The 111,318-nt window shown below is 63.2% G+C and carries 111 protein-coding genes and 5 pseudogenes (1 of these 116 only partly in view); 52 read left to right on the top strand and 64 right to left on the bottom strand.

The genetic code is table 11. The annotated features are described in order from the left end of the window. Positions 1-403 precede the first annotated feature (403 nt). Positions 404-2,104 carry an MFS transporter gene (locus HGB41_RS00005; protein ID WP_229422619.1) on the bottom strand — a complete coding sequence of 567 codons (1,701 nt, stop codon included), beginning with the start codon at positions 2,102-2,104 and terminating at the stop codon, positions 404-406. 302 nt (positions 2,105-2,406) lie between these two features. On the opposite strand from HGB41_RS00005, the gene HGB41_RS00010 reads away from it, so the two are divergent. The 3 genes from HGB41_RS00010 to HGB41_RS00020 all read left to right on the top strand — a co-directional run bounded on the left by HGB41_RS00010 (position 2,407) and on the right by HGB41_RS00020 (position 4,614). Beyond that, positions 2,407-2,709, top strand: a complete 303-nt coding sequence (locus tag HGB41_RS00010) for a Dabb family protein (RefSeq protein WP_171079749.1) — start codon at positions 2,407-2,409, stop codon at positions 2,707-2,709. A gap of 191 nt (positions 2,710-2,900) precedes the next feature. Continuing rightward, positions 2,901-3,683: an SDR family oxidoreductase gene (locus HGB41_RS00015; RefSeq protein WP_171079751.1), complete on the top strand. Its 783-nt coding sequence runs from the start codon at positions 2,901-2,903 to the stop codon at positions 3,681-3,683. Positions 3,684-3,705: 22 nt separating this feature from the next. After that, positions 3,706-4,614: an SDR family oxidoreductase gene (locus tag HGB41_RS00020; protein WP_171079754.1), complete on the top strand. Its 909-nt coding sequence runs from the start codon at positions 3,706-3,708 to the stop codon at positions 4,612-4,614. Positions 4,615-4,794: 180 nt separating this feature from the next. On the opposite strand, the gene HGB41_RS00025 is transcribed toward HGB41_RS00020, so the two are convergent. Genes HGB41_RS00025 through ygfZ form a run of 3 tightly spaced genes read right to left on the bottom strand, consistent with a single transcriptional unit; the run spans position 4,795 to position 6,895 of the window. After that, a complete protein-coding gene (locus HGB41_RS00025) occupies positions 4,795-5,556 on the bottom strand; it encodes an NRDE family protein (RefSeq protein ID WP_171079756.1) in 762 nt (253 codons plus the stop codon). Further along, positions 5,547-5,834 carry a DUF4936 family protein gene (locus HGB41_RS00030; RefSeq protein ID WP_171079758.1) on the bottom strand — a complete coding sequence of 96 codons (288 nt, stop codon included), beginning with the start codon at positions 5,832-5,834 and terminating at the stop codon, positions 5,547-5,549. Before HGB41_RS00030 ends, HGB41_RS00025 begins: the two co-directional genes overlap by 10 nt. A gap of 2 nt (positions 5,835-5,836) precedes the next feature. Then, on the bottom strand, positions 5,837-6,895 hold the full coding sequence (gene ygfZ / locus HGB41_RS00035; RefSeq protein ID WP_171079760.1) for a CAF17-like 4Fe-4S cluster assembly/insertion protein YgfZ: 1,059 nt from the start codon (positions 6,893-6,895) through the stop codon (positions 5,837-5,839). 113 nt (positions 6,896-7,008) lie between these two features. Between ygfZ and mltG the strand changes: the two genes are divergently transcribed. The 13 genes from mltG to HGB41_RS00100 all read left to right on the top strand — a co-directional run bounded on the left by mltG (position 7,009) and on the right by HGB41_RS00100 (position 16,535). Continuing rightward, positions 7,009-8,007, top strand: a complete 999-nt coding sequence (mltG, locus tag HGB41_RS00040; protein ID WP_171079762.1) for an endolytic transglycosylase MltG — start codon at positions 7,009-7,011, stop codon at positions 8,005-8,007. Continuing rightward, entirely contained in the window at positions 8,004-8,630 is a 627-nt protein-coding gene (gene tmk, locus HGB41_RS00045; RefSeq protein WP_171079764.1) for a dTMP kinase, read from the top strand. Before mltG ends, tmk begins: the two co-directional genes overlap by 4 nt. Beyond that, positions 8,627-9,652: a DNA polymerase III subunit delta' gene (locus tag HGB41_RS00050; RefSeq protein ID WP_171079766.1), complete on the top strand. Its 1,026-nt coding sequence runs from the start codon at positions 8,627-8,629 to the stop codon at positions 9,650-9,652. The genes tmk and HGB41_RS00050 overlap by 4 nt, the downstream gene beginning before the upstream one ends. Before the next feature lie 10 nt (positions 9,653-9,662). Further along, positions 9,663-10,040 carry a PilZ domain-containing protein gene (locus HGB41_RS00055; protein ID WP_171079772.1) on the top strand — a complete coding sequence of 126 codons (378 nt, stop codon included), beginning with the start codon at positions 9,663-9,665 and terminating at the stop codon, positions 10,038-10,040. A 59-nt stretch (positions 10,041-10,099) separates the two neighbouring features. Further along, entirely contained in the window at positions 10,100-10,618 is a 519-nt protein-coding gene (locus HGB41_RS00060) for a GNAT family N-acetyltransferase (RefSeq protein ID WP_171079774.1), read from the top strand. 49 nt (positions 10,619-10,667) lie between these two features. Continuing rightward, positions 10,668-11,450 carry a TatD family hydrolase gene (locus HGB41_RS00065; protein WP_171079777.1) on the top strand — a complete coding sequence of 261 codons (783 nt, stop codon included), beginning with the start codon at positions 10,668-10,670 and terminating at the stop codon, positions 11,448-11,450. Between the two features lie 9 nt (positions 11,451-11,459). Then, complete coding sequence (locus HGB41_RS00070; RefSeq protein ID WP_171079780.1) at positions 11,460-12,119, top strand: ankyrin repeat domain-containing protein; 660 nt, start codon at positions 11,460-11,462, stop codon at positions 12,117-12,119. A gap of 134 nt (positions 12,120-12,253) precedes the next feature. Next, positions 12,254-13,168, top strand: a complete 915-nt coding sequence (locus HGB41_RS00075) for a class I SAM-dependent methyltransferase (protein WP_171079785.1) — start codon at positions 12,254-12,256, stop codon at positions 13,166-13,168. Between the two features lie 204 nt (positions 13,169-13,372). After that, the gene (locus HGB41_RS00080) at positions 13,373-13,573 is read left to right on the top strand and encodes a hypothetical protein (protein ID WP_171079788.1); all 201 of its coding nucleotides are present in this window, start codon (positions 13,373-13,375) and stop codon (positions 13,571-13,573) included. A gap of 106 nt (positions 13,574-13,679) precedes the next feature. After that, a complete protein-coding gene (locus HGB41_RS00085; RefSeq protein ID WP_171079791.1) occupies positions 13,680-13,907 on the top strand; it encodes a DUF6139 family protein in 228 nt (75 codons plus the stop codon). 200 nt (positions 13,908-14,107) lie between these two features. Continuing rightward, entirely contained in the window at positions 14,108-15,007 is a 900-nt protein-coding gene (gene lpxO / locus HGB41_RS00090; protein WP_171079797.1) for a lipid A hydroxylase LpxO, read from the top strand. 143 nt (positions 15,008-15,150) lie between these two features. Further along, positions 15,151-15,750, top strand: a complete 600-nt coding sequence (wrbA, locus tag HGB41_RS00095; protein WP_171079801.1) for an NAD(P)H:quinone oxidoreductase — start codon at positions 15,151-15,153, stop codon at positions 15,748-15,750. 86 nt (positions 15,751-15,836) lie between these two features. Beyond that, a complete protein-coding gene (locus HGB41_RS00100; RefSeq protein WP_171079804.1) occupies positions 15,837-16,535 on the top strand; it encodes a glutathione S-transferase N-terminal domain-containing protein in 699 nt (232 codons plus the stop codon). A 13-nt stretch (positions 16,536-16,548) separates the two neighbouring features. On the opposite strand, the gene HGB41_RS00105 is transcribed toward HGB41_RS00100, so the two are convergent. Continuing rightward, positions 16,549-17,742 carry a VPLPA-CTERM sorting domain-containing protein gene (locus HGB41_RS00105; protein WP_171079813.1) on the bottom strand — a complete coding sequence of 398 codons (1,194 nt, stop codon included), beginning with the start codon at positions 17,740-17,742 and terminating at the stop codon, positions 16,549-16,551. A 257-nt stretch (positions 17,743-17,999) separates the two neighbouring features. On the opposite strand from HGB41_RS00105, the gene HGB41_RS00110 reads away from it, so the two are divergent. After that, positions 18,000-18,980: a Bug family tripartite tricarboxylate transporter substrate binding protein gene (locus HGB41_RS00110; protein ID WP_171079815.1), complete on the top strand. Its 981-nt coding sequence runs from the start codon at positions 18,000-18,002 to the stop codon at positions 18,978-18,980. 168 nt (positions 18,981-19,148) lie between these two features. Here the strand turns inward: HGB41_RS00110 and HGB41_RS00115 are convergent, their stop codons facing one another. The 5 genes from HGB41_RS00115 to HGB41_RS00135 all read right to left on the bottom strand — a co-directional run bounded on the left by HGB41_RS00115 (position 19,149) and on the right by HGB41_RS00135 (position 25,366). After that, positions 19,149-21,119, bottom strand: coding sequence for a peptidase U32 family protein (locus HGB41_RS00115; RefSeq protein WP_171079818.1), 1,971 nt, complete (start codon positions 21,117-21,119; stop codon positions 19,149-19,151). An 85-nt stretch (positions 21,120-21,204) separates the two neighbouring features. Further along, positions 21,205-21,756, bottom strand: coding sequence for a putative glycolipid-binding domain-containing protein (locus HGB41_RS00120; protein ID WP_171079821.1), 552 nt, complete (start codon positions 21,754-21,756; stop codon positions 21,205-21,207). A 107-nt stretch (positions 21,757-21,863) separates the two neighbouring features. After that, the gene (locus HGB41_RS00125; protein WP_171079823.1) at positions 21,864-22,061 is read right to left on the bottom strand and encodes a hypothetical protein; all 198 of its coding nucleotides are present in this window, start codon (positions 22,059-22,061) and stop codon (positions 21,864-21,866) included. Between the two features lie 275 nt (positions 22,062-22,336). Beyond that, positions 22,337-23,296, bottom strand: coding sequence for a chemotaxis protein (locus HGB41_RS00130; protein ID WP_171079825.1), 960 nt, complete (start codon positions 23,294-23,296; stop codon positions 22,337-22,339). A 162-nt stretch (positions 23,297-23,458) separates the two neighbouring features. Then, positions 23,459-25,366, bottom strand: coding sequence for an AI-2E family transporter (locus HGB41_RS00135; RefSeq protein ID WP_171079827.1), 1,908 nt, complete (start codon positions 25,364-25,366; stop codon positions 23,459-23,461). 217 nt (positions 25,367-25,583) lie between these two features. Here HGB41_RS00135 and HGB41_RS00140 point away from each other — a divergent pair, with 217 nt between their 5' ends. Next, positions 25,584-26,141, top strand: a complete 558-nt coding sequence (locus tag HGB41_RS00140) for a sigma-70 family RNA polymerase sigma factor (RefSeq protein WP_171079829.1) — start codon at positions 25,584-25,586, stop codon at positions 26,139-26,141. Further along, positions 26,138-26,839, top strand: a complete 702-nt coding sequence (locus tag HGB41_RS00145) for an anti-sigma factor (protein WP_171079832.1) — start codon at positions 26,138-26,140, stop codon at positions 26,837-26,839. The genes HGB41_RS00140 and HGB41_RS00145 overlap by 4 nt, the downstream gene beginning before the upstream one ends. A 168-nt stretch (positions 26,840-27,007) precedes the next feature. On the opposite strand, the gene HGB41_RS00150 is transcribed toward HGB41_RS00145, so the two are convergent. The 6 genes and pseudogenes from HGB41_RS00150 to HGB41_RS00170 all read right to left on the bottom strand — a co-directional run bounded on the left by HGB41_RS00150 (position 27,008) and on the right by HGB41_RS00170 (position 34,071). After that, a complete protein-coding gene (locus HGB41_RS00150; protein WP_171079836.1) occupies positions 27,008-28,651 on the bottom strand; it encodes a DUF4394 domain-containing protein in 1,644 nt (547 codons plus the stop codon). A gap of 198 nt (positions 28,652-28,849) precedes the next feature. After that, on the bottom strand, positions 28,850-29,701 hold the full coding sequence (locus HGB41_RS00155) for a flagellin N-terminal helical domain-containing protein (RefSeq protein ID WP_171079839.1): 852 nt from the start codon (positions 29,699-29,701) through the stop codon (positions 28,850-28,852). Positions 29,702-29,886: 185 nt separating this feature from the next. Next, positions 29,887-30,125 (bottom strand): annotated as a pseudogene (locus HGB41_RS23890) (HAMP domain-containing protein); the annotation flags it as partial. Next, the gene (locus HGB41_RS23895) at positions 30,119-30,343 is read right to left on the bottom strand and encodes a hypothetical protein (RefSeq protein ID WP_371868453.1); all 225 of its coding nucleotides are present in this window, start codon (positions 30,341-30,343) and stop codon (positions 30,119-30,121) included. The gene HGB41_RS23895 and the pseudogene HGB41_RS23890, both read right to left, overlap by 7 nt. Beyond that, positions 30,340-32,583, bottom strand: coding sequence for a two-component system response regulator (locus HGB41_RS00165; RefSeq protein WP_171079842.1), 2,244 nt, complete (start codon positions 32,581-32,583; stop codon positions 30,340-30,342). The genes HGB41_RS23895 and HGB41_RS00165 overlap by 4 nt, the downstream gene beginning before the upstream one ends. Positions 32,584-32,931: 348 nt before the next feature. Further along, positions 32,932-34,071 (bottom strand): hypothetical protein, encoded by a 1,140-nt coding sequence (locus tag HGB41_RS00170; protein WP_171079845.1) that lies wholly within the window; start codon positions 34,069-34,071, stop codon positions 32,932-32,934. Positions 34,072-34,232: 161 nt separating this feature from the next. Between HGB41_RS00170 and HGB41_RS23900 the strand changes: the two genes are divergently transcribed. Beyond that, positions 34,233-34,436, top strand: coding sequence for a DUF3703 domain-containing protein (locus HGB41_RS23900; protein ID WP_171079848.1), 204 nt, complete (start codon positions 34,233-34,235; stop codon positions 34,434-34,436). Positions 34,437-34,642: 206 nt separating this feature from the next. Here the strand turns inward: HGB41_RS23900 and HGB41_RS00180 are convergent, their stop codons facing one another. From HGB41_RS00180 to HGB41_RS00200, 5 genes are all read right to left on the bottom strand, one after another. After that, the gene (locus HGB41_RS00180) at positions 34,643-37,819 is read right to left on the bottom strand and encodes an efflux RND transporter permease subunit (RefSeq protein ID WP_171079850.1); all 3,177 of its coding nucleotides are present in this window, start codon (positions 37,817-37,819) and stop codon (positions 34,643-34,645) included. Continuing rightward, a complete protein-coding gene (locus tag HGB41_RS00185; protein ID WP_171079852.1) occupies positions 37,816-39,378 on the bottom strand; it encodes an efflux RND transporter periplasmic adaptor subunit in 1,563 nt (520 codons plus the stop codon). Before HGB41_RS00185 ends, HGB41_RS00180 begins: the two co-directional genes overlap by 4 nt. After that, positions 39,375-40,679 (bottom strand): TolC family protein, encoded by a 1,305-nt coding sequence (locus HGB41_RS00190; RefSeq protein ID WP_171079854.1) that lies wholly within the window; start codon positions 40,677-40,679, stop codon positions 39,375-39,377. Before HGB41_RS00190 ends, HGB41_RS00185 begins: the two co-directional genes overlap by 4 nt. A gap of 1,320 nt (positions 40,680-41,999) precedes the next feature. Beyond that, a complete protein-coding gene (locus HGB41_RS00195) occupies positions 42,000-42,656 on the bottom strand; it encodes a DsbA family protein (RefSeq protein WP_171079856.1) in 657 nt (218 codons plus the stop codon). 31 nt (positions 42,657-42,687) lie between these two features. After that, the gene (locus HGB41_RS00200) at positions 42,688-43,431 is read right to left on the bottom strand and encodes an SDR family NAD(P)-dependent oxidoreductase (protein WP_171079858.1); all 744 of its coding nucleotides are present in this window, start codon (positions 43,429-43,431) and stop codon (positions 42,688-42,690) included. A 234-nt stretch (positions 43,432-43,665) separates the two neighbouring features. On the opposite strand from HGB41_RS00200, the gene HGB41_RS00205 reads away from it, so the two are divergent. The 4 genes from HGB41_RS00205 (at position 43,666) to HGB41_RS00220 (ending at position 46,422) form a co-directional block, all read left to right on the top strand. Continuing rightward, the gene (locus HGB41_RS00205) at positions 43,666-44,577 is read left to right on the top strand and encodes a LysR family transcriptional regulator (RefSeq protein WP_171079860.1); all 912 of its coding nucleotides are present in this window, start codon (positions 43,666-43,668) and stop codon (positions 44,575-44,577) included. A 219-nt stretch (positions 44,578-44,796) separates the two neighbouring features. Then, positions 44,797-45,009 (top strand): tautomerase family protein, encoded by a 213-nt coding sequence (locus HGB41_RS00210; RefSeq protein WP_171079862.1) that lies wholly within the window; start codon positions 44,797-44,799, stop codon positions 45,007-45,009. A gap of 72 nt (positions 45,010-45,081) precedes the next feature. Further along, complete coding sequence (locus HGB41_RS00215; protein ID WP_171079864.1) at positions 45,082-45,477, top strand: MarR family winged helix-turn-helix transcriptional regulator; 396 nt, start codon at positions 45,082-45,084, stop codon at positions 45,475-45,477. A gap of 135 nt (positions 45,478-45,612) precedes the next feature. Next, positions 45,613-46,422 carry an SDR family NAD(P)-dependent oxidoreductase gene (locus HGB41_RS00220; protein WP_171079867.1) on the top strand — a complete coding sequence of 270 codons (810 nt, stop codon included), beginning with the start codon at positions 45,613-45,615 and terminating at the stop codon, positions 46,420-46,422. Positions 46,423-46,444: 22 nt separating this feature from the next. Here the strand turns inward: HGB41_RS00220 and HGB41_RS00225 are convergent, their stop codons facing one another. Continuing rightward, positions 46,445-46,906, bottom strand: a complete 462-nt coding sequence (locus HGB41_RS00225; RefSeq protein ID WP_171079869.1) for a DUF6130 family protein — start codon at positions 46,904-46,906, stop codon at positions 46,445-46,447. Between the two features lie 139 nt (positions 46,907-47,045). On the opposite strand from HGB41_RS00225, the gene HGB41_RS00230 reads away from it, so the two are divergent. Next, positions 47,046-48,995 carry an EAL domain-containing protein gene (locus HGB41_RS00230; RefSeq protein WP_443098466.1) on the top strand — a complete coding sequence of 650 codons (1,950 nt, stop codon included), beginning with the start codon at positions 47,046-47,048 and terminating at the stop codon, positions 48,993-48,995. 63 nt (positions 48,996-49,058) lie between these two features. Here HGB41_RS00230 and HGB41_RS00235 read toward each other — a convergent pair whose 3' ends face one another. Continuing rightward, positions 49,059-49,208, bottom strand: coding sequence for a hypothetical protein (locus tag HGB41_RS00235; protein WP_171079871.1), 150 nt, complete (start codon positions 49,206-49,208; stop codon positions 49,059-49,061). A 145-nt stretch (positions 49,209-49,353) separates the two neighbouring features. Between HGB41_RS00235 and HGB41_RS00240 the strand changes: the two genes are divergently transcribed. Together HGB41_RS00240 and HGB41_RS00245 are read left to right on the top strand one after the other, a co-directional pair. After that, positions 49,354-49,764, top strand: coding sequence for a cupin domain-containing protein (locus tag HGB41_RS00240; RefSeq protein WP_171079873.1), 411 nt, complete (start codon positions 49,354-49,356; stop codon positions 49,762-49,764). An 18-nt stretch (positions 49,765-49,782) separates the two neighbouring features. Next, entirely contained in the window at positions 49,783-50,859 is a 1,077-nt protein-coding gene (locus HGB41_RS00245) for a thioredoxin family protein (RefSeq protein WP_171079876.1), read from the top strand. 388 nt (positions 50,860-51,247) lie between these two features. Here HGB41_RS00245 and HGB41_RS00250 read toward each other — a convergent pair whose 3' ends face one another. The 3 genes from HGB41_RS00250 to HGB41_RS00260 form a co-directional block, all read right to left on the bottom strand. Further along, positions 51,248-51,490 (bottom strand): hypothetical protein, encoded by a 243-nt coding sequence (locus HGB41_RS00250; protein ID WP_171079878.1) that lies wholly within the window; start codon positions 51,488-51,490, stop codon positions 51,248-51,250. A 218-nt stretch (positions 51,491-51,708) separates the two neighbouring features. Next, the gene (locus tag HGB41_RS00255) at positions 51,709-52,668 is read right to left on the bottom strand and encodes an enoyl-CoA hydratase/isomerase family protein (RefSeq protein ID WP_171079880.1); all 960 of its coding nucleotides are present in this window, start codon (positions 52,666-52,668) and stop codon (positions 51,709-51,711) included. An 88-nt stretch (positions 52,669-52,756) separates the two neighbouring features. Beyond that, the gene (locus HGB41_RS00260; RefSeq protein ID WP_171079883.1) at positions 52,757-53,434 is read right to left on the bottom strand and encodes a type 1 glutamine amidotransferase domain-containing protein; all 678 of its coding nucleotides are present in this window, start codon (positions 53,432-53,434) and stop codon (positions 52,757-52,759) included. A gap of 301 nt (positions 53,435-53,735) precedes the next feature. Here HGB41_RS00260 and HGB41_RS00265 point away from each other — a divergent pair. Next, a pseudogene (locus HGB41_RS00265) lies at positions 53,736-54,148 on the top strand (transposase); the annotation flags it as partial. A gap of 1,411 nt (positions 54,149-55,559) precedes the next feature. Here the strand turns inward: HGB41_RS00265 and HGB41_RS00270 are convergent. The 4 genes from HGB41_RS00270 to HGB41_RS00285 all read right to left on the bottom strand — a co-directional run bounded on the left by HGB41_RS00270 (position 55,560) and on the right by HGB41_RS00285 (position 58,290). Further along, positions 55,560-55,826, bottom strand: coding sequence for a hypothetical protein (locus HGB41_RS00270; RefSeq protein ID WP_171079885.1), 267 nt, complete (start codon positions 55,824-55,826; stop codon positions 55,560-55,562). Between the two features lie 247 nt (positions 55,827-56,073). After that, positions 56,074-56,238: a hypothetical protein gene (locus tag HGB41_RS00275; RefSeq protein ID WP_212760781.1), complete on the bottom strand. Its 165-nt coding sequence runs from the start codon at positions 56,236-56,238 to the stop codon at positions 56,074-56,076. A 52-nt stretch (positions 56,239-56,290) separates the two neighbouring features. Continuing rightward, positions 56,291-56,536 carry a hypothetical protein gene (locus HGB41_RS00280; protein WP_171079887.1) on the bottom strand — a complete coding sequence of 82 codons (246 nt, stop codon included), beginning with the start codon at positions 56,534-56,536 and terminating at the stop codon, positions 56,291-56,293. A 353-nt stretch (positions 56,537-56,889) separates the two neighbouring features. Beyond that, the gene (locus tag HGB41_RS00285; RefSeq protein ID WP_229422621.1) at positions 56,890-58,290 is read right to left on the bottom strand and encodes an aminotransferase-like domain-containing protein; all 1,401 of its coding nucleotides are present in this window, start codon (positions 58,288-58,290) and stop codon (positions 56,890-56,892) included. A gap of 155 nt (positions 58,291-58,445) precedes the next feature. On the opposite strand from HGB41_RS00285, the gene HGB41_RS00290 reads away from it, so the two are divergent. Beyond that, positions 58,446-58,910 (top strand): cytochrome ubiquinol oxidase subunit II, encoded by a 465-nt coding sequence (locus HGB41_RS00290; RefSeq protein WP_171079890.1) that lies wholly within the window; start codon positions 58,446-58,448, stop codon positions 58,908-58,910. Between the two features lie 249 nt (positions 58,911-59,159). Here HGB41_RS00290 and HGB41_RS00295 read toward each other — a convergent pair whose 3' ends face one another. Beyond that, positions 59,160-59,360, bottom strand: a complete 201-nt coding sequence (locus HGB41_RS00295) for a hypothetical protein (RefSeq protein ID WP_171079892.1) — start codon at positions 59,358-59,360, stop codon at positions 59,160-59,162. Positions 59,361-59,706: 346 nt separating this feature from the next. On the opposite strand from HGB41_RS00295, the pseudogene HGB41_RS00300 reads away from it, so the two are divergent. Further along, positions 59,707-59,862 (top strand): annotated as a pseudogene (locus HGB41_RS00300) (cytochrome ubiquinol oxidase subunit I); the annotation flags it as partial. Positions 59,863-60,265: 403 nt separating this feature from the next. Here the strand turns inward: HGB41_RS00300 and HGB41_RS23305 are convergent. The 5 genes from HGB41_RS23305 to HGB41_RS00325 form a co-directional block, all read right to left on the bottom strand. Next, positions 60,266-60,463, bottom strand: a complete 198-nt coding sequence (locus HGB41_RS23305) for a hypothetical protein (protein ID WP_229422623.1) — start codon at positions 60,461-60,463, stop codon at positions 60,266-60,268. Positions 60,464-60,797: 334 nt separating this feature from the next. Continuing rightward, positions 60,798-61,268 (bottom strand): copper chaperone PCu(A)C, encoded by a 471-nt coding sequence (locus HGB41_RS00310; protein WP_171079894.1) that lies wholly within the window; start codon positions 61,266-61,268, stop codon positions 60,798-60,800. A gap of 23 nt (positions 61,269-61,291) precedes the next feature. Further along, complete coding sequence (locus HGB41_RS00315; RefSeq protein WP_171079896.1) at positions 61,292-61,894, bottom strand: SCO family protein; 603 nt, start codon at positions 61,892-61,894, stop codon at positions 61,292-61,294. Between the two features lie 30 nt (positions 61,895-61,924). After that, on the bottom strand, positions 61,925-63,025 hold the full coding sequence (locus HGB41_RS00320; RefSeq protein ID WP_229422625.1) for an acyl-CoA dehydrogenase family protein: 1,101 nt from the start codon (positions 63,023-63,025) through the stop codon (positions 61,925-61,927). A 34-nt stretch (positions 63,026-63,059) separates the two neighbouring features. Beyond that, entirely contained in the window at positions 63,060-63,254 is a 195-nt protein-coding gene (locus tag HGB41_RS00325; RefSeq protein WP_171079899.1) for a DUF2970 domain-containing protein, read from the bottom strand. A gap of 501 nt (positions 63,255-63,755) precedes the next feature. Between HGB41_RS00325 and HGB41_RS00330 the strand changes: the two are divergent. From HGB41_RS00330 to HGB41_RS00345, 4 genes and pseudogenes are all read left to right on the top strand, one after another. Next, positions 63,756-64,980 (top strand): annotated as a pseudogene (locus HGB41_RS00330) (aminotransferase class I/II-fold pyridoxal phosphate-dependent enzyme). 231 nt (positions 64,981-65,211) lie between these two features. After that, complete coding sequence (locus tag HGB41_RS00335; protein WP_171079901.1) at positions 65,212-65,961, top strand: SDR family NAD(P)-dependent oxidoreductase; 750 nt, start codon at positions 65,212-65,214, stop codon at positions 65,959-65,961. A 375-nt stretch (positions 65,962-66,336) separates the two neighbouring features. Next, positions 66,337-67,569 carry a multidrug effflux MFS transporter gene (locus HGB41_RS00340; protein ID WP_171079903.1) on the top strand — a complete coding sequence of 411 codons (1,233 nt, stop codon included), beginning with the start codon at positions 66,337-66,339 and terminating at the stop codon, positions 67,567-67,569. Between the two features lie 302 nt (positions 67,570-67,871). Further along, positions 67,872-68,774: a LysR family transcriptional regulator gene (locus HGB41_RS00345; protein WP_171079905.1), complete on the top strand. Its 903-nt coding sequence runs from the start codon at positions 67,872-67,874 to the stop codon at positions 68,772-68,774. 45 nt (positions 68,775-68,819) lie between these two features. On the opposite strand, the gene HGB41_RS00350 is transcribed toward HGB41_RS00345, so the two are convergent. Then, the gene (locus tag HGB41_RS00350; RefSeq protein WP_171079907.1) at positions 68,820-69,464 is read right to left on the bottom strand and encodes a cupin domain-containing protein; all 645 of its coding nucleotides are present in this window, start codon (positions 69,462-69,464) and stop codon (positions 68,820-68,822) included. Positions 69,465-69,758: 294 nt separating this feature from the next. Beyond that, the gene (locus HGB41_RS00355) at positions 69,759-70,457 is read right to left on the bottom strand and encodes a LysR substrate-binding domain-containing protein (RefSeq protein WP_229422627.1); all 699 of its coding nucleotides are present in this window, start codon (positions 70,455-70,457) and stop codon (positions 69,759-69,761) included. A gap of 93 nt (positions 70,458-70,550) precedes the next feature. Between HGB41_RS00355 and HGB41_RS00360 the strand changes: the two are divergent. Both HGB41_RS00360 and HGB41_RS23905 read left to right on the top strand, forming a co-directional pair. Next, positions 70,551-70,840 (top strand): annotated as a pseudogene (locus tag HGB41_RS00360) (transposase); the annotation flags it as partial. A gap of 55 nt (positions 70,841-70,895) precedes the next feature. Then, a complete protein-coding gene (locus HGB41_RS23905) occupies positions 70,896-71,162 on the top strand; it encodes a LysR substrate-binding domain-containing protein (RefSeq protein ID WP_371868394.1) in 267 nt (88 codons plus the stop codon). Positions 71,163-71,496: 334 nt separating this feature from the next. On the opposite strand, the gene HGB41_RS00370 is transcribed toward HGB41_RS23905, so the two are convergent. Then, a complete protein-coding gene (locus tag HGB41_RS00370; protein ID WP_171079910.1) occupies positions 71,497-72,006 on the bottom strand; it encodes an HPP family protein in 510 nt (169 codons plus the stop codon). A gap of 65 nt (positions 72,007-72,071) precedes the next feature. Continuing rightward, complete coding sequence (locus HGB41_RS00375; protein ID WP_171079912.1) at positions 72,072-72,446, bottom strand: DsrE family protein; 375 nt, start codon at positions 72,444-72,446, stop codon at positions 72,072-72,074. A 377-nt stretch (positions 72,447-72,823) separates the two neighbouring features. On the opposite strand from HGB41_RS00375, the gene HGB41_RS00380 reads away from it, so the two are divergent. Continuing rightward, positions 72,824-74,047, top strand: a complete 1,224-nt coding sequence (locus tag HGB41_RS00380; protein ID WP_171079915.1) for an EAL domain-containing protein — start codon at positions 72,824-72,826, stop codon at positions 74,045-74,047. A gap of 45 nt (positions 74,048-74,092) precedes the next feature. Here HGB41_RS00380 and HGB41_RS00385 read toward each other — a convergent pair whose 3' ends face one another. The 4 genes from HGB41_RS00385 to HGB41_RS00400 all read right to left on the bottom strand — a co-directional run bounded on the left by HGB41_RS00385 (position 74,093) and on the right by HGB41_RS00400 (position 76,093). Next, complete coding sequence (locus HGB41_RS00385; RefSeq protein ID WP_229422629.1) at positions 74,093-74,848, bottom strand: EAL domain-containing protein; 756 nt, start codon at positions 74,846-74,848, stop codon at positions 74,093-74,095. Next, positions 74,845-75,120, bottom strand: a complete 276-nt coding sequence (locus HGB41_RS00390; RefSeq protein ID WP_171079919.1) for a hypothetical protein — start codon at positions 75,118-75,120, stop codon at positions 74,845-74,847. The genes HGB41_RS00385 and HGB41_RS00390 overlap by 4 nt, the downstream gene beginning before the upstream one ends. 132 nt (positions 75,121-75,252) lie before the next feature. After that, a complete protein-coding gene (locus HGB41_RS00395; protein WP_171079926.1) occupies positions 75,253-75,480 on the bottom strand; it encodes a nucleotidyl cyclase domain-containing protein in 228 nt (75 codons plus the stop codon). Positions 75,481-75,718: 238 nt separating this feature from the next. Next, a complete protein-coding gene (locus tag HGB41_RS00400; RefSeq protein ID WP_171079928.1) occupies positions 75,719-76,093 on the bottom strand; it encodes a DsrE family protein in 375 nt (124 codons plus the stop codon). A 276-nt stretch (positions 76,094-76,369) separates the two neighbouring features. Between HGB41_RS00400 and HGB41_RS00405 the strand changes: the two genes are divergently transcribed. Together HGB41_RS00405 and HGB41_RS00410 are read left to right on the top strand one after the other, a co-directional pair. Next, positions 76,370-77,368: an alpha/beta fold hydrolase gene (locus tag HGB41_RS00405; protein WP_171079930.1), complete on the top strand. Its 999-nt coding sequence runs from the start codon at positions 76,370-76,372 to the stop codon at positions 77,366-77,368. 168 nt (positions 77,369-77,536) lie between these two features. Further along, positions 77,537-78,043: a DUF1993 domain-containing protein gene (locus HGB41_RS00410; protein WP_171079932.1), complete on the top strand. Its 507-nt coding sequence runs from the start codon at positions 77,537-77,539 to the stop codon at positions 78,041-78,043. A 367-nt stretch (positions 78,044-78,410) separates the two neighbouring features. Here HGB41_RS00410 and grxC read toward each other — a convergent pair whose 3' ends face one another. After that, positions 78,411-78,671: a glutaredoxin 3 gene (grxC, locus tag HGB41_RS00415; protein WP_171079934.1), complete on the bottom strand. Its 261-nt coding sequence runs from the start codon at positions 78,669-78,671 to the stop codon at positions 78,411-78,413. 52 nt (positions 78,672-78,723) lie between these two features. Continuing rightward, positions 78,724-79,260, bottom strand: coding sequence for a carboxymuconolactone decarboxylase family protein (locus tag HGB41_RS00420; RefSeq protein ID WP_171079936.1), 537 nt, complete (start codon positions 79,258-79,260; stop codon positions 78,724-78,726). Positions 79,261-79,351: 91 nt separating this feature from the next. Here HGB41_RS00420 and HGB41_RS00425 point away from each other — a divergent pair, with 91 nt between their 5' ends. Then, entirely contained in the window at positions 79,352-80,341 is a 990-nt protein-coding gene (locus HGB41_RS00425) for an AraC family transcriptional regulator (protein WP_229422630.1), read from the top strand. A 77-nt stretch (positions 80,342-80,418) separates the two neighbouring features. Here HGB41_RS00425 and HGB41_RS00430 read toward each other — a convergent pair whose 3' ends face one another. Both HGB41_RS00430 and HGB41_RS00435 read right to left on the bottom strand, forming a co-directional pair. After that, on the bottom strand, positions 80,419-80,793 hold the full coding sequence (locus HGB41_RS00430) for a DsrE family protein (protein ID WP_171079939.1): 375 nt from the start codon (positions 80,791-80,793) through the stop codon (positions 80,419-80,421). Positions 80,794-80,918: 125 nt separating this feature from the next. Further along, on the bottom strand, positions 80,919-81,575 hold the full coding sequence (locus HGB41_RS00435) for a LysR substrate-binding domain-containing protein (RefSeq protein ID WP_371868395.1): 657 nt from the start codon (positions 81,573-81,575) through the stop codon (positions 80,919-80,921). Between the two features lie 303 nt (positions 81,576-81,878). On the opposite strand from HGB41_RS00435, the gene HGB41_RS00440 reads away from it, so the two are divergent. The 3 genes from HGB41_RS00440 (at position 81,879) to HGB41_RS00450 (ending at position 85,544) form a co-directional block, all read left to right on the top strand. Continuing rightward, entirely contained in the window at positions 81,879-82,814 is a 936-nt protein-coding gene (locus tag HGB41_RS00440; RefSeq protein WP_171079941.1) for a PDR/VanB family oxidoreductase, read from the top strand. Between the two features lie 789 nt (positions 82,815-83,603). Then, positions 83,604-85,139: a hypothetical protein gene (locus tag HGB41_RS00445; protein WP_171079943.1), complete on the top strand. Its 1,536-nt coding sequence runs from the start codon at positions 83,604-83,606 to the stop codon at positions 85,137-85,139. A gap of 126 nt (positions 85,140-85,265) precedes the next feature. Next, positions 85,266-85,544 (top strand): hypothetical protein, encoded by a 279-nt coding sequence (locus HGB41_RS00450; protein ID WP_171079945.1) that lies wholly within the window; start codon positions 85,266-85,268, stop codon positions 85,542-85,544. Positions 85,545-85,592: 48 nt separating this feature from the next. On the opposite strand, the gene HGB41_RS00455 is transcribed toward HGB41_RS00450, so the two are convergent. Further along, a complete protein-coding gene (locus HGB41_RS00455; protein WP_171079947.1) occupies positions 85,593-86,753 on the bottom strand; it encodes a tyrosine-type recombinase/integrase in 1,161 nt (386 codons plus the stop codon). A gap of 133 nt (positions 86,754-86,886) precedes the next feature. Between HGB41_RS00455 and HGB41_RS00460 the strand changes: the two genes are divergently transcribed. Together HGB41_RS00460 and HGB41_RS00465 are read left to right on the top strand one after the other, a co-directional pair. After that, positions 86,887-87,330 (top strand): DUF411 domain-containing protein, encoded by a 444-nt coding sequence (locus HGB41_RS00460; RefSeq protein ID WP_171079949.1) that lies wholly within the window; start codon positions 86,887-86,889, stop codon positions 87,328-87,330. A gap of 111 nt (positions 87,331-87,441) precedes the next feature. Beyond that, positions 87,442-87,783, top strand: coding sequence for a hypothetical protein (locus tag HGB41_RS00465; protein WP_229422632.1), 342 nt, complete (start codon positions 87,442-87,444; stop codon positions 87,781-87,783). Here HGB41_RS00465 and pnuC read toward each other — a convergent pair. Together pnuC and HGB41_RS00475 are read right to left on the bottom strand one after the other, a co-directional pair. Next, positions 87,780-88,382: a nicotinamide riboside transporter PnuC gene (pnuC, locus tag HGB41_RS00470; protein WP_171079953.1), complete on the bottom strand. Its 603-nt coding sequence runs from the start codon at positions 88,380-88,382 to the stop codon at positions 87,780-87,782. The two genes, HGB41_RS00465 and pnuC, sit on opposite strands and share 4 nt — an antisense overlap. A 125-nt stretch (positions 88,383-88,507) precedes the next feature. Next, positions 88,508-89,002, bottom strand: coding sequence for a pyridoxamine 5'-phosphate oxidase family protein (locus tag HGB41_RS00475; protein WP_171079957.1), 495 nt, complete (start codon positions 89,000-89,002; stop codon positions 88,508-88,510). A 172-nt stretch (positions 89,003-89,174) separates the two neighbouring features. Here HGB41_RS00475 and nadB point away from each other — a divergent pair, with 172 nt between their 5' ends. The 4 genes from nadB (at position 89,175) to HGB41_RS00495 (ending at position 93,763) form a co-directional block, all read left to right on the top strand. Beyond that, on the top strand, positions 89,175-90,803 hold the full coding sequence (nadB, locus tag HGB41_RS00480) for an L-aspartate oxidase (protein WP_171079961.1): 1,629 nt from the start codon (positions 89,175-89,177) through the stop codon (positions 90,801-90,803). 42 nt (positions 90,804-90,845) lie between these two features. After that, the gene (locus tag HGB41_RS00485; protein ID WP_171079963.1) at positions 90,846-91,745 is read left to right on the top strand and encodes a DMT family transporter; all 900 of its coding nucleotides are present in this window, start codon (positions 90,846-90,848) and stop codon (positions 91,743-91,745) included. 84 nt (positions 91,746-91,829) lie between these two features. Continuing rightward, positions 91,830-92,723, top strand: a complete 894-nt coding sequence (locus HGB41_RS00490) for an NAD-dependent protein deacetylase (RefSeq protein WP_171079965.1) — start codon at positions 91,830-91,832, stop codon at positions 92,721-92,723. Next, positions 92,720-93,763, top strand: coding sequence for an alpha/beta fold hydrolase (locus HGB41_RS00495; RefSeq protein ID WP_371868396.1), 1,044 nt, complete (start codon positions 92,720-92,722; stop codon positions 93,761-93,763). Before HGB41_RS00490 ends, HGB41_RS00495 begins: the two co-directional genes overlap by 4 nt. Positions 93,764-93,981: 218 nt before the next feature. On the opposite strand, the gene HGB41_RS00500 is transcribed toward HGB41_RS00495, so the two are convergent. The 9 genes from HGB41_RS00500 to queE form a co-directional block, all read right to left on the bottom strand. Next, positions 93,982-94,302, bottom strand: a complete 321-nt coding sequence (locus tag HGB41_RS00500; RefSeq protein ID WP_171079967.1) for a hypothetical protein — start codon at positions 94,300-94,302, stop codon at positions 93,982-93,984. A gap of 14 nt (positions 94,303-94,316) precedes the next feature. After that, positions 94,317-95,183, bottom strand: a complete 867-nt coding sequence (gene nadC, locus HGB41_RS00505; RefSeq protein ID WP_171079969.1) for a carboxylating nicotinate-nucleotide diphosphorylase — start codon at positions 95,181-95,183, stop codon at positions 94,317-94,319. After that, positions 95,180-96,313 (bottom strand): quinolinate synthase NadA, encoded by a 1,134-nt coding sequence (gene nadA, locus HGB41_RS00510; RefSeq protein WP_171079972.1) that lies wholly within the window; start codon positions 96,311-96,313, stop codon positions 95,180-95,182. The genes nadC and nadA overlap by 4 nt, the downstream gene beginning before the upstream one ends. 189 nt (positions 96,314-96,502) lie before the next feature. Next, a complete protein-coding gene (locus HGB41_RS00515) occupies positions 96,503-98,107 on the bottom strand; it encodes an ABC-F family ATPase (protein WP_171079974.1) in 1,605 nt (534 codons plus the stop codon). A 119-nt stretch (positions 98,108-98,226) separates the two neighbouring features. Continuing rightward, positions 98,227-99,150: a muramoyltetrapeptide carboxypeptidase gene (gene ldcA, locus HGB41_RS00520; protein WP_171079976.1), complete on the bottom strand. Its 924-nt coding sequence runs from the start codon at positions 99,148-99,150 to the stop codon at positions 98,227-98,229. Further along, positions 99,147-100,073 carry an alpha/beta fold hydrolase gene (locus HGB41_RS00525; RefSeq protein ID WP_171079978.1) on the bottom strand — a complete coding sequence of 309 codons (927 nt, stop codon included), beginning with the start codon at positions 100,071-100,073 and terminating at the stop codon, positions 99,147-99,149. The genes ldcA and HGB41_RS00525 overlap by 4 nt, the downstream gene beginning before the upstream one ends. A 168-nt stretch (positions 100,074-100,241) precedes the next feature. Continuing rightward, a complete protein-coding gene (tadA, locus tag HGB41_RS00530) occupies positions 100,242-100,751 on the bottom strand; it encodes a tRNA adenosine(34) deaminase TadA (RefSeq protein ID WP_371868398.1) in 510 nt (169 codons plus the stop codon). Further along, a complete protein-coding gene (gene queD / locus HGB41_RS00535; protein ID WP_171079980.1) occupies positions 100,744-101,190 on the bottom strand; it encodes a 6-carboxytetrahydropterin synthase QueD in 447 nt (148 codons plus the stop codon). Before queD ends, tadA begins: the two co-directional genes overlap by 8 nt. Positions 101,191-101,205: 15 nt before the next feature. Continuing rightward, positions 101,206-101,841 carry a 7-carboxy-7-deazaguanine synthase gene (gene queE, locus HGB41_RS00540; RefSeq protein WP_171079982.1) on the bottom strand — a complete coding sequence of 212 codons (636 nt, stop codon included), beginning with the start codon at positions 101,839-101,841 and terminating at the stop codon, positions 101,206-101,208. 185 nt (positions 101,842-102,026) lie between these two features. On the opposite strand from queE, the gene HGB41_RS00545 reads away from it, so the two are divergent. From HGB41_RS00545 to HGB41_RS00555, 3 genes are all read left to right on the top strand, one after another. Next, complete coding sequence (locus HGB41_RS00545) at positions 102,027-102,974, top strand: sensor histidine kinase (protein ID WP_171079984.1); 948 nt, start codon at positions 102,027-102,029, stop codon at positions 102,972-102,974. A gap of 232 nt (positions 102,975-103,206) precedes the next feature. Continuing rightward, complete coding sequence (locus HGB41_RS00550) at positions 103,207-104,118, top strand: sensor domain-containing diguanylate cyclase (RefSeq protein WP_171081829.1); 912 nt, start codon at positions 103,207-103,209, stop codon at positions 104,116-104,118. Between the two features lie 114 nt (positions 104,119-104,232). Beyond that, positions 104,233-107,118 (top strand): M16 family metallopeptidase, encoded by a 2,886-nt coding sequence (locus HGB41_RS00555; protein ID WP_171079986.1) that lies wholly within the window; start codon positions 104,233-104,235, stop codon positions 107,116-107,118. Positions 107,119-107,391: 273 nt separating this feature from the next. Here the strand turns inward: HGB41_RS00555 and HGB41_RS00560 are convergent, their stop codons facing one another. The 4 genes from HGB41_RS00560 to HGB41_RS00575 all read right to left on the bottom strand — a co-directional run. Further along, positions 107,392-109,185: a hypothetical protein gene (locus HGB41_RS00560; protein ID WP_171079989.1), complete on the bottom strand. Its 1,794-nt coding sequence runs from the start codon at positions 109,183-109,185 to the stop codon at positions 107,392-107,394. A 251-nt stretch (positions 109,186-109,436) separates the two neighbouring features. Then, positions 109,437-110,591 carry a YsnF/AvaK domain-containing protein gene (locus HGB41_RS00565; protein WP_171079991.1) on the bottom strand — a complete coding sequence of 385 codons (1,155 nt, stop codon included), beginning with the start codon at positions 110,589-110,591 and terminating at the stop codon, positions 109,437-109,439. Positions 110,592-110,616: 25 nt separating this feature from the next. Beyond that, on the bottom strand, positions 110,617-111,042 hold the full coding sequence (locus HGB41_RS00570) for a YsnF/AvaK domain-containing protein (RefSeq protein WP_171079993.1): 426 nt from the start codon (positions 111,040-111,042) through the stop codon (positions 110,617-110,619). 147 nt (positions 111,043-111,189) lie between these two features. Next, positions 111,190-111,318, bottom strand: partial view of a hypothetical protein gene (locus tag HGB41_RS00575; protein ID WP_171079995.1) — the 3' portion only. 129 nt of this gene lie beyond the right edge of the window; only the last 129 of its 258 coding nucleotides appear in the window; its start codon lies beyond the right edge, outside the window — the gene reads right to left on this strand; it ends in the stop codon at positions 111,190-111,192.

The following is a 111,318-nucleotide window of genomic DNA, read 5'->3' on the forward strand; positions in this document are numbered from 1 at the left end:
CGTCATGCTCCCGGTTTCGCTCACGCTGGACCCCAAACTTTTCGGAGTCGACAGCATGAACTACATCGCAAAAGCAGACATTTCTACTTTGCCCAAACCGGACATTTCTACTTTGCCCTTACAGGGTGGGCGGGTTTTCCCGCCCACGCGGTGATAGCTGGCGTGGCTATGCCGCACCGCGTCGGTGCTGCCGCTGGTTGAACGCGTGGGCAAGGAAGTTGCCCACCCTACGATACCCGGCAATTCACCGCGATTCTCGGCAATTCACCGCGATTCTCGGCAATTCACAGACACTGGCCACCGGCCGGTGTTTTTTTTGCGTGCCCCCCCAACGAAAAAGGGGAATGCGGCGATCCTGCCCGCATTCCCCTTTTACTACTGGACTAATTGACCGCCGCCGACCTTAGTCGTGGGCGTAGATGTCGTTGTCCTTGGTTTCCCTCACGAACAGACCGCCAATGACGACCGTCGCCAGCGCGATGACGATCGGGTACCACAGGCCATAGTAGATGTCGCCCTTGAAGGCCACCAGGGCGAAGGTGACGGTCGGCAGCATGCCGCCGAACCAGCCGTTGCCGATGTGGTAGGGCAGGGACATCGAGGTGTAGCGGATCCGGGTCGGGAACATCTCGACCAGCATGGCCGCGATCGGGCCGTACACCATGGTCACGTAGAGCACCAGGATGAACAGCAGCAGCACCAGCATCGGCTTGTTGATCGCAGCCGTATCGGCCTTGTCAGGATAGCCTGCCGTCTTCAGTGCGCCGGTCACGTCTTTCTTGTACGCCGCTTCCTTGGCCTTCGAGTCGGCGTCGAAGTTCAGGTTATCCGGCGTCATGACCGCGTTGAAGGACGGGAAAGTGGTGTCGCCGACCTTGATCGAGGCGACCGTGCCGGCGGGCGCTTCCTGCACGTTATAGCTCACCGAGGCGGCGGTCAGCATGCGGGTAGCGATGTCGCAGGAAGACGCGAATTTCTTGGTGCCGGTCGGGTCGACCTGGAAGTGGCAGGTTGCCGGGTCGGCCACGACCACGACCGGTGCGGTCTGGATCGCGCGTTCCAGCGCAGGGTTGCCGTAGTGGGTAATGGCCTTGAAGATCGGGAAGTAGGTCGCCGCGGCGATCAGGCAGCCGCCCAGGATGATCCATTTGCGGCCGATCCGGTCCGACAGCGAGCCGAAGACGATGAAGAAGGGCGTGGCCAGGGCCAGCGCGATCGCGATCAGGATGTTGGCAAGCGGCTCGTCGATCTTCAGGGTCTTGGTCAGGAAGAACAGCGCATAGAACTGGCCGGTATACCACACCACTGCCTGGCCCATGGTCAGGCCGGCCAGCGCCAGGAAGGCGACCTTGGCGTTCTTCGGCTTCAGGAAGGCTTCCGACAGCGGCGCCTTCGAGGTCTTGCCCTCGGCCTTCATCTTGACGAAGGCCGGCGATTCCGCCATCGACATCCGGATCCACACCGAGATGCCCAGCAGGACGACTGAGACCAGGAAGGGAATACGCCAGCCCCAGGACTGGAATTCATCCTCGCCCATCGCGGTGCGCACGCCCAGGATCACCAGCAGCGACAGGAACAGGCCGATGGTGGCGGTGGTCTGGATGTAGGAGGTGAACAGGCCGCGCTTGCCGTGCGGCGCGTGCTCGGCCACATAGGTGGCCGCGCCGCCGTATTCGCCGCCCAGCGCCAGGCCCTGCAGGATGCGCAGGGTGACCAGGATGATCGGCGCCGCGATGCCAATCGTGGCATAGCTTGGCAGCAGGCCGACCAGGAAGGTCGACGCGCCCATGATCAGGATGGTCACCAGGAAGGTGTACTTGCGGCCGATCATGTCGCCCAGGCGGCCGAACACGAGCGCACCGAACGGACGCACGATGAAGCCGGCCGCGAAGGCCATCAGGGCGAAAATAAAGGTGGTGGTCGGGTCGCCAATGAAGAACTGCTTGGCGATAATGGTGGCAAGCGAGCCGTACAGGTAGAAGTCGTACCACTCGAATACCGTGCCGAGCGAGGAAGCGAAAATGACTTTTTTCTCTTCCTTGGTCAGTGCGCCGGAGGAAGGTGCCGCTTTTCCTCCTGCAGTCATACCGGGCGTGATGGCCATGGTGTCTCCGTATAGATTTTAGTGTCGTCGGAATGCTGATTGTTTGTCAGCTGACGCGGAGTGTGTGCCGGTATCCTTACACGGTGCTGTCTTCAAACTTACACGAAGCTTACTGATGAGCAGGCGTGGCGGGCAGTACAGCGGGCTCGCAGCAGTTTTCCCTCTAGGGGAACGCATGGTGCAATGCGCAATATTTACCCGATGTTTATTTAAGAACGACCGTACTTAATCATGCTATTCTCGATTCGACCCGGACCCGGCAAGAATGGAAACAGGGCGCATGCCCGCGGACAGGAGCAGGAATGATCAAGCATATCGTGATGTGGAAGTTGAAGGACGAGGCCGAAGGCGCCGGCCGTGAGGCCAATGCGCGCGAAATGAAGCGCCGGCTGGATGAATGCGCGAATATCGTACCGGGCATGCTCACTTTCGAAGTGACGATCGCCCAGCCGGGGCTGGAGGCGACCTATGATGTCGTGCTGTACTCGGAGTTCGCGGATAAGGCGGCGCTCGAGGCGTATGCAGGACACCCCACGCACAAGGCGGTGGCGCCGTTCATCGGGGCGATCCGGGAGGCGCGGCAGTGCATGGATTACGAGGTGTAAGCAGGTTGTAGTGTTTTGCTTGCAAACTTGGATCCCGGCCTTCGCCGGGATGACGGTTTTCAGTTCATCTGTTCATGCATGCGCTAACGATATCCACCTACATGAGCACGTCGTACCGGCGCAGGCCGGTACCCAGGTTCCACCCGAAGTACGCAACAGTACTACCCCTAAAAGATAAAACGGAGACCCGTATGCGCACCACGCAGGAACTTTTCTCGTTAAAAAACAAGACCGCCATCGTCACCGGCGGCTCGCGCGGCCTGGGCCTGCAGATGGCGCAAGCGCTGGGGGAGCAGGGCGCCCGCGTGCTGGTCGCTTCGCGCAAGCAGGAAGAGCTCGACGAAGCCGTCGCGCACCTGCAGGCGCGCGGCATCGACGCCTGCAGCATCGCCGCCGACCTGTCCGACGAAACCCAGGCCCACGCATTCGCCGAGCAGGCGATTGCAAAGCTCGGCCACGTCGACATCCTCGTCAACAATGCCGGCGCCAGCTGGGGCGCACCGGCCGAAGACTATCCGCTCGAGGCCTGGGACAAGGTGATGAACCTGAATGTGCGCAGCATTTTCCTGGTCACCCAGGCGGTCGCCAAACTGTCCATGATCCCGCGCGGCTACGGGCGTATCATCAGTATCTCGTCGATCGCCGGCCTGGCCGGCAACCCGCCGGGCACGATGCAGACCATTGCCTACAACACGTCCAAGGGCGCGGTCGTGAACTTCACGCGCGCGCTGGCCGGCGAATGGGGCCGCTACGGCATCACGGTGAATTCGATCGCGCCGGGCTTCTTCCCGTCGAAGATGACCAAGGGCGTGCTGGCCGCCTTCGGCGCCGAGAACCTGGCCAAGGATGCGCCGCTGGGCCGCCTGGGCGACGACGAGGACCTGAAGGGCGCGGTGGTGCTGTTCGCTTCCGACGCCGGCAAGCACATCACCGGCCAGACGCTGGCCGTCGACGGCGGCGTCTCGGCAGTCTGACCAAGCAAGAGGGGGAACCAGCATGAAGGATTTTCGCGGCAAGGTCGCCGTCATTACCGGCGGCGCGAGCGGCCTGGGACGCGAGTTCGCCAACACGGCCGCCAGCCTGGGCATGAAGCTGGTGCTGGCCGACGTCCAGGCCAAGGCGCTCGAACACGCCAGTGAAGAACTGATGGCGCAGGGCGTCGAAGTGCTGGCGATGGTGTGCGACGTCAGCAAGGGCTCGCACGTGCAGGAACTGGCCGATTCGGCCATCGCCCGCTTCGGCGGCGTGCACCTGGTCTTCAACAATGCCGGGGTCGGCGCCGGTGGCCTGGTGTGGGAGAACTCGATCGAAGACTGGGAATGGGTGCTGGGCGTGAACCTCTGGGGCGTGATCCATGGAGTGCGCGTCTTCACCCGCGTGATGCTGGAATGCGCGCAGCGCGACGGCGACTACGAAGGGCATATCGTGAATACCGCGTCGATGGCGGGCTTGCTGACGCCGCCGGCGATGGGCGTCTATAACGTCTCCAAGCATGCCGTGGTCGCGCTCACCGAGACACTGCACCACGACCTGCAGCTGGTCGACGCGCCGATCAGGGCCTCGGTGCTGTGCCCGTATTTCGTACCGACCGGGATCGCCCGTTCGGAACGCAACCGCCCGGACGAACTGGCAAGCCACGAGCGCACGACGGCCAGCCAGGTTGCCTCGCAGATGGTCACCGAAAAGGCCGTCGAGTCGGGGAAGGTGACGGCCCACGACGTGGCGCGCATCACCTTCGACGCGATCCGCAACGGGCAGTTTTATATTTATTCGCACCCGCAGGCGCTGGGGACGGTGGCCGAGCGTTTCGATGCGATCGTGCATGGGAAGCCGCCGGCGGATCCGTATGCGGCGACGCCGCAGGTGCGGGCGATGTTGAAGGCGGGGATCAAGGGTCGGCGGTAGTCAGTCCAGGGCGCACGTCGCGGCTGCGCAAGCGTTGTACCGCGTGGGCAGAATCTGCCCACCCTACGAAACCCGTTGCCCCGTAGGGTGGGCGTAATTCCGGGCATTGCCCGAAATTACCTGCCCACGCGTTCAAATCACATCAATGACCATGCGGCCAGTGCAGAACAAGGTCCACCGTCAAGCCACTTCCTGCCCCACCGGACACACCAGGCGCTCGTGCAGCTCCGGCACCCCCTCGCGGTACAGCTTGACCACGGTCGAGGTGCGGGTGCCATACCCCGGCGATTCGATGCACACCGGCGAGAGCATGCGCTCGACCTCGATCGGCATGCCGGTTTCGGGCAGGCGCAGGTCGGGCGCGCGGGTGGTGTCGGCCAGCATCTCGAAATAGGCGTCTTCCGGCGCGCCCTGGCACAACAGGCTCGCGAATTGCGCCTTGGTCCGCAGCACCTTGGGCCAGGGGGCGTCCAGCAGGCCGTTCGAGATGCCGTAGATGCGGCCCTGTTCGAGCGGCTTGCCGTTGCGCGGGTCGCCGCCGCCGCGGTTCGAATACCAGTACAGCGCGTCGCGGTCGCCCAGCACCAGGTTGTAGCCGTTGTAGACATCGCCGCGCGCGATGACCTGCGCCAGGTAGTCGGCGGCATCGAGCGAGCCGGCGAGGAAGCCGGCCACCAGGTCGCCGCGCGTCGGCGCGTTCTCGCGGCGTTCGAGCGGCCCGCGGATATTGGTCAGGGCGGCGAACTTCGGGCCGTTCGGACCTTCGGCCGTGATTCCCATCCAGCTGCCGCCGCCCCGCAAATCGCGGCCGGCAATCACGTGCGGATGCCCGGGCCAGGGCGCGGCCGGGGTGGCGGGGCGGTCGTAGAATTCGTCGCGGTTGGCCGCCGCGATCACCGGCACGCCGGGCATCACGTGCCAGGCAAAAACGATCAGGCACATAGCGGCAGGTCCATGAAAATCTCGGACCGGCGCGGGCCCTGGGTATAGGCATCAAGGCCGGCTTCGCGTGCGCAGGCGTCGACCACGCCGTCGAATCCGTCGCCGGCGCCCGGATAGACTTCCATCCAGGTCTGCAGGCCGTCGCGCGCTTCAGGGCGGTGCTTGAGCTGGACTGCAGCGCCGCTCGCGGCAAGCCGGGCCTGCATGGCGCGCACGCGCGGTTCCAGGTGTGCGGCGTCTTCGGCCCGCACCTTGTAATAGACGTACAGGTCGATCATTGCTAGATGTCGAGCGCGTCGAGGTGGTAAGGCATCTGCCCGAAGCGCAGCGCCGGACCGCCGGCGCTGCCCAGGCGCACGTCTTCGCCCAGCGCGCCCAGCTTCATCTCGACCAGCAGGTCGGCCCCGCCGAGGCCATTGGACGCGGCGTTGACGACCATGCCGCAGGGCTGGCCGGGGTCTTCCATCGAATAGACTTCGTCACCCGCGCGCGCCGCAGGGTTCTCGACCGTGGCCAGCGCCGTGCGGCGCTTGAGCTTGCCAAGGTACTGGCTGCGTGCGACGATTTCCTGGCCGGGGTAGCAGCCCTTCTTGAAATTCACGCCGCCCAGCAGCTCGAGATTGACCATCTGCGGCACGAACTGTTCCTGGGTGGCGGCGGTAATCGAGGGCACGCCGGCGTGGATCGCCGCCAGTTGCCAGGCCTGGTTGCCGCCCAGCGCGAGTTCGTTGGCCAGCACCGGCAGGGCGCTAGTCGCGGCTTCCTCGCTGGCCAGCCACAGGTAGCGCGGCGCGCCGAAGGCATTCGACAGGCGAATCACCGTCCCGAAGGCGCCGTCGACCTTGCCGTTGGGTGCTCCCGGCAGCGTACCGGCGAAGCGGCGCAGCGCGGTGTCGGCCCTGGCGCCGCCCAGCCCGAGCACGGCCGCGAACTGTGGTTCAGCAGTGGCGTCGCGCAGCTTGGCCTTGGCCCGCAGCACGAACATCGACAGGCGTTTTTGAAGCGGCGGCTGGATGGCGCGCGGCAGCTGCAAATACACGGCCTCGGCGTCGCGCCAGTACAGGAAGGTGGCCTGCAGGCGTCCCTTCGGGGTGCAATAGCCGGCCAGCCGGGCTTCTGCAAGGCCGAGGTGCTCGACGTCGTTGGTCAGCTGGTTGTGCAGGAAACTGGCGGCATCCTCGCCGGCGACGGCAATGATGCCGAGGTCGGTGACGGGGGCCACGAAGCCCTCCAGCAGCTCGGCTGCGGCGAGCGGGCGCCCAAAATCGTCAATACTCGAGGCATCGTCGATGTGAAAACGGGCGCCGAGCGAGGCAAGTGTGTCTGTCCAGTTAGGCATAAATCCAGTTAGTATTAGCAATTAGGCTTTATCATTACGGGCTCATTATAAAGATGTCGGCAAAATCGCGCCGGGGGCAACGAAACCCTCGCCAGAAACCCAATCAAAAACACATGTCATTCATTAAGAAACTCCTGGTTACCGGCATCATCGTCCTGGTGGCCGCGGTCGCCGGCTTCTCCTGGTGGGCCAAGAGCCCACTGACCACGGGCGAGCCGGTCATCGAATTCTCGATTGCCCCCGGCAGCGGCGTGGGCGCGGCTGCGCAGCAGATGGCCAGCGCGGGCGTGCCGGTCAACCGCCACCTGTTCAACATCCTGGCGCGGGTCACCGGCCAGGCCGGCAAGATCAAGGCCGGCAGCTACGAGCTCAAACCGGATACGTCGCCGCGCCGCCTGCTGGCCCAGCTGGTGCGCGGCGAGTTCGCCCAGGAAGCGGTGACCATCATCGAAGGCTGGACCTTCCGCCAGATGCGCGCCGCCCTGGCTGCGCACGACCGCCTGAAGCACGACACCGTGAAGCTGAGCGACAAGGAGCTGATGGCGAAGATCTCGAAGGAATACACTTCACCCGAGGGCATGTTCTTCCCTGACACCTACCTGTTCGCCAAGGGCTCGTCGGAACTCGACATCTATAAAAAGGCGCACGGGGCTATGCTGAACCACCTGAAGGCCGCGTGGGAAAGCCGCGACCAGAGCCTGCCGTACAAGACGCCATACGAAGCGCTGATCATGGCCTCGATCATCGAGAAGGAAACCGGGCAGAAGAGCGAGCGCACCATGATCGCCGGCGTGTTCGTGAACCGCCTGCGCACCGGTATGCTGCTGCAGACCGATCCGACCGTGGTCTACGGCATGGGCGAGCGCTTCGCCGGCGATATCCGCAAGAAAGACCTGGAAACCGACACGCCGTACAACACTTACACGCGCGCCGGCCTGCCACCGACCCCGATTTCGCTGCCGGGCGTGCAGTCCCTTAGCGCGGCGCTGTCGCCGGCCAAGACCCAGGCCCTGTATTTCGTTTCGCGCGGCGATGGCACCAGCCAGTTCTCGAACAACCTGAACGACCATAACCGGGCGGTGAACCAGTACCAGCGGCGGAACAACCAATGACGCAAGGCAGTACTGTGAAAGGCAAGTTCATTACCTTTGAAGGAATCGATGGGGCCGGCAAGTCGACCCATATCGGCTTCGTCAACGATTTTTTGGCTTCGCGCGGCAAGACGGTCGTGTCTTCGCGCGAGCCGGGCGGCACGCCGCTGGGCGAAAAGCTGCGCGAGCTGCTGCTGCACGAGAAGATGCACCTGGAAACCGAGGCGCTGCTGATGTTCGCCAGCCGCCGCGAGCATGTGGCGCAAGTCATCGAGCCGAACCTGGCCCAGGGCAACTGGGTGCTGTCGGACCGCTTCACAGATGCCAGCTTCGCCTACCAGAGCGGCGGCCGCGGCCTGGACCGCGCCAAGATGGAAGCGCTGGAAGCCTGGGTGCACCCGCACCTGCAGCCCGACCTGACCCTGCTGTTCGACGTGCCCCTGGAAGTGGCGCGCGAACGGCTGGATGCCACCCGCACCCTGGACAAATTCGAGCGCGAGCAGGCCGACTTCTTCCAGAAATGCCGCAATGAGTACCTACGCCGCGCCGCCCAGTTCCCGGACCGCATCGTGGTGGTCGATTCGACCCGCACGATCGGCGAGATCCAGCTGCGGCTGGCTGGGGTGCTGGAGAAGCTGCTGTGACGCTTTATCCTTGGCAGGGCGCCGCCTGGACCCAGCTGCAGGCGATGCGCGCGCGCCTGCCGCATGCGATCCTGTTTCACGGCCCGGCCGGCGTCGGCAAGGCCGATTTCCTGGAAACCTTTGCGCAATCGCTGCTGTGCGAGAACGTCCGCCCGGACGGCCACGCCTGCGAAGCCTGCGCTTCGTGCGGCTGGTTCGTCCAGAACAACCATCCGGATTACCGCCGCGTGCGGCCGGAAGCGCTGGAAGACGAGCCGACGGGCGATGCCGAGGAAGGCGCCGAACCTGCCGGCAAATCCAAATCGGCCAAGGCGCCCTCGAAAGAGATCAAGATCGAGCAGATCCGGGCTCTCAGCGATTTCATGAACATTTCGACCCACCGCCAGGGCCTGCGCGTGGTCGTCTTGTATCCGGCCGAGGCGCTGAACATGCCGGCCTCGAACGCGCTGCTCAAGACGCTGGAAGAGCCGCCGCCGGGCACCGTATTTTTGCTGGCATCGAACAGCCTGGACCGCCTGCTGCCGACCATCCTGTCGCGCTGCCGCAAATTCGCGCTGCCGATGCCCTCCCACCCCGAAGCGCTGGCCTGGCTGTCGGCCCAGGGCGTGCTTGATGCCGACAGCTGGCTGCGCGAGCAGGGCGGGGCGCCGCTGGCGGCACTCAGGGAGTCCGAAGGCGGCAGCCGCGACGACCTGGAAGCGCTGCTGGGTTTCCTGGCGAATCCGGCTGTGGACGGGGCACTGCGGGTGGCCGAGAAGCTGTCGAAGTCGCCTTTGTCGTCGCTGGTCGCGTGGCAGCAGCGCTGGCTGTACGACCTGATGTCGGTCAAGCTCGCCGGCAAGATCCGCTATTATCCGCGCTACGAGAAGCAACTTGCGAGCCTGGCTGGGCGGGTGCACACTGCCAGCTTGAACCGGGCGATCAAGTCGGCCAACGAGCGCCGCGCCGTGGCCGACCATCCCCTGTCGGCGAAATTGTTTGTCGAAGATATGTTGCTTGAGTACACTTCGTGCTGCGCATGAAAGGACATCGATGACCGCCACGCCCCCAGAGCCGAGCGCCCCGCAAGCGCCGCGGCCGTCCGTGCTGTCGCTGGCGATCAAGGAAAAGGCGGCGCTTTACGCTGCCTACATGCCCTTCCTGAAGCATGGCGGCATGTTCGTGCCGACCAACAAGCCCTACAAGATCGGCGACGAGATCTACCTGATCCTGGCGCTGATGGACGACCCGAACAAATACCCGATCGCCGGCAAGGTAGCCTGGATCACCCCGGCGGGCGCGAACAACAACAAGGCGCAGGGCATCGGCGTGCATTTCCCGGACGACGAAGCCGGCCAGCGCGCCAAGCTTCGCATCGAAGAGATCCTCGGCGCTGCGCTGCGCTCGGCGCGCGCCACCCATACCCTGTAATCAATTTGCGCTAATCTATTGCTCAGTTAGATTAGCTGCGCTTAACTCATCTGCCTTCTATGCCGTCCTACGTCCACCGCCTGGCCACCCGCGCCGACCTGCCGCTCATCGTCGACATCTACAACTCGACCGTCGCCTCGCGCGAAGTCACTGCCGACACCGAGCCGGTGACCGTGCAATCGCGCGAGGGGTGGTTCGCCGACCATACGCCGGAACGGCGGCCGCTGTGGGTGATCCATGCGGCCGACGACGGGCGCGAGCAGCCGGAAGTGCTGGGCTGGCTGTCCTATTCGAATTTCTACGGCCGCCCGGCCTATTCGGGCACCGCCGAGCTGTCGATCTATATCGCGGAGAGCGCACGCGGCAAGGGGATCGGGCGCTACTGCCTGGAACAGGCGATCGCGTTCGCGCCAAACGTGAACGTGCACACGCTGCTGGGCTTCATCTTCGGCCACAACGCCGCCAGCCTGGCCCTGTTCGACAAGTACGGCTTCGAGAAGTGGGCGCACTTCCCGCGCGTGGCGAATCTGGACGGGATCGAGCGTGACCTGATTATCCTGGGCAAGCGCGTCGCCTGAGGCTTGGGGGAGGCACCGGGCCCCTTCAAGCCTCGGGTACAATATTGGCATGTTTATCGATTCCCACTGCCACATCAATTTCCCGGAGCTTGCCGTCCGGATGCCCGAAATCCTGGCCAAGATGGCCGAGAACCAGGTGACGCATGCGCTGTGCGTGTCCGTCGACCTGCCGGACTTCCCCCAGGTGCTCGCGTTGGCCGAACAATACCCGCATATTTACGCCTCGGTCGGCGTCCATCCCGACTACGAAGACACGCCCGAACCGACCGTGCAGCAATTGGTCGAGCTGTCGAACCACCCGAAGATCATCGCCATCGGCGAGACCGGCCTCGATTACTACCGCCTCGAAGGCGACCTGGAATGGCAGCGCGAGCGCTTCCGCACCCATATCCGCGCCTCGCGCGAGACAGGCAAACCGCTGATCATCCACACCCGCGCCGCAAGCAGCGATACCATCCGCATCATGAAGGAAGAGGGCGCCGGCCTTGATGCGGGCGGTGTCGCCGGCGTCATGCACTGCTTCACCGAGTCGCTCGAGGTGGCGCAGGCGGCGATGGAGCAGGGCTTCTATATTTCGTTCTCGGGCATCGTCACCTTCAAGAGCGCCAAAGAGCTGCAGGAAGTGGCGAAGGCCGTGCCGCTCGAGCGCATGCTGATCGAGACGGATTCGCCCTACCTGGCGCCGGTGCCCTTCCGCGGCCGCATGAATGAGCCGGGCTATGTCGCCCACGTCGGCGAATACATCGCCACCCTCAAGGGCGTGTCGCTGCGCGACGTGGCGGCCCAGACCAGCGAGAATTTCTTCAAGCTGTTCAGCACGGCAAAGGCCTGAACCATGCCCATGGCCCGCTACCCGTTTCTGCGCAACTGCCTGGTCGCCGCTTCCCTGTGGAGCACGATGGCGGTGGCGGCCACGCCGGCCCAGGTGGCCGCCTTCTTTCGCGCAGTCCAGCTCGACGACGTGAAGAAGGTTGAACAGCTGGTCGGGCGCGAGGTCAATGCCAATGAGATCAACCCGGTCGGCGGCGAGCCGGCCCTGGTGATCGCGGTGCGCGAAGACGCGATGCGGGTGCTGAATGTATTGCTGGCCCATCCGGGGACCGACCTGGAGGCGAAGGCGATGAACGGTAATACCGCCTTGATGATGGCCGCATTCAAGGGCAACAAGCCGGCGGCCGTTGCGCTGCTGGCCAAGGGCGCGCAGGTGAACCGCAGCGGCTGGACTGCACTGCACTATGCGGCCGCCAGCGGCGACGGCGACATTGCGCGCATGCTCATCGAGCGCAAGGCCAGGCTGGACGCCCTGTCACCACGGGAAAGCGGCGCCTATACGCCGCTGATGATGGCCGCGCGCGAAGGCAAGGCGGAAGCGGCGATGCTGCTGCTCGGGCAGGGCGCCAATCCCCGCCTGGAGAACACCGAGGGGCTCACCGCAGCCCGGATCGCCGAACGGGCCGGCCACACCGACCTCGCCGCCGCCATCAGCGCCTTCAAACGGTAGTCGTTTAGCATTGCCGCGCGGAACTAAGCGGTAAACACCCCGCAGCTCGGCCAATCGACGCCGTGCTTCCTTGTCCATAATGGCTTCACCGTACAAGCCGTACATCGAAGAAGTACAAGGGCAAAGGAACCACCATGCTGAACGAACGCGAAATCGAAAGCTGCTACCTGGGGCAGTTCATTCCAGTCCATTACCATCACAATATGCTGATGGACCAGAACCGGATGCACAGTTTCAAGTCCGCGATCCACTATGCCGTCAAACCGGGCGCGAAAGTGCTGGAACTGGGCGGCGGCACGGGCGTGCTGTCCTTCTTCGCGGCCCAGGCGGCGAGCAAGGTTTATTGCGTCGAGTTCAATCCCGACATGGTGAAGGAAGCCCGTAAATTCCTGGCGATCAACCAGAATGGCCACAAGGTCGAGGTCATTCACGCCGACGCCTTCGACTACCTGCCGCCGGAGCCGGTCGACGTTGTGATCTGCGAGATGATCCATGTCGCCATGCTGCGCGAAAAGCAGGTCGAGGTCATCGAATCGTTCAAGCGCCGCTACCTGGCCAAGTTCGGCGGGCCGCTGCCGGTGTTCCTGCCGGAAGCCGTGATCATGGCGGCCCAGCCGGTCGAGCAGGAATACGATTTCGAAGGCTTCCATGCGCCCATCGTGCAATTCCAGGAAACCAATGTGATCTATCCGGGCACGGTCGAACTGGCCCAGCCGGCGGTCTACAGCCTGATCGACTTCAGCCAGCCGGTCGACAGCGTGTTCGCCTGGGAAGGCGCAGTGGTGGTGGAAAAGAGCGGCACCTTCAATGCGATGCGCTTCATCACCAAGAACGTGCTGGCGATCGTGCCGGAAGAATCGAACACAATCGACTGGCTCAACCACTACATGACGCTGCCGCTGGGCCAGCCGGTGAAGGTCGCTGCGGGCGACATGCTGCACATCGCCTTCCAGTACCGCGCCGGCGGGTCGATCCCGTCGCTGCAGGCGTCGCTGCGCGCCCAGGTGATCAACCAGCGCATCACGGAACAGGTTCCGGCCTTCGCCTGACCGTTCGCCTGAGTTGTTGCATGTCCGCCCCCGGCCGCGGGGGCGGCCCGCACGAGGGGCCGGCCGGCGGGGGCGCCGCCCCGCCCAACTGCCGTTTTCCTCCATCTGCCCCGCCATTTGCCCCGTCCGTCGCAGATCGTTTGTCCCGCCCAGCCCGACCACCTAGAGTTCTCCTGCGCCGTCAACTTCAAAGGAGCGAGAAGAATGCTGGGTTTCCTGCTATGGTTGGTCCTGCTGTTCCTGTGCTGGCCCATTGCGCTGCTGGCCCTGGTGCTGTACCCGCTGGTCTGGCTGCTGTTGCTGCCGTTCCGGCTGCTTGGCGTGGGTGTCGAGGCGGTGTTCGAACTGCTGCGCGCCATCGTCATGCTGCCGGCACGCATCCTCGGCGCGTCGCCCGGGCGCTGACACCGGCTGAGTGTGGGTCAATTAACAGACGACAGCGTTTCAACCTTCTACTGTGGTTCTGCCTGCTTTCATCGGGAAAGCGGGCTTTGACTTTGAGGAAACGACTATGCGCCTGGATATTTACCGTAGAGCAGAAACTGACGGCAAGCTGTCCTATCTGGCAGTACCGGAAGCACGCAACATCCCTGAGGAAGCGACCAACACGGACTGGGAAATCGAAGTCCGGGCCATCGAGGTCGACGACGGCGCCGAGCAGCTGCCGGACTACGACATCGAGAACGTCACCGGCCAGATCGACGAAAAGGGGTATGCGATCACCTCGGTCCAGCACTGAGTTTCCCCGGCCCGGTTCCAGACCGGGCTCCGCGCCGGCGCCCTGCACGCAGTTCCGGGGATTCAGCTCGCATTGCTGCTCACGTTGCCGGCGCAACATAGCCCCATGTCTAACGCCCACCTCCGGCGGCTGACTGTCGGTTATGGTATCCTGCGTCCCTTTGAAGCTGCCAGCCACCGTGCGCTGGGACGGAGGACGCAATGAAATGGGTAGTGGTTGGCTTTTATTTCCTATCGATCCTGCATATCCATTTCCGCGGGCGGGTGCGCCTGCCTTTCCGTCGCCAGTTGTTCGACCATTCGTCGTTCATGGCGCCGATCAACATCTTCATGCACAAGTTTTCGCGGGTGCCGAGCACGCCTTACATCCCGGTGAGCGCCTTCCCGGAATTGGCAAAGCTGCAGGAAAACTGGCTGGTCATCCGCGCCGAAGCCGAGCACCTGCTGGCGCTCAAGAAGATCAAGGCTGCCGAGCAAAATGACGACGCCGGCTTCAATTCCTTTTTCAAGAACGGCTGGAAGCGCTTCTACCTGAAGTGGTACGACGCCAGCCACCCCTCGGCCGAACGCCTGTGCCCGCAGACTTATGCGCTGCTGCAGTCGATCCCGACCGTGAAAGCCGCGATGTTCGCCGAGCTGCCACCGGGCGGCAAGCTGAACCCGCACCGCGATCCGTTCGCCGGCTCGATGCGCTACCACCTGGGCCTGGCCACGCCGAACGACGACCGCTGCTTCATCGAAGTCGACGGCGAGCGTTATAGCTGGCGCGACGGCCAGGGCGTGATCTTCGACGAAACCTATATCCACTGGGCCATCAACGGCAGCGACAGCGACCGTATCATCCTGTTCTGCGACATCGAGCGCCCGATGCGCTTCAAGTGGATGGGCTCGATCAACCGCTGGTTCGGCCGCACCGTGATGACGGCCGCCGCCTCGCCCAACGAGCTAGGTGACCAGGTCGGCCTGGTCAGCAAGCTGTTCCGCATTTCCTTCTACATGGGCCAGTACCGCCGCCGCCTGAAGGCCTGGAACAAGACCGTCTATAACCTCACCCGCATCGCACTGGTCGTCGCGCTCGGCGCCCTGATCTACTGGATCTGATGCCGGGTTGCAGGCAGGGGAAGGGGCCGCGCGAGCGGTCCTTTTTACGTCCGGGCCAGCCGCCCGTCACGAAATCCCGATTCCGACCACAATGCCAGTTCGCGGTATTTGAACGAGGTTCATCCAACTGAGGGAGGAAGGCAATGTCGAAAGTTCTGGTGCTGTACTACTCGACCTATGGTCACATCGAAACCATGGCCAAGGCGGTCGCCGAAGGCGCACGCGCCACCGGCGCCACGGTGGACCTGAAGCGGGTGCCGGAAACGGTGCCGGAAGAGGTCGCCAAGAACGCGCATTTCAAGCTGCAGCAGGATGCGCCGGTCGCCACCCCCAACGAACTGGCCGACTACGACGCCATCATCATCGGCGCGCCGACCCGCTATGGCCGCATGCCGGGCCAGATGGCGGCCTTCCTAGACCAGACCGGCGGCCTCTGGGCGCGCGGCGCGCTCAACGGCAAGGTCGGCGGCGCCTTTACCTCCACCGCGACCCAGCACGGCGGCCAGGAAACCACGCTGTTTTCCATCATCACGAATTTGCTGCACTTCGGGATGACGGTGGTGGGGCTGCCCTACAGCTACCAGGCCCAGATGACGCTCGACGAAATCGTCGGGGGCAGCCCTTACGGCGCCTCGACCATTGCCGGCGGCAAGGGCGAACGCCAGCCGAGCGAGCTGGAACTGGGCGGCGCACGCCACCAGGGCGAGCTGATCGCGCGCACGGCGAACAAGCTGTTCGGCTGAAGCCGGCCAGCTGAACCGGGTGGCCTCCGGCGGGCCGGCGGGAAGTTTGCTATCGTTGGCGGTCCACTATCAACCCGACAAGCGCCATGACCGATCTCTCTGCATTTCCCGTCAGCACCAAGTGGCGCGCCCAGCATCCGGACCGCCTCCAGCTGTATTCGCTGCCGACGCCGAACGGCGTCAAGGTCTCGATCATGCTGGAGGAAACCGGCTTGCCCTACGAGCCGCACAAGGTGAGCTTCGAGACCAACGACCAGACCTCGCCGGCTTACCTGTCGCTCAACCCGAACAACAAGATCCCGTCCATCATCGATCCCAACGGGCCGGGAGGCAAGCCGCTCGCGCTGTTCGAGTCCGGCGCGATCCTGATCTACCTGGCCGAGAAGACCGGCAAGTTCCTGCCAGCCGATCCGGCGCTGCGCTATCAGGCGATCCAGTGGGTGATGTTCCAGATGGGCGGCATCGGCCCGATGTTCGGCCAGCTCGGCTTCTTCCACAAGTTCGCGGGCAAGGATTACGACGACAAGCGCCCGCGCGACCGCTACGTGGCCGAAACCAAGCGCCTGCTCGCCGTGCTCGAAGGGCAGCTGGCGAAGCACCGGTGGGTGGCAGGGGACGAGTACACGATCGCCGATATCGCGATCTTCCCCTGGGTGAACAACCTGGTGGGCTTCTACGACGCCGGCGAGATCGTCGGCATCAAGGATTTCCCGCAGGTGCTGGCCGCGCTGGAGGCCTTCCGCCAGCGTCCCGCCGTCATCGCCGGGCTGGCGATCCCGGCGTAAGCGGGTCTGCCGTTCAGCGTCGACGGCGGCGCAGCAGCGCCATGCCCGCCAGCGCCGCGCCGATCAGCCAGACAGAGGCTGGCTCCGGCACCTCTGCGGTGTCCGGCTTTTCCTCGCCGGTGCCGGCAGGCGGTGCGGGTGGCAGCAGGGTCGGCTCGGGGATGAAAGGGCCGGGCTTCGGTCCGGCTTCCCCGGGAAGGGGCGCCAAGGGCCTGCCTTCGGTCCCGCCACCAGCCGGGGGCTGATTGGCCGTGACCGGCGGCGTGGCAGGCACCGGCAGCGTGTTGCCCTTGCCGCCGTCCGTCGTGCCCGTGCTCGGGTCGGTGGCTACGGGAAGCGGTGTTACGCCCGGCAGGGCGCCGGTCACATCGGCAGGCTTGGTGTCCTTAGGCGTCTCCGGCGACACTTCCAGCGTCGGCGGGGGCGACCCCGGCTTGACGGGCGCCGTCGCGCCGGAACGCGGGATCGATTCCAGGCTGCTCGACGAACCGAACTGCGACAGGGCCGTGTTCTCCATGCCGGCCCTGCTTGCCACGGATGACGGCATTGCGGAAGCTTCGGCGATCCGTCCGCCGCCACCGTAGCTGGACAACGGCGCCTGCATGCCGCGCCCGGTATGGCGCGGGATGGCGCCGTTGACCAGCTCGAATGCCGCATCGTCCTTGTCGCCTGCCAGGCCATAGGCTTCTTCGTCGACCACCGAATCGAGCACCTCGGCGCTCGGCTCCTGCGCTTCGACCGGAAATTGGGCGACGTCAGAGATCCGGTTGGCGCAGCGCGCGCGCATTTCATTGCTGCCGTCGGATAGCAGCGTTTCGCCTTCCGCCAGCATGACTTTCTTTGCCGTCCAGTACACCTTGTCGCCCTTGCGGTAGGACACGTGCACCGCGCGTGGCTTGCTGACGGTGACGGGGTGCGCCTTGTCGACATTGAAGGTGGCGTAGTGTTCGGCGACCACCTTGTCGGTACGGATGATGCGCTTCAATTCGGCCTGGCCGGCCACGCCGCCCGGCACGATCGAATAGGGATAAATGCGCCGCGGCGCCTGGCCGGCCATGCGCTCCAATACCGCGGGCGAGGCGAGGGCCAGCAAGGCCGGGCTGCCGGGCAGGGCAGCGGCCACCGGGTCGGGCGACCACGTCAATGCAATCCCAAGCGTACATCCGGCCAGGCCGAGCATTACCGCTGCCGCGGCGCGCTTTTGCAAGCGAGCGCGTTTCACGAGGCGGCGGGTGTACGGGTAGCAGCGATTCATGGGGAAGCAGAAGTAGGATACGTCCTACAGAGTAAACTATTTCTGATAGCAAATCTATATTCCTTTGTTGAATTCATCAGTTTCTGTTGTAAATACCATCAGGCTGTCCTTAGGCTCCTGCCGAGCACTGCGCAAGAGCCCGTGTTACTGCGCCGTGAATGCGCTACACTAGCTGCTCATGCCAATTCATCAATAGAAGGATGGGGACTATGCGTTTATTTTTCGGCACCGGTAAGAAACTCGCGTTCGCTGTGACGGCGTCGGTCATTTCATTGGGCGCACTGGCGCAAAACTGGCCGGATGCGACGGTGACGGTGGTAGTCCCGTGGCCGCCAGGCGGCCCTTCGGACATCGCTGCCCGTCCGATGGCCAAGGGCCTGACCCAGGCGCTGGGCCAGACCTTCGTGATCGACAACCGCGCCGGTGGCGGCGGTAATATCGGTACGGCCGCAGTCACGCGTGCCCAGGGCGACGGCAAGACCCTCCTGATCACCTCGAGCGCGCCGATCGTGATCAACCCGAGCCTGTACAAGAACATGAACTTCGATCCGCTCAAGGACCTGGCGCCGGTGACCAACTTGCTGCGCGTACCACTCGTGCTGGTCGCCCACCCGGGCGTGCCGGCCAAGAACCTGAAGGAGCTGATGGCCCACATCCAGTCGAAGAAAGGCCAGTTCTCGTTCGGCTCCTCCGGCAACGGTACTCCGCAGCACCTCACCAGCGAACTGTTCGCGAGCGTGGCCAAACTGCAGATGACCCACGTGCCGTACAAGGGCTCGGCGCCGGCGATTTCAGACCTGCTGGGCGGCCATATCCCGATCATGTTCGACAGCACCATCGCGATCATGCCGCACATTAAGAGCGGCAAGGTCAAGGCGATCGCGATCTCGGGCGCCAAGCGCTCGCCGCTGCTGCCGGACGTGCCGACCTTCGCCGAAGCTGGCCTGGCGGGGATCGAATCCTACGCCTGGTACGGCATGTTCGCCCCGGCCAAGACGCCGAAGGCCGTGGTCGCCAAGATCAATGCCGAAGCCATCAAGGTCATGAAGGGCCCCGAGTTCCAGAAGGTGCTGGCCGATACCGGTTCCGACTTCGTCGGCGAATCGCCCGAGAACTTCGGCAAGTTCGTGCAGGCCGAATCGGTGCGCTGGTCGAAAGTCGTGAAGGACAGCGGCGCGACCGTCGACTAAGCGATTTACGAGTCAGAAATGCAAACGCCGCCGGGGAAACCCGGCGGCGTTTTTTTCGTAGGGTGGGCGGGTCTCCCGCCCGCGCGTTCAACCGGTGTTTGAATGGACGCTGGACCTGTTCATATTCGGATTGAACGCGCGGTCGGCACAGCCGACCACCCTACAAAATCAGGCCCGTGGACGCTGCCGATGAAAGGTCAGCGGACTATACGGCACGGCCGAAGGCGGCGGCGACTGCAAGATGTTCTGCTTCATGGCCCCGACCACATGCATCTCGCAGGGCTTGCAGTCGAAGCGCAGCGTGTAGCGCTCGTTGCCGTTCACCAGGGTCATTGGCTCCGCGCGGACCTGGCCCTGCACGCCTGTCACGCCCTTGGCCTGCTTCGGGCAGAGGTTGAACGAGAAACGCAGGCAGTGCTTCGTGATCATCAGCGACACTTCGCCCGGCTCTTCGTGCGACTCGTAGGCCGCATCGATCAGCTGTACGCCGTGCTTGTGGTAGAAGGCGCGCGCCTTTTCGTTGTAGACGTTGGCCAGGTAGCTCAGCTGCTGGTCCGGGTAAATCGCCGGCGGCTCAGCCTTGGGCTTGCGCTGCGGCCGCTCCCAACTGGCCAGGCGCGCGGCTTCGTGCGCGGCGATCGCGTCGCGGCGCAGGGCGTTGATCGCGCTCGCTGCCACGAACCAGGGCTGCGACAGTTCCAGGTCGACCGTGCCTGCTTCGAACATCGTGTTGCCCAGCTTCGCCAGGTTGGTGCGCAGCGCCGCCTCGGCCTGGGCCGCCTGCTGGGCCGGCTGCAGCGCGACCGGCGCGTCCAGCACTGTTTCGATGCCGTCTTCGTCGCGCACCGCCAGGCGCAGGCCGCCCGGCTGCTCGCTCAGCGTCAGGTCGACGCGCACCTTGCGCTCGGACGATTTCTTGTTGAGCGCCGATTCCCAGTGGTGGTCGCGGTTGCGGTGGATGCTGGTCCCGACCTTCAGGCCAGCCAGGCTGTCCAGGACCTCGTTCGGGTACACGCGCCAGCGCTGGCCATTCTCGTCTTCACCCAGCTTCTCGGCCTTGTTGGCCTGGATGCCGACCGTCTCGCGCTTGTGCATGTAGTTCAGGCCGTCGCCGTTGGCCATCGGTGCATTGGTGGCCAGGTCGATGAAGTCCGGGCCGATGCGCGTGACCGTGCCGAGTTCGACCCCGATGTATTTCGGCGAATCGAAGGCGCCGATGTCGTCTTGCCGGCCCAGCGCAAAGTAATCGGTATGGCCGCGGTGAAAATTCTTGTCGACGTCGGGTGTGAACAGCACGCGCGTCGTGCCGCTGGCGGCGCGTACAAATTCCGGGCGGCGCTCGAGCAGTTCGTCGAGCAGCAGGCGGTAATGGGCCGTGATGTTCTTGACATAGCCCATGTCCTTGTAGCGGCCCTCGATCTTGAACGAGCGGATGCCGGCGTCGACCAGGGCTTCCAGGTTGCGGCTCTGGTCGTTGTCCTTCATGGACAGCAGGTGCTTTTCGTAGGCCACCACGCGGCCTGCGCCGTCGCTCAGGGTATAGGGCAGGCGGCAGGCCTGCGAGCAGTCGCCGCGGTTGGCGCTGCGGCCGGTGTCGGCATGCGAAATGAAGCACTGGCCCGAGAATGCCACGCAGAGGGCGCCGTGCACGAAGTATTCGAGCGGCGTGTCGACCTCTGCCGCAATTTTACGGATCTGCTCGACGGTGAGTTCGCGCGCCAGTACCAGCTGCGAAAAACCGACGTCGCCGAGGAACTTGGCTTTTTCGACGGTGCGGATGTCGCACTGGGTGCTGGCATGCAGCTGGATCGGCGGCAGATCGAGTTCGAGCAGGCCCATGTCCTGGACGATCAGCGCATCGACGCCGGCGCTGTACAAGTCCCAGATCTGCTTGCGCGCCAGCTCGAGTTCGCTGTCATGCATGATCGTGTTCATGGTAACGAAGATGCGCGAGCGGTAGCGGTGGGCAAACTCGACGAGGCCCGCAATGTCTGCCAAAGGATTGCTCGCATTGTGGCGCGCACCGAAGGCGGGGCCGCCAATGTACACGGCGTCGGCGCCGTGGAGAATGGCCTCGCGGCCGATCTCGGCGGTCTTGGCGGGGGACAGGAGTTCAAGCTGGTGCGCTAACAAAGACATGGCGGGATCCTCGGTGCGAAGACCGAAATTATAGCCATTCCGGCACGCCAAGTCATTCCCTGCAGGTGGCCCCGCGCAGGAAAGCCTAGCGGCAGGGCAGGCGCCTGAACAGTGCCGGGTAATGCACCACCAGCCCATCGGGATCGACTTCGAGCTCGGCCTGGAAGCTGCCGATCGGCCCTTCATACAGGTAGCGGTGGTCGGCCAGCCGGGTATACGCCTGCTCGGCACGCGCCAGGTCGAGGGTCGGCACGGGAATATAGACGACCGCAAGGCCGGTGCGCTGGTGCAGGTGTTCGCCGAGGCGGCGGATGGGGAGGGTATTGGTGAAGGGCGTGGCGGAGATGTCGACGTCGATGCAGCCGGAAAGCTCAGGCATGGCCGCGCCGTCGCCGTCGCGCCAGACGCCGCTGCCGTCGGTGGTGAGCACGCAGGACTCGCCGCCGGCGGCATGCACCTCGACCGCGCGTACACGCCAGCGCCCGTCGCAGCAGATGCGGTAGCTGCAGCCGAAGGGCCCGCTATCATCGGTGCCGATGACGATGCCCTCCGCGACGATGATGTCGTCACGGTGCTGCAAGCTCAGGTGCTCGAGCCCGACGCCGTCGTCGGACTGCCAACGGTAAACGCGCTGCATGGCCAACTCCCCATCACGCGCAAATTAACACACCGCGCGCCGCGGTGGCGCGCCTTACTGGGGAATGTGGAAATGGCTCGGCAGCACGCAGCGCCGTCGATGGCGGATCAGTCGTTGCGCGGATTGCGGCGCCGCTCCATGCGGCGGCGCTGGGTGGGTTCTTCGATGGCGCGGATGAGGATGTCGCGAGGGATGTGGCAGTTGTCCAGGTAATCGAGCGCAAAGCGAAGCCCCCGGGTTTCCGCCAGAAAAAAGGCGTACTCGGCAGTTACAGCAGTATGTTCATCTCTTCGTCGTTGCGGCATAGGCATACTCTCGGCAAGGCGAGTTTCGTCGCGTAAGGCACGCACATCCTGCGTAATCAGGTCGGCAGAGGGGATGCCTCTGCCTGGCCGGCACCCCGATTACATACCGGCTTGTTGCCTATAGTACAACCACACACGCGGCGCACGGGACGATTCTGTTAGCGTTTGTTACAACACAACGTATGTGCGGCTTATGCAGTTGACATAAGGGCGACGCGCATTTTCGTGCGGGCCGCCCTTGAATTAAGGTGGAACAAAAACCAGGACTTGGGCAATTACTGGCGCAGCAGGCGGCGCAGGGTAGTCGCCAGCTCTTCCGCCGAGAACTTGGCGACATAGGCGTCGGCCTGGACGTTCTTGACGTGCTCTTCGTTGGTGGTGCCCGACAGCGAGGAGTGGATCACCACCGGGATGCCGCCGAAACGGCCGGTCTTCTTGATGTTGCGGGTCAGGGTGAAGCCATCCATTTCAGGCATCTCCAGGTCGGTCAGCACCAGCGCAACCTTGTCGTGCACGGTCTTGCCTTCGGCCTCGGCGGCCGTGGCGATGGCGTTGAGCTGGTCCCAGGCTTCCTTGCCGCTCTTGGTCATGATGTAGGGCAGGCCCATGGCCTTCAGGCCCTCTTCGATCAGGGCGCGCGCCACCACGGAATCGTCTGCCGCCAGCACCACCGAACCCGGCTTGATCTGGATTTTCGCGCCGACGGTCTGCTGGGTGATTTCCGGACCGGAGTCGGGGTTCATGTCGCGCAGGATGGTCTCGACGTCGAGCACCTGGGCCAGGCGGCCTTCCTGGCCGTCCTCGACCGGGAGGCGGGCGATGCTGGTCACCATCCCGCTACCCGAGCAGCGCTCGGCCGACATCACCTGGCTCCAGTCGAGGCGGACGATTTCTTCGACACTCTCGACCGCGAAGGCCTGGGTTGTGCGCGCGAATTCCGTGACCAGCATGATGTTCAGGCCGGTCTTCGGCTTGACACCGGCAATCGCCGGCAGGTCCAGCACCTGGATGATCTGGCCGCGCAGGTTGACCACGCCCAGCACGTGCGGCATCGCGCCGGCGACGGCGGTGATGGCCGGCATGGCGACGATCTCGCGGATCTTGAATACGTTAATGCCGAACAGCTCGCTGCGCTCGCCCTGTTCGTCGCCGCCGAGGCGGAACAGCAGGAGCTCGAATTTGTTGGTGCCAGTGAGGTTGCTGCGCTCGTCGACTTCTTGTTGTACCGATTTCATATTCCGCCATGAGAAATGTTAATGCCACTGGGAAAGCATTTTACGTGCGAAATTCTGGAAATCGTCAATACCGGCTCAAACTAGGCCGACTTTTTGGTTGGCTTGCGCTGGAAAAACAACGAAACCGGGGGGCAAACCCGGGGCAAGGTCTGTCTAGCCCCCTTATGCGGCGCGCATGCGCGCCGGGGCGCCGTTCGCCTGCGCGGCGCGGTCCGGCGCCACGAAGGCCAGGCCTTCCTCGAAGGAGCGCAGGATCATGTCGACGTGCTCCTCCACCAGGGCGCGTTTCGGCAGCTGCTCGTCATAGGGGAGCAGCACCGTCACCATCAGCGCTTCCGGCAGGTCCGCACGCAGCTCGGCGACGGCAAGTAGCCATTCCTCGATATTGTCCTGGCGCGGATAGGTGATGAAGACAGTCGACACCAGTCCCGGGTGCGCGGGTTCGGGCCGCTCCTGAGGGGCGCCAGCCACGATGCTGCGGGCGTCGACTTCGGCCTCGCGCAGGGCGCGCACCAGCAGTTCGGTCAGGAATTCGTCGCGTTCGGACGGCAGCCCGGCGCACAGCACGATCGAACCGCTCGGCACGTCGAGCGAGCCCTGCCAGCGCCCGAAACGGGCTTCGCGCATCTGGCGCAGGTGGGCGCCGATGTTCGCGTCCAGCAGGGGGACGGCCTTGCGGCGCGTGCGCGAGCCGGATTCCGAGGCCGAGGCCACGGTTTCGGCGATATTCGCGATCACCGCGCGCATGCGGTCCTGCTGGAGCTTGTCGATGGTGCCGGCGCCGAGGTCCGACACCGCCATGCGCAGGCCAGGCAGCAGCACGTGGTCGCAATAGCGCGCAAAGCTGAAGCGCCGCACATAGGCTTGCGCGTCCTTGGTCAGCTCGTCGGCTTCGCCGGCCAGCACGCGCTGGTGGAAACGTTCGGCGTCCGACATGTTGGGCGCGTCGCCCAGCAGGATGGTGATTGGCGCCAGCGCCCGCACGTGGCGCCCGGCCACCACCAGGCACAGGGTCAGCGGGGTCGACAGCAGCAAGCCGACCGGGCCCCACAGCGCGCCCCAGAACAGCGCCGAGACGATTACCGCCAGCGGCGACAGGCCCGAACTGTGGCCATACACCTTGGGCTCGATGAAATTGGCCAGCACCACCTCGAAGGCCAGGAACATCGCCATGCAGGTCACCGCCAGCGACCAGCCGGGGTCGATCGCGGCCACGAACACGGCGATGATGGCGCCGGCCAGCAGCACGCCAAGGTAGGGCACGAAGCGCAGCACGCCGCTCAGGACGCCCCACAGCACGGCGTGGGGCACGCCGACGAGCCACAGCGACAGGCCGATGGCAGCGCCGAAGGTGGCGTTCACGATGAACTGCGAAAAGAAGAAGCGCGACACGCCCTGGGCGGCGTCGCCGAGGGTGCGGATGGTGCGGCTGACTTCGGCCTGGCCGGCCAGGCGCACCAGGCGGTCGCGCAGCGAACCCTGTTCAAGCAGGATGAACACCAGCAGGATCAGCACCACGCCGGCCTCGCCGATCGGGCCCCAGACCAGGCCGACGATGCGGCCCAGCGTATCCTTCATGGTGCGCGGGGTGCGCACTTCGACCGGCACCGGGGCGCTGGTGGCGGTGTTGGCTGCCGTCACCGCCAGGTTGACGCCACCCCGGCGCGGCCTGACGGGCTCGACCGTCCCACTGGGGGCCACGGCGCTCAGTTCGGCTTCGATGCGCGAGATCGGGCGCTCCACGACCTCGCGCACCTTGGCGACCTTGGTGCGGATCGCGCTGCGGTATTGGGGCAGGTCGCGCGTGATGGTCACCAGCTGGGTCGCCAGCACCGCGCCGACGCCGGTGAGGAAGGTCGACACCAGCGCGACCGACAGCAGCACCGCCGGCATGCGCGCCAGCCCGATCCGGGTCACGCTGCGCACCAGCGGCGCCAGCACCAGGCTCAGGATCAGCGCGAGGGCCAGTGGTTCCAGGACTTCGCGGCCGAAATGGAGCAGGGCGATGATGCAGGTGGCGCTGACGACGGTGTTCGCGCCGAGGCGCAGGGAAGGAGGCTGGAAATTCATGCGGTGCGTCGACGGCGTGGTTAACGATTTATTGGAACGAAACCGGCTATGTATAAAGGAAAATGGCATTTTCGCCAAGCGCAACCGGCAGGCTGCATGCGAGAATATTCCTATAGCCTGAATAATGAGGAAATTTAACGATTTTCCGCGCGTTTGGCTTACTATACTTGCAACAAATCAGCGGTGAGGGTGAGTACATGGGCACAGGGCGTCCGGCATGATCGCAAGCGAAGGTTTTGACTACGATGGGGCGCTGGCAGCCTGCGCGCGCGGCGACCAGGGCGCGCTGCGCCGTATCTATGACCGCGACAGCCGCAGCCTGCTCGGCGTCGCCCTGCGCATCGTGCGCCACCGCCAGATTGCCGAAGACGTGCTGCACGACGCCTTCCTGAATATCTGGACCAGGGCGGGCAGCTTCGACCCGGCGCGCGGGGCCGGGCGCGGATGGATCTACAGCGTGGTGCGTAACCAGGCCCTGAGCCTGGTGCGCAGCGGCGAGCGCGAGATCGGCGTCGACGAAGAACTGCTCGACGACCTCGGTGCGGCCGCGGCTGCCGACGCCGGCATGGCGGACGCGTTCGAGTTGCACCAGGACCTTGGCCGCCTGCACGATTGCCTGGTCGGGCTCGACGTCGTCAAACGTAACAGCATCCTGTACGCCTATGTCGACGGCTGCTCGCACAGCGAGATCGCGGAACGCCTGAATTCGCCGCTCGGCACGGTCAAGACCTGGATCAGGCGCGGTTTGACTGCCTTACGGGAGTGCATGGGATGAGGGCCGACCACAAAGATCCGCACGACCTGGCCGGGGAATATGTGCTCGGCACCCTGCCGGTGGCCGCCCGGCGCGAACTCGAAGCGGCGCTGCCGGCGGACCCGGCACTGCGCACCGCCGTGGCGCAATGGGAAGCCCGGCTGCTGCCCCTGACCCGCCTGGCCGAACCGGTCGAACCTTCGCCCCAGCTGTGGGGCCGCATCGCCGGGTCGATCGGCGCGCGCAGCCAGTCCGTGGCCGTGCGTGGAGGTGCCAGCTGGTGGGACAGGCTGGGACTGTGGCGCGGGTTGGCTGCCGCCGGTTTCGCGGCCGCTGCCGCCATGGCGGTGATCACCGTGCAGGAACCTGGCGCCCCGGCGCCGCGCTACATGGTGGTGCTCGCCGCGCCGGACAACCTGTCGCCCGGCTGGGTGCTGCAATCGAGCGACGCCGGCAAGCTGCGCCTGGTGCCGCTGCGTTCCACCGCGGTGCCGCCCGCGCGCTCGCTGCAGCTGTGGACCAAGGCGGACGGCTGGACCAAGCCGGTATCGCTCGGATTGGTCCAGCCGGGCAAGGCGGTCGAGGTGCAGCTGGGCGATTTGCCGCCGCTGCAGCCGAACCAGTTGTTCGAGATCACGCTCGAACCCGAAGCCGGCTCGCCGATCGGGCGCCCGACCGGGCCGATCCTGTTCATCGGCCGCGCGGTGAAGATGATTTGACCGTGCGCTGAAGCGTCACTCAATGGCTTTCGTAGGGTGGGCGGCTTGGCCGCCCACGCGGTGGTAGTTAGCGGCAAGATCACCGAGCGCGTGATCGGCGCCATCAACTATCACCGCGTGGGCGGGAGACCCGCCCACCCTACGAATTACCGGCTTCAGGCCAGCCGATCACCGCAGCGAAATCGCGATATCGCGCAGGCCCAGGCTGCTACCCACTACCGACATCGCCGGATTGGCGGCGCCCGCCGCCAGCGTCGCCGCGCCGGTGGCCAGGTCGACGCGATACAGCGACGAGGGTCCGGTCGCACTGGTACGCAGCGCGGCCAGTGCAATCCCGTTCGCGCCGCCCGCTATGTCGAAGCCCGCGTCCCCCACCACCGCCACGCCCAGCAGCCCCACATTGGCCAGCACCCCGTCGTTCGGCGGATTCTGCAGCGCCAGGCTGTCGCTGTCGGTATCGATGTCGAACAACTGGGTGGCGGTCGCGCCGGGGATGCTATTGGTATAGGCAGCGGCCGTCACCATGGGCATCGCACCGGCGCGGTTGATGGCGCCGTCGGTGGTAGTCGCGCCGGTGTCGACGTTGATGCGCAGGCTTTGCCCGGTATTGCCGATCACGCGCAGGCGGTCGGCCACCGGGTTGAAGTCCACCGCAAACGCCGTACCTGCGATGCCGGCGTAGGGATTGGTCGCGTCCGCAGCGTCGGCAGCCAGGGTGGCCTTGACCGTGGCCACGCCGGTGGCGGCGTCGATCGTCACGATGCGCGCGGCGGACGTGATCCCGTACAGCAGCCCGTCCTTCGGACGGAAATCGATACCGAGAAGGCTTTCGTTCGCGTTCAGTCCGGCCACCCCGATATCGAGGGTGAGGATATTCGGCGTGGCCGGACGGAAGGCCACCATGCGGCCGGTATCGGTCAGGCCCAGCACGACCGGGCCCAGGACAGGACGGGCGGCCAGGCCGCGGATATCTTCGGTCACGGCAAGCGCGCCGACTGCCGTCGCGGCATTCGCGGTGGCGGCCAGGTTGATCGAATACAAGGTCCGGGCGCCACCCACGTTCAGGATGGCAAAGCCCATGTTGGTGCGGCCATCGATGTCGAAGCCATTGACCGCGCCGCCGTCGACACCGAGGGCGACCGGGGTGGCCAGGGTCCCGTTGTTGGGAGGATTCTGGATGTAGAGGGTGTCGGTGGCGCTGTCGATGGCATACAGGGTGGTCGCAGCCGTGCCGGCGAACGAATTCGTATAGGCGGATGCGGTCACCGCGGTGTTGGCTGCGCCGCCATTGATGTTGCCGTCGGTGGTGGTGGCGCCGGTATCGACATTGATGCGCAGGCTCTGGCCTGTATTGCTCACGATCCGCAGGCGGTCGGCGGCCGGGTTGAAGTCGACGCCGAAATCGGTGCCGGCCAGGGCGGTGAAGGGCGCCGTGGTATCGGTCGCATCGACGGCCAGGGTCGATTTCAGCGTGGCCGCGCCGGTCGCCGGGTCGATCGTATACAGGCGCCCGCTGCTGCCGACGCCGTACAGGAGGCCGTCGGCCGGACGGTAATCGATGCCGACCAGGTTCTCGCCCGACTGCAGGCCGGTCACGGCCATCGTGGTGCGGATGGTCGCGGGCGTGGCGCGGTCGAACGACACCAGCCGGTTGCTGGCCGTGAGGGCGACCACGTCACCCACGGAGACCGCCGGCGGCGGCGTCGTTGCAGGCGGGGTCGCGCTATCGTCATCGTCGCTGCTGCCGCAGCCGGCCAGGGCGGCTGTTATCGCGGACGCGATGATGAGTTTGCTAAAGAGCTGGTCGTTCATGGTCGAAATCCTTTCGTAGGGGTGGAAGTCACAGGGCTAACCAGCTCTACGCCCCGGGAACGCATTTGGATGCACTTTTGCCAAATATATTCTTATATTAAGGCTGAGCTACTGAATGCGGCGCCCGAAACGACAAAAGCCAGCCCCGGGAGGCTGGCTTGTTCACGTCCCGCCCGGCGAACCGGGCAGAGGCGGGGATTACTGCAGGAGCGACATGACCATCGACGACATGCTGTTCGACTGCTTCAGCATGGCGGTGCCGGCTTGCAGCAGCATCTGGCTCGAGGTCATGTTGGCGCTTTCGGTAGCGAAGTCGACGTCCATGATCAGGCCGGCAGCGGCCTTGCTGTTGGTGCTGATGTTCGACAGGTTGTTGTACACGTGTTCCAGGCGGTTGGCGGCAGCGCCCAGGCCCGAACGGACCTTGTTGACCGAAGCCAGCGCGGTTTCCAGGGTGCCGATGGTGGCGTTGGCCGAGCCGGTCAGTTCGCCGCCGGTGGTGGCTGTCGAGTAGTTGGCGGTGGCGGCGCTGACGTCGGTAACGACTTGTGCCACGTCGGTCGTCAAGTCGACGGCCATGGTTTCGCTCGACGATGCGCCGATCTGGAAGGTCATCGACGAAGCGATGGTGCCGCCCACCAGCAGCTTGGTGCCGCCGAAGGTGGTGTTCTTGAGCACGTTACCCAGTTCGGTGCCCAGTGCGTCGTATTCCGACTGCATGGCATCCTTGTCGTCGGCGGTCGACGAAGCATCGGCTGCCTGGGTGGCCAGGTCTTTCATGCGGACCAGCATGTTGCTGACTTCGTCCAGCGCGCCTTCGGCGGTCTGCAGCATCGAGGTCGAGTTCTGGGTGTTGCGCATGGCAACGGTCATGCCCGAGGTCTGGGCTTTCAGGCGCGATGCGATCTGCAGGCCGGCAGCGTCGTCCATTGCCGAGTTGATGCGGTAGCCGGTCGACAGGCGGGTCATCGAGGTCGACAGCGAGCTCTGGGTGCGGCTGATCGAATTTTGTGCGGACAGTGCAGCGTTGTTGGTGTGAAGGCTCAGCATGGTAGCTCCTGGTATCGTGAATTCGGTTTCGAGTGCGTCACTCGCTCTCACAAGTACAAGGCGACAGGTTTCCTTGCGGCATTAAGTTCCATGCAGAAATAAATTGAAAATAGTTCGGCCTCCCGTATTTGAGGGCGAATCCCTTATCGATGTGCTCACTTTCAGCGGTCTTTATATCCAGACTGGACGATGTTGATGGTGTCCTTCAGGCGCAGGATCTCTCCGCGCACCCCGACCGTGATCTTGCGCGACAGCTTGCCCTGGGCGACGGCGGTGGTCACTTCGGCAATGTTGCGCACCCGTCGGTCAGGTTGCCCGCCATCGGGTTGACGTTGTCGGTCAGGTCTTTCCAGACCCCGGCCACGCCTGCCACCTCGGCCTGGCCACCGAGCGTGTTTTCGGTCCCGACTTCGCGCGCTACCTGTCGACGATGTCGTTGACGGCATCGGCCACCTTGCCGTCCAGCCCCGGCCAGTGGCGCGGCAGGCGCGCGTCGAACCGGCCGGCGCGCACCGCCAGCAGGGTTTCGAGCAGCAAGGCCTTGTCGCCGGATGCTTCGCAGGGCAGGGCGTCCTGCGCGCGCCGCGGCCCGATGCGGCGCACATCGGCGCGGCGCTCGGGAAAAGCCTGCTCTTGCGTCATGACGGCCTCCTCGGCGGCGCACCCGGGACGGTATAGGGACCGCGTCCCAGCAAGGCGAGCGCGTCGACATTCGACACTGCATCGCTAAAGTAAAAGCCCTGCAGCTCTTCGCAGCCGTGGGCAACGAGGAAGGCCGACTGCTCGGCCGTCTCGACCCCCTCCGCGATCACGGTCATGTTCAGCACATGGGCCAGGCCGATGATGGCGCGCACGATCGCCGCGCCGTTCGGATCGGTCACCATGTCGCGCACGAACGAAGCGTCGATCTTCAGCTTGTCGATCGGGAAGCGCTTGAGGTAGGCCAGCGACGAATAGCCGGTGCCGAAATCGTCGATCGCGATCGTCATGCCAAGCGAATGGATTTCGTGCAGGGTGGCGATCGCCTGGGAGGGGTTGCTCATCACGCCCGATTCGGTCAGCTCGACTTCGAGCAGGGAAGGGGGCACGCCCACCTCTTCGACGGCATCGGCCAGGCTGCGCGCCACGTTTTCGCGCTGGAACTGCAGCGCCGAGACATTGACTGCGATCGGGATATTGTCGATGCCCAGTTCGCGCCAGCGGTGCAGCTGGGCGGATACCTGGCGGATCGCCCATGCGCCGATCGGCTCGATGCGCCCGGTCTGTTCGGCCACCGGGATGAACTGGCTCGGCGGGATCCAGCTGCCGTCGGCCTGCGGCCAGCGGATCAGCGACTCGAAGCCGCAGATGCTGCCGCTGGCGGTGCAGATCTTGGGCTGGTAATACATCAGGAATTCGTCGGCGCGGATGGCGCGCTGCAAGGCGGTGCCAAGCGCCAGCCGCCGGCTGGCGGCTTCCTGCATTTCGGCGGCGAAGAAGGCATAGCGCCCGCCGCCGTCGTGCTTGGCGTGGTACATCGCCACATCGGCATTGCGCAGCAGCGTGTCGGGGTCGGCGCCGTCGGAAGGAAAGATGGCCAGGCCGATGCTCGGCGTGACATGCAGCTCGCTGCCCTCGATCTGGCAGCTTGCAGAGACGGCGGCGATGATCTTGTTCGCCACCACGGCGGCGTCGGCCAGCTCGCGCAGGTCGACCAGCAGCACCACGAACTCGTCGCCGCCGACCCGGGCCACGGTGTCGGCTTCGCGCACGCATGACGAGACGCGCTCGGCGACGTCCTGCAGCAGGCGGTCGCCCGCGGCATGGCCGAGCGTGTCGTTGACCTCCTTGAAGTGGTCGAGGTCCATGAACAGCACCGCCAGCGGCGTGTCGGGACGCTCCCGGTGCGCGGTGGCCTGGGTCAGGCGATCCATCAGCAGCAGGCGGTTGGGCAGGCCCGTCAGGCTGTCGTGGAAGGATTGCTGCACGACATGGGCCTCCATTTGCTTGCGCTCGGTGACGTCGCGCGAGACGATCACCAGCTGGCCGACCTCGCCCGAGGCGGTCCGTACGGCGTTGGCGTCCGTCTCCAGGTAGCGCTCGGTCGGTCCCGTGATCCGGTATTGCAGGCGCACATGGGCATCGTCGCTCGGCGCGTGGGTGAGCGCCTCGGCCACGCGGCGGCGGTCGTCGGGATGAACGATGTCGAAATAGCTGGCGCCCGGCATGATGTCGGCGCCGAAGGCACGCTGGTAGCTGGGACTGGCATACAGCCAGGCTCCTCTGCCCGACAGCAGTGCGACATAGTCGCCGGCATGCTCGAGCACCAGGCGCGCCGCGTCCGGATGGTCCAGGCCGGGAATGCAGGGCGTCGGGCTGGCGGCGCCGGTACTGAACGCGTCTTCCAGGCTGGTGTCCCGGCCCGACGGCCACAGCTCGCCCCCGGACTCCTGCACGGGCCCGCGCGGGCGCAGGCCCTGCCGGCTGCGGGCCTTGTGGGTGAACGATAGCACCTTGGCGCGGATCACCTCGGGCGCGACCGGCATGAACAGGTAGTCGGCGGCGCCGACGGCACAACCCTCGGAACGGTCCAGGTCGGTCGCTCGGTGCGAGGTAAGGAAGATGATTGGCGTTTCGCACGAGCGCGGCCGGGAGCGGACCAGGCGCGCGGTTTCGAAACCGTCCAGCCCGGTCATCTTCACATCCATGAGGATCAGGCTGAAATCCTGTCGCAGCAGGCGCAGCAGGGCTTGTTCGCCGGAGGCGGCGGTGACGATCTCGACGCCGAGGTCGGCCAGCACGGTACGCAGCGCGAACAGGGCGCCCGGATCGTCATTGACGAGCAGGATGGGTATGTCGTCGGCCGCTGTGGCTGGGCCGGGATTGTCGGGGGGGTCGCTCATGTCGCAGCGCTCCCGGTGATGCCGGCCAGAGGAGGCGGGGGCCGACCCGCTGGCAGCCGCATGCTTCGGTACACGCACGAGGCCGCACGGAAAACGGGGCAAACCACGCCACTGTCCGGCCGCAAGGCCGGAGCGCGACGATGGTTGACTTGGGCGGTATGCATCGGGCACCTGTGCGGCATCGGCTTGAGCGTGCGCACATGCCGCCACGCTCGCTTGTCCTGCGCCCGGCTTGCCGGTGGGCGGGATCGAGATACCTGCCCTGGAATTCTATACCTGATTCCTCGGTTTGGCACTCGCCGCGCATCGGATTCCCGGTGTGCTGCTGCAGGAGAATATGGCAGCCGCTCAGCCACTCACCTGGCGCTTTGCCGTTATTACATTCGTCGCTACTGCGGCCACGCGGGTAACGAAGGCAGCCGTGACAATGCAGGCGCCGACCAGGCAGGCAAAACGGGCATAGGTGGCCAGTGTCGGCTGTTGCATCAGTGCCTGGCCGAGCAGCTCCGTTCCCATTGCGACAAGCAGCATAATCACTGGGAAATGGAAGAAAAACGTAAAGGAAGCTGTCTGTGCGGACCAGCTGTCCGCACTCTCGTTTGCTATAAACGCCCGGTTCGCCAGCCCGTCCTGTGCTTTCCTTGGATACAGCGCCCACGCGATGGCGGCAAAGCCAAGCCCGACCAGCGCGAAACCGCACTGGATGATGAGGTCGCCAAATGGCTGGGGCAGCAGGCTCGACTTGCTGCCCATCAGCCTCGACAGTACCAGGCTACCGGCAAAGAAGGGCACCGCTACCAGCAGGTGCGGCCTGTAGCCAAGTGATTCGCTGAGGAAGACGACGCCGACGCCAGCCAGCCAGATCGCGGCCCAGACCAGGAACGGGTAGGGCATCACGAACACCACCGCCACCAGCAGCGCGAGCTGCAGATAGCGCCCACCTGGCTTGCTCAGGCCGGCACGGATGAACACCCCCAGCAGGATGAGCGACCAGAACAGGTAGGAGGGCAGGTAGAGCATGCTGTTGCTGCCGAAGCTGGGGACGATGAACGGTTGCAGCATGAAGGCGTTCCCGAGCAGCGCGGAAAAGCTCAGCGTCAGCGCGCTCAGTTCCGGGAAGTCAGTGTACACGCCGCTACCCAGAAAAAAATGCGCGCCCGTGAGATCCAGGGTGGCGCCGACGATCAGGCCAGGCAGGAGAAGCTTGTAGAGCGAGCCCGCGTGCCGGCCAACGGCTGCGCGTTCGGTCAGGGCCCCGGAGCGATGACGGTGCATCAGGAGTCCGGCGAGGATGCCGTCGAGGATGAAGAAAACGGCATACGACTCGTGCCCAAGTCCTGTGACGAAATAGAACCCCTTTGTGTAAATGGTTTTCGAGTGCACGGCGTCGTAATGCACGAACACCAGGAAGCGGAGGTGGTACATGGTCGCCACGATTGCTGCGGCCCAGCGCGAAATCAGCAGGAAGCTTACAAATCGATCGCTCACGTGGGCCTCGTCGGTGAACTGGAAGCAAATGCATTTGCTGGCAAATGAATATTTCTCATCAGCATGACCGTTGAACTACCTCAAGCATTTGAGTCGCAAATTTTGATGAGCTGCACGAGGCGGGATAGCGATCTATTCTAAAGAGCGATAAGCCAGCGGGATTGAGTTCGCGCAGGCCATGGGGGCGAACGACTGGGCGCAGGCGCCGCTCTATCCCGGAGGTTGTCGGGCAAATCATTCGAATCGCCCTCAAAGCGCTGGGTTCGGTGATCGGGATCGTCCCGGTCGGGAACACCGGCGGCACGAATATCGTCATGTTCAAGCGCTTGCCGGTCGATCCGGCAATCCGCAAGTTAATGGAATAAGTGTCGCTCCAGTCCAGCGGCTGGATGCTGGAAGATTGAGATTCAAGGAAGCGAAAGTGTTACTGCCAAACGCCGTAAGCGCGAGAACCTAAAGTTCAACATGGCGAGTTCTCGCTGTTTATGATTTAACTGCATTGTGATGGGGCATCAGGTCGGCAACGCTCCACCATTCTCATTTCCACCAGTAGTACTCCATGAATCCTGGGCTATTGTTGTGTAGCGACAGGCGTTACTGGTTGGTGTACTTTCGGCTCAGTGCGACGGGTCTCCCGGCGGCGCATCAGCAGATAGACTGCTGGGACAACAAACATCGACAGCAGTGGCGCGGTGATCATTCCGCCAACCATTGGGGCGGCGATTCGCTGCATGATTTCCGACCCGGTGCCGCTGGCGATGATGATCGGTATGAGCCCTGCGATAATCACGGCAACGGTCATTGCTTTTGGCCTTACTCGCAGTACCGCGCCTTCGCGGATTGCATCGAAGAGGTCTGCTTCCGACGACTTGCCGGCAGCGAGGCGGTCTTCCCAAGCATGTTTCAGGTAAAGGAGCATGATCACCCCGAACTCTGCAGCAACCCCAGCGAGGGCGATGAACCCGACAGCGCTTGCAACGGACAGATGGTGTCCGAGCGCCCACAACAGCCATATGCCCCCAGCCAGTGCGAACGGCAGCGTGGCCATGATTAGCGCCGCCTCATCAAAACGTTTGAAGGTCAGGTAGAGAAGAACAAAAATGATCAGCAAGGTTGCTGGCACGACTACTTTAAGCTTCGCACTAGCACGCTCCATGTACTCGAACTGACCGGACCAGGACACCGAATATCCCGCCGGCAGCTTGATCTTCGCGTTCACCGCACGCTGCATGTCTCGTACGACCGAATTCATGTCCCGGCCACGGATGTCGACATAAATCCATCCCGACAAGCGCGCGTTCTCGCTTCGAAGCATCGGCGGACCATCGTTGATACGAATGGCTGCTACGTCCCCCAAACGGATTTGCGCGCCCTGTGCGGTAAGCACTGGAAGCTGACGCAGCTTTTCCACGGAGTCCCGATACTCACGTGGGTAACGCAGGTTGATAGGGAATCGCTGCAGTCCTTCGATGGTTTCGCCAATGTTGTCACCCCCGACTGCTGCAGACACGACACTCTGGACGTCGCTGATGTTCAGTCCGTAACGTGCGGCAGCATCCCGGTCGATGTCGACATCAATGTAGCGCCCACCACTGAGCCGTTCAGCAAGCGCGGATGACACGCCCGGCACTCCCTTTACGATCATCTCGATCTCTCCTGCCAGGCGATCGATGATCTTGAGGTCAGTTCCTGCCACCTTGACGCCAACGGGACTTTTAATGCCTGTAGCAAGCATGTCGATGCGATTGCGGATAGGCGGAACCCAGATGTTGGACAGACCAGGGACCTTGACGATGCGATCGAGTTCTTCAACGAGCTTGTCGGTGGTCATGCCGGGCCGCCACTGATCGCGCGGTTTGAACTGGATTGTGGTCTCGAACATCTCAAGCGGAGCTGGATCGGTCGCAGTTTCCGCCCGTCCCGCTTTACCGAACACGCTTTGGACTTCCGGCACCGTCTTGATAAGGCGATCCGTTTGCTGCAACAACTGGCTGACCTTGCCCGCGGATAGGCCAGGCAGTGCAGACGGCATATAGAGCAAGTCCCCTTCGTCAAGCGGTGGCATGAATTCGCCGCCAAGACGGGTCATGGGCACGACCGTGATGGCGACCACGACGCCGGCTGCGACCAATGTTGCTTTCGGATGCTTCAAGACCGCTTCGAGTAGCGGGCGGTAGACAGCGATGAGCGCTCTGTTAAGCGGGTTTTCCTGCTCATCCGGGATGCGCCCACGGATCAGGTAGCCCATAAGGACAGGGATCAGCGTCACGGCAAGTCCCGCGGCGGCAGCCATGGCATAGGTCTTCGTGAAGGCGAGCGGCGAGAACAGCCTGCCTTCCTGGGCTTCCAGGGTGAACACCGGGATAAAGGACAAGACGATGATCAAGAGGGAGAAGAACAGGGCTGGCCCGACTTCCGCAGACGCGTCGCCGATGACCTTCCACCGTTCTTCGCCTCGCAAGGTTTCTCCTGGGTGCTTGTGCTTCCAGGCTTCCAGGTGCTTGTGAGCATTCTCGATCATCACCACTGCGGCGTCGACCATCGCGCCCACGGCAATCGCAATACCGCCGAGCGACATGATGTTCGCGTTGACACCTTGATAGTGCATCACGATGAACGAAATGAGGATGCCGATGGGTAGCGTAACAATTGCTACCAGTGCCGAACGAATATGGAAAAGGAAGATCGCGCAAACAACAGCCACGACGACGAACTCTTCAATGAGCTTTTCCTGCAGGTTTGCTACCGCTCGCGTGATCAGACTGGACCGGTCATACGTCGGCACGATCTCGACGCCGGCCGGCAAACTCGCCTTCAATGCTTGAAGCTTTGCCTTCACAGCCTCGATCGTCTCCAGGGCGTTTTTCCCTGAGCGCATCACGATGACACCGCCAGCGACTTCGCCTTCACCGTTGAGCTCGGCGATACCTCGCCGCATCTCGGGTCCAACCTGGATCCTCGCAACGTCTCCCAGGCGAACCGGCACGCCGCCAGCCGCTGTCATGAGCGGAATTTTTCGGAAGTCATCGAGCGACTGCAGATATCCTGTTGCCCTGACCATATACTCGGCCTCGCCGAGCTCGAGGACGGACCCTCCGGCCTCCTGGTTCGCGTTCTGGACAGCTTCAATGGCCATCGCGTGAGGAATGTTATAGGCCCGCATTTTTTCCGGGTCGAGCACGATCTGGTATTGCCGGACCATGCCACCCAGGCTCGCCACTTCGGAGACGTTCGCGACAGTCTTTAGCTCATACTTGAGGAACCAGTCCTGCAAGGCACGAAGCTGTGAAAGGTCCATCTTGCCACTGCGGTCAACCAGCGCGTACTCATAGACCCAGCCCACGCCGCTTGCATCCGGCCCGAGGGAAGGCTTTGCCTGGGTCGGAAGGCGAGACTGCACCTGGTTGAGGTACTCAAGGACACGGGAGCGGGCCCAATAGGGGTCGGTGCCATCCTCAAAGAGAATGTAGACGAAGGAGTCGCCAAAGAATGAGTAGCCACGTACGGTCTTCGCCCCCGGCACGGACAGCATTGTGGTCGTCAGCGGATACGTCACTTGATTCTCGACAATCTGCGGCGCCTGTCCGGGGTAGCTCGTCCGGATAATCACCTGGACGTCTGATAAATCCGGTAGGGCGTCGAGTGGCGTTTGTTGAACTGCGTAGATCCCCCAGCCTGTGATCGCCAAAGTGGCGAGCAAAACAAGGAACCGATTAACAATAGACCAGCGAATCAGCGCGGCGATCATTTCTTGTCTTCCTTCATCCCGGCCATGCTGGAGTGATCTCCTTTTACGATGTCTACGATCTCGAAGACGCCTTCCTTCGTTTGCTTGAATCGGAAGTTGACGTTGTCGCCAACAGCTACCGGGTACGATGAAGTACCAGGGGGCACTTTGAATCCCATTGTCATTGCGGGCCACTGCACACTTTGGATCGGGCCATGGGAAATCGTTATTTCTTCCTTCCCGACACTTTCGATCTTGCCTTGGCCACGATGGGTCGCATCCACGGGCTTCGCCTCCGTAGTAGAAGGACCGGCATCGCCCATTCGCGTCTCGGTCGCCCGCAAACTGGACTCCGAATCGATGAGGAATTGTCCAGAGACGACCACCTGCTGGCCGGCTTCCAGACCTTTAACGATTTCAGTCCGCCCGTTGCTTTCAATCCCGACCTCAACCTCGGCAGGTTTAAACTTTCCCTCTCCGAGTAAAACCATCACAACGCTGCGCTTGCCAGTCTGGATCACGGATTCGGACGGGACCGTCAAAGCTGCACTACGCACGGTAGGTGTGAAGTTCACGGTTGCGAACATGCCCGGAACTAAGTTGTTGCCGGGGTTGGCAATCTCGACTCGAGCATTGAGCGTGCGTGTGGTCTCGTCCACTTGAGGCAGGATTGCGCTGACCTTTCCTTTCAGGACCGTTCCAGGCAGTGCGGTCGTCCTTGCTTCGACCATATTGCCAAGGCGCACATGCGCTGCGAGTGATTCCGGTACGTTTGCGTTGACCCAAACGGTCGTGACGCCATTGAGCTTGAAGAGCGGGGCGCCCGACTCGACCGTCATACCTTCACGCGCTGTCAACTCCGATACCACTCCGCTGATCGGTGCCGTGATGGTGACACGCGGCTGTGTGCGCCCACTGGCTGCAACAAGCCGGATTTGCTCGTCGGTCATCCCAGCCAAACGCATCCTTTGACGGGATGCATCGACCAGTCCTTCGGGAGCCGTGCCCCTCATTCTTTTCGCCGCCAGGTACTCCTCCTGTGCAGCAATCCAGTCCGGCACATAGAGTGCCGCAAGCGCCTGTCCCTTCTTTACCGGATCAAGGGGCGCGCGGACGAAAAGCTTCTCGAGATAGCCGGCCGCGCGGGCCTGCACAAGCGCTACGTCGCGCTCGTTGTATGCAATACTTCCAACTGCCTCAACCTTTGGAGCGAGACTTTCGGAGGTAACCTCCGCAACACGGATGCCCAGATTTTGCTGGACACGCGGGCTGATCGATACAGAGCCGTCGTCGCTAACCTCATCGGCATACACCGGAACCAGCTGCATGTCCATGAATGGCGACTTGCCCGGCTTGTCAAATTTTTGTCCTGGCACCATCGGGTCGTGCCAATACAGTACCTTACTTCCTGTCGCAGGATCGACATTGCCACCTGGCTGAGCCTTGGCAGCTGATGGCGGGCCGCCAGCCGGCCCGGCCATGTTCATACCGTTTTTCATGCCAAGGTGGTACAAACCGTATCCTCCAGCTGCCGTCACGACCAGAAGGATGACGCCGATAACGCTCGGTTTAAGTTTCATTTGTAGTCCTGATTATTGGGTGCAGAAGGGTGGGGCGACTGTGATGATTGAGGGATCAGGAAATTGATTTGCGCCCACAGCCGCGCAGTCTCCATTTCTAGCTCAAGGGCTTGCAACCGAACCTCTGTTTCCTCGCGCCGCGCCATCAATACATTCGTCTGTGTTGTCTTGCCCCCGCGGTACGAAGCCATCTCTGCCTCAACTCGCGACTTGGCAAAGGGAATCAGTTCGCGTGTGTACCTGGTGTAGCGCTCCCGATTTGACGTCCATTCATTGACCATGCCTTGGAGCTCTGCTACATGTCGGCGCAGGGTTTCATCGCGTATTGCCTTTGCTTCTTCTACCTGAGCCAGCCGGGCGGTAAGTTCGCGGTCCTGCCGGTTTTTTCGATTCCACTGCAAAGGGACCGAAACACCGACCGAAACCATGTTGGAATACGACGAACCGCGCTGCTGGTAAGCGACCTCGACGCTCCAATCGGCTTTTCGGTCCGCGCGAGCCAAGCTCGCCTCCGTAACCGCAATCTGTTCCTGTTTCGTGGCAACGGCCAGCTCGGGATGATGGTTGAGTTCGCGTTCGAGGTTGGTTAGGTCAAGGCGAACTTCATCGATGCTCGGCTCCCCCGCGATCGGCAACTGTGCCGCATCGCCAACCCAGCGTGCCAGGCCGATTCTGGCGTCGCGCACACGGCGCTCGATGTCACTTTGCCGATCGTGGAGCCGTGACAGGCTGGCATGGGCAGCAAGAACTTCCGCCTGCCTTGCCTGGCCGGACCGGTACTGAGCCTCTACAGCGTGTATCTCCAGTTTTGTCCGTACAACCTGCTCTGACAGTACGCTTGCCATTCGCTGCGTATAGTAGAGATTGAGCCACGCCAAGGCGGTGTCACGCTCCACGGTGGCACTCAATGCAGATTTCTCGGCAAGTGACCTTTCAGCTTCGCGTTCGAACCGTTCTGACCGCAACCGGCGCTTTTCAGCGCGCGGTAGCTCTTGCATCACGCCGACTCTACGCATCGTCATCGAATCGCGATTCAAGGAAAGTCGATCAGGTCCTTCTACAGGAAGGTTTTCCACACCGACCCGCAACACAGGGTCAGGCAGCTGGCCTGCCGCTGCGGCCATTTCTCGCTGCGCTGTCGCTGCATAATCCTTTGACGCGAGGAGGCGGGACCGATCGACAGCAACTTTCTGCGCGGCGTATAGCGTTAGCGGCGTGTCGCCTGCATAAGCGGGCGTGTAAGCGCCGGCCAATAACAAACTTACGACCAGAGGGAATGCTGCAAACTGGGAAGATTTCATATGGGCTTATCGGTTAACGTTAGCGCGCGAATGGCGAGATCGCTTACAACATACAGCCGGCGCGAACTGAGCAATTATCGGCCTAACGATGCGATGATCTTAGGCCGTTCGAGCTATCAACAACCTTACCGCCACATTACTATTCTGTAATGTTAATGTAATTCCAATAGCTGAGGAACTTCAACTATAGGGAAGCGCTACGCCTGTGCCGGTCAGGATGTAACTGGCTCGGCGTAAAGGATGGCCGCGACTGGTCAGTGTCGTCCCGACCTTGTCGAACAGGGGCAATCGCACGGTTTCAGTGAACTACGCGAGGATGGCCTGCTTCCCTCCGCAACGACAGGGACAGAGCGACTGCGCTGCGTATCGTTTGAGTGTGTTCAACCCGCCACTTAGAACCTCCGCGCACGCGCACCGTTGTCGGCGCCGAATGCCGTTGCCCTGCGCGGCTGCGGCTCGAAATCCTCGGCCTTCACCGGATGTGACTGGCGGCGCATCACGACATTTCCAACCTTGCAAGTTCAGCCACTGAAACCTCCAGCGCCGGGCTGGCGGTCTCACGCGGGTTACTCCTTTGTCTTCGCGACCCATATTTCCCCCAGGCACTGCCCGAGGTGACGCGGAGTACCGATCCAGATTTCAGCAATCGTGCGTCTGCGCGGAACCCTTACCTCATGGTTTGCCTTCTGCCGGTCGCAACGGACTCAGTCAAGATGTGGCGCAGTGCTCGCCACCACCATGTTTTAGATTGGAACCGCCGTGATCTGTGGCGAAGGACTGATGATGCTGGCGCCCGTTGCCGATATGCAGCCGCGCTGGACCAAAGCGAAGAACAGGTAGCGCAGCCGCACATGCCTGGCATGGCGTTGGTGTGCGAGAAGCCATGCACTGCGGTGTGCTATCGCTCCACCACAATATCTGCCGACGCTGAATTCGCCTTGACCGAGGCATACGCGGATGGCCGCAAGGCCGAGCCCTCCAAACCGCCGACCTTGGAACCAAGCCGTTTGAACGGCGCTGGGTGTGTGATCGGCTCGGTCCAAGGTCCCGCCTGCCTGCACTCCTGCTTCGCCGCATGAACGACAGCGCACGCGGCGACAGCACGCGTGACGATGCCCCCCTAGACTACACCAGCACCTGCCACAGCTCGGTGGTCGCGGAGGGGCGTCGAGCAGGGCTATTCAGGATGCGCTGGCGCCTACGGCTGCCACGGCCCTCGGGCCTCCTTTGTCGCGGAACCCTTCTTCGCCGCCGAGTTCGGCGCCTCGGCGTCCGTAGCCAGCCGCATTGAGGCGGGCAGGTACCACGGACGCCGAGGGCCTACGCCGCCTTGGCGCGGGCGTACTTCTCCATCGCCTCGCGCAGGCGCATGTCCAGCAATTGCGCATGAGCGTAGCCGGGGCTGACCTCGACGATGCCTTTTCCGGTGTCGAGCAGCAGGCTCGGGAAGCTGCTCACGCCGAGCTTGCGGGCACGCACGAAGTCGGCGCGGGTCTCGGTAATTGCCGCTTCCGAGCGCCATTCTTCATGGAAGCGCTCAGGGTCTACCTCATAGCCGACGACCTTCAGTGCGGCCACGGCCGCTGCCGACAGCACCCGGCCGTCGGTCGTGTCCAGCCCCTCGACATAGAAGGCTTGCTGCAGGGAGCGGAACACGGCCAGCAGGTTTGAGTCCGGAGCGATCCGGCGCGCGGTGACGACGGCACGACAGACCGGCTCGGTGTCGTACACGAAGTTCTCGCGCGCCAGGAAGGCTTCGCGGTTGAACGGCAAACCGCTGTTGGCCTGCACCCTCTCCCAGTGATCAAGGCGGAAGCGCTTGCCTGCGTCGTCCAGGATGTCGGTGGCGCCGGCGCGTACGCCGCCGACCACGATCTCCAACTCCAGGCCGGGATGGTGTTCCAGCAGCGTGGTCATTTCCTTGCCGAATCCGTAGCACCAGGAACACATCGGATCGCCAATATAGATGAGTTTCATGTCGTTCTCCCGTCGGGTTGTCGAATCAGCCTTAGAAGACGCCGGCGGTACCGCCACCGTCGACGGCCAGCACGGTGCCGCTGGTGAAGCTGGAGTTGGTCATGTACATCACTGCATCGACGATGTCCTGCACCACGCCGGTGGTGCCGCTCGGCGCCAGGGTGTTGTAGAACGGGCGCACGCTTTCGTAGTCGCCGTGCAGCGGGGTCTCGATGATGCCGGGGGCTACTGCGTTGACCTTCACGTTCATTGGGGCGAGCTCGAGGGCGAGGGCGCGCGTCGCCTGGTTCAGGCCGCCCTTGATCAGGACCGGCAGCAAAGCCGGAACCTTGGCGTTCGGCTGGATCCCGATGCTCGCGGTGATGTTGACGATATGACCTTGCTTGCGACCGGTCATGTGCACGGCCGCCTGCTGCGACGGGTAGAAAAAGCCCTTCAGGTTGGTGGCCACGATCGCATCCACGTCCTCGACGGTGTAGTCGGCGGTTGGCTTGGCAATGAAGATGCCGGCATTGTTGATCAGGATGTCGACCTGGCCGAAGGCGTCGATCGCGCGGGAGAACATGTCCTGGGCTGTCTGCGGGTCGGCGATGTCGCCGGCCACGGTCAGGAAGTTGTCCGGGTTGCCGAGCTTGGCTGCAGCTTGGTTCAGGCGTTCCTGGCTGCGGGCGTTGCCGACCACGTTGTAGCCGCGTGCGACGTAGGCTTCTGCGATGGCGAAGCCGATGCCGCTGGATGCGCCGGTGACGATGACGGTTTTTTGAGTCGTGTTCATGTAAATCTCCTTGGGTGTGTCGGTGGGCGCAGCGTTCTTGCTGCGATGGGTCAACTGTACGTTTGCGCGGCACGGGGATAAATGGGGTTTGACTCAAAGGAATTGATACACGATGTAATGAGTCAGGACCCAAGCACGCGGATCCTCATAGCGGAGCAAGGAGCGGCGGGATGCTGCGGCAGGCGGGTAAATCCAGTATGATTGCTGCTTGCCCTACCACGAAGCCATGCATCCGTGAGCCGCCAATTCGACGACATCCTGCTGGGCAGCATCGAGCTGTTCTGTTCCGCCGCCGAGCTGGGCAGCTTCACGGCGGCGGCAACGGCGGCGGCCGTGACGCCGGCGGCGGTGAGCCGCGCCGTGTCGCGCCTCGAAGCGCGCCTCGGCGTGCGCCTGTTCGTGCGCACCACCCGCACCCTGAACCTGACCGAGGCCGGGCGCGATTACTTCATGCATTGCCGTGAGGCGCTGAACCAGCTGGTCGAGGCCGAACGCCTGGTCACGGGACGCCAAAGCGCTCCTTCCGGCCTCCTGCGCATCAGCATGCCGACGCCTTATGGCCACTATCGGGTTCTGCCGATCCTTCCCAAGTTCTCGACCTTGTATCCCGACGTCAAAATCGAGTTCCACCTCAGTAACCGCAACGTGGATTTCGTCGAGGAAGGCTTCGATATGGCCATCCGTGGGCGGGCGCCGCTCGACTCCACGATGATTTCGCGTCCGCTCGAGGACGCCGAGCTGGTTGTCGTGGCCACACCCGGCTACCTGGCGCGGGCCGGTACGCCGCGCCGGCTGGAAGATCTGGGGGCCCACGACTGCATCCAGTTTGCCCTGCCCAGCACCGGGCGCAATATTCCCTGGTTGTTTCGCGAGGGGAAAGAGGAGATCGAGCTGGCGACTACCGGCACCTATGGGTGCGCGGAAGACATCCTGGGTGCGGTCACGCTGGCGCGTGCCGGCGCCGGTTTGTTCCAGACCTACCGCTTCGTCGTCGCGGCCGACCTGCAGCGCGGCCAGCTGGTCGAGGTGCTGGCCGACCATGGGGGGCGGGCGCGCCCCTTCTGCCTCATCTACCCGCACGCCCGGCACGTGTCGGCGCGGGTAAGGGCATTCGTCGATTTTCTGGTCGAGTACCTGCGCGCCTGAACCGGCGCCCGTCTTCATGAGGCCGGCAGCGCAAGGCGACGTGCTGGCTATTCATTACACCATGTATCGATTGATGTTCTCCACGCCATCTTTTTCCGGCTGGCGATGCTGCCTATAGTGATGTTCATGGACGACGCGCTGCGGATGCATCCACAGGCGAAGTCCAACCGGTAAACGCTTACTGGGATCATTCAACCCAAGCATTCCAAGGAGTTCATCATGCCCTACATTCTCGTACAAGTAACCGACGAAGGCGTCACCCGCGAACAGAAGGCCCGCATCATCGCCGGCGCCACCGACCTCATGGTCGACGTGCTCGGCAAGGACCCGGCCTCGACCTTCGTGGTCATCGACGAAGTCAATACCGACAACTGGGGGCACGGCGGCGAACTGGTGACGGTGCGGCGCCAGCGCGAGCGCAGCAAGGGCTGAACACGCCGGAAACGCGAAGGGCCTACGAAAAAAGCGCCTGACATGTTTGCGTACACTCACATGAAGCGCTTCATGACTAGCGCAGACCAACTCGATTCCTGCAACTGTTTTGATTCGCGCAAAGCGGCCCGCCTGAACACCAAGCTGTACGAGGATCACCTGGCGGCCGTCGGCGTGACCAGCAAACAATTCGCGCTGCTGGCCCACCTCGACGAGGCGGGCGCGGCCTCGGTCCGCGACCTGGTCGGGGCACTCGCGATGGAGCGCACAAGCGTCGTGCGCGCCCTCCAAGCACTCGGGCGGGACGGCCTGGCACGCCAGGCGCCGGACGGGCAGGATGCGCGCCGCAACCTGGTGAGCTTGAGCGCAGCCGGGGGTGCCCTGCTGCAGCAGGCCATCCCCTGTGGCAGGCTGCGCAATCCGAGCTCGAACGCAAGTCGGCAGCGGACTTGCGCAGCAGGTGCGTGAGACGGTCCGCAGCCTCGAACCCTGAAAATTTTTTGACGGTATGTCTGTATATGCACGCACCGATGCAGTAACTGTCTTGCCGCGATAGTGCATACGCACGCAAGCGGGCAGACCACCAAACACAAGGAGAGCAACATGAACCAATCCATCCCCGGCACAGCCGTCATCACCGGCGCCTCGACCGGCATCGGCGCGTTGTACGCAGAACGCCTGGCCGCACGCGGCTACGACCTGGTCCTGGTCGCGCGTAACGGGGCGCGCCTGCTGGCACTGTCGGCGCGCCTGCAGGCCGAGACCGGCCGCACCGTGCGCGCCATCAGCGCCGACCTGACCAGCCCGGACGACCTGCGCCGCATCGAAACCCTGCTGCGCGAGGACAGCAGCATCAGCATGCTGGTGAATAACGCCGGGGTCGGCGCCACCGCGCCGCTGCTGGCATCCGACGTCGACAAGATGGAAGAGATGATCGGCCTGAACGTCACCGCGCTGACCCGCCTGACCTATGCAGCCGCGCCCGGCTTTGCCGCGCGCGGCCAGGGCACCATTGTCAACATCGCGTCGATCGTCGCGATCGCCCCCGAGATCCTGAACGGCGTCTACGGCGCCAGCAAGGCCTACGTGCTGGCGCTGAGCCAGTCGCTCCAGCACGAGCTGGGAGACAAGGGCGTGCGCGTGCAAGCGGTGCTGCCAGGCGCGACCGCGACCGACTTCTGGAGCCTGGCCGGCACCCCGGTCGAGCACCTGCCGCAGGAAATCGTCATGCGCGCGGATGCCATGGTCGACGCGGCGCTGGCAGGGCTCGACCAAGGCGAACTGGTGACCATTCCCGGCCTCGAGGACGGCGCCAAGTACCGGGCCTATGAGGCGGCGCGCCGCGCCATGCACTCCGAGCTGTCGACCTCGACCCCGGCCAGCCGCTACCGCGGCTGGGCAGCGGCGGCCTGAACGCCGGGTCCGCAGGCAGGGCTCAATGGCCGGCCGCCTTCGGGTGGCTGCTGTCCGGCACCGTCACCTCGACGGTGTCGGCCCCCAGGATCCGGTGGGTCGGGTCGGCCAGTTCCAGCTTGATCCTGTGCGGGCCGGGAGCCAGGCCGACGATGATGATCGGGTCGAGGCTGGTATGGGCCCAGGTCGCGGGTCCCTTGTCGACCGTCACGTGCAGGTGCCCGATGCGCGGCGATACTTCCGCGGCCTTCGGCCCGAAGACGGGCATGATGCGCAAGTGCTCGGTACGGTATTGGAGGATGATGACCCCGCGCGCCAGTGCTTCGGGGACCGGTGCATGGACGCTCAGCCTGGCGCCAGGCTCGCCGGTGAGCGGCAGGATGGGCGGCGCCGGCACGCCCTGGGCCACGGCGGCGCCATGGCAGGCGGCGGCGAGCAGCCCTGCGATGCATACGCGTGCATCGACGCGCAGAATGTTTGGCATGACGCTCCTCCCGGGAAGCCGAAGACCTTCAATCAATATCGTGCGCCGCCGGCCCGCTGTCAAGCAGTTCCGGAATAGCGGCCCAGCTTGCCGCTAACGGGTCCATACTTTGTAAAGTCGCTCATGTCGGAGAGCCGGAATGCCTGAACCGCCGCTCAAGGATGCCGCCGCCGGCGATGGTGTTTGGCTCGCGCGCGCCCTGCGTGCGCACCGGACCATCAGCGCCAGCAACCGCACGCTGCTGCGCGTCACCGACGAGCGCCAGCTGCTGCACGATAGGTGCGCCGTGGCGGTGGAGCAGGGCGGCTACGTGCGCACCGGCGTCATCTACGCCGACCATGGCCCGGCCAGGCGCCTGCAATGGATGGCATGGATGGGCCGCGAGGACGGCAGGGGCGTGGCGATCGACATCGATGAGCTCAACGCGGCAGGCTATACCTGGGCCGACACGCCGCTGGGGCAGGATGCGACCGCCATCGCGATCCGCACCGGCAAGCCGTTTACGCGCCGCGACGTCACGGCCGGTCCGGTGTTCCAGGATCCGGCCTACGATGCCTTGCGAAGGCGTGCAGAACAAGGCGGCTACCGCTCGCTGACCGCCATTCCGCTTGCCTGTGGTGACGAGATGATCGGCGCGCTATTCATGGCGGCGGCCGAGCCGGACGCCTTCGACGAACAGGAAATCAGCCTGCTGGGCGAGCTCGCCGACGACCTGGCATTCGGCATCCACACGCTGCGCCTTCGACGCGAGCACGAGCAGGCGCAGGAAACCATCCGCCGCCTGACGCTGTTCGATACCCTGACCGGCCTGCCCAACCGGGCCGGCATGTTTCAGCTGCTGCGCGAGCGCATCGAGGCCGCGCGCGCCGCCGGGCGTCCGCTCGCCATCGTGCACATCGGGGTCGGAAGATTCCACGAGATCGGCAATGCGCTGGGTTTTGGCGCCATCGAGGGCCTGATGAAAGTCCTGGCCGCCCGCCTGGTGGCGTCCGTTCCGGAAGGCACGCCGGTCGTGATGCCGGGCGAAGGAGAGTTTGCAATCTTCCTCGACGACGCCGGCCTGGAGGGCGCCGTGAGCTGTGCACGCACGGCCCTGGACCTGCGTTCCGAACCGGTGGAAGTCTCGTCCGCACTGATCGCCCCGCGCCTGGCGGTCGGGATCTCCCTGTTTCCGGAGCATGCCAGCACGGCCGAGAGCCTTGCGCGCCGCGCCAGCGCCGCCATGCGCCTGGCGCAGCGCTCGGCGGTCGGTATCGCCGTGTATCCTGCCGGTCACGAGCAGGAGATTGCCGAGCGCCTGGCGATGATGGGCAGGCTGCCGCGTGCGACCGAGCATGGCGAACTCGAGATGTATTGCCAACCCAAGGTCGACATGCGGACCCACCGGACGTCAGGCGCCGAAGCCCTGATCCGGTGGCGCGATCCCGAGCGGGGCCTGATCAGTCCCGCCACCTTCATTCCCGTGGCCGAACAGGCCGGGATGATTTCCGTGATCACCGAGTGGATGGTCCAGACCGCGTTCCGCCAGGTCCATGCGTGGAACGCGGCCGGTTGTCCTTCATCGCTGTCGGTCAACCTGTCCGCGCACGATATCCAGGACCCGGCCTTCATCGAGCACGTCCGGCATCTGGCCCTGAGCCTGGCGATCCCTGACAATTCGATACAATTCGCAATCGCTGGCGCACCTGAAGGACATGGCCTTCGAGATCTGGATCGACGATTTCGGCACCGGCTATTCCAGCCTCAGCTACCTGCAGCGCTTCCCGATCCATGCGATCAAGATCGACCAGTCCTTCGTGCGCCCGATGAGCGTGAATCCCGGCTCGAGCGCCATCGTGCACGCCACCATCGATCTGGGACACCACCTGGGGCTGCTTGTCGTTGCCGAGGGCGTCGAGGACCAGGCGGCCTGGCTGTGCCTGGAGGCGCAAGGCTGCGATGTGGCGCAGGGCTATTTCGTGGCCAAGCCAATGCCGGTCATGCAGTTCGCCGACTGGAAATCTTCGTGGCAGACCAGCTAGGCGCGAGGCCGCCGCTTAGACCGCGGGAACCAGGTGAAAGTCGATGGAGATGCGGTTCCACACGTTGATGCAGCCGCTCCTGCGGCTGTGCGGCGAGCGAAGGTCGGCCTGTATGCAACCGCGCCGTTCCACTATCGGCGATCGACCGACCGGCGCAGTTCTTCGTCTTCGGCGCCATCGACACGCCCGACATCGACGAAGCCCTGGACCAGCCGCGCCAGCTGTTCCAGCAGCTGTCCTGAGGCGCAAGGTGGCGGTGCGATTGTTGCTGATTGTTTCAAGCGTGCGCCGTGACACATGGCCAGCGAATCTGGACACATTCCGGACAAGCTGCCGACACCGGCGTACGATGTAATGGGTCTTCCGCCGAACGTCCGCGAAGCCATCCCGGCGCGGCGCGGCGGCACTGACCCAAGGGGAATACTCATGAAAGCAGTTCAATTCGGCGGCGCGCTGGCGCTGGCACTGGCGGCGGCATGGCCGCTCTCGGCAATGGCACAGAAGCTCGACGCCAATGGCATCGGGCGCACCGAAGTCGTGCGCCACGACTTCGATGGCGGTCGCGAAGCGATCCAGGTGAAGGTGGACTTCGGGCCGCACGTGGCCTTCCCGGCGCACTCCCATCCGGGCGTGGAAATCGCCTACGTGCTCGAGGGCACGATCGAATACGAGATGAACGGCAAGAAAATCGCCCTGAAGGCCGGCGAATCCCTGTACATCCCGGCCGGTGCGGTCCACTCGGCCCGCAACCTCGGCGGCGGCATCGCGTCGGAACTGGCGACCTACCTGGTCGACAAGGGCAAGCCGGTGCTGGTCCTCGACAAGCCGGCGAAGTAAGTGTCCCATGAGCCCGCCATGAAACGACACATCCCGGCGATTGCCGGATCGATCGCCGCCTGCGCGCTGGCGGCGCTGGCGGTTGGCGCCAGCCTCGATGCCAGCACCGCGGCCGGCCGCAGCGTCCTGCAGGTGGAAGGCAAGGCGCCCGGCTTCGACGGCGCCACTACCTGGCTCAACTCCGCCCCCTTGGGCGTCGCGCAGCTGCGTGGCAAGGTGGTGCTGGTCAACTTCTGGACCTATTCATGCATCAACTGCATCCGCGCCATGCCGTATTCGCGCGCCTGGGCGAACAAGTATCGCGACCAGGGCCTGGCCGTGGTCGGCGTGCATACGCCCGAGTTCCGCTTCGAGCAGGACCTGACCAACGTGAACGCGGCGGTCGGGCGATTCGGCATCGATTTCCCGGTGGCGGTCGACAGCAGCCACCAGATCTGGCGCGCCTGGGGCAACCGCTACTGGCCGGCCTATTACCTGGTCGACGGCGCCGGGCGGATCCGTTACCACCAGTTCGGCGAAGGCGACTACGACAAGATGGAGCGCGCGATCCAGTCGCTGCTGGCTGAACAGCGCGGCGCGGCGCTCGCGGACACCAGCCTGGTCGATCCGAAGGCCGGCGCCGAACATATGGCGCCCGATGCCGAGCAGATCGCATCCGAGGAAACCTATGTCGGCTACCGCAAGGCCCTCAATTTCCGCTCGCCGGAGCGGGTGCGCCCGGATGCGCCGCAGGCTTACACGGTCGGCCGCCTCGGCCTGAACGGGTGGGGACTGCTTGGTCGCTGGACGGTGGGTCCCGAAAGCGCCCAGGCGCTGGAGGCGGGCGCCGGCATCGCTTACCAGTTCAGCGCGCGCGACCTGCACCTGGTGCTCGGGCCGGGCGCGGCCGGCACCAAGCTGCGCATCCGGGTTACGCTGGACGGCAAGCCGCCCGGCGCTGACCACGGCAGCGATATCAATGCCGCCGGCGACGGCGTGATCGACGCCACCCGCCTGTACCAACTGGTGCGCCAGGCCGGACCGGCACGCGAGCGCCGCTTCGAAATCCGTTTCCTCGACCGCGGGGCCGAGGCCTACGCCTTCACCTTCGGCTGAACCGCCAAGGGCCGCCCTCACGCCATGAAGTCGAACGCGGAGGGCGGCCGCGCCAGGCCGAACAGGCCGAACAGTGCATTGCCACCGTTCCGGCGGCGCACACTGTTGTGCCAGGATGCTGGCCTGGGCTTGCACCACGTCGGTGCCTCGGGCCGTCTGTACGTCCAGCTCGTCCATGAGAGTCTTCACGCTGACAGCCTGCCGGGCCGGCCCCCCCCCTTGCTTGGACGGCGCGGTCACGCGCGTCGCGCAGCGCTCGGAGAATCCTCCCCGCTTGCCGGAGGGTAAACCGGGCTTGTCCGGATGACCGGTCCTGGCCGCTCTCAGTTTCGCCTCGTCCAGCACCAGGGCGCCGCCCTTGCGCTTGTCGCGGCCAGGAGCCGCTGGCTCAGGCCGCACCCCTCGGTCGGCCGTTCAGGCTGAGGATGTGGTCGAGCCGGACCACGCTGCCATCGCTGACACGCATGTATTCGGCGCGGGCGCTGGAATAGACGTCTTCGATGATCCCTGTCAGTTCGGCCACCTGTCCGTTCGGGCGCCGGATGGTGCAGCGCATCGGGCGGCGCAGTGAGGCAAGCGCGAGGAGGACGTCATGCTCGTCGCAGTCGATGGGGACGTAGGGCTGGTCCACGGTGTTTCTCCAGTAGGTCGTTTGCCGGTTTCGGTGCCCGCGCCGGCCGTACAGGAAAAGCCGGTGGCATGGGCGGTGACCAGTCCGCATGGAGCAGCTTGGAAGCGCAGGGATGCGAATTCGCTCATGGCTTCTACCTGGCCGGGCCCACCTCGGTGCGCAGTTCGTGAACTGGAACGCACCTTGGGCTTAGCACGACGTTTCCGTTTGGGGGAGGTCTACTTGGCCGGCTGGTTGACTTGGCCCGTATATTTGTCGAGGTGGGTCTCGACATCGGGATTCTTCTGCAGCCCGAGTTCCATTAGCCGCTTGATGTTGCGCTGGGCGGCCGGGCGCTGCACCGAGCTGATGAAGGCGGGCCATTCGGCGCCAACGTCCTTGTCCGGCGGGAGGCTGGCGACATTCACCAGGTTCTTGATCTCGCCCAGCGACTGTTTATCGTAGCTCGCGATCCGGCGTGCCAGGTCGTCCACGAACCTGTCGAGCTCGACATCCGGTAGCGAGCGGTTGACATAGCCGTAGCGCTCGGCCAGTTCGCCATTGATATCCTTGCCGCTCAACAGAATCTCGAGCGCCCGCCCGCGTCCCATCAAACGCGGCAGTCGCGCCATCGGGCCACCGCCCGGTACGAAGCCGGCACCGATCTCGAACTGCGACAGGACCGCTTTTTCGCGGCTAGCGAAGCGCATGTCGGCAGCCAGCGCCAGTTCGCTGCCGACCCCGGTCGCGCGGCCGCGGATCTTGACGATTGACACCACTGGAGACTTGCTCAGGCGCACCAGCATGTCAGGCAGCGGCGGCAGGCCGGTCGGGCCATTCGGCATGCTGGTAGTGAGCTCGAGGGGCGGTACGAAATCGTAGTGGGTCAGGAAGAAACCGGGCACGGCGCTTTCGAACACAACGACCTTCAACTGCGGATCCCTCTCGATCTGCGTGATGACGTTATTCAGCATCGGCATCGATTCCGGGCCGAAGATATTGAACGGCGGATGCTCGATGACCACACGCCAGTAGGACGGCGTGACGCGATTGATCTTGAACTGGTCTTTGGCACTGGCCGTAGGCGCCGGTGCGGCTTGGACGGCGCGGCTGCCTGCTTGTTCGTCGCTGGCACTGGCGGCTGCATGGAGCGTGAATCCTGCTGCCAGCAACGTAGCGATTCCGATTGCGAATTTCATATGTTCCTCCCTCGTCGTTTGGTGAACCCGGCGCGGGCAGGTGTCAGCCGGCCCGTGGACTTGCCTTTACAGCACCGGTTTATGCCCGCTAATCCAGTGCCTGCAACAGAAGTTCCGCGGCCGCCGCGGACGAGGCAGGGTTCTGGCCGGTGATCAGCAAGCCATCCCGGCTTACAAAGGACGACCAGTCTGGCCCCTTCAGATACCGCCCACCCAGGCGCTTCAGTTCGTCCTCCACCAGGAATGGCACGACGCCGGTCAGGCCGACCGCTTCTTCCTCGCCGTTGGTAAAGCCGGTTACTTTCTTGCCCTCGACCAGCGGCTTGCCGTCGGGGCCGTGCACGTGGCAAAGTGCACCCGGTGCGTGGCAGACCAAGGCCACCGGCTTGCCGGCAGCCACAAACGACTCGATCAGCCGGATCGAGTTGCGGTCTTCGGCGAGGTCCCACATCGGTCCGTGTCCGCCCGGGTAGAACACGGTATCGAAGTCATCTTGCCTGACGCTATCCAAGCGCACGGTATTGGCCAGCTGCGCCATGGCTTCGGCATCCGTTTCGAACCGCTTCGTCATCTGGGTCTGGAATGCGGGTTCGTTGCTTTTGGGATCGAGCGGCGGCCGTCCGCCCTTGGGCGATGCGAGTGTAATCCTATGGCCCGCATCCTTGAACGCGAAGTAGGGCGCAGCTAGCTCTTCGAGCCAGAAGCCGGTCTTCTGGCCGGTAGTGCCGAGTTGATCGTGAGAGGTTAATACCATCAAGATATTCATGCTGCTCTCCTGCAGGAACCGCAATCGCTCCGAACTGCCAGCGGCAAGCCGGATCAACAACATGCTAAACCGAGCATCTCGAGCCCCTCATTTATCCTAGGACGTACGACGCTTTAGTCAAGGGTATGTCGCTATATTGCCGGTATGTTTTGCGGCTAGGCAGTGCAAAACCTAGTTATATTCCGTTACCGCGACTGCTTCCATCGGCAATGCATGTTAATCGCGAAATGCGAAGGTAATCCCCCCGCAAAAAGAGCGCGTTTAGAAGTAGAATTTTTTACTTAAGAACAGGAAGCTCTACATGAAGACGTCCCGCTTTACCGACAACCAGATCATCGCCATCCTCAAGCAGGCCGAAGCCGGCAGCCCTGTACCGGAGCTGTACCGCGAGCACGGCATCAGCAATGCCACGTTCTACAAGTGGCGCGCCAAGTACGGCGGCATGGATGCCTCGCTGATGGCACGCATGAAGGAGCTGGAGGAGGAAAACCGGCGCCTGAAGAAAATGCATGCCGAGGAGCGCCTCAAGGCCGAGATCGTCGCGGAGGCGTTTGCAAAAAAGTGGTAGCGCCATCTCAGCGGCGGGAGATGGCGCAATGGGCCGTAGCGCAGCGATCAGCCACGATTGGACTGGCATGCCAGGCATTGCACATCAGTCAAACCTGCTATCGCTACAAGGCCAAGCTGGACGCGGAGAACGGCGTCATCGCGGAGCGCTTCAAAGCTTAAAGTCACAGAAAGCGCAGTTACCTAGATGGTGGGACTTAGCAAACATGCTTGGGGTCCTGTACCTAACTAAGGTGACACGCCCTTGGAAATGGCCTATTTGGGCAATGGGCCCGTGTTTAGGTTCACCAAGACCCAAGTTTTAGGTATGAGCGCTCGTACAAACAGGATTTTCGATGCCGATTCAAGAAAGGCTGAAGTACGCATAATCTATATTATGTTAAATACGAAGTGATTCTGTCGAGTGACCGGCCCCCGCCGTGCTTGGAAGACCATCAGTGCAGTCGACCGACAGAATATACCCGTCCATAGCGACAGAATGCTGTGAGTTCTTGCACAATTGGCAACGAACGCGACTTACTCACACTATTCTGTCATGGTTCCAAGGGCGTCTCCCGAATATTCACACTATTCTGTCGCTTCCCGCGCCCGGGTTTTGGCTCCCAGTGATCCATTTTCCGACATATTCACAGAATTCTGTCGCGCCACTCTGCGCACCCGAGGCTGTAGACGGACCACACACTCACATCTTTTTGTCCTCGACGGAGCACCCACATTATTCTGTCGGCGCCGGCCGGCGCATCTTCGCCAGCAACAACGGGATTCTGAAAGCTGTACGGTAGCGGCCAGGCTTGCTACATCGTAGGTTTTAAACGAAACAAGACCCTCTCAGGATGCGGCAGCATATTCCTTCCGCTACAGGAAACGGCAATAGGCGCTGCGGCTAACCTTCGATCGCACATCGACGGCATGGACCGACATGCTTTCAGGAATCCAGGACGAATGACGCACGAGAGCTAGCGGTAACTAGAGGGCTTACAGGTCGAGCTTTGCGTCGTTACTTCGTAAGAGTCCTACGGACGGCCAATGGATTTGGATTACTAGAACCGGCGCCGATGGTAGTCAAGTACGCATCTGACCTTTGTGTTGTCGGATTAGCCGATGGGGTTGCGCGTGCACTCAATGCCCGTTGCGCGGCTTGTGACGCTTTTGCTATGTACAGGCAGGTTTCGAAGAGTGATCCCGGTATGCCGGATAAAAACTAACTCGACATTACAGGAAATAATCTCGATTTAAAGAAAGAAGCACAAAGTAACGTGATGAATCGTCGATTTTTCACCTTTCTCGGCCTGCGTCATCAGCTCTAAATCAAGCGATTTCTCTGTTCGATCACGGGCATTGAGGCATCGACCATTTTATCTAAAAGTCCAGAAAAGGCGGGAAAGTTGACCTATTTACCCGTCGCTTCCGATGACTCCTTTGTCACGCCGTTTGCTTCCTACACTACGCCGTGCGGATGGCTCTTGACGAGTACCAGCTTTGGCTCGACTCTTCTCCAGCTCGTCCCGCAGATGGTTTGCTCGTGCACTGTGCGTAGCTGCTTGACGTATAGCTGCGTCTAGCTGCTCCCGCACTGACTGTAGCTCTGCCCTCTCGCGGTCACGCTCATTTGCTGATTCACACCCAGCGGCGTGCGACGGCGGCGCCTTGCAGTGGTGAATACGCCCTGTTCCAGCTGCACGGCCGCTGTGGCAAGCTCCACCATCTGGAGCCGCAGTCCGGGCAGGTTCGCCGGGTCGCGCTGCAGGCGGCCGCGATCGGCACCGTCGGACAGCCCGAGCCAATACGTGTGAAGCGTGCGTTCCAGTTGTTCAATCTCGGGCAACAGAATCGACGGCGCCGCACCGCCGGCGCGGCGGGCAAAGCGCAGGCTTGCCCGTGCAAGCCCTAAGCCCCAGCCACACTTGAAGGCGAGGAAAGCCGCCGTAGCATTGGCAGGAAAGTCCTCGCGTCTTTGCCCACGACACCGGCGTGGTCGTCCAGCAAGGCAGCAAGGCGTTTGCTCAACAGGCTATTCATGTTATTCGTGTCGTACCGGTGGCATCGCGCTACAGCGAACCGCACGGCCAGCATCAAGGCGCCGATGAAAACGGCCACTGCCAGCGCTGAGGCGATGAAGACATAAAGCGGATTGATGTGCCTTCCGCATCGACGTCGAAATCCTTCTTCCGGCGCAGGCCGACGAAGGACCAGGCGATTGCGGCGAGGGGCTCAAGAAATAAACGTTTCTGTGCCATGGCAAACTTCCTGTTATTGCATCACTGGATCTCGGCCGACTATTCTTTGCCATCATGGGAAGGTCAAGTCCAAACCTAACTTCCTGGCAAGGGCGAAGGTGGCGAGCCCCAGGACAGCGAGCGACAGCACGAAGACTGCGCTCACCTTGCCGGCCGTGAGTAGCACCGCGTACCTCTCTTTCCCCCCGCCCTTCTCCTTCTTTCCCTGATCGTAATGCCACTTTATAGCGAAGAACATGCCCACGCCTAACACGAGAAACTTAAAGGTATAAAAGACTGTAGGGAACCATTCCGTCATTTGGGGTATTCCAGGTTATTACTCAACACTGTCGATCGTAAGGAGCGACACCACAAAACGCTGCTTTAGCGGCTCCATTCTTGTTCAAACAATCGGAAACGTCAGCGGGCCATGCAACGATTGCCGCGCTGCACGTTCTAAGGCATTCTACTTAAAAGCAATTTCCATACATTGGGACAAAATGTCCCAGTCAAAATCCACTCAAGATGATGATTTGACAATCTGGTTGCCGCAGTTGGCAGAGCACTATGGGCCGAGTTTCCTTCAGGTTGTGGATGCCCTGCAGGCGGCAGTAGCGGACGAAGCGCGGATAGCGGGCGAGCGCTCGCCTCCGCCAGAGACTCAGGTGCGTTTCACACAACAGCACCGTTATATGCGTCAGGCCGCCGGGCCAGCAACTCGGATAGACGCTGCAGGCCCGCCCGTAAGCGTGCACGGTCCCTAATGCTGCCCAGCGAGATCCGAATCGCGTTCGCAGATTCGCCGTCGGTTGCAAATGCTTCCGCCGGTGCGACCGCTAGCCCCACCCTCTCTGCGGCTTGTGCGAGCTGGTACGACCGCCAGTATGTCGGCAGCTCGACCCATATATGCAGCCCATCGCCAGATCCGGCATATCGTCCTGCCAGAACGTCGCGAGCCATCTTGTGACGCGCGCGTGCCTCGTCTCGCACGCCCAGCATCAACGTGTTTGCCGAGCCGTCGAGGATCCACTGGGTAGCCAGCGCAGCGGTCAGGGGGGCAACCATCAATGCGAAAGACCGCAGGGCCACTAGGAAGCGCTCACGTTCGACCCGGTCACGCACGAGCACGAAAGCAATGCGCAACCCCGGCGTAAGGCATTTCGACAAGGTAGAAATGTAGTACACGTGTTCCGGCGCGTAGGTGGCAATGGGCGGAGGTGGCGACTCGGCGAGCAGCCAGTAAGGGTCGTCCTCGATGATCCGTGCGTTGCAGCGTTTTGCCGTGGCGGCCAATTCCTGACGCCGCTTTTCTGGCATCGTGACTGTTGTCGGATTCTGTAGTGTCGGGTTGAGGTAGACAAGCTTGGAGTTATGCTGCTGGCAAGCCTGTTCAAGAGCCTGAGGTAGCATTCCATGCTTGTCCGTTCCGACCGGAATGACACGGCGCCCGAACTGGGTCGCGGCTGCACGCAGCCCGGGATAACTCGTCGGTTCCACAAGAACGGCATCGCCGGGCTCGGTCAGCACCAGGATCAGTGCTGCAATCCCTGCTTGTGCGCCAGGACAGACGACTACCTGGTCCGGATGCATACTTCCAAGCATCGGCCCAATCCACTTGGTCCCGGCTTGGCGGTCGGAGGCGCTGCCTCCTCCTAGATGGTAAGTCATCAGCAGTTCGTTATCCGCCCGCATCAGCACTTGGGCGAGACCTTGTTTCAGTAGATCGTCGAAATCGACGCCATCCGGCGGGGGCGGTGTGTTCATGCTCAGGTCAAGGGCCGACGTCAGCTCTACCTTCGGCGCTGCAACATAGGTACCGCGAGCGCCACGCCCTTCCAGCAGATTCCTGCGCCGGGCTTCATCGTATCCCCGGGTGATCGTCGTTAGGTCCACATTCAGCTGCGCAGCCAACGCGCGCTGAGGAGGAAGACGATTGCCCGGCTTGAGCAAACCATCGGACACAGCCTGCTGCAATGCATCTGCTATTTGGAGAAAACGCGGACCGGCGCCCGGTCGTAGCTGCGGCGGCCATGATGGTACGGAATAATCTTGCATGGTTTTCAACTGGGACATTTTGCCCCAATGTATGGAAATTGTTTCGAGGTAGTATGCCGCAGGAGGCGTGGAAGAACCAGTGGTCTACGACTCCGGAAATGTTTTCTCCCTCCTCATATGTAAGTATGTGGCGAAACTCGACAGGTTCGCCATGGTTATCCTAGGTAGACCTAATGAAAAACATAAACACTTTGCAGGGCATGACACGCGTTCCTGCTCATGCGGAACGGGCAAGTACACTCAACCACATGAAATCGGTTAAGCGTGTCTGCGCATATGCTATGTTAGCCATGCTGGGCGGTTACGCCATACAACTGATGAATTCGGTAGGAGATATTAGTGTTCAGGAAAAGACTGTAATCTTCTTCGTGTCCGCCGTAACGCTGCTCCTGGCAATCCCGATCATCGCCCTGAACATATATTTCGTCTCGCGCCACCATGCCTCCAGCACGACCGCCGAGTACTCTTCAGCGCGTTCGCACTCGATCAAGCAGGAGGCTGTGGCATGGGTCACTCCAATCGTTGTCGTCGTCATGCTCGCCTTGCTGGGCTGGGGCATAACCCACTCGCTCGACGTATACAAGCCAGTCGATTCGAAGGCGGCGCCTGAGCACGTCGCAACCGTAGCACGCGTCTGAAGCGGTGCGGCTGGGCGTGGGCCGCGCGGCGAGCAGGAACAATATGCAGCATGCGCTCAGACAGATCGAGCGCGCGCTACGGAGCACGTCCATGGGCGCGGCTGCCGCGGTATAGCGCGCTATAAATAACGCTGAATGGAGTGCGCTCGCTTTATGACGGTACAGCCGCCAGGTCGCTTGAGTTGCAGTATAGTTTGCATCGCTACCGCAGGAAATGCTGACTCACGCATGCGCGGGCCGAAGCTGCTGTTATTCGAGCGCAGAATCGGCCCTGCCATGTGCCTGCAGCTCCAGTTGCATTGTGCTGGACGCCAGTTCGACCATGCTGCGCGTCAAAGCCAGCAAATTACGCGGCCGCTCGCGCGCAGTGCCGCCATCATCGATTCCTGGTGACAATTCATACCTGAATGCCTCGATCGACGTCTCGAACGATGTGAGATCCGCACGCATGTTAGATGGGGCGGCCTTTAAGCGCCTACCTCGCCGCAGCCACGCTGGCGCGGGCCAATCCTCGCCTAAACAGTGCAGCAGACAATATTTCCATAATGTCAAATATCTACGGGCTGCCGTAGCAGTACGATTGTGCTCGAGTGAAGAAGACGGATTGTCGTGTTATCCATACTCCTTGGTCAGGTCACTTCTTACAAGATCAGTCTCTTCGGTAGGGCTTCTGGCCTTCACAACAGCGGCCCGTGATACGGGGTTTTCCCTTAGAGCTGCGTCTGTTTTCCCCACCGTTTCTCGCCGACGCTTGCATAGTCATTCCGCCTCTCGCGGGAGTCATCTGAGGACTACCATGTTTGGCGTTACCCCTCTAGAACTAGCGCGCATCCAGTTCGGCTTCACCTTCACCTTCCACATCGTCTTCCCAGCTATCACCGTCGGTTTGGCCAGTTTTTTGATGGTGCTTGAAGCTTGCTGGCTTCGCACCCGGAAGGCTGTCTACCGCGATGGCGGCGGCATCCGCATCCGCTATCGGCACGGACGGCTGGTTACGGCCGGGCTCGACAACGAATTCAACCAACACGGGGATCAGGGAAACCAGCAGCGCCAGGAGTAGCACCCCGGCGCCCGCGCGCTTGACGTAGAAAGTTGCTTTCAATGTGGGGCACTCCCGCACGGCACCGGCAGTTTGACGGCGCCGGCGGGAACCGCCGTCATATCCTGTGGCGGTGGCTGTGCGGCAAGCCACGATGTGACGGCCTCGATGTCAGCTGGCGTGAGACGGCGGCTGATGTCACCCATGCAGTCAGGTTGTGCGGCCCGGCGCGTACCGGCTTTCCAGGAACCGAACTGGGCATTCATGTAGTCGTGCGGCAGCCCGACCAGGCTGGAAATCGCGGGCAACATGCCGGTCAGCCTTTCGCCGTGGCATAAAGCGCAGGCTGGAAGTTGCCGGGCACGGTCTCCGTCGAAGACGAGCGCCCGCCCCAGGGCCGGGCGCGCTCCCTGCGCGGTGCTTTGCGGCGCGGATACGGAAGGCGCACCGCAGCAAAGTAAGTCGCCAGTTCCATGAGATAGGCCTCGGACAGGTTGGACACCATGTGAGACATGGCGGGATGCTGCCGGCGGCCATCGCGAAAGTTGAGCAGCTGGTTGTACAGGTATCCCGCCGGCTTCCCTGCGATCCTTGGAAAGTAGCCGTCGCGCGTTGCCCTGCCCTCTTTGCCGTGGCAGGCGGCGCACGCCAGGGCGCGCTGTGCGGTCGTATCCGGGACCGCGCGCGTTCTGCGCCAACGAGAATGGCGACGTGCAAAGCACGATGCTGGCCACTAACACCGCACCCCACGACAGCTGGAGCCGTGAGGGCGGGAACAGCGCGATTCCGCCTGAGTTCTAACCTCCGGTCCCTGTACCCCCCCAGTGCCGGAATCGGGACGCAGAAGCTTACTTCGGCAGTCCGCCCGAGGCGGCTGGTATCGCCTCCGAATTCAAGGCACGGACTGGCGCCCGGATCTCGACCGTTTCCCTGCGCTGATCAGGGCCCTCAAACACCAATTTCAGCGGTACGCTGTGTCCTACCCTTATCTGCTGGCGCAAGTTAAGAAGCATCACGTGGTAGCTGCCCGGCTTGAGCTCAACCGTCCTCCCGGCTGGCAGGCGGATAGCCGGCACTTGTCGCATCCGCATGATGTCGTCCTGCATTGTCATCTCGTGGATCTCGACATCGGGCGTCACGGGCGACTCCACCTGGATCAGTGCGCTGCCATTTGCGGACTGCAGCTGCATGAAGGCACCCGTTGCCTTCTGATGCGGCACGGTTGCGCGCACCCATGCATTCGCGACAGTGGTCTGGCCTTGCGCACTCCCAGCCAGGAGCAAGACGGCGGCGAGTGCCAGGCAAACTATGTATTTCATGGTGATTTTCCTCTGTTATGCCTTCAGGCAGAGCGCAAAATATTACGCAGGTCTGCTGCGCACGCGTCCGCGCTCTGTGAGTGAAGAAACTTGAGCCGTAGCTTGCCCCGCGGGTCGTACACATAGCTCACCGAAGTGTGGTCCATGCTGTAGGACGCACCTGTAGGGACTTTCTTGTAGATGAGATTGAACTCCTGGGCCATCTGCGCCAGGCCGGCAAGGTCGCTATACAAGGCCAGGAAGCTGGGATCGAAGGCTGCTGTATAGGCTTTCAGGACCTCGGGCGTATCGCGCTCCGGATCGACAGTGACGAACAGGACCTGGAGTTGCCCCCCGTCCTCACCGAGCAAGCGTTTGATGTCGACCGCGCGGGCCAGCGCGGTCGGGCACACGTCGGGGCATTGGGTGTAGCCGAAGAACAGCAGGATTGCCTGGCCTTTGAAAGCCGCCAGTGTTCGCTTTCTCCCGTCCGGGTCGGTCAGCCGAAAATCGCGCCCATATGTGGCGCCGGTGACGTTGGTTCCGTGAAACCGCACCATTCCGTCCTTTGTACATCCAGCAAGGCCCAGCAAGCCCAGAGCAGCGCTGGCCCGAAGGAAGGTACGGCGTGACAACAAACTCGTCATTTCGAAAACTCCTCGATAACATGTAGGTGATTAGATAGGCAAGTTGTCAGGCGAAGGCGAAACTGAGGCCGGCCCCAACTTGGCCAGCTCGGTCTTCAACTGCACGAGGCTGGGGGTGAGGATCGGCAGGAAGGCGGCCTCACGCATGCGACGCGCGAAACCACTGCCCGCGCTGCGGTCGTAGGCCCGGGCGCCCAGCGCCTGGAGCTCAAGCTGCACCGCCGATGTCGCAAGCCCGACCATGTTGAGGCGCAGGTCGAACAGCGCCGTAGGATTCGCCTCTAGCCAGCCCCCGTCCAGCGCCACTGACAGGGTGCGCCAGAATTCTTCCGCAGTATCCTCGAGCGCACCAATTTCGAAAGCGAGAACCGACTGGCCGGGGGTGTGCCGACGTGCGGCCACCAGGCTGGCCCGCGCAAGACCGAGCCCGAGTCCGCACTGGATTGCCAGCATCATCGGGCGCAATGCGGGTAAAAAGACTTTCGCGTGCGGATGTAACAGCCAATGCTCCGTCAACGGGACATTCTCGAAGCGCAACGATGCGGTATTGGTTGCGCGCAATCCCAGCAAGTCCTGGTCGTCTCCCCGCCACACGCCTGCGGCATCGTTTGGTACGGCGAAGATCGCCGGGCTCCCGCTGGCGGGATTAATGGCGGCGATTGCCGCCACGAACCCACCCCTGCAAAGGTTCGTTGCCCATGGAACGGTCCCGTTCAGAACGCTGCCTTCGGCAGTCGACGTGCACTGCGCATGAAGCTGGTCGAGCCCGCTCAATGAGCGAATCGCATTCGACAACCCCGGGGCGCCGGCTGTGGCCCCATTCAACAGCGACGGCAACAGCTTCCGGACTAGGTCATGGTTCGGGCTGCGCAGCAGGCATTCGATCGTTGCGCGCTGGGCCCAGAACACGAATCCGGCTGCCAGCGAATGTTCGGCGAGCGCCGCTGCAAGCGCAACGGCAGTGCTGGCCGCGCCGCCTGCTCCACCCTGCGCGACGGGGACCGCAGCCCCGAACACCCCGCTTGCCGCGAGCGTCGCGAGTAACTGGTCCGCTTGGGTATGGTCGCTGTCGAGTGCATCCGCTTGTGAGTCCAGCCAAGCGGCCAGCGTATCGTCGACTTGGTTCAGCATAGTGATCCGGACAAGGTCCGAGCCTCCGCGTGGCTCATGAGATCGCAATCTGCACGGCGAACATCAGGATGCCGATAAAGATTGCGAGTCCGATGAAGGCTGCGAGCAAGACGTACAAGGGATTGAACGCCCCTTCGGCATCGACGTCGAAGTCCTTCTTGCGCCGCAGGCCGACGAAGCCCCAGCCAATCGCTTTCAGAGTTGCGGGAAAAGACCGTTTATTCTTCACTTTAATGCTCCTTGCCTATCGGGGCGCCACTCGAATCCAGCGGTAATTTGCCATCATGGTAAGGTCAAGTCCAAACCGAGCTTCCTTGCAAGGACGAAGGTGACGAGCACCAGGCCCAGCAGCGTAGGCACGAAGACTGCGTCCACCTTGCCAGCCGCGATGAGCACCGCGCGCTTCTCCTGCTCTTCGCCTTGATTTTCTGCCTTGATCGTAATGCCACTTGATGGCGAAGAACATGCCGATTCCTAACGCGACAACCTTGAACGTACCAGCGACTATAGGGAACCAATCGATCATTTTGCGGATTTCCAGGCGATTACTTGACACTATTCATTGAGCAGAGTACTGCCTCAAAACGCTGCTTCCGCCGCTTCATTTTTTGTTGAAAGCATCGGAAATTGCAGCGGAATGCTATGCAAGTTTAGTCTTGCTTTACGTTCTGACGCATTCTACTTAAAAGCAATTTCCATACATCGAGACAAAATGTCCCAGTTGAAATCCATGCAAGATAATCATGATTTGCCAATCTGGTTGCCGCGGTTGTCGGTGCATGGGGGACCGCGTTTTCTGCAGATTGCGGATGCCCTGCAGGCCGCGCTTGCGGATGAATCACTGAATCCAGCGGCCGCCTGCCTACGCAGCGTCAGGTCGCTGCACGGCTCGATGTAGACTTAACGACCGTTATCCGTGCCTATGACGAAGCGCGGCGCCGCCATTTGCTGGAAGGACGCGGGCCCGCGGTACCTAGGTCGCAGCTCCCAAGATCGAACTGGTGCCCGTTCTCGACTTGAGCATGAATATCCCACCCTCCCAGCCGGCGCCGCCTTCGACGACCTGCTCAAGCAGGGCTTGTCACAGGTCCTCCTGCGCGCGGACAACGAGCTCCTGATGTCTTATCACCTGGGCGGTAGAAGTGGGGCGGATCGATCGGCCGGCTTCCGCTGGATCGAGCCGATGCTCGGACGGGTCGATCCGGCAAGCCTCATGGTATGCCCGGGAGCACAGGCAGCGCTCGCCGCATTGTTGCTGGCCTTGTCGTTTCCGGGCGACGCCGTTCTAGCCGAACCGATGGTGTACTTAGGATTACGCGCCTCGGCTGCACAGTTCGGGGAGGCCCTAGTGGCGGTGGAAACGGACCAACAAGGAATGCTTCCCGACGCACTCGAGCGGACCGCACAGGCGAGTGGCGCTCGTCTGATCTAACTGAACCCAACCGTGCAGAACCCGATCGGAGTCACCATGCCGGCGGCGCGCCGCAGAGACATCGCGGCCGTCGCGGCAAGGCCGGGCATCCGGATCATCGAGGACGATCCGTATTGGCTGTTCCTGGATGCGGGCCCGCCGCCGGTAACACACTTTGCACCCCACCACGCCTATTGATGGCTCGGCAGCCAAGCTCCTCGATGGGGTTCGAAAGGAGGCGCAGGCACGCCATGGTCTGGCAACGGACATATTAGTCGGCAGGCGGCATATCGACGGCAGGAGGCTGCATATCTGGCTGTCGCTGCCCACTTATTGGTCCCCCGCCGAACTTGCTCATGCAGCCATTGCGGAGGGCCGGGCGGTGACACCTGCCGACAGTTTCAGTACCGTCTCCCCTCTGCCCAACGCCGTCCGCATCTCGCTCGGCAGCATAGCCGACCGTAGTCGTCTCGCATTAGGACTCGGACGGCTTTCGCAGTTGCTCGCACGACACCCCGTCCCTTCGCTGAAGCCCGTGGTTTGACTCAATGGCGGTGCGGGATCCTTGTTGACTGGCGAACTCGTCGCGCTGGCGAGCACCGCTGTCTACGTTGGCGCTTGCAGGCCACGACGGAAAACAATGATCTTGATTATTCACAGCAAGAAATTGAACCTTCGCGTTTCGCCCCTTTATCGTGCAATTCCACGGGGGTACAGTGAGTTCAACAGTAGCACTACCAGGGCGATCCAGCTCCGGTTCACAAGGGATGAGACGATGAATATTCAACTCGAAGGCAAAGTAGCCCTGATCACTGGCGGGACCACGGGCATTGGACTGGCGTCGGCTAAGGACTTTACTGCGGAGGGCGCGACTGTCTTTATCACCGGGCGCCGGCAGGCGGAGCTCGACGCAGCTGTAGCGGAAATCGGCGGCAATGCTGTCGGCATCCGCGGCGATGTGGCGAGCATGGATGAACTGGACCGCATCTACTCCGTAATCAAGGACCAGGCCGGTCACCTCGACATCCTGTTTGCGAACGCTGGCGGCGGCGGCATGATGCCTCTGGCAAGCGTTACCGAAGAACACTTCGACAGCATTTTTAATGCAAACGTCAAAGGCCTGCTGTTCACGGTACAGAAAGCCCTGCCGCTGCTGAAAGATGGCTCGTCGATCATCCTCACCTCTTCAACGACTTCGGTTATGGGCACCGAAAACTTCAGCGTCTACAGTGCGAGCAAGGCAGCCGTACGCAATTTCGCGCGCAGCTGGCTGCTCGACCTAAAACCACGCAACATCCGCGTCAACGTCATCAGCCCGGGGATGATCCATACCCCAGGTCTCGCGGGCCTGGCCCCGCCTGAACATCAGGAAGGGCTGCTCGCGCAGCTTGCAGCGCAGGTGCCGATGGGACGCCTCGGCAAGCCAAGTGAGCTTGCCAAAGCGGCAACCTTCCTCGCTTCAGATAGCAGCAGCTTCATTAACGGTATCGAGCTGTTCGTCGACGGCGGAACGGCCCAGGTTTAGGGCCATCAATGCAGGCGGGCGCAAGCCCGGGTCTGCGTACATCGTTGCATTGTCCGGCTGGGCCGGCATCGCGCCTGGCGAGTCGCGGAGGCTCGCCAGGCTGGCCCTTGCGTAAATCGTCGTGCTTCCAGCACGTGGTCCATCCGAAGGGCCGCTAGCCCGGACACGGATGGTGTATACCAAAAACAGATCCGGCTATGAGTTCTCTTTTTACCTGGCACACACCCAGCGGAATTTTCACCACCGCACCCGCCTGGCTGCTGCAAAAAATGATCACGCACCGGACCGGGTCGACACCTGAAAAGCAAGGCGCCGGCTTCATGGCGGCCGATCCTCGGCTTGGCATGGCCGTGCTGCTGGCATAGGGGTCGCGCCATGCCCGGTCAACCAGAGACAACACCAGGGCCGATCGCCAGTCAGGCGAGCCGGCGCACCATCTTGCTGCTTCTGGGAGGACTGGCCCTGCTTGGGCCACTATCGGTTGATTTCTATCTGCCGGCCTTTTCTAGCATTGCACACTCCATGCAGGTCGGCCCGGCACAGGTGCAGTACACGCTGACAGCCTACCTGTTCTCATATGCAGTCCTGAGCCTGTGGCATGGTGCGCTATCGGACACGTTCGGCCGGCGCAAGGTGGTCATTGTTTCGCTGGTGCTGTTCGGGGTCGCCTCACTCGGCTGCGCACTGGCGCCGGATATCGGGGCTCTGTCCGTCTTTCGCATGCTGCAAGGCGTCGCGGCGGGTGCAGGAACGGTGATCGGGCGCGCCATCATTCGCGACCTGTACGAAGGTGCACCGGCGGCCCGCATGCTTTCGATGGTCAGCATGATATTCGCGATCTCTCCAGCCTTCGCACCCATCCTTGGCGGTTGGGTTGTCACTGCGTTCGAATGGAGGGCAATCTTCTACGCGCTGGCTCTCTATACGGTGACCTTGTTGTGGTTCTGTATGCGCTACCTGCCCGAGACACTGGCCCCGGGAGAACGCCAATCACTCGCGCCGGCTAAGCTGTTTCGTAACTATGCCAAGGTATTTCTATCCGTGGGCTTCCAGCGCGGGGCCGGCGCTATCGCCGTCAACTTTGCAGGTCTGTTTCTGACCGTCGCGGCGGCGCCGCTTGTCTTGGGCGAACACCTGGGATTGTCGGCGAACCAGTTTGGCTGGCACTTCGTGCCGATGGTTGGCGGGATTTTCCTGGGTTCCCTGGCAGCTGACCGGCTCGCTGGCAAGTTCGGCTTGCAGCGACAGATCGGTATCGGCTTTGCCGTGATGCTGGCCGGTGCAGGCGCCAACTTGCTGTATCACGCTGTCCTTCCTCCCGCCCTGCCCTGGTCGGTCGCGCCGATCTTCTTCTATGCATCCGGGATGTCGCTCGCCGCTCCAGGACTCACGCTGACGGTGCTCGACCTGTTTCCCGACGTGCGGGGGGTGGTCGCCTCAATGCAGAGCTTCTCGATGGTAATGCTTACCGCAATCGTTACCGCGGTCGCGGCGCCCGCGCTCCAGCACTCGATGTTCTACTTGGCGCTCGGCCAACTGGCGTTCGGTCTTGCGGGACTCGTGCTTTGGCTGCCAGGCTTGGCACGAAGGTCCCTCCCCCCGCCCTGAAGCTCGCGCACCCCTGCCAGAGGCAGGCTTGGTGGGCGCTGTCGACATCGCGGTGCACTAGTCCAATGCCAATGCGCTAAGCGGCGACCGCCTCAGTAGGGCGAAGCCGTAATCTGAGCACGATCTGAGCACTCCTGCACGAAGCCAGGCGTGTTGCCGTTCTTATTGTCGTTCACGGCCTGCTACCGCACCCCGTACGGCAACGATCCCAAGGGAGCCAGCGGAAACGCAGCCCTAGGCGACACGTCGAATAAATGGGACAATTTCCAGGCTTTCTTCGGCATGTGAATAATTGGAGCGCGATGGATCAACTACTGGCGATACGTGCGTTTGCACGCGTTGTTGAGGCAGGAACCTTTACCAAGGCCGCAGACTCGATGAATATGCCGAACGCTACCCTTACCAAGCTGGTCCAGGGACTCGAGGCGCATCTTGGCGTAAAACTCCTTCAAAGGACGACGCGGCGCGTATCGGTGACTCCCGAAGGGGCGGCCTATTACGAGAGGACTGGCCGCATGCTCAAGGAGCTCGAGGATATCGATGGCAGCATCGGTGCCGACCAAGGTCGCCCGCGGGGGCAGCTACGCATCGACATGGGGTCGTCGCTCGCAAACTTGATCATTATTCCTGCCCTGCCGGAGTTTCTCGAGCGGTATCCAGACATACGTATCGACCTTGGAGTGAGCGACCGGCTCGTCGATCTTGTCGGAGACAACGTTGACTGCGTTATTCGTGGTGGTACCTTGATTGAAATGTCCTTGATCGGACGCCAGATCGGCGCAGCCCGTTGGGTCACCTGCGCGACACCTGATTACCTGAAGCGGCATGGTGTGCCGCGCGAGCCCCTTGAACTGGAAACCGGTCACCTGATCGTCAGTTATCTATTGTCGCGAACGAATCGGGCCGTACCCATGCATTTCGTCCACGCGGGACGCAAAGTTGAGATATCCGGGACCCGTGCGATTGGCGTCAATGAAGGCAATGCGCATCTCGCCGCGGGTCTGGCCGGGCTTGGCGTGATCCAGACATTCGCCTACACCGCCAAGGCCCATATCGCGTCTGGCGCGCTGGTGCCGATACTCGAAGATTGGCAGCCGGCTCCCTATCCGTTTTATGTCGTGTATCCACCAAATCGCCACTTGAGCAACCGTCTCAGGGTGTTCATAGACTGGATTGCCGGGCGCTTTCCCGGTCTGACGGCCTAGAAGGCACGCACGCGTAAGCTTCAGGCACAGGATCGCTGCACGTCGCTAGCGCTTGAAAACTTGATCGGTAAGCGGTCGGTTGAACCAGTGCCCCAGGTAAGCGAGCATGGCCTGCCGAACAGGGTTCGGCAAGCTGGTGATTACGTGCGCCAGGGGTTTCGGGTTCAGGGCCGTGGAAGGTGGCGATCCTCCTCCAGCATCCCACACCACACCATGGTCGGCGAATATGCCGATCATCGCGGCCTTGTCCGTCCCCATCAGGGAAACACGCGCTGCAATCGTGCGAAACGCCTGCTCCACGAAGCCAGGCCATAGCACGACACCGACGACGCTCTCCCGTGTCCCCTGCTGTGCAATCCGATGTGCAACGCCTGGGGGTAGAACCAACGCTGTTCCCTCTTCGAGGCGAGCAAGAACGTGGGCTCCGCTGCGCATCTGCAATTGCCCCTGCAGCGCCACCACCAACTTGTGTTCGAACCGGTGCATCAAGGGAAGATTCAGTCCCTTCAAGGGCAAGAGAAAGCGCATGCCGGTGGCGGCACCCGCGACGTTCTTCTCAGCCAGATCAATATGTACCGGGTAGCCATCGGTGAAAAGCTCCAGAACGTCGCTTGCAGATGAAGCGGGCTGCGCGATCGCGGCCTGGATTTTAGGCGCGCCCATATCAAAAGCGAGTTGGCCGTCGGCCACTCAGGCCCCGGTGGTGTCGGCGTCGGAAGCCAGGGTCGCGGCGACAGCAGTTGCGCTTGCGCAGTGCTTTGTTGTTTGGCAGTTGGTGAAGCATGCCGGCCATGGTGCTTCTCCTCCATCAGCGTGGTCCGGATTGCCCGTCGCTGTCTACACCGGATCTACTATAGAAAATTCGCCGGCCCCTAGAAACCACGCCCGGCGAAATTCACAATTTCGGTAAGCGCAATACACCGCAGAGGCGGGACCAGAGCGCGCAGGCAGCCCGGCTGCTGCCGCGGCTGCTGTGTCAACCCGTTAATCCGCCGCCACGCCTGTTGCCCCGATTTCCGCCAACCACTCCGTGAACACGCCCACCTTGGCCGACAGATGCCGATTGAGCGGGTACACCACATGCACAGGCACAGGGGGAATGACCCAGTCGTGCAGCACCCTGACCAGGCGTCCGCTCTTCAAATGTGCCCTGGCGGAAAAGTCAGTCAGCTGCGCACAACCCAGCCCGGCCAATGCGGCTTCGGTGTAGGCATTCATATCGCTTACCGCGATGGCCGCAGTCATGGGAACGCGCAGCACCGTGCCGTCTTTGGTGAAGTCCCATTCGTAATACTTGCCGGTCTTGGACGAAATGAAGTTCACGCATACGTGCCGTTCCAGGTCGGAGGGATGCTGGGGCGTTCCATATTGCGCCAGGTATTCAGGTGCCGCGCAGGTGGCGAAATGCACCGTGGCGATGCGACCTGCGGTGAGCGATGAGTCGGCCAGTTCGCCCCCTCGGATGGCGCAGTCGAACCCGTCCTCGATCAGATCCACCGGGCGGTCGCTGGACGAGAGGTCAAGCATGATTTCGGGAAAACGCCTGAAAAACTGCGGCAGCGCCGGAATCAGAAAATTGGTTGCCAGCGCGGTCGGGGCCGACACCCGTAAGCGCCCGCGTGGGCTGCGTCGCGTGTGGGATAGCAGTTCCTCGGCTTCACGCAGGTCGGACAAGATGCGCAAGCAAAGTTCGTAGTAAGACGCCCGGTAATCCCCCCGCAAAAAAATGAGCGCGTTTAGAAGTAGAATTTTCTACTTAAGAACAGGAAGCTCTACATGAAGACGTCCCGCTTTACCGACAGCCAGATCATCGCCATCCTCAAGCAGGCCGAAGCCGGCAGCCCTGTACCGGAGCTGTGCCGCGAGCACGGCATCAGCAACGCCAGGTTCTACAAGTGGCGCGCCAAGTTCGGCGGCATGGATGCCTCGCTGATGGCACGCATGAAGGAGCTGGAGGAGGAAAATCGGCGCCTGAAGAAAATGTATGCCGAGGAGCGCCTCAAGGCCGAGATCGTCGCGGAGGCGCTTGCAAAAAAGTGGTAGCGCCATCTCAGCGGCGGGAGATGGGGACTCGATGCCGGCATCCGGGCGCCAGAGAGCGTTCCTCTCGACATAATCGCGGTGCCATTCAGCCCGCCCATCCGCGTTCTCGTCGTCGGCTCACCGGGGTATCTTTCGAAGAATGGTGTGCCGTCGGTGCCGGATGACTTGCATCGCCATCAGTGCATCCGTAGTCGTTTGCCCAGCGGTTCTCTGTACCCTTGGGAATTTGAACGGGCCGGCCAGACGGTCATCATCAATCCACGCGGTCAGCTGACTCTCGACAACAATCTGATGGTGGCCGCTGCCATATCGGGCGCAGATTCGGTGTGGGTAAGCGTCTGGTAGGTAAAAAATCTTATCGCGGAGAAGAACCTTGTTCCTGCGCTGAAGGATGGTCGCCAGAGTCGCCGGGGCTGCAGATGCTATATCCAAGTCATCGGCACCTGTCGGCGGGAATGCGGGCATTCGTCACGTTTCTGAAGCAAGCCAATGTGGGCCAAAGCATTCAACCCGCCCCGGGGTGAGCGGATGTATTGGACGGCGCCAGGCCCTGCCATTCCCGGAACCGCATGCTTCGCGCGTGGACCCGTAACGCGACCTGGAGTGGCGGTATCTTCGCGGCCTGGGGCTGCGTTCCCAATGCCGGAGGCAGGTGGTCGTCGGCATTCGGACTGAAGCGTCACCAGTATTTGGGATAGCGGGCAGCGCGAGTCGCGTTGTTGTACACCAGGGCGACGAGTACGACGATCAGTGCGCCGCTCAGGGTTGGGAATAGGATGAAGTCCCAGCCAGGCTGAGCAAAAAATATGATGACTGGATTGGAACCGGCCGGTGCATGTGCGGTACGAGTCAGAAGCATCAGCGAAATTGCGGTGCCGACTGCCAGAGCCACTGCCCACCAACTCGGGCCGAATAGTGCGAGGAAAGAAAGGCCAGTCAATGAACTGATCAGGTGCCCGAAGACGACGTTGCGTGGCTGCGAGAGTGGCGAATCGGGGAAACCAAAGATCAGTACGCACGATGCGCCAAACGATCCCAGCACAAGCACGGTCGAAAGTGCATCGGCCAGGCCCGCTACCGTACCGATGGCTAATACGCCGCCGAGCCAGGCGAGCAGGACATTGCGCACGCTTGGTTGCGCTGGCAGGGCAGCGCCGTCGCCGCGGAATTTGCCAAAAAACTGTTTCATCAATATTGCCTTTCGAAGAAGAACCAGAAAGCAGCCGGTGATGCGGCTGCACGGTGATCGCGGCTTCAGAAACTGAAAATGGTATAACCTTGCTCCGACAGCTGGGCAATGCTGGGCAGTCCCGAGGTGCCCGGTACGCTGTTGTCGGTGATCAGGTCGAATCCATTCTTGACCGCGTCCTCGCGCGACCCGAAAACGTCCGCGCAGCCGCATGACACGCCAGCCACGGTGTCTGCCACGGCGTTGTACAGCGCGTGCACCGGGTGGTCCGCGTTGCCGACAACGCCGGCCCAGCGCGTACCAGTGCCCTGGAAGTAAATGGCCACCTCAGTGCCGCGCTGCTTGAAGTCGTAGGCTGCAGCCAAGGCATTGAACAGACGGCCGAGGGCTTCTTCGCCGCCATGTTTTGGGTCGGACAGAACGATAATTGCTGCTTTCATGATGGTTTCCTTTGATGGGTTGGGTGATATAGCGCGTCATGAGCTGACAAGGAGCATTCTAGGAATTCAAACCTCGGCAAGAAACTGCCTATGGCGAAATTCATTGTTCCGCTAGGCGTAACACGCCATCCATGCGGCAGCGGTGCGCGCCTGCTTCGCGGTGCCGTCACGGTGGGCGAGCGCGTGAATGGGCTATGCTTTTGCTTTTCTTCAGCATTGCGCACAGGACGGCACCCGCTCTGCAGTAATTTCGGCGGGAGAGTCCGACGCTGCATTTGTGCCTTGCGTCACCACTGGCCGGCCCCTACCCGGCACGACTTGACGGAGTTGAAAACTAGGCGGATAAATGTAAACACGCTGACGTCGGGAGAGCCGTGATGACGACCTTTACAGAGGGCGACATTGCCCAGGGCATCGCCAACAAAGAATTCATGCTGTACTACCAGCCAAAGGCTTCACTGATTACCAATCGCATCGTCGGGGCGGAGGCATTGGCGCGCTGGCGGCGCCCCGACGGCACCGTGCAGTCGCCGGCGAGCTTCATTCAGGTCGCCGAACGAAGCGGATTGATCAAAGACCTGGCACTGCAGCTCCTGCCGCCGCTCGTGCATGAGCTGGCCGATACAGGCTTGGGTACCGATCTTTGCGTGTCCTTTAACGTCACAGCCCAGGATTTCGAAGACGACACCCTCACCGAAGCAGTGCTTTACGCCATCGCTCACCAGCGGCTTCCACCCGCTTCCCTCGAGCTCGAAATAACCGAAACGCAAGCGCTTGAAGCCGGGTGCTGCGTACTCCACCGAATACAAGCGCTGACCAACGCCGGCATCGGCCTGGCCATGGACGACTATGGGATTGGCTATTCGAGCATGGATACTCTTAGCCAGTGGCCGTTTACCACCATCAAGCTGGACCAGGGCATTGTGGGGCGCATGCTTGATTCTAAAAAGAACGCGACCATCGTCCGCTCGTCAATCAGACTTGGGCATGAACTCGGCTTGAAAGTTGTGGCGGAAGGCGTGGAAGCCATGGCCCAGTACGATTTTCTGGTCGATGCCGGGTGCGGGGTTATCCAGGGGTATTTGCTGAGTCCGCCGCTTCCACTCGACGATTTTTTAGCCCTGCGCCGTCGCGCCGGCGATCGCACAGGTTTTCCCATTGGACTCGTGTATATGGCGATCGTCGACCATGTCCAGTGGCGCCGCCAGATGGTCACCTATGCGATCCAGCGCGCAAATTTGCCATCGAACTCACCTGCACGTCAAACGGAGGGCTATCCGGAACTGTGTGTCACCAAGTGTTCACTAGGCCGATGGTATTACGGGGATGGCCGTTACTTCGCCGAAACGCCGATGTACGAGGCGCTTGACGGACCGCATCACGACCTGCACCGGGCGGGCGAAGCCATCGTCGACAGTATTCGCGCAGGGGCAACGCTTGCCGAACTAGCAGCTCAGCTCCAGGCTCTTAAAGTTGCGTCGACATCGCTCATCCGCTTGCTGGAAGACATTGAAGATGTCGGCCTGCAGGCCATGTATGGCGAAGCGCCCGGACACACCTGTGCGAGTAATGCTCATCGCGATTCAATCATCCCGACTTGAATCGTCACGCAGGCGTTCTTGCCGCTCCCCGGCCCGGATGAGCGGTCATGCAAGATGGGGCGGGTCAAAGCAACGTGAATGCGCATCCGCGGCCGCGATGCCGGGTTCGACAACCCGCTCCCCGCGCGACTGCCAGCGAGCCAGTTCCTCGATGGGCATCGGCATACTAATAAGATACCCTTGGGCCTGGTCGCAGCCGTGTTCAGTAAGTTGCTGCCAAACACGCACATTTTCCACCCCCTCGGCAACTACTTGGCTGCCAAGCGCGTGGCCGAGCTCGATCGTGGAACGCACTATTACCGCTGAGTCCGGATCATCCAGCATCGGGCTAATGAAGGACTGATCGATCTTGATGCCGTCAATCGGGAAACGCTGCAGATAGCTAAGGCTTGAATACCCTGTGCCATAGTCGTCAATGAATACATCGGCTCCACACGCTTTGATCCGCGACAGGGCGGCCAGCGCCGCGTCGGGATCTTCGATCAGCGCGCTCTCCGTTAGCTCAAACTGAATCAGCTCGGGTCGGACGCCCCACGCGTCAAGCTGGTCCTCGATTCGCTGGGCCATGGCGGGGCTGCGGATGTCATGCGCCGACAGGTTGAGTGCCAGTTTTCCCGTGTGGCCGCTCTCCTGCCATCCGCGCAGATAGCCCATGGTGGCGTTTAACATCCAGTTTGTCACACGCGTAATGATCCCACTCTGTTCGGCGAGCTTGATGAAGTGAACTGGGGTAATGACGCCCAGTCTTGGATGGGCCCAACGCACCAGGGCTTCGGCACCCGAAATTCGTCCGGTTTTCATGTCAATCTTGGGCTGGCAATACAGGCGCAATTCGTCACGTTCAATGGCGCCCTCAGGTCGCCCATCAAAGTCAAGCGGGCGACGTACGCCCGGTGTGCAGCGATGGCAAACACCGTCACACTTGCACCGCTCAAAGTGCTGTGAAACAGCGCGGCATTGGCCTGGCGCACCATGGTGTCAGGTGAGGCCGTCTCGCCGGAGTTGCATGCCACCCCCGCCTGAATCGTAACGACTACGGACATATCGTCGATATCGATGGCTGTGTCCAGCATATGGCAAAGCGCTTCCGCGTATAGTTTTGCATCTGCTGCGTCTCTTCCGTAAAGCACCAGGCTGAGGATGTCCTCGGCGACGTGTGCAAGCCCGCCCTCATGTGCGACCCAAGGGGCAATGCGCCCCGCCACCTACCTCAGTACCTCAGCGGCAATAGAATGGCCGAATGCAAGCTCGATTTCCTTCAGTTGCCGAAGGCGCAGGTGCACAATAGAAAGCGGTGTACCGATGGCCCGAGCCTGCTGCCATCGCTGTGCAAGGTGCTCCTTCTGGAATGCGGCCGGCACCAGATTATCGTTCGTATCCGGGCTGGCCTCGCGTGCCATGCGGTGAGCGCCGAGGGGTTCGAAAATGTGCATGTGCATCCCTCTTAAATACCCTGATTTCCATAGATTCGATGTACGGGCCTGCCTGACGATCTGCGTTCTTACGCGTCGACGATACTCGCGCGACGGCGGGTAGTCGGCAGCGGCAACCCGCGTCATTGCACGCTACTCGCGTTGAACAATCCGCTGCCGCAAATACGTCGCGCATCCGCAGCGAGTGGACGTAGCGGCATGACCGCGGTCTCGCATGCGAACGCGCCATTGCCGCGGCTTAGAAGCTGAAGATCGTGTAACCCTGGTCTGCAAGTTGGGCGATGCTTGGCAGGCCCGACGTGCCAGGTACACTGTTGTCGGTGATTAGGTCGAACCCGTTCTTTACCGCGTCCTCACGTGACCCGAAGACGTCGGCGCAGCCGCACGATACGCCAGCGACCGTGTCAGCCACGGCGTCGTACAGGGCGTGCACCGGATGGTCCGCATCACCGACGACGCCGGCCCAGCGCGTTCCGGTGCCTTGGAAATAGATGGCTACTTCAGTACCGCGCTGCTTGAAGTCGTATGCGGCGGCAAGGGCGTTAAAGAGGCGGCCCAGGGCTTCTTCGCCGCCGTGCTTTGGATCGGACAAAACAATGATAGCTGCTTTCATGATGCTTCCTTTCGAGGATGCTAGGTCGGGGAGTCGACAAGGACCATCCTAAGCGCAGCGAGTGCATTGAAAAACCGGTCGCAGAGGAATTGATTGTTTCGCCCAGCGCAATGTCATCGGTGATTCCATGTGCGTCGTCTGCTTAGGTTCTACAAGGCAAGGTCGGCGTTGTTCACTTATGTGAATAGTGCTTTTACGCAATGCGACTTTATCCGCCCGGACTCTTAACTTACAGTTCGCCCTATAGCAGCATCCGCCGCTCATCAGGAGAGCCTTATGTCCAATACAGTTTTTCGCCGCGCCGCAGTGACGCTTGCCCTTTCGGCGCTCGTCAGCGGTGGCGCCATTGCCGCTCCAGCAGTTAAATACAGCAAGGAGCCGACCGACGACGCTTCGCTCGTTCGCCGGTTGCCGGGCTTCGTCAACAACACCGCTACAGTGAACGGCGTCACGCTGCACTACGTTAGTGGCGGCAAGGGGGCTCCACTGATCTTGCTCCCGGGGTGGCCACAGACGTGGTGGGAATTTAATAAGGTTATGCCAAAACTTGCAAAGCATTACTCGGTTATTGCAGTAGATCTGCGTGGCCAGGGCAGCTCAAGCAAGCCGGAAAACGGCTACGACAAGAAAACCATGGCTGCTGACATCGCGCAACTGATCAAGCACCTTGGCCATGAAGCAGCGTACGTCGTCGGCCACGACATCGGCTCCCAGGTGGGCTGGGCCCTCGCGGCAAATTATCCTCAACGTGTCCGCAAGCTGGTCATGATGGATGTGGCGCACTCGGACGCGAGTCTGTTCAGCTGGCCGATTGTTCCGACGACGACGACCTTTAACGACAGCAGTTATATCAATGAAAACGCCCCGTTCCCGTGGTGGTTTGCCTTCCATCAGGTAAAAGGGCTACCTGAAAAACTCCTGGCCGGCCGCCATCACCTCGAGCAGGAATGGATCTTCAGCTACCTGATGAAGGACCAGTCGGCGCTGTCACCGCTCGACCGAGCGGTGTACAGAAACGCCTACGCGTCACCGCAGGCAATCCGCGCCGGCAACGCTTGGTACCAGACCTTTACCCAGGACATCGCTGACCAGAAAACCTACGCCAAGGTCTCGGTGCCGATCCTGGGTCTCGCGGGCCCGGGCTACGGCTGGGTGAAGGGATTCTTGGAAACGTATGCAACCGACGCACGCGTAACGAAGATGGATACTGGCCACTTTATCGCCGAGGAAGCCCCTGACCAGACGGTCGAGCATCTCACGGAATTCCTCAAGTAATCAAGGGCGACCAAAGGGTGCGACATAGTCGCACTCTTTGGTCGCGCGAGCAGGTAGCCGCCAAAGATCCAGATAAGCTCCAGCACTGGATCGGCAAGTAATCCGTGCGGCACCTTACACCTGCGAGCAAGGCTGGATTTAAACTCCTATATATAGAAGCAAGAGCCCATGTCCATCACCATCTATAAAGTTTCAGTGCCTGCCTTTGTGCGGGGCTTGAATGTGCTGTCGACCCTGTTGACCAAGGCTGAGGAGCATTCCGTGCAAGCTGGTGTCGCACCCGATTCACTGCTCGACGCTCGGTTGGTGGAAGATATGCTTCCGCTATCTGCCCAAGTCCAGCGTGTCAGCGATGCTTGCAAATTCGCTGCACAGCGCATCAGCGGCGGGGATGCCCCGACGTTCAACGATAATGAAAGCACCTTTGAACAGCTGCAGCTGCGCATCAAAAGAACGATCGATTACCTCGAGAGCGTTGATGCCGAGCTGCTCAATGCCGGTGGCGACCGCGAAGTTAATCTGAACTGGGGCCCGAGATTCAGCGGCGAAAGCTATTTGCTTACTTTTGCGCTGCCAAACTTTTATTTTCATCTCGTCACGGCATATGACATCTTGCGTCACAAGGGTGTCAAGCTCGGTAAGCTCGACTATCTCGGTCCGCTCGACGTGAAATAATCAGGAATCTGGCTAGGTTTCTCCGGCCCGGTGCTCGTTCGGGTGACGGCTGGCGTCCGACAGCGTCGCAGAGCGGACACAAGCGCAGGCGCGCATTCCATGGCGTCGGCGGCTTCCCTGTGCTTTGGTATCGGTTGACCGTGCCGCACCCTCCCCCAGCCCCCAGCCCGCAGCCCTGCACCTGCTCGGGTGTGCTGCGGCCGCTAGTGCGAGTATTCATCGGGTATGCGGGGGAGAGCTTGTCGTCGCGCTGACGCTCTCCTTAGCTGCCGGAATCGGCTGACTTCTTGCATCGGACACCGATTCCAGGCTGCCTCCAACAAGTTTCATGCATCACCGCCGGTCACGCCGGCACCGCCAAGGTGATTCAGCGCGTGGCTGGCAACAACCTGCCCAGTTCCCCACTACGCTCCAGCAGGACCAGATCGTCGAAACCGCCAACATGGCGTTCGCCTATAAAAATCTGGGGCACTGTGCGACGTCCGGTGCGCTGCGCCATCTCGGCACGGCGCACCGGGTCGAGGTCAATGTTGATCTCTCCCGGGGTGATGCCGTGCTGTGCCAGCAGACGCTTGGCCAGCGTGCAGTACCCGCATGTGTTGCTGCTATAAATGATTACATTGTTCATTGCGATGCTCCGTAAGGCCGGTGCATGGGTCAACGTGCACCGGCAAATTTGCTCAGTTGACGGCGGGAAAATCGATCACGGTGTCATTGACCCGGTTCACCAGGTTGGTGAACGTAATGCTGGCGACAGCAAGGAGCGTGTCGACCACCTGGGCGTCGGTGTAGCCAGCTGCCTTCACCGCAGCGACATCGTCGGCTGGCACGGTGCCCGTGGTGGTGGCCACGCGGGTTGCGAAATTGACCAAGGCGTCAATAGAGGGGTCGCCGCTCGCGCCGCTGGCACGCAGGGAGCGCATCGTGGCGTGTGAGAGGCCGGCGTGACCGCCGATAGCGGTATGCGCCGCAACGCAGTAGTCGCACCCGGCATGGGCGCTGACGGCGAGCTTGATAGCCTCGACCTGCACGCTGGACAAACTGCTCTTGCGCAGCGCACTGTCCAAATCGAGGGCAGCTTTCAGAGCAACCGGACTATTCGAACCGATAGCGACAAACGCGTTCGGCACCATGCCCACAGCCTCCTTGATGGCAGTAAACAGCTGGGCGGCTTGGCCATTGGCGAGGGCAGGATCGACGGTATAAAGACGGGACATAATATTCCTTCAGTTGGTGTGTTGGGTGATCTGCCTGACCTTGTTTCGTCAGGCATGAAAATCAGTGTAGCGACATCACCCTAGATTTTTAATGCCCAAAATCCTCTATTTCTTGCTCATTCAGCTCAACACCGGTATGGGTACTTTAAGTCGCTTGCTGTCGCTCTATCCGGTACACACTGCCCTGGACGTGCGTTGCCACTTTGCCGCCCCATGGGTGCTCGATCACGAAGGAAGCGGTTCTGGCATCGCGCCATATCACGTCGTTGTGCGTGGACGAGGGTGGCTTGAAGTGGGTACCCGCAGCGACATCCCTCTGCAGGAAGGCGACATCATCCTGTTCCCAACCGGAGCGGCGCACCGCTTGTACACTGATGACGTAAAAGGGCCGCCGGCCGCCTACCATCAGGCAAGCGCGCCCGCCTCCCTACCGCAGCTGTGCAACGACGGTACCGGGCCCGTCACCGACATCCTCTGCGGGCAGTTCGAGTTCGGCGAAGAGCCGCTCAACCCGCTGCTGGCCGCGCTCCCGGAACTGGTGCACGTGCGAACGGTCGACCGGCGCGACCTCTCGGCTCTGCGCAGCCTGATCGACATCCTGCGCAATGAGGCGGAGGCGGCAAGGCCGGGTGGACTTGCCCTGCTGTCGCAGCTTGCGTCGGCTTTATTTACCCTGGTGATGCGGGCGTGGGTAGAACAGTCGCAAACGGCACCAGGCCTGTTTGGCATGCTGGCCGAGCCGCGTCTCCAGCCAGCCCTACACGCAATGCTGACGGAGCCGGAGCGTCCGTGGGAGCTTGCCGAGCTGGCAGCCCTGTGTAACACATCCCGGGCGACCTTTGCACGCCTGTTCCAGCGCGCCGCCCAGGCGACGCCCGCCCAAGTGCTCACAGTGACGCGCATGGCCAAGGCGGCCACGCTCCTGCGCGGGGGGCGCTTGCCGGTCGGCCAAATCGCCGACCAGGTCGGCTATCAGTCGGAAGCGGCCTTCAACCGCATATTCAAGCGCACGTACGGGGTGGGTCCGGGCGCCTATCGGCGCGCCGCCGCCGCGTCCTCACCGCCTCGCGGCCTGCGCTGACCGGATAAAGAAACGCAACGCTCACACCCCGACGCCTTCTGCGGTCTAGGTATCGACCACGCCGGCACCGGCAGTCATCAGAAGCTGAAGATCGTGTAGCCTTGTTCCGACAGCTGGGCAATGCTCGGCAGGCCAGAGGTACCGGGCACGTTGTTGTCGGTGATCAGGTCGAAACCGTTTTTCTCCGCGTCTTCGCGCGCCCCGAACACGTCAGCACAGCCGCAGGACACGCCGGCTACGGTATCGGCGACGGCGCCGTGCAGGCCATGCACCGGATGCGACGGATCGCCGACGACGCCCGCCCAACGGGTGCCGGTGCCTTGGAAGTAGATCGCAACCTCCTTGCCGGCCTGCTTGAAGTCGTAGGCTGCCGCGAGGGCATTGAACAATCGGCCGAGGGCTTCTTCGCCGCCGTGTTTCGGATCCGAATAAACGATGATTGCTGCTTTCATGATGTTTCCTTTGCTGTGGGTTTGAATGGGTTTGTCGTAAGGTCGACAGGGACCACTCTAAAACCCTTGTCCTTAGCGGGAAACGGGGCGCAGCGAAATTGATTATTACGGCGGGCGTAATGCGTTCAAGCTTGCAGATGAGGGTGGGCACGCAGCCGATCGACTACACAATCGATAAAGGCACGTACCTTAGACGAGCCAAACTTGCCCTCACGGTGCACGACGTTAACTGGCCATGGCTCTTCTTCGAAATCTTCCAGCACCAGCTTGAGCGTGCCGCGCTGGAGTTCCTCGACCACCTGGTAGGACAGTAGGCGCGTGATGCCCAGGCTGCCGGCGGCCGCCTGCAGTGCAGCGTCGTTGCTGGTGACGATCAGGCGCGGCTTCATCCTGACTGTGAGCGGGTTCGCACTGCTTCCAAAACGCCACTCGACACGAGGCGATACCGGGCTTGATGAAACGATCGTATGTTGCAGGAGATCGGAAGGATGCTCGGGGAGGCCGTTCGCCTCAAGATAGGCTGGACTGGCGCAAAGGACGCGCCGGACTTGGCCGACCTGCGTGGCACGCAGCGTAGAGTCCGGCAAATGTCCGATCCGGATCGCCACATCCAGCCTCTCGTCCACCAGGTTCACGACGCGGTCGACGAAATGCGCTGCTACCTCGACCTGAGGGTGGCGCTGCATGTACTCAACAATGCAGGGCATGACGAATATGCGCCCGAACAGTACGGACGCTGTCACCGAGAGCAGGCCCCGTGGCTGAGCATTGGTGCCGGACACGGCCTCGTTAGCCTCCGCAACGCTCGCAAGGATCGTCCGCGAGTCGTCAAAGTATTGTTGGCCTGCATCCGTTAGGCGCACGTTTCGCGTAGTGCGCAATAAAAGTCGCACGCCGAGCTGCTCCTCGCGGCCGCGCACGCCTGTTATGGAACCAAGCCGATCCCGCGGACATAACGGGCGGAACCGGCCGTTTTTGGGAGGTCGATGTCGACCGATGGATTCTGCGGCAGGTGCCGCAGCGTCTTGAATGGGAATACCTCGACGCTTCGCCGTTCAACCCGCCTGCAGTGAAGGATTGATATCATGTGCTACTTAATCCAAACAATTATTCAGCACGGCCCCGCCGTCAAGGAATTCCGCCTCGTACCCGCTGATGGCAGCCGCGCTCCGGCCTGGCAACCCGGCGCGCACGTCGAGCTCGACATCCAATCCCGGTCGGGTGCTCGCTACCGCCACGCCTATTCGCTGGTCGGCGTGCCAAGCGGTCAGCTGCGCATCGCGGTGCAGCGCGAAGTATCGGGAAAAGGCGGCTCAAGGGTTCTCCACGATGAGTATCAAGCTGGCATGGGGATCGATCTGAGTGAACCGCTCAACTCGTTTCACATGCATGTCGGGACCGCGCGTAATGTTCTGATTGCAGGTGGGATTGGCATTACGCCAATGGTGTCGATGGCGCTTGCGATGGACGCGGCGGGCGCAGGCTTTGAACTCCATTATGTGGCGCGTGACGCAGGACGCCTCATCCTGCTCGACGACCTGGCTGCCGTGGCTGGCGGTAGTGTCGCGACGTACGTGACTAATTCGGCGGGTCGGCCAGATCTTCACGAAATGATCGGCGCCTATAGCGAAGGTAGCGAACTGCATGCCTGTGGCCCCGCCCCCTTGCTCGAGGCGATTCGTCAGGCGACGGCAGAACAAGGCTGGCCGATGGCACACGTCCACTTCGAGAGCTTCGGTGCCCGAAGCGCGGCAGAGGACCGTCCGGTTCGGCTGTACCTGCGGCAAAGCGACCAGAGAATCGACGTAGCTCCTGGCACCTCCCTCCTGGACGCAATGATCGCAGCCGACGCCTTTGTAGCTTATTACTGCAAGCGTGGGGAGTGTGGGAACTGCTTCGCCAATGTCGTCAAGGGGCAGCCGCTGCACCGCGACGTGTGCCTGACCACGGAGCAGCGGTCACAAGGCATCACTACTTGTGTTTCCTGGACCATAGGGGGCGAACTCGAGCTCGACTTGTGAGGGGGCTTCGGTTAGCGCAGCTGATGAAGGTACTGCTATGTGCCATGCCGCGACTTCGACGATAGGCGATTTGATAGGCTCCGGACCGATGCTCACTAGCTATCTGTCAATATCATTTGCCGAAGCTTCTTTCAAATGACATATTTCCCATAATGTCGAGTGAAATACTCGCTGCACGGCGGACTTGAATCCGCAGGCGGCGTCCCGGAGCGAACAGCGGCTTGCCCCTATGGAGCCTGCACGGGCTCACGCGATCACCAGCGCGCGCGGCACATCGATCACCCCAGGCCCACTGCACTGCGAACACGGCCAGATGATATCCGGGGCGGTTCGCCGCAGCGTTGCCCATCGACCCGGCAGGAGCGTTCCGGCCTGACGGCACGGCCTCCCGGCCCAGCACATCCCTGCTGTTCGGGTGTACCCGCCTCGACGAATCAAGGCCCTTCCCTGGTTACAGCAACCCGGGATGACTGCCGGGGCGCCGCGGTGCTCCGCACCTGCACCGGCTAACCCGCACAGGACAAGCGCCCTGCCCGACCTGTCCACGTGAAACGAATACTGGGTTCGTATGGCCCTTACATCCCGGAATTGCGATAGAGCTTTCCCAGATAACTAAGATCATCCATCCATGCATGTTGGCTGAAAATCTTGCTGCCCTTTCCCATTGCTGTAAGGACAAGTTAAAATCCAGTCCGTTTTCGTTACCTTTACAAGGATCAGACGCAACCCCGCCGTCGTTCCTGGGCGATGCCCGAGGCTCGCCCGGACGGTGGGCGTCGCCTCACCTTCATGCAGCGCTTTCTTCCAGCCCATCCCGCTAACCGCCTCGCGCTCTTCCTCGCCCTGCTGTCGCTGGCCACCCTGCTCCTGTACCGCCCGGCGAAAGACGGCGACTTCCAGGAATACGCCTTGATGACGATCGCGCTGGCCAACCATGCCAGCCCGGACATCCGCCTGGCCGACGTCGCGGTCGCCGACCGGCTGTCGCCCGAGCCGGGCTTCGTTGCATTACACGAGCGGCTGCGCTCCGGCATGCAGCGCGCCGAATCCATGCCCTTCCCCGGCATCGTGCGCGGCAAGGATGTCGGCTATTATGCGATCCACTTCTTCGGTTATTCGGCGCTCGCGGCGCTGCCTTACAAACTCATCGAGATTGCAGGCGGCCAGCCGTTCAAGGCCTACCAGCTGGTGAACCTGGCCGCGCTCGTCATACTGGCGGTGGCGATGTTCCGGCTGACCGGGTCGGCCGGGCGCACGATCTTCGCGATCGTGTTCTTCATGCTCTCGGGCGGTGTGCTCTACGCGAACTGGGCGAGCACGGAATTCTTCACGGCCTGCTGCCTCCTGGCCGGCCTGCTGTTCGTCCTGCTCGGGCGGCCCTATGCCGGCGCGCTGCTGGCCGGTGCCGGCGCCATGCAGAATCCGCCGCTGGTGTTCTTCTCGGTGTTCGCCCCGCTCATCCGCATCTGCTATGTCTACGCCCACGAGCGCGTTTCGGCGGCTGCCGCCATCCGTAAGGTGGTCAACCGCCACACGGTGCTGGCCTCGATCCTGCAGGCGGCCATGGCGCTCGCGCCCTTCCTGTACAACCTTGCGGTATTCGGCATCCCGAGCCAGATCGCGGCAATGTCTACCAGTCGCGACCTGATCACCCCCGCACGGCTGCTGTCGTTCTACTTCGACCTGAACCAGGGTGTGATCATCGGTTTCCCGGTGGTGCTGGCCATGGTGGCCGTGCAGTTGGTCTCGAAAGACGGCCGCCGATGGCTGCCGCACGCCTTCGCCGCGATCCTGTTCAGCCTCGCCCTGGCCCTGCCTTCGCTGTCCACGATCAACTGGAACTCGGGCGCCAACGGCATGATGCGCTACGCCTTCTGGGGCGGGATGCCGCTGCTCTACCTGGCCTTGGCCTGGATGCAGCGCGTCCCGCGCTGGCCGTCGGTGCTGCTTGCAGCCATCCTGCTGGTGCAGCTGGGCGCCATGACGCACGCGCGCAGTTATGTGTACATCGAATTCAGCCCAGCCGCGCGGGCGATGCTGCGGCTGTTCCCCACGCTGTATGCGCCGGAGCCGGAGATCTTCATGGAACGCGTGTTGCACATCGATGGCGCCATCCACAAGTACGCGGTGGCGACCTACGGCCTGCCCGGCCGCCCGGTCAAGTCGGTGTTCGATCCGGGCAGCGAGGCGGCACACATCCAACTATGCGGACCGGGTGCACGTGTCGCCCTGCCTGACGGCGGCCCGCGCTTCCCGGGCGGCTGGCGTTACGCCGACGGCAAGCCCGACTGCACCCACGGCCCCGCGCCGCGGGATCATCCGTGAGCACGGCAGGCCGGCTGCCGTACTTGCGAACTGCCCGGGGCGCACGGCTGAACGCCAGCCGTTTGCGCGAGGTAAGCATGTGGGTAAAAATGTGCCCATGCGAACTGATCACTCGAAAGGATGAGCATGGGCACGACCGTAAAGAACACCACCCCCGACACCGCCAAGGTGATCCTGGTAGGCGAAATGATGGACGGCAGCTTCGACGCCAAACTCATGTCGGAAACCGACGTGCCCTACACGAAGTATTGGGACAACGAACTCGAGCAGCGGATCGTCTACCTGCATCCGGACGCCGACCAGCTCGAGGCGATCGTCGCGGCCCTGAACGAGCGCCGCCTCTCGCTCGACGACCTGCAGGATTTCGGCAGTTCGGCCGGCGGCGAATCGGAACTTCCGATCTGAATCCAGGAGCCTTCCGGGCTCCCGGCCGGCCGCACGCTCCCTGCCGCCCTATTCCGCCAGGCCCGGGCCCTTGCCCACGATTTCGTCGTGGCGTTCGTGGTCGGTCTTGTGCAGGTAGGCGGCCGTGGTGGCGATGTTGGCGTGGCCGGCCGTGTCCTGCAGGGTCTTGAGCTGCACCCCGCTGTTCGCGTGGTTGGTGAGCATGCTGTGGCGCAGCCAGTGCGTCGATGCCTGGCGCAGCGCTGCGGCGCTATCGCCGTCGCCCTGCGCGGCTGCCCGGTCGGCTCCGGCCATGAACACTGCCTTGAGCGCCTCGGATGCGGCTTCGTCGGTGATGCGCACCGGCTCCTCGCGCCGGCTGGACAGCACCAGCGGCGTGCGGTCGGCGCGGCTGGCTTGCGGCAGCAACCCGAAAGCCTGGCGATAGTCGCGGAAAGCGGCGAGCATGGCAGGCGGCACCGGCAGGCGGCGCGGCTTGGCGCCCTTGCCCATCACGTCGAGCCACCAGCGATTGTCGCCTTCGCTGTAGATCGCGCCCATGCTGGCGCCGACGATCTCGTTCAGGCGCGCACCGGTCTGGGCGAAGGCCACCAGCAGGAAGCGGTCGCGCTCGCGCTGGCGGATCGCGGCCGGCGTCTCGGCCACGCGGCTGTTGACCGCATCGCGCGCGTAGGTGATTGCCTGCGCCGTGAGGTAGCGGGTAATGCGGCTGGCGTTCGAGGCGCGCACGTTGCGCACCAGCCGCGCCGGATTGCGCCGCAGGTAGCCGGTCTGTTCGGCATAGCCAAGCAGGCCTTTCACCGCGATCATTGCCTGGCGCCGGCTGGCGTCGGACAGCGGCCCCGAAAACGGCCGGTAGCGCGGGTCGTTGCGCGGCCATTTGGTGGTGCTGGTCCATTCCGGCGGCGGGTTGCGGATGAATTCCTTGTAGGCGTTCAGGTCGGCCACGCTAAGCTGGTGGAAGGTCTTGCGCGCCTCTTCGCGGCACCAGGTCAGGAAGCGGTACAGCTCTTTCTGGGTGTTGGCGACGGACCTGGGGCTGAGCTCCCCGTGGCCGATGTATTCGCGCGCCAGCTCGAGGTCGGTCTTCGCATCGGTCACCGGTTCATCCGCAACGCCGCGGAAGACGGCGCCTCGGGCGCTTGCGGCAGCCCGCTGGGGCGAGCCTTCCGGCGGCGGATCGAGGTCGAGCGGAATGAAGGTTGGCATCGTTCACTATTGATACTGTGTTTTTATACAGTATATCATCGCGCGACCCTGCCACCAAGGGTTTGCGCAATCCGTCTATGACGCCCGCCGCTGCGGCATAATAGTGACTTGTCCCTGAACTTCCGGAGCCCCCATGTCCCTGCGTTTCCTGCAGCACGCCACACTTGCCGCCCTCCTCGCCTTGCCAATGGCCGCCAGCGCCGCCAAGCCGGTGATCGAGGTCTATAAAACCGCCGCCTGCGGCTGCTGCAAGGAATGGGTCAAGCACCTGGAGGCCAACGGCTTCACGGTCAAGGCGCAGGATGTGGCCAACCCGTCCGACTACCGCGAGAAGTTCGGCATTCCGGCCGAGTACGGCTCCTGCCACAGCGGGCGCGTCAACGGCTATGCGCTCGAGGGCCATGTCCCGGCCAGCGACATCAAGCGCCTGCTGGCCGAAAAGCCGAAGGCGCGCGGGCTGGCGGTGCCGGCGATGCCGATGGGATCGCCGGGCATGGAAGGACCGCGCAAGGATCCGTACGAGGTGCTGCTGGTGAAGGATGGCGGCAAAACCGCGGTCTACAAGCGCTACGAGTAGAAGCCGGGAGGAATACAACCGGGTCCGTCCTACAACGGTACGCTCCGCCAGCCGATGCGCGGCAGGCGGAGCGGGGTGCATAATCGGCTGCATGTTCCCATGGAGGCCGACATGACTACCCCACATTCCCAGGACGACCCGTCGACGACGCTAGGCGTCGGCGGCGCCACCAGCGGCCAGCAAGGCGCGACACCCCGCCATGAAACCCAACAGGAAACCGGCGGCAGCGGCGGCGATGGCCTGAGCCGCAACCAGGCCGGCGAGACCACCAATGCCCCGAACGGGAACGCGGCAGGCGCGCGCCCGCACACGGAAGCGCCGGGCAGCGCGATGACGCACACCGCGCGCGGGCCGCAGGACACGCGACCCAACCAGGCGAGCAAGACGGCGACTGGGCTCGGTACGCCGGAAACCGGCGGCAACCAGAACGAGGGAGACCTGCCGCCGCGCTAGGCTGCCGGCGCGAGTTCGGCCGCGGCCAGCGCCGCTTCGCGTGCATCGCGGGCGGCCAGCTTGCGCCACCAGATCCACGACACGATCGCGTTCACCCAGAAGCAGGCATACAGCGCCGAGGTCAGGTAGAGCTCGCGGCTGAAGTAAAGCGGCACGGCGATGGTGTTCACGACCAGCCAGACCGGCCAGTTCTCGATGCGGCGCCCCATCATCAGGAGCTGGGCGATCACGCTGAACACCAGCACCGCCGAATCGACGAAGGGTGCGTAGGCGTTTGTGTAGAAATGCAGCAGCGCGCCGTAGCAGGCGGTGGCCGCCATCCCCACCGGGATGATCCAGAGCAGCGTCCTGATGCCGGCATGGGTCACCGGCAGCGGCGCGCCGTGGGCGCCGCGGATCCAGCGCCACCACCCGAGCAGGCTGGTGGCGACGAAGAACACCTGCAGCACGACATCCGCATACAGCCGGCTTTGCGCAAACAGGAGGCCGAACAGGGTGCAGCCGATGATCCCGGTCCACCAGGTATGGACGCTGTTGCGCCCGGCAAGCAGGATCGCCAACGCCGTAAAGGCATTCGCCGCTATTTCGAGCGCCGTCATGCGCCTGCCGTCCCGATCCCTGCTGCCCTCATGGCCTGCTCCTGTCAGAAGAAGCAGCCACTCTACGCGAGCATGGCGGGCTGAGGCAAGCCTGGCGGCTCGCCTGCCCAACTCATCTGCCTCGCTTACATCCGGATGGTGCCGTGGTCGGCGTCCATGTCCGGCGTCGATCCCGTGACCGCGGCCTTGGCCATCGCAAACATGCGCACCATCTTGCTGTCGTTCGCATCCCAGTATTCGGCCGCATGCGGCAGCACGCGCACCAGCACGACGTGCTCGTCTTCCGGGCCGGCCGGGAACCAGGCCTGCACCATCGGGTTCCACAGCGCCCTGATCTTCACGCGGTCGACCACGCGTTCCGCGGTGCCGCTCACCGACACGTAGTTGCTGTCGTCGCTGTTGGCGAAGCTGATATTGACCTCCGGCTCATGGGCGATGTTGTCCCACAGCTCGGTGGTGGTGCCGGTGTAGAACCACAGGGCGCCTTCGGCGTCGACCTGCTGCCTGGTCATGGGCTGGCTGATCAGGTGTCCGTTCTGGTCGCGCGTGGTAAACATCGCGAAGCGCATCGAGCCGATCTTGTCGGCCAGCGCGGCCGCGTGGGTGTTATTGCTTGACATGGCAGTCCTCGTGAATGGGGTGAAGCTTCGATGGTAGCCCCGCACCCGCGCTCCATCGGTGCGCCGCCGTACACTGACCCGCCACTGTCCCACGGGTTAGGCCATGGTGCCTACCGGCGCGGAATAGCCAAATCGTCTATAGTGACGCCTCCGTACAAAAACTCACTCCTCCATGAAATTTGACGTCGCTATTGTCGGCAGCGGGCTGGCCGGCCTGTCGGTGGCCCTGCACCTTGCGCAGACGCGCACGGTTGCGATCATTTCCAAGCGCGCCCTGTTGGATGGGGCCAGCAACTGGGCCCAGGGCGGGATCGCCGCGGTGCTCGACTCCGCCGACAGCCACGACCAGCACATCGCCGACACCCTGATCGCCGGCGCCGGGCTGTGCGAGGAAGCGGCGACGCGCTATATCGTCGAGAACGGCCGGGCGGCGATCGAATGGCTCATCGAACAGGGCGTGCCCTTCACGCGCGACGCCTCGGCGGAGATGGGTTTCCACCTGACGCGCGAGGGTGGCCACAGCCAGCGCCGCATCATCCACGCGGCAGACGCCACCGGCCACGCGGTGCAGGTCACGCTGGAACAGAAGGTGCGCGCGCACCCGAACATCACCCTGTTCGAACACCACTGCGCGATCGACGTCATTACCTCGGACAAGCTGACCGGCAAGGGCGTGCATAGCGGCGCGCCGCACCTGGTTGGCCAGCCGCGCTGCTACGGCCTGTACGTGCAGGACGAGCAAAGCGGCGACGTGCTCACCTTCGAGGCCGAGCACACGGTGCTGGCCACCGGCGGCGCCGGCAAGGTTTACCTGTACACCACCAATCCCGACACCGCCACCGGCGACGGCATTGCGATGGCCTGGCGCGCCGGCTGCCGCGTGTCGAACATGGAATTCATCCAGTTCCACCCGACCTGCCTGTACCACCCGTATGCCAAGTCCTTCCTGATCACCGAGGCAATCCGCGGCGAAGGCGGTTTGCTCAAGCTTCCTCCGGAAGCCGGCAGCGCTGCGGGCACGCGCTTCATGCCGGCCCACGACGAACGCGGCGAGCTCGCCCCGCGCGACGTGGTAGCCCGTGCGATCGACTTCGAGATGAAGAAGCGCGGCCTGGATTACGTCCACCTCGACATCAGCCACCAGACGCCTGAATTCCTGATGGAGCACTTCCCGACCATCTACGCGCGCTGCCTCGAGCTGGGCATCGACATCACGCAGCAGCCCATTCCCGTGGTGCCGGCGGTGCACTTCACCTGCGGCGGCATCGTCACCGACCTTGCCGGACGCACCGATATCCCCGGCCTGTACGCGGTCGGCGAAACCGCCTGCACCGGCCTGCACGGCGCCAACCGCCTGGCCAGCAACTCGCTGCTGGAATGCGTCGTGATCGGGCGCGCCTGCGCGCACCAGATCGCAGCGGCGCCGCCAGGCGAAAGCCCGGTGCTGCCGCCCTGGGACGAAAGCCGCGTCACGAATGCGGACGAAGAAGTCGTCATCGCCCATAACTGGGACGAACTGCGCCGCTTCATGTGGAATTACGTCGGCATCGTGCGCACCACCAAGCGCCTCGAACGCGCCCAGCACCGGATCAAGCTGCTCAAGGAAGAGATCGACGAGTACTACCGCAACTTCCGCATCACCCACGATTTGCTGGAGCTGCGCAACCTGGTCGAAGTGGCCTCGCTGATCGTCAACAGCGCCTTGTCGCGCCATGAAAGCCGCGGGCTGCATTATTCGCGCGACTTCCCGGACACCTTGCCGAAAGCGCTGCCGAGCGTGCTGACGCCCGAACGCCGCTGACCGTGCCCGCCGGCCCGCACCCGCGGGCCGCTTGACCCCGCCATGAACCGCCCTGCCCTCGCTCCCTCCACCATCCTGCTGCTGACCGTTCCGCCCGTGCTATGGGCGGGCAATGCGATCGTGGGGCGGCTGGTGCGCGACGCGGTGCCGCCGATGACGCTCAACCTGATCCGCTGGTCGATCGCGCTGGCCGTCCTGGTGCCGCTTGGCCGCGCGGCATTCAGGCAAGGCAGCGGCGTGCTGGCCAACTGGCGCCGCTATGCGATGCTCGGGCTGCTGGGGGTCGGGCTGTACAACTCGCTGCAATACCTTGCGCTGCAGAGCTCCACGCCGATCAACGTGACCCTGGTCGCCTCCGGCATCCCGGTGTGGATGCTGCTGGTGGGCCGCTTCTTCTATGGCATGCCGGTCAAGCGCAAGCAGGTCGTGGGCGCCGTACTATCGATTTTCGGGGTGCTGGTCGTGCTGTGCCGCGGCGACATCCACCAGCTGATGCAGCTGCGGCTGGTGACGGGCGACCTGACCATGATCCTGGCCACCATCGCCTGGTCGTTCTACAGCTGGATGCTGATGCAGCAAAAGGATGTGCCTGCCCTGCGCGCCGACTGGGCGGCTTTCTTGCTGGCCCAGGTCGGCTATGGCGTGCTGTGGTCGGCTGCGCTGTCTGGTGGCGAATGGGCACTGCAGGGCGTACAGGTCGACTGGAGCTGGCCGCTCTTTGCGGCCCTGCTGTATGTCGCGATCGGCCCCGCGATCCTGGCGATGCGCTGCTGGGGCGCCGGCGTGCAGCGTGCGGGCCCGAGCATCGCCGCTTTCTTCATCAACCTCACCCCGCTGTTCACGGCGCTGCTGTCGTCTGCATTTTTGGGCGAAGCGCCTCACCTCTACCACGTACTGGCCTTCGGCCTGATTGTCGGCGGCATCTTCGTTTCCGCCCGCTGAGCGCCTGCCGTCCGTTCGCGGAATCGTGTTCCGGCGCGGCAGTCATGGATGCTAGGATCGCAGCCTGTGCATGGAGGGAGCAAGATGTCAGAAAGTCTCAAGGAGCAGGACGGGGCCGCGGCGCTGGCCGAGTTCCTGGAACGGCATCCGTGCGCGCTGGTTCTCACCGGCGCAGGCATGTCCACCGCCTCGGGCATTCCCGGCTACCGCGACCGCGACGGCGTGCGGCGCGGACGGCTGCCGATCCAGGGGCCGGAATTCCGGCGCTCAAGCGAAGTGCAGCGGCGCTACTGGGCGCGCAGCATGGTCGGCTGGCCCATCATGGCGCGGGCTTTCCCAAATAGCGGCCACCGCGCACTGGCCCGGCTCCAGCAGCACGGCCGTTTCAGCGACCTGCTCACGCAAAATGTCGACGGCCTGCACCAGCGCGCCGGCAGTCCCTCGGTGCTCGAGCTGCACGGGAGCGTCCACGGCGTGGTCTGCCTGCATTGCCGGGCCGACTTTTCGCGCGCCTTCATCCAGACCGTCCTGAACGAAGCCAATCCCGAGCTGGCCGACGTGCTGGCAGCGCCGCTCCCGGACGGCGACGCCGCCATCGAGCCGGATGCGCTCGACGAGTTCCACCTGCCCTGGTGTGTCCATTGCGGCGGCGCACTTTCGCCGGATGTCGTATTCTTTGGCGATGGTATCCCGCCCGCGCGGACCGCCAGGGCGCTGGCCCTGATGGAAGCTGCCGATGCGCTGCTGGTGGTCGGTTCGTCGCTGATGGTGTATTCCGGATTCCGGTTTTGCCGCATGGCGTTTGATTCCGGCAAGCCGATCGCCGCCGTCAACCTCGGGCGCACGCGCGCGGATGAAATGATCGCACTCAAAATAGAAGAGTCGGCCGAGCGGCTACTGCCGCGCGTTGCCGGCCTGCTCCACGCGGAGGAGCCGGAGGAGTCACAACCAATCAACGATCAAAGGGGGATTTTGTGACCAAGAGCTACCGCACCACGTCAACCGCATCGCGTTCGACCGGCCTGAATACGGGCGTTGTCTTCGCCGGCATCGGTCTGGCCGCTTCCTTCCTCTACGTGCGCGCCAGGACGCGCCAGGCCGAGCAAGACAATCCACCGCAGGGCAAATTCATCGACGTCGACGGCGTACGCCTGCATTACCTGGAGCGCGGCACCGGCCCGACCCTGGTGCTGCTGCACGGGAACGGCGTGTATACCCAGGATTTCGTCACCAGCGGCCTGTTGGAGCGCGCCGCCGAGCACTACCGCGTGATCGCCTTCGACCGTCCCGGCTTCGGCTATAGCGACCGTCCCCGCACCACCGTCTGGACCCCGGACAGGCAGGCGGCGTTGCTGCACAAGGCGCTGGAGCAGCTGGGCGTGGAATCAAGCATCGTGGCTGGCCACTCCTGGGGCACCATGGTGGCGCTGGCCATGGCGCTGCAGTCGCCCGACGCGGTGCGTGGCCTGGTGCTGCTGTCGGGCTACTACTACCCGAGCGTGCGGCTCGATGTCGTGACGGCCTCGCCGCCGGCAGTGCCCGTGATCGGCGACCTGCTGCGCTATACGATATCGCCGCTCATGACGCGCCTGTTCTGGTCGCTGGCGAGCAAGAAGATGTTCTCCCCGATGCCGGTAGCCGAGCGCTTCAAGCGTTTCCCGGTCTGGATGGCCCTGCGCCCGAAGCAGCTGCGCGCCAGCGCGGCCGAAGGCGCGCTGATGGTGCCGGCGGCGGTCTCGCTGTCCAAACGCTACGCCGAGCTGAAGGTGCCAACCGTGATCGTCGCGGGCACCCAAGACAAGATCGTCAACTGCGGCCACAACTCCGAACGCCTGCATGAGCGCCTGGAAAACAGCCAGCTCGAACTGGAGCCGGGCGTCGGACACATGACGCACTATGCGCATCCGGACAAGGTGATGGCGGCGATCGATGCGATCGCGGCGCAGGTCGGCGAGCCGGTGCATGTGCGCACGCCGGAGGCGGAAGCGCTGGCCAGGGCGAGCGAAAGTGGGGTATGAGAGAGAGTATGCCGCGTGGAATACCCGCGGCTTGATTCCCGGGCACCTGCCTTCGCACGTCATTCCCGCAAATGCGGGAATCCAGGTTTATCCGCGCCCCAGCGAGGTTTGACGATAGTAGCGCGCTACGAAATTGGGTTCCCGCCTGCGCGGGAACGACGGTCTCTAGGGTAGTGGTGCTAACCGGTCAACGGCTGATCAAACGCCGAATACCTTGATCAAGCGTTGATCACGTACTTGATCACGATCCCCGCCATCAGCGCAACGAAGATCACCATCGACAGCCCGCCATGCAGCGTCGGCGAGCCGATCGACACTTGCGCGGTCTTCGGGTCCTGCTCCATCCGCAGCGCCTTGCCGAACATGACCGGCCGCAGGAAGCCACGGATGCCGACCAGTATCATGCCGATCCCGAAGCACACATCGGCCGTGCTGTCGCTCCCGACGCCGCTCAGCAGCGTCGGCACGCCCAGCACGAGGCCGAACATGAGCCAGAAGATCCGGGCGCCGGTCGACAGGCGCAGTTTGCTCCAGTCCATCGAATTTTCCATCGTCAGCCCACAATCCGCAGTGAATAATCGGTCGCGCGCACGTCCTTGGTCAGGCTGCCGATCGAGATGCGGTCGACGCCAGTTTCGGCGATCGCCCGCACCGTGTCCATGTTGATCCCGCCCGAGGCTTCGAGCAGCGCGCGGCCGGCGTTCACCGCGACCGCTTCGCGCATCACGCCCAAGTCGAAGTTATCGAGCAGCACCGACTTGACGCCGGCGCGCAAGGCTACTTCCAACTGGGCGATGGTTTCGACTTCGATCTGCACCGGCGCATTCGAACCCAGTGCATCGGCGGCGGCCAGCGCCTTCGACACGCCGCCCGCCGCGGCGATGTGGTTTTCCTTGATCAGGATGCCGTCGTACAGCGCCATGCGCTGGTTCTTGCCGCCGCCGACGCGCACCGCGTATTTCTGCGCCTGGCGCAGCCCCGGCAGGGTCTTGCGGGTGTCGAGGATGGCGGCTTTGGTGCCTCCGATGAGGTCCACGTATCTGCGGGTGGCGGTGGCCACACCCGACAGCAGCTGCATGAAGTTCAGTGCCGCGCGTTCGGCCGTGAGCAGCGACCGCGGATTGGCCTCGATGGTGCAGACGACGGAATCCGCCGCCATCATCTCGCCTTCGGCATACTTCCAGTCGATCTCGATGCTTTGATCGACCGCCAGCATCACGGCTTCGAACCAGGGCGCGCCGCACAGCACGGCACTTTCCCGCACGATGACCCGGGCCTGCACGCGGGTGTCGTTCGGCACCAGCATGCCGGTCAGGTCGCCGGTGCCGATGTCTTCCAGCAGCGCGGCGAGGATGTTTGCTTCGAACGCAGACTGCAGTTTGTCGTCGAACGCGTTGTGCGGGTTACGCAGTGTCGTCATGCGGGTCCTACTCCCTGGAACAGGTTCGCGTTCTGCTCGAGCGCACCGCTCGGCAGGGCTTGTGCTTTCTTGGCAGCGGCAAAATCGAGCATGCGGTCGATCGCGCGCTTGGCCTGGTGGCCGATCGCGGGGTCGACCAGGACTTCGTTGGCGCCGGATTCGAGCACTTCCGCCAGGTTCTTGAGGCCGTTCATGGCCATCCACGGGCAGTGCGCGCAGCTCTTGCAGGTGGCGCTGTTGCCGGCAGTCGGCGCTTCGATGAAGTGCTTGCCCGGCGCGGCCATCCGCATCTTGTGCAGGATGCCGTTGTCGGTCGCCACGATGAAGGTGGTGGCCGGCAGGTTCACCGCTGCGTTGATCAGCTGGGTGGTCGAGCCGACCACGTCGGCCTGGGCCACCACGGCGGCAGGCGACTCCGGGTGCACCAGCACCTTGGCTTCAGGGTGTTCGGCCTTGAGCAGGTCGAGCTCGACGCCCTTGAATTCGTCGTGCACCAGGCAGGAGCCCTGCCACAGCAGCATGTCGGCGCCGGTCTGCTTCTGGATGTAGGCGCCCAGGTGGCGATCGGGCGCCCACAGGATCTTCTTGCCCTGGTCATGCAGGTGTTTCACGATGTCCAGGCCGATCGACGAGGTCACCATCCAGTCGGCGCGCGCTTTCACGGCGGCGCTGGTATTGGCATACACGACGACCGTGCGGTCTGGATGCTGGTCGCAGAAGGCTGCGAATTCGTCGGCCGGGCAGCCGAGGTCGAGCGAACAGGTCGCGTCCAGGTCCGGCATCAGGATGGTCTTTTCCGGGCTCAGGATCTTGGCCGATTCGCCCATGAAGCGCACGCCCGCCACCACCAGGGTTTTCGCCGGATGGTCACGGCCGAAGCGCGCCATCTCCAGCGAGTCCGACACGCAGCCGCCGGTTTCTTCCGCCAGGTCCTGCAGGTCGGCGTCCACGTAGTAGTGGGCGACCAGCACCGCATCACGCTCCTTGAGCAGGCGGCGGATGCGTTCCTTCAGTTCGACTTTCTCGGCAGCGGTCGGGGTCACGGGCGTGCGCGCCCAGGCTTCCGAGGTGCAGGACAGGCCACCTTGCGGGTGGTCGTATTCGTAGGTCTTGATCGGTACGGTAATCATGGGATGATGGTCTCACAGTGCGGTCCGGGATGGGGTTTCGTAGGGTGTGCGGCTTGTGAGCTGGTCCACCGGACCAGCTCACCCCGCGCGTTCAAATCCCATGTAAACAGCTGCGAAGCGACTGAGAATCTGCTGGTTGAACGCGCGGGCGGGAGGACCCGCCCACCCTACAACTGCCAAACGCCGTCGCTAGGCCTCGATGCCCTGGCTGCTCAGGTATTCCTCGTAGCTGCCGCGGAAGTCGATGACTTCGTTTTCCTTCACTTCCAGCACGCGCGTGGCAAGCGAGGACACGAATTCGCGGTCGTGCGACACGAAGATCAGCGTGCCTTCGTATTTATCCAGCGCGATGTTCAGCGACTCGATCGATTCCATGTCCATGTGGTTGGTCGGCTCGTCGAGCAGCATCACGTTATGGCGGCCCAGCATCAGCTTGCCGTACATCATGCGGCCCTTTTCGCCACCGGACAGCACCTTCACCGACTTCTTGACTTCGTCGCCGCCAAACAGCAGGCGCCCCAGGATCGAGCGCACGGCAAGGTCGTCGTCACCCTCTTTGGTCCAGCGGCCCATCCAGTCGGTCAGGATCGCGTCGGTCGGGAATTCCTCGGTCGGATCCTGCGGCATGTAGCCGACGCTCGCGTTCTCGGCCCACTTGGTGCGGCCATGGTCGGCGTCCAGGCTGGTAATGTCCTTGCCGCCGATGCAGCGCAGCAGCGTGGTTTTGCCGGCGCCGTTGGCGCCAATGATCGCCACGCGCTCGCCCGCTTCGATCATGATCGAGAAGTTCTTGAACAGGGTGCGGTCGTAGGATTTGGTCAGACCCTCGGTCTCGACAGCCAGGCGGTGCAGCTTCTTCTCGCCTTCGAAACGCACGAACGGATACGCACGCGACGATGGCTTGAAATCTTCGATCTTGATCTTGTCGATCATTTTTGCACGCGAGGTGGCCTGGCGTGCCTTCGACTTGTTGGCCGAGAAGCGGCGCACGAATTCCTGCAGTTCGGCGACCTTTTCCTTGGCCTTGGCATTGTTCGACAACTGCTGGTTGCGCGCCTGGGTCGAAGCGAGCATGTAGTCGTCGTAGCTGCCCGGATATACCTTCAGCGTGCCGTAATCCATGTCGGCGATGTGGGTGCAGACCTGGTTCAGGAAGTGGCGATCGTGCGAGATGATGATCATCGTCGAGTTGCGCTGGTTCAGCACGTCCTCGAGCCAGCGGATCGTGTTGATGTCCAGGTTGTTGGTCGGTTCATCGAGCAGCAGGATGTCCGGATTCGAGAACAGGGCCTGGGCCAGCAGCACGCGCAGCTTCCAGCCGGGCGCCACGGCGCTCATCGGGCCTTGGTGCAGGTCGCCGGCGATGTCCAGGCCCAGCAGCAGTTCGCCGGCGCGGGCTTCGGCCGAGTAGCCGTCGTATTCGGCGACCTTGCCTTCGAGCTCGGCGGCGCGCATGTAGTCGTCGTCGGTGGCGTCCGGGTTGGCGTAGATGGCGTCGCGGTCAGAGATGGCATTCCACAGCTCGGTGTGGCCCATCATGACGACGTCGAGCACGCGCACGTCTTCGTACGCGAACTGGTCCTGGCGCAGCTTGCCGAGGCGTTCGCCCGGGTCGAGGCTGACGTTGCCGGCCGACGGCTCCAGGTCGCCGCCGAGGATCTTCATGAAGGTCGACTTGCCGCAGCCGTTCGCGCCGATCAGGCCATAACGGTTGCCGTCGCCGAACTTGACGGAGATGTTCTCGAACAGCGGCTTGGCGCCGAACTGCATGGTGATATTGGCTGTGGATAGCACTAGGAAACCTTTAGAAGCGGAGTTTACGATTAACCGTGCATTTTACCATCGCAAGGACGACAGGGCGAGACCGTGGCGGCGAACCCGGGTTTGCGCCCTGCCGCCGCTATCGGGTGGGCTCAGCCGCCGCCGGTGCGCAGCGTCGGGTAATCGGACAGGCCCAGGGAGAAGCCGTCCCGGTGCGACACCAGCCGACCGTGGGCGCCGAAGGGGATCGTGACCCGCCGTGCAATATGCCCGAAGCTCAGGCCGTTGATGATCGGCAGGCGCAGCGTCGCGCGCAGGTGGGCCAGCATCGTATCGAAATCGTAGCCATTGTCGTTGGCGCCAAGCTTGTAGCCGGAGAAATCCCCCAGCACGATGGCGCGCTGGCGTGCGAGCACTCCCGCATGCTCGAGTTGCAGCAGCATGCGCTCGACGCGGTAGGGATGCTCGCCGATATCCTCGAGGTAGAGGATGCCGTCCTCGATGTACGGGAAATACGGCGTGCCCAGCAGCGAGACGATCATCGCCAGGTTGCCGCCCCAGACCGTACCCGACTCTTCAACACACGGGTTGCCGCTGGCGCGTTCGGTAATGGTATGGGTAGGCCCGGCCAGGCAGTGCCAGAAATCGTCGAGCGTGAACGGGACCGTCTCGCGCACGCCGAAATCGCCGACCAGCATCGGTCCCGCATAGCTGGAGGCGCCGGTACGGGCCATCAGGCCCATATGGATGGCGGTGACGTCCGAAAACCCGACCACCAGCTTTCCGCTGGCGGCGATCGCCTCGAAATCGATGTGCGGCAGCAGGCGCGTAGTGCCGTAGCCGCCGCGCAGCGCCATGATGAGCTGGATATCCGGGTCGGCCACGGCCGCCTGGAGCTGGGCCAGGCGGCCCGCCTCGGTGCCTCCGAAGCGCTCGTGGATGGATGCGTGGTCGTAATAGTTATGAACCAGGCAACCCTGGGCCTCGAGGCGGGCGACGGCGCGCTCCACGGCGCAGGGGTCGAGGGCCTGGCCGCCGGGGGCGACGATGGCAATGCCGATTTGTTGGGTGATCACTGTTTGACGAAGAGCCGGGGTGTTGAGTCCGGCAACATCTTACCCCTGGCATGGGCATCGATCAAGGCGAGCAGGCGCTCGGCCAGTTGCGGCGGCAGGTCGTGCCCCATGCCTTCGATCACTTCCAGGCGCGCACCGGGGATGCGGCTGGCGGTGTCCTGGCCGCAGGCAAGCGGCACCAGCGGGTCGGCGGCGCCGTGGATCACGAGCGAAGGCGCGGTGATGGTGGCCAATTGCGCGCAGCGGTCGCCGGATGCCGCGATCGCCATCATCTGGCGCGCAACCCCGCTCGGGCAATAGCTGCGCCGTACCGAACGGGCCACGCGCCGGCGCAAGAGCCGCTCAGGGGTCGGATAGGACGGGCTGCCGATGGCGCGCATGATGTCCACGCCCTGGTCGATGATGCTCTCGATGTCGGCCGGGTCTCCCGGGAGGCGCGCCAGCAGCTTGCGCAGTTTCTTCTCCGGCCCGGGCAGGCCGCGGCGGCAACTGCTCGACATGATGGAAGTGAGGCTCAGGACGCGTTGCGGGTAGCCCGCTGCCAGGAGCTGGGCGATCATGCCGCCCATCGACACCCCCACCACGTGGGCGCGTGCCACGCCGAGCGCGGACAAGACCCCGATCGCGTCGTCGGCCATGTCGTCGAGGCGGTAGGCGGCGCGCAGCGGCCAGCCAAGTTTCGACTTGAGCCAGGCCAGGGAAAGGTTGGGTACGCCCGCCTGCTCGAACTTGGTGGACAGGCCGCTGTCGCGGTTGTCGAAACGGATGACGTAGAAGCCGAGTTCCACCAGCCCGTCGACGAATTCGTCGGGCCAGGTCGACAGCTGCATGCCGAGGCCGTGCACCAGCAGCAGCGGCACGGCCTTGGGATCGCCCGACGTATCGAAGGCGATGCGGATTCCGTTGGCGTTCAACGTAGGCATGGCAACATGTCGCGCCGCACAAGGCGGCATCGGCTTTCTCGGTGGACGACAGGATAGCTTCGCCGTGCGGGACGGCTTGGATCGAGCATACCACTTTCGCAAGGCCGCGGGCGCTCGCAGCAGTCATGCGGACATGACGCTTCGCAGCGGCCCGCCCTTACCTCGCTGTTACTCCGCGACCGGCAGCTTGCGGGTCGCCGCCCTGCGCTCGGCGAAAAAGGCCTTGAGCAGGCTGCTCGCCTGATCCGCCATGACGCCGCCGGTCACCTCGGTGTGGTGGTTGAGTTTTTCCTGGTCGAACAGGTTCACTACCGAACCGCAGGCGCCGGTCTTGGGATCAAGTGCTGCGTAGATAACGCGCGCCACGCGCGCGTGCATCATCGCGCCCGAGCACATGATGCAGGGTTCCAGCGTGACATACAGCTCGCAGCCGGGCAGGCGGTAGTTCCCGAGCTTTTGCGCGGCGGCGCGCAGGGCGACGATTTCGGCGTGGGCGGTGGGGTCGTGGCGCCCGATCGGCTGGTTGTAGCCGACTGCAATGACTTCGCCATCCTTGACGACGACCGCGCCGACCGGAACCTCGCCATCAAGCCAGGCCAGCCGGGCCTGGTCCAGCGCCATTCCCATGAAGCGCAGTGCGTCCGGGTCAGGCATCGGCCCGGGCGCCTGCTCAGTCATTGGTGACTTCTGCCCAGCAGTTCGGGGTTTCGTGCAGCACCAGTTTGTGCAGGCGCAGGCCAGTGCCATAGCGGTCGGTGAACACCGTCTTCAGGATGCCGAAGGCGACGCGCGCCAGGTTCTCGACCGTCGGGATGCAGTCGATCACCACGGTCTTGTGGCCGGGCAGCGACGCGAGGAACTCGCGCACCTTGTCGTCTTTTTCGTACACGAGGAAGGCATGGTCCCAGACGTCGACCAGGTGTTCCTTGGCCAGGGTCTTGACGTCGGAAAAATCCATGATCATGCCGTTGTCCGAATTTCCTTCGGCGTCGATGACTTCGCCGGTGAGGGTGATCTCGAGGGTATAACGATGGCCGTGGAGGTTGCGGCACTGGCTCTTGTGGTCGGGAATGCGATGGCCTGCATCGAATTCCAGCTTGCGGGTAATGGTCAACATTGCAGCTTGGGTCACTTAAGGAATCTGGAGCAGTTTGTGGGTCTGGAGGCTGAGCTTCCACTTGGGGTTGCGGCGGCAGGTCTCGATCGCCAGGCGGGTATTCTGCGCAGCGAGCGGGCCGTCCATCGGCTGGACGTAGAAGTTCTCGAAGTCGAGCGCCTCGTAGGCGGCCAGGTCCTGGTTCGCCTGCGGGATGACGACCTTGATCTCGTTGCCCTTGGCGACGACCAGCTGCGAGCCCATCTTCGGGCTGACGCAAATCCAGTCGACGCCTTCCGGCACCGGCAGCGTGCCGTTGGTCTCGATGGCGATCGTGAAGCCAACGGCGTGCATCGCCTCGACCAGCGCGCGGTCCAGCTGCAGCAGCGGTTCGCCGCCGGTGAAGACGACGTATTTGCTGGCGGCATGCGTGGCCGGCCACAGGCCGTCGATCTCGGCCGCGAGCGCCGCCGGCTCGCGGAACTTTCCGCCGCGCTCGCCGTCGGTTCCGACGAAATCGGTGTCGCAGAAAGTGCAGATGCTCGCTGCGCGATCCTGTTCGCGGCCAGTCCAGAGGTTGCAGCCGGAAAAGCGGCAGAACACGGCCGGACGCCCCGCATGGGCGCCTTCGCCCTGCAGGGTGTAGAAGATCTCTTTGATGCTGTAAGTCACGGTAAGCCCCTCGTCAACCTTCCATTATAGCCTGCCGGGCCGGGGCCACGCTACTGCCGTGGCCCCGCTGGTGACCCGCAAGGCCGCCCGGTGTGGCGTTCATGCATTGAGGATCGACAATATTCCCCGTCGGACTCCGATGTACCTTCCTGAGGAATGTTCCGAACGTGAGTAAGAAGGAAGCCATGACCAAGTCCATCTCATTCCTAGTCCAATTGTCGGCGTTTGCGCTAGCGATCGCATCCGCACCAGCTGCCTGCGCTGCCGCGATTACGGTGCCGCTGCCCTTGCGCGGCGCCCCGCCCGAGCTGTTGGCCGCCGCCATGGTCGCCCTCGCCGCGCTGGCCCTGTCGGTGCTGCTGCAACGCAGGTCGCGGACGGCCGACGAGCGCAGCCGCTCACTCGAACTGCAACTGGCGGCCGAACGCAGCGCCCTTGCCGATGTAGAGAATGCCCTGGCGGGCAGCCACGAAGTGCTGTGCCGACTGGTCCACGGCCAGGAAGGCGTGCGCGAATCCGAACGCAGCCGCATCGCCCGCGACCTGCATGACGAACTTGGCCACCGGTTAATGTCGCTACGGGTCGAGCTGGCACTGCAGCAGGCGGCGATGCGCGGCACCTCGCCAGCCATCCATGACAAGCTGACGGCCTCGATCGCCAACCTCGACGCCTCGATCTGGGCGGTGCGCGCCATCGTCGCCGGCCTGCGCCCGATCGCCCCGGGCACGACCCTGCGCCAGGCTGCCGAGCGCCACCTGGCCGAATTCGCCCGCCTGCACGGGCTGGACTACCGTTTCGACGCCGGCAGCGACCCGCTGGGCCAGCCGCCAACCGACCGCGAAACCGACGCCGTGCTGTTCCGTGCCTTGCAGGAAGCGCTGGCGAACGTGGCACACCACGCGCAAGCCACCATGGTCTGCGTCGCCCTGGTCGATTCGGCCCGGGACATTACCCTGAAGGTCGAGGACGACGGCACCGGACCTGCGGTCCACCCACAGCGCGGCAGCGGCCTCGACGGGATGCGGGAACGTGCCGAGGCACTCGGTGGAACGATGCGCCTGGCAGGCGGGCGGCGCGGCGGGACCGTCCTCTCAGTCACCCTGCCGGTTCGGCGGGAGTCGCTCATGGCGTGAAGCGGTCAGGCTTGCCCGCCATGCGTCATGTCGAGCAGCCTCCAATAGTCTTGCTCAAAATCAATAAGATCGTCCCCTTGCGGTAGCAAAATCGTTTCCTGTTGGCAGTCATCTCGACTGCCGGACCGGAACCGCAGAGGACCTTATGATCAGTTCGACAATAACAAGTGCCGGCATTAAGCTGCCAGCCGCGAACGCACTCGTGAAAGACGATGCTTTCGTCGGTCAACTGATGGAAACCATCTCGATCCCGGTCTTCGTCCTTGACCGCAACGCCCGCGTCATGATCTGGAACCGGGCCTGCGAGCGGCTGACCGGCGTACCCGCGCGCGAAATCCTCGGGACCAGCGAGCACTGGCGCAGCTTCTACGAGCACCGCCGCCCTACCCTCGCCGACCTGGTCCTGCAAAACCGGACCGACGAGGTGCGCCATATCCTGCCGCGCTGCGCACCGGAAGGGGCGCCCGCCAGCCTGTGCATCGAGAGCTGGTTCGACATGCCGCGCGCAGGCCGCAGGCGCTACCTGGCTGCCGACGCCAGCCCGATCTACGATGCCGAAGGCGAACTGTCGGCGGTGGTGGAAACGCTGCGCGACCTGACCGAGGAAAAGATGGCCCAGGTGGCGCTGGAGCAGCTCGCCACCCGCGACGGCCTGACCGGCCTGGCCAACCGCCGCTGCTTCGACGATACCCTGCATGCCGAATGGGCGCGCGCCCTGCGCCAGGCGCAGCCTCTGTCGCTGCTGATGGTGGACGTCGACAACTTCAAGGCCTATAACGACGCCAACGGCCACCTCGGCGGCGACGAATGCCTGAAGCGCATCGCCAAGGCGGTCTCGAGCGAGATGCGCGCCAACGACCTGGTCGCCCGCTATGGCGGCGAAGAATTTGCCGTGATCCTGCCGAACCAGTCGCGCAAGGGGGCTGCCATCGTCGCCGAGCGCATCCGCTGCCGGGTCGAACAGCTGCAGCTGCCATCGACCGCGCCGACCCGGCATGTGACGGTGTCGATCGGGGCCGCTACCGCCATCGCCGGTCCGGACAGCACCGCCAGCCAGCTGGTCGCCATCGCCGATGCCGCGCTGTACCGGGCCAAGCACCTGGGGCGCAACCGGATCAGCCTGCCCTTGAGCGAAGCGGCCTGAGATTCGGCCTGAGATCGCCTGCGATACGACGCGTATGCATACCTGAATCTCCTGTTCTTTCCTTGTCGAATATTCTATCCTTTGCGGTTAGCAATATTCCAATAAGGAGAGACCGTGTTGAAACCCATCCTGTCGCGCAGCCTGCTCGCGACGCTCGTTCCCGCTGCGCTGCTGGCCTTCGCAGCGCCGGCCATGGCCGCGGCTCCAGCCAAGACCGCTGCCAAAGCCGCCGCGGCCGCCGTCAGCGCCGACGTGCTGCCCTTCAAGGCCACCGAAAAGACGTTGCCGAACGGCCTGAAGGTCATCGTGGTGCCGACCGGGTTCCCGAACCTGGTGTCGGTGCATATCCCGGTGCAGACCGGTTCGCGCAATGAAGTCGAGCCGGGCAAGTCGGGATTCGCCCACTTCTTCGAGCACATGATGTTCCGCGGTACGCCGACCTACCCGCCGGAGAAGTACCAGCAGATCATCACCAAGGCCGGCGCGCGCCAGAATGCCTATACCAGCGACGACCTCACCAACTACTACACCACCTTCGCCAAGGAAGACCTGGACACGGTGCTGAAGGTCGAAGCCGACCGCTTCCAGCACCTGTCGTATCCGGTCGAGGCCTTCAAGACCGAATCGCGCGCCGTGCTGGGCGAATACAACAAGAACAGCGCGAACCCGATGCAGAAGCTGTTCGAGGTGCAGCGCGAAGCCGCCTTCACCACCCACACCTACCGCCACACGACGATGGGCTTCCTCAAGGACATCGAGGACATGCCGAACCAGTACGAGTATTCGAAGGTCTTCTTCGACCGCTGGTACCGTCCGGAGCGCACCACCGTCATCATCGCCGGCGACGTCGAGCCGGCAAAGGCGATTGCGATGGTCGAGCGCTACTGGGGCTCGTGGAAACGCGGCAGCTTCAAGTCGAACGTGCCGAGCGAGCCGGCAGCGCGCGGCGCCCAGTACCGCCACGTGCCGTGGCCGACCCCGACCCTGCCGCTGGTGACCGTCGCCTTCCGCGCGCCGGCCTTTTCGGAAACGCAAAAAGACCAGGCCGCGCTGTCGATGCTGCTGTCGCTGTCGTTCGGGCGCACCTCGACCCTGTACAAGCGCCTGGTACAGGACGAGCAGAAGGTAGACCAGCTGTTCGACTTCACCCCGAACCGGGTCGACGCCAACCTGGCCACGATCGGCGCCCGCGTCAAGAAGCCATCGGACGCCGTGTACGTGCGCGACGCCATCCTGCAGACCGTGGCAAGGCTGCGCGACGAGCCGGTAACGGCGAGTGTCCTGGCCGACGCCAAGTCGGCCAACAAGTATGGCCTGATCCGCTCGCTCGACAACACCGAAGCGATCGCCTCGACCCTGGCGTCCTACGTGCACTTCGACCGTTCCTACGGCACCCTGAACCGCTATTACCGCGTGGTCGACAGCCTGACCCCGGCCGACCTGCAGGCCGCCGCCCGCAAATACCTGGTGGACGAGTCGATGGTGGTCACCACCCTGTCGCACGAGGCGCTGCCGGGCGCCGTCGGCACGCTGCCAAAGCTGGCCGATCTCACTCCCAAGGTGGGCGACGCGAAGTTCGACATCCTCGTGCAGAAGTCGGCGCTGCCGCAGATCCGTTTCAAGCTTCTGTTCGCAGCCGGCTCGGCGCATGACCCAAAGGGGAAGGAAGGCCTGGCTGCGTTGACCGCTGCGATGGTGGCGTCAAGCGGCTCGCGCGAGCGCAAGATCGACGAAGTCACCAAGGCCCTGTTCCCGCTGGCCGGCAGCTTCCTTGAACAGACCGACAAGGAAATGACCACATTCACCGGTACGACCCACCGGGACAACTGGGACCAGTACCTGGGCATCGCCCTGCCGCTCCTTAGCGACCCGGGCTTCCGCGAGGAAGACTTCCGCCGTCTGAAGGACGCGCAGAAGAACGCCCTGGTGCTGGACCTGAAGGACAACAACGAAGAGGAATTCGGCAAGGAACGCCTGCAGACCAATGTCTTCGCCGGCACGCCATACGGCCATCCGGTGCTGGGCACCGTCAAGGGCATCGAGACCATCACCCTGGACGACGTGAAGAACTTCTACCGCCAGGCCTATACCCAGGGCGCGGTGCGGGTCGGTATCTCGGGCGATGTGTCGGACCAGATGACGGCCTCGCTCAAGTCGGCGCTGGCGCGCCTGCCTGCCGCCGGCGGCCTGGCGGCGACACCGGCCATCCGCGGCCGCATGCCGAACGGCCTCGAGGTCGAGATCGTCGAGAAGAACACCCGGGCCACCGCGATCTCGTTCGGCCTGCCGCTCGAAGTCACCCGCGCGCATCCGGACTTCCCGGCGCTGTGGATGGCCAAGACCTGGCTGGGCGAGCACCGCGCCTCGAGCGCCCGCCTGTACCAGCGCATCCGCGAGGAGCGTGGGCTGAACTACGGCGACTACGCCTATATCGAAGCCTTCCCGCGCGGGATGTTCCAGTTCTTCCCGAACCCGAACCTGGGCCGCAAAGCGCAGCTCTTCGAAGTCTGGATCCGCCCGGTCGCCCCGCAGAACGGCCACTTCGCCCTGCGCGCCGCACTGTTCGAGCTGGACAAGCTGGTGGCGAACGGCCTGTCGGAACAGGATTTCGAGACCACCCGCGGCTACCTGATGAAGAACGTGTTCGTCATGACCGCCACCCAGGACCAGCAGCTCGGCTATGCGCTCGATGCGCAGTGGCACAAGACCCAGGAATTCACGCGCATGATGCGTGAGGGGTTGGCCAAGCTGACCGTCGCTGACGTGAACGCGGCGATCAAAAAACACCTGTCGAGCAAAAACCTGTCGGTGGTAGTGATCACCAAGGATGCGGCCGACCTGAAAGAGAAGCTCGTGAGCGATGCCTTCTCACCGGTGAAATACGACGCCAACAAGCCGCAGTCGCTGCTGGATGAAGACCAGAAGATCGGTTCGATGAAGCTCGGGATCAGGCCGGAAGCGGTGAAGATCACGCCAGCGGTGCAGGCGTTTGCGGAGTGAGCTAGTTGTTTTTTGTAGATGTGAAATCGGCGCCCATGGGCGCCGATTCGTATTGCAGGTGGCTGCGGAGCGAACTTGGGGCGAACAATGCCTGTGGCATTGTTTGCGCCTTCGCCGGGACGACCTTGCTTGGGTGTTCGATCGCTTGCCGACAGCGGCCTTTGTACTGTCAGCTGAAAAACCGTCGTTCCCCCCACTGGGGGGAACGACTTCCGGCGCAGGCCGGAACCCAAGTGCTGCCTGCATGTTGATAGCAGAAATATGAAGGACGTCTTACGACGTCATCCGATCCCACCCATGACGCACCGCCAACTTCATCGTTTCCCAAGTCGACTGTCCGCCCCTGCCATAGCGCATATCCCAGTCGCTACGCAGGTCGTTTTCGATCTCGTTCCACTGGCGGCCGCGGTATTTCTCGCTGCGTGCCATTTCTGAACCGTAGGAGTAGGCCGGCTTGTACTCGTCGTAGGTCGAGCCCTGGGTAGCGGTGCTGTAGGTCGCGTTCCAGTGGCTGCGGTAGGCGGTGTCGTCGTCATCGAGGTCCAGGCGGTCTGCAGTGGTGTCGTGACCGCCGGTAATGCTGTCCCAACCGTGGCGGACCGCCGACTTCATCTTGTCCCAGGCGCCGCCCACGCCTTCGCTGCCGCCCGCCGCACTGCCCGTGCCGGTGCCGACGGCGATGCGCGAATCCCAGCCCCTGCGCATGTCGCCCTCGATATCGTCCCACGGCTGGTTGCGGTACATCTGGCTCTTGCGCATTTCCGACCCGTAGTCGTAGGCCGGCTTGTAGCTGTCGTAGTCCTCGCCGGTGCTGCTCAGGTGAGTGTCGTAGTGGCTGCGGTACTGGGTATCGTCATCGTCGCTCGCGATGCGATCCCAGCCGCGGCGCACGGCCGCCTTCATCTTGTCCCAGGTCGCGCCGGCGCTGCCGCTGCTGCGGGTGTCCCAGCTGCTCCGCAGTTCGGGCTCGACCTCGTCCCATTTGCGGCCGCTGTAGCGGGTGTCGCGCGCCATGTCGGAGCCGTACGAATAAGCGGGACGGTAGCTGTCGTAGTCGTCGCCGCTGCTGTAATTGGCGAGGAAGTGGTTGCGGTAGTACCCGTCGTCGTCGCCGAAGGTGCTGCCGATATCCAGGCTAGGGCTGGAGCCGCTGCCGACGCCTGGGTCCGGCGAATAGATGCGCGACTTGCCGCGCTGGATCTCGACCGAGCGCATCGCGTTCCCCAACCCGCTGTCCATGCGTGCATCGCGCTGCTGCGCGCCGGGCGCGCCGCCCTGGTAGGCCGAGCCCTCGAGCGACGAGCCGCGGATGGTGCCGCCCTGCTGGGCCGAGCTGTCGAACGAGGCATCGGTGCCCTGGGTGCCATCGAGCGAGGAGCCCTGCACCGAGTTTTCCTGCAGGGTCGAGCCCTGGAAGGAAGTCCCGCCGGTGGCGCTCAGGCCGCTCTTGCCCATCGGCTCCTGGTAGGTCTGGCCCATGGGCTCGGCCTGGTTGAGCGACTGCTGCGCGAACAGCTTGCGGTCGCCAGGGTTGTCGAGCTGCTGGCTCAGGACAGAATCCGATTGCGCCGATTGTGCCGCAGGCCGGGCCGACTGCATGCCGCCGGCGCCGCTCATGCGCATCGACTCCGGCGTGGCGCCCATGCCCATGGAGCCGGCGCTCATTGCACCCGCGCCCGTGGCCCCTTCGCCCGATGCCTGCTCGTCGATGTCGGTCGGTCCGTAGCGCTCGACGATGTCGGCGGCCCGTTCGACTTCCGTCAGCGAGCCGGCGCTCACCGTCAGCACATGGTGGCCGCGGGTCACCGCGCCTTCGTAGCGGCTGACGCGCTCGCCGTGGTCCGCGCCGAACAGGTCGTGGAAGAAGTGCTTGATGCTGGCGCCGATGCTTTCGCCGGGCTCCGAGGTGCGGGAATCGCCCTGGCCGGTCACGCTGTCGGTCATGCCGGTCGGGTCGGCGTTCGACAGGCGCACTTCCTCGCGTGTGAAGCTGGATGACAGCAGTTCATTCATTGCATTCTGGGCGTCGGTCCGGTTGTCGAACACGGCCACGAGAGTATGTTGCATGATTCAGTCCTCCGTAAGGTCATTGTCATGGCGCCCGGATGGTGCCCGGGCACCCGCCACGGCTGGGCGAATGGGTCGAGATTACTCCAAACCCGCAGCGGCGCGCGCGCGACTGCCGCGCACGGATCAAGGGGGCGGACCGAGCCCCTTTTGCGGGTAGGGCGACTGGCGCATGCCCACAAAAAACGGCGCCTTCGAGGGCGCCGTTCCGTCTGCTTGAAGCGGCCGCGAGGGCCGCCAGGAGCCGGGTCTCAGTACGAGCCCTTGCTGCTGCTGTCGTCGGTCATGCGATCCCAGCCATGACGCACGGCGGCCTTAATTTTTTCCCAGGTCGAGCCGGTGCTGCCGGTATTGCGCGACTCCCAGTCGGTACGCAGGTCGCCCTCGACGTCGGCCCAGGCGCGGTCTTTATAGCGGGTGTCGCTGCGCATCTGCGAACCGTAGCCATAGGCCGGCGCATAGTCGTCGTAGGAACCACCGGTGCTGCCGTAGGTGGTCTGGAAGTGGGAGCGATAGTAGCTGTCGCTGTCCATGGCATTGGTGGCGCCCAGGCGCTCGACGTCCACTTCGGTGCGGCGCACGGTGTCGGTGATCTTTTCCTGGCGTTGGTTGACCTGCTTGCCGATCGTGACTTCCTCGACGATGCGCGCCGATTTCTCGACCACGGCTTCTTCGGCGCTTTCGCGCATCTCGATGGTCTGCTCCTTGAACGCGGTGGTATCCGCCGGGTTGATCGGCTGGTTCACCGCCCGGCGCTGGACGTCGACGTGTTCCTCACGCAGGCCGATGGTTTCGTTGACCGGCGTTTCGACGACACGCGAGAAGATGCGCACGCCGCCGCGCTGGACTTCACGCTTGCCGACTTTGAGCTGCTCTTCCACCACAGGGATCGATCGGGTCGCGCCAGACTGGGTGGCGGTGTCGCGCTGCAGCGACGAGCCGCTCAGCGAGCCCTGCTGCTGGGTAGAAGCCGACTGGGCCGACATCGACGATGCCGACATGCCGCTCTGGCTGCCCGACAGCATCGCGCCGGTAGCAGCGCCGCTGGCGCCCATGCCGCTCGAATGCTCGTCGATGTCGATCGGGCCGAAGCCTTCGATGATATCGGCTGCACGCTCGACTTCGTCAAGCGAATCGGCGGTGAGGGTCACGACGTTCTTGCCGCCGCTGACCGCGCCCTGGTAGCGGTTCGCATGGTCGTCGCTGTCGCCGAACAGGTCGCTGAAGAAATTCTTGATGCCGCTGCCGATACCGCTGTCGGTGTCGGTGGTATTGGTGGCCGTGGTGGTGGTATCGGATCCGGACAGGCGTACATCCTCGCGCGAAAAGCCCGAGGACAGCAGTTCGTTCATGGCATTCTGGGCATCGGTGCGGTTGTCGAAAACAGCTACAAGGGTATGTTGCATGGTCATTCCTCCGAAAGGGGTTGTGTCATGGCGCCGGTGCGTCCCCAGCCTCGTCGAAGCGCTCCACGTCCACGCGTTCCGCTTTCAGCGGGACGGTTTCCTGGTAGCGCTCTTCGTGCCGGGTCCGGGTAATATGCAGCTCTTCCTTGATGCGAAGCTTCCGTTCGACGACCAGCACTTCCTCGAGCACGGGAATGATCAGCGTATCGCCTTCGTATCGATTGGCAGGCGCCTCGGTTGCGGCCACGATCCGGTCGACCGGCACGTGCTTCACCTGCACCTCGTCGCGCGCCAGGCGCTCGTCGATGGTGACAGGCTGTTCCGATACGGTCTTGTGGATGCGGACGCCGCGGCCGGTCTCGACGACCCGGGTTCCAAAGGCGAGCTGCTCTTCAATCACGGGAATGCGCAGGCTATCCTGGTCGTTCTGCTCGGGGGTGATACTGGACATCGATCGGCTCCTCTGAATCACTGCATGAGAGCGAATGAGAGTACCCGAATCCACGCTGGGCCTGCACACCCTTGACTGCTGGAATGTTGAGCAAAAAACCGCCGCGGCAGGGCCGAAAACAGCCCTTGCGTTCGGCCGTGGGCGGCCTCAGTTGAAGGGGTTGTCGACGGTCTTGAGCTCGGGCGGCGGCAGCTGGTCGGGCAGCTCGCGCGCCTCGAGCGCGGCGACGATGGCGCCCACGATCTCGTGCAGGCGGCGGGCATCCTGCAAGCCCTG

Origin of the sequence: Telluria aromaticivorans, from assembly GCF_013003915.1 — a bacterium.
Lineage (GTDB): Bacteria > Pseudomonadota > Gammaproteobacteria > Burkholderiales > Burkholderiaceae_D > Telluria > Telluria aromaticivorans.

Coding starts and splice junctions, on each gene's coding strand:
- HGB41_RS00005 (WP_229422619.1), bottom strand. CDS start 2,104: ATGGCCATCACGCCCGGTATGACTGCAGGAGGAAAAGCGGCACCTTCC.
- HGB41_RS00010 (WP_171079749.1), top strand. CDS start 2,407: ATGATCAAGCATATCGTGATGTGGAAGTTGAAGGACGAGGCCGAAGGC.
- HGB41_RS00015 (WP_171079751.1), top strand. CDS start 2,901: ATGCGCACCACGCAGGAACTTTTCTCGTTAAAAAACAAGACCGCCATC.
- HGB41_RS00020 (WP_171079754.1), top strand. CDS start 3,706: ATGAAGGATTTTCGCGGCAAGGTCGCCGTCATTACCGGCGGCGCGAGC.
- HGB41_RS00025 (WP_171079756.1), bottom strand. CDS start 5,556: ATGTGCCTGATCGTTTTTGCCTGGCACGTGATGCCCGGCGTGCCGGTG.
- HGB41_RS00030 (WP_171079758.1), bottom strand. CDS start 5,834: ATGATCGACCTGTACGTCTATTACAAGGTGCGGGCCGAAGACGCCGCA.
- ygfZ (WP_171079760.1), bottom strand. CDS start 6,895: ATGCCTAACTGGACAGACACACTTGCCTCGCTCGGCGCCCGTTTTCAC.
- mltG (WP_171079762.1), top strand. CDS start 7,009: ATGTCATTCATTAAGAAACTCCTGGTTACCGGCATCATCGTCCTGGTG.
- tmk (WP_171079764.1), top strand. CDS start 8,004: ATGACGCAAGGCAGTACTGTGAAAGGCAAGTTCATTACCTTTGAAGGA.
- HGB41_RS00055 (WP_171079772.1), top strand. CDS start 9,663: ATGACCGCCACGCCCCCAGAGCCGAGCGCCCCGCAAGCGCCGCGGCCG.
- HGB41_RS00060 (WP_171079774.1), top strand. CDS start 10,100: ATGCCGTCCTACGTCCACCGCCTGGCCACCCGCGCCGACCTGCCGCTC.
- HGB41_RS00065 (WP_171079777.1), top strand. CDS start 10,668: ATGTTTATCGATTCCCACTGCCACATCAATTTCCCGGAGCTTGCCGTC.
- HGB41_RS00070 (WP_171079780.1), top strand. CDS start 11,460: ATGGCCCGCTACCCGTTTCTGCGCAACTGCCTGGTCGCCGCTTCCCTG.
- HGB41_RS00075 (WP_171079785.1), top strand. CDS start 12,254: ATGCTGAACGAACGCGAAATCGAAAGCTGCTACCTGGGGCAGTTCATT.
- HGB41_RS00080 (WP_171079788.1), top strand. CDS start 13,373: ATGCTGGGTTTCCTGCTATGGTTGGTCCTGCTGTTCCTGTGCTGGCCC.
- HGB41_RS00085 (WP_171079791.1), top strand. CDS start 13,680: ATGCGCCTGGATATTTACCGTAGAGCAGAAACTGACGGCAAGCTGTCC.
- lpxO (WP_171079797.1), top strand. CDS start 14,108: ATGAAATGGGTAGTGGTTGGCTTTTATTTCCTATCGATCCTGCATATC.
- wrbA (WP_171079801.1), top strand. CDS start 15,151: ATGTCGAAAGTTCTGGTGCTGTACTACTCGACCTATGGTCACATCGAA.
- HGB41_RS00100 (WP_171079804.1), top strand. CDS start 15,837: ATGACCGATCTCTCTGCATTTCCCGTCAGCACCAAGTGGCGCGCCCAG.
- HGB41_RS00110 (WP_171079815.1), top strand. CDS start 18,000: ATGCGTTTATTTTTCGGCACCGGTAAGAAACTCGCGTTCGCTGTGACG.
- HGB41_RS00115 (WP_171079818.1), bottom strand. CDS start 21,119: ATGTCTTTGTTAGCGCACCAGCTTGAACTCCTGTCCCCCGCCAAGACC.
- HGB41_RS00120 (WP_171079821.1), bottom strand. CDS start 21,756: ATGCAGCGCGTTTACCGTTGGCAGTCCGACGACGGCGTCGGGCTCGAG.
- HGB41_RS00125 (WP_171079823.1), bottom strand. CDS start 22,061: ATGCCGCAACGACGAAGAGATGAACATACTGCTGTAACTGCCGAGTAC.
- HGB41_RS00130 (WP_171079825.1), bottom strand. CDS start 23,296: ATGAAATCGGTACAACAAGAAGTCGACGAGCGCAGCAACCTCACTGGC.
- HGB41_RS00135 (WP_171079827.1), bottom strand. CDS start 25,366: ATGAATTTCCAGCCTCCTTCCCTGCGCCTCGGCGCGAACACCGTCGTC.
- HGB41_RS00140 (WP_171079829.1), top strand. CDS start 25,584: ATGATCGCAAGCGAAGGTTTTGACTACGATGGGGCGCTGGCAGCCTGC.
- HGB41_RS00145 (WP_171079832.1), top strand. CDS start 26,138: ATGAGGGCCGACCACAAAGATCCGCACGACCTGGCCGGGGAATATGTG.
- HGB41_RS00150 (WP_171079836.1), bottom strand. CDS start 28,651: ATGAACGACCAGCTCTTTAGCAAACTCATCATCGCGTCCGCGATAACA.
- HGB41_RS00155 (WP_171079839.1), bottom strand. CDS start 29,701: ATGCTGAGCCTTCACACCAACAACGCTGCACTGTCCGCACAAAATTCG.
- HGB41_RS23895 (WP_371868453.1), bottom strand. CDS start 30,343: ATGACGCAAGAGCAGGCTTTTCCCGAGCGCCGCGCCGATGTGCGCCGC.
- HGB41_RS00165 (WP_171079842.1), bottom strand. CDS start 32,583: ATGAGCGACCCCCCCGACAATCCCGGCCCAGCCACAGCGGCCGACGAC.
- HGB41_RS00180 (WP_171079850.1), bottom strand. CDS start 37,819: ATGATCGCCGCGCTGATTCGCTGGTCTATTGTTAATCGGTTCCTTGTT.
- HGB41_RS00185 (WP_171079852.1), bottom strand. CDS start 39,378: ATGAAACTTAAACCGAGCGTTATCGGCGTCATCCTTCTGGTCGTGACG.
- HGB41_RS00190 (WP_171079854.1), bottom strand. CDS start 40,679: ATGAAATCTTCCCAGTTTGCAGCATTCCCTCTGGTCGTAAGTTTGTTA.
- HGB41_RS00195 (WP_171079856.1), bottom strand. CDS start 42,656: ATGAAACTCATCTATATTGGCGATCCGATGTGTTCCTGGTGCTACGGA.
- HGB41_RS00200 (WP_171079858.1), bottom strand. CDS start 43,431: ATGAACACGACTCAAAAAACCGTCATCGTCACCGGCGCATCCAGCGGC.
- HGB41_RS00210 (WP_171079862.1), top strand. CDS start 44,797: ATGCCCTACATTCTCGTACAAGTAACCGACGAAGGCGTCACCCGCGAA.
- HGB41_RS00215 (WP_171079864.1), top strand. CDS start 45,082: ATGACTAGCGCAGACCAACTCGATTCCTGCAACTGTTTTGATTCGCGC.
- HGB41_RS00220 (WP_171079867.1), top strand. CDS start 45,613: ATGAACCAATCCATCCCCGGCACAGCCGTCATCACCGGCGCCTCGACC.
- HGB41_RS00225 (WP_171079869.1), bottom strand. CDS start 46,906: ATGCCAAACATTCTGCGCGTCGATGCACGCGTATGCATCGCAGGGCTG.
- HGB41_RS00230 (WP_443098466.1), top strand. CDS start 47,046: ATGCCTGAACCGCCGCTCAAGGATGCCGCCGCCGGCGATGGTGTTTGG.
- HGB41_RS00240 (WP_171079873.1), top strand. CDS start 49,354: ATGAAAGCAGTTCAATTCGGCGGCGCGCTGGCGCTGGCACTGGCGGCG.
- HGB41_RS00245 (WP_171079876.1), top strand. CDS start 49,783: ATGAAACGACACATCCCGGCGATTGCCGGATCGATCGCCGCCTGCGCG.
- HGB41_RS00255 (WP_171079880.1), bottom strand. CDS start 52,668: ATGAAATTCGCAATCGGAATCGCTACGTTGCTGGCAGCAGGATTCACG.
- HGB41_RS00260 (WP_171079883.1), bottom strand. CDS start 53,434: ATGAATATCTTGATGGTATTAACCTCTCACGATCAACTCGGCACTACC.
- HGB41_RS00275 (WP_212760781.1), bottom strand. CDS start 56,238: ATGGCACAGAAACGTTTATTTCTTGAGCCCCTCGCCGCAATCGCCTGG.
- HGB41_RS00280 (WP_171079887.1), bottom strand. CDS start 56,536: ATGACGGAATGGTTCCCTACAGTCTTTTATACCTTTAAGTTTCTCGTG.
- HGB41_RS00285 (WP_229422621.1), bottom strand. CDS start 58,290: ATGTCCCAGTTGAAAACCATGCAAGATTATTCCGTACCATCATGGCCG.
- HGB41_RS00290 (WP_171079890.1), top strand. CDS start 58,446: ATGAAAAACATAAACACTTTGCAGGGCATGACACGCGTTCCTGCTCAT.
- HGB41_RS00295 (WP_171079892.1), bottom strand. CDS start 59,360: ATGCGTGCGGATCTCACATCGTTCGAGACGTCGATCGAGGCATTCAGG.
- HGB41_RS23305 (WP_229422623.1), bottom strand. CDS start 60,463: ATGTCTCACATGGTGTCCAACCTGTCCGAGGCCTATCTCATGGAACTG.
- HGB41_RS00310 (WP_171079894.1), bottom strand. CDS start 61,268: ATGAAATACATAGTTTGCCTGGCACTCGCCGCCGTCTTGCTCCTGGCT.
- HGB41_RS00315 (WP_171079896.1), bottom strand. CDS start 61,894: ATGACGAGTTTGTTGTCACGCCGTACCTTCCTTCGGGCCAGCGCTGCT.
- HGB41_RS00320 (WP_229422625.1), bottom strand. CDS start 63,025: ATGCTGAACCAAGTCGACGATACGCTGGCCGCTTGGCTGGACTCACAA.
- HGB41_RS00335 (WP_171079901.1), top strand. CDS start 65,212: ATGAATATTCAACTCGAAGGCAAAGTAGCCCTGATCACTGGCGGGACC.
- HGB41_RS00340 (WP_171079903.1), top strand. CDS start 66,337: ATGCCCGGTCAACCAGAGACAACACCAGGGCCGATCGCCAGTCAGGCG.
- HGB41_RS00345 (WP_171079905.1), top strand. CDS start 67,872: ATGGATCAACTACTGGCGATACGTGCGTTTGCACGCGTTGTTGAGGCA.
- HGB41_RS00370 (WP_171079910.1), bottom strand. CDS start 72,006: ATGAAACAGTTTTTTGGCAAATTCCGCGGCGACGGCGCTGCCCTGCCA.
- HGB41_RS00375 (WP_171079912.1), bottom strand. CDS start 72,446: ATGAAAGCAGCAATTATCGTTCTGTCCGACCCAAAACATGGCGGCGAA.
- HGB41_RS00380 (WP_171079915.1), top strand. CDS start 72,824: ATGACGACCTTTACAGAGGGCGACATTGCCCAGGGCATCGCCAACAAA.
- HGB41_RS00385 (WP_229422629.1), bottom strand. CDS start 74,848: ATGAAAACCGGACGAATTTCGGGTGCCGAAGCCCTGGTGCGTTGGGCC.
- HGB41_RS00390 (WP_171079919.1), bottom strand. CDS start 75,120: ATGCTGGACACAGCCATCGATATCGACGATATGTCCGTAGTCGTTACG.
- HGB41_RS00395 (WP_171079926.1), bottom strand. CDS start 75,480: ATGCACATTTTCGAACCCCTCGGCGCTCACCGCATGGCACGCGAGGCC.
- HGB41_RS00400 (WP_171079928.1), bottom strand. CDS start 76,093: ATGAAAGCAGCTATCATTGTTTTGTCCGATCCAAAGCACGGCGGCGAA.
- HGB41_RS00405 (WP_171079930.1), top strand. CDS start 76,370: ATGTCCAATACAGTTTTTCGCCGCGCCGCAGTGACGCTTGCCCTTTCG.
- HGB41_RS00410 (WP_171079932.1), top strand. CDS start 77,537: ATGTCCATCACCATCTATAAAGTTTCAGTGCCTGCCTTTGTGCGGGGC.
- grxC (WP_171079934.1), bottom strand. CDS start 78,671: ATGAACAATGTAATCATTTATAGCAGCAACACATGCGGGTACTGCACG.
- HGB41_RS00420 (WP_171079936.1), bottom strand. CDS start 79,260: ATGTCCCGTCTTTATACCGTCGATCCTGCCCTCGCCAATGGCCAAGCC.
- HGB41_RS00425 (WP_229422630.1), top strand. CDS start 79,352: ATGCCCAAAATCCTCTATTTCTTGCTCATTCAGCTCAACACCGGTATG.
- HGB41_RS00430 (WP_171079939.1), bottom strand. CDS start 80,793: ATGAAAGCAGCAATCATCGTTTATTCGGATCCGAAACACGGCGGCGAA.
- HGB41_RS00440 (WP_171079941.1), top strand. CDS start 81,879: ATGTGCTACTTAATCCAAACAATTATTCAGCACGGCCCCGCCGTCAAG.
- HGB41_RS00445 (WP_171079943.1), top strand. CDS start 83,604: ATGCAGCGCTTTCTTCCAGCCCATCCCGCTAACCGCCTCGCGCTCTTC.
- HGB41_RS00450 (WP_171079945.1), top strand. CDS start 85,266: ATGGGCACGACCGTAAAGAACACCACCCCCGACACCGCCAAGGTGATC.
- HGB41_RS00455 (WP_171079947.1), bottom strand. CDS start 86,753: ATGCCAACCTTCATTCCGCTCGACCTCGATCCGCCGCCGGAAGGCTCG.
- HGB41_RS00460 (WP_171079949.1), top strand. CDS start 86,887: ATGTCCCTGCGTTTCCTGCAGCACGCCACACTTGCCGCCCTCCTCGCC.
- HGB41_RS00465 (WP_229422632.1), top strand. CDS start 87,442: ATGACTACCCCACATTCCCAGGACGACCCGTCGACGACGCTAGGCGTC.
- pnuC (WP_171079953.1), bottom strand. CDS start 88,382: ATGACGGCGCTCGAAATAGCGGCGAATGCCTTTACGGCGTTGGCGATC.
- HGB41_RS00475 (WP_171079957.1), bottom strand. CDS start 89,002: ATGTCAAGCAATAACACCCACGCGGCCGCGCTGGCCGACAAGATCGGC.
- nadB (WP_171079961.1), top strand. CDS start 89,175: ATGAAATTTGACGTCGCTATTGTCGGCAGCGGGCTGGCCGGCCTGTCG.
- HGB41_RS00485 (WP_171079963.1), top strand. CDS start 90,846: ATGAACCGCCCTGCCCTCGCTCCCTCCACCATCCTGCTGCTGACCGTT.
- HGB41_RS00490 (WP_171079965.1), top strand. CDS start 91,830: ATGTCAGAAAGTCTCAAGGAGCAGGACGGGGCCGCGGCGCTGGCCGAG.
- HGB41_RS00500 (WP_171079967.1), bottom strand. CDS start 94,302: ATGGACTGGAGCAAACTGCGCCTGTCGACCGGCGCCCGGATCTTCTGG.
- nadC (WP_171079969.1), bottom strand. CDS start 95,183: ATGACGACACTGCGTAACCCGCACAACGCGTTCGACGACAAACTGCAG.
- nadA (WP_171079972.1), bottom strand. CDS start 96,313: ATGATTACCGTACCGATCAAGACCTACGAATACGACCACCCGCAAGGT.
- HGB41_RS00525 (WP_171079978.1), bottom strand. CDS start 100,073: ATGCCTACGTTGAACGCCAACGGAATCCGCATCGCCTTCGATACGTCG.
- tadA (WP_371868398.1), bottom strand. CDS start 100,751: ATGACTGAGCAGGCGCCCGGGCCGATGCCTGACCCGGACGCACTGCGC.
- queD (WP_171079980.1), bottom strand. CDS start 101,190: ATGTTGACCATTACCCGCAAGCTGGAATTCGATGCAGGCCATCGCATT.
- HGB41_RS00545 (WP_171079984.1), top strand. CDS start 102,027: ATGACCAAGTCCATCTCATTCCTAGTCCAATTGTCGGCGTTTGCGCTA.
- HGB41_RS00550 (WP_171081829.1), top strand. CDS start 103,207: ATGGAAACCATCTCGATCCCGGTCTTCGTCCTTGACCGCAACGCCCGC.
- HGB41_RS00560 (WP_171079989.1), bottom strand. CDS start 109,185: ATGCAACATACTCTCGTGGCCGTGTTCGACAACCGGACCGACGCCCAG.
- HGB41_RS00565 (WP_171079991.1), bottom strand. CDS start 110,591: ATGCAACATACCCTTGTAGCTGTTTTCGACAACCGCACCGATGCCCAG.
- HGB41_RS00570 (WP_171079993.1), bottom strand. CDS start 111,042: ATGTCCAGTATCACCCCCGAGCAGAACGACCAGGATAGCCTGCGCATT.